General features: G+C 37.8%; 87 protein-coding genes and 1 pseudogene. 25 read left to right on the plus strand and 63 right to left on the minus strand.

The annotated features are described in order from the left end of the window. From FCS21_RS13210 to FCS21_RS13275, 15 genes are all read right to left on the minus strand, one after another. The coding region (locus FCS21_RS13210) for a flagellin N-terminal helical domain-containing protein (protein ID WP_442548486.1) at positions 1–831 on the minus strand (831 nt) is incomplete at its 3' end. Between the two features lie 216 nt (positions 832–1,047). Then, positions 1,048–2,280, minus strand: coding sequence for a flagellar hook-associated protein FlgL (gene flgL / locus FCS21_RS13215; protein WP_138624020.1), 1,233 nt, complete (start codon positions 2,278–2,280; stop codon positions 1,048–1,050). A 10-nt stretch (positions 2,281–2,290) separates the two neighbouring features. Beyond that, on the minus strand, positions 2,291–4,288 hold the full coding sequence (gene flgK / locus FCS21_RS13220; RefSeq protein ID WP_138624021.1) for a flagellar hook-associated protein FlgK: 1,998 nt from the start codon (positions 4,286–4,288) through the stop codon (positions 2,291–2,293). Between the two features lie 154 nt (positions 4,289–4,442). Beyond that, positions 4,443–5,600: a flagellar assembly peptidoglycan hydrolase FlgJ gene (flgJ, locus tag FCS21_RS13225; protein ID WP_138624022.1), complete on the minus strand. Its 1,158-nt coding sequence runs from the start codon at positions 5,598–5,600 to the stop codon at positions 4,443–4,445. 360 nt (positions 5,601–5,960) lie between these two features. After that, the gene (locus FCS21_RS13230; RefSeq protein ID WP_138624023.1) at positions 5,961–7,052 is read right to left on the minus strand and encodes a flagellar basal body P-ring protein FlgI; all 1,092 of its coding nucleotides are present in this window, start codon (positions 7,050–7,052) and stop codon (positions 5,961–5,963) included. 94 nt (positions 7,053–7,146) lie between these two features. Then, positions 7,147–7,842: a flagellar basal body L-ring protein FlgH gene (flgH, locus tag FCS21_RS13235; RefSeq protein ID WP_138624024.1), complete on the minus strand. Its 696-nt coding sequence runs from the start codon at positions 7,840–7,842 to the stop codon at positions 7,147–7,149. 55 nt (positions 7,843–7,897) lie between these two features. Further along, entirely contained in the window at positions 7,898–8,686 is a 789-nt protein-coding gene (flgG, locus tag FCS21_RS13240) for a flagellar basal-body rod protein FlgG (RefSeq protein WP_138624025.1), read from the minus strand. Positions 8,687–8,773: 87 nt separating this feature from the next. Further along, positions 8,774–9,517 (minus strand): flagellar basal-body rod protein FlgF, encoded by a 744-nt coding sequence (gene flgF / locus FCS21_RS13245; RefSeq protein ID WP_138624026.1) that lies wholly within the window; start codon positions 9,515–9,517, stop codon positions 8,774–8,776. Between the two features lie 301 nt (positions 9,518–9,818). Next, a complete protein-coding gene (flgE, locus tag FCS21_RS13250) occupies positions 9,819–11,168 on the minus strand; it encodes a flagellar hook protein FlgE (RefSeq protein ID WP_138624027.1) in 1,350 nt (449 codons plus the stop codon). Positions 11,169–11,314: 146 nt separating this feature from the next. Next, positions 11,315–12,001, minus strand: a complete 687-nt coding sequence (locus tag FCS21_RS13255; RefSeq protein ID WP_138624028.1) for a flagellar hook assembly protein FlgD — start codon at positions 11,999–12,001, stop codon at positions 11,315–11,317. Positions 12,002–12,064: 63 nt separating this feature from the next. After that, positions 12,065–12,232 carry a flagellar basal body rod protein FlgC gene (locus FCS21_RS16825; RefSeq protein WP_171035709.1) on the minus strand — a complete coding sequence of 56 codons (168 nt, stop codon included), beginning with the start codon at positions 12,230–12,232 and terminating at the stop codon, positions 12,065–12,067. Further along, positions 12,232–12,663 (minus strand): flagellar basal body rod protein FlgC, encoded by a 432-nt coding sequence (flgC, locus tag FCS21_RS13260; RefSeq protein WP_138624029.1) that lies wholly within the window; start codon positions 12,661–12,663, stop codon positions 12,232–12,234. Before flgC ends, FCS21_RS16825 begins: the two co-directional genes overlap by 1 nt. A 2-nt stretch (positions 12,664–12,665) precedes the next feature. Next, a complete protein-coding gene (gene flgB, locus FCS21_RS13265) occupies positions 12,666–13,064 on the minus strand; it encodes a flagellar basal body rod protein FlgB (protein ID WP_138624030.1) in 399 nt (132 codons plus the stop codon). A 212-nt stretch (positions 13,065–13,276) separates the two neighbouring features. After that, entirely contained in the window at positions 13,277–14,107 is an 831-nt protein-coding gene (locus tag FCS21_RS13270) for a CheR family methyltransferase (protein ID WP_138624031.1), read from the minus strand. An 87-nt stretch (positions 14,108–14,194) separates the two neighbouring features. Beyond that, positions 14,195–15,124 (minus strand): chemotaxis protein, encoded by a 930-nt coding sequence (locus FCS21_RS13275; protein WP_138624032.1) that lies wholly within the window; start codon positions 15,122–15,124, stop codon positions 14,195–14,197. Between the two features lie 262 nt (positions 15,125–15,386). Between FCS21_RS13275 and flgA the strand changes: the two genes are divergently transcribed. The 3 genes from flgA to FCS21_RS13290 all read left to right on the plus strand — a co-directional run bounded on the left by flgA (position 15,387) and on the right by FCS21_RS13290 (position 17,201). Beyond that, on the plus strand, positions 15,387–16,079 hold the full coding sequence (gene flgA, locus FCS21_RS13280) for a flagellar basal body P-ring formation chaperone FlgA (protein WP_138624033.1): 693 nt from the start codon (positions 15,387–15,389) through the stop codon (positions 16,077–16,079). 318 nt (positions 16,080–16,397) lie between these two features. After that, positions 16,398–16,706 carry a flagellar biosynthesis anti-sigma factor FlgM gene (gene flgM / locus FCS21_RS13285; protein WP_138624034.1) on the plus strand — a complete coding sequence of 103 codons (309 nt, stop codon included), beginning with the start codon at positions 16,398–16,400 and terminating at the stop codon, positions 16,704–16,706. Between the two features lie 48 nt (positions 16,707–16,754). After that, positions 16,755–17,201 (plus strand): flagella synthesis protein FlgN, encoded by a 447-nt coding sequence (locus FCS21_RS13290; protein WP_138624035.1) that lies wholly within the window; start codon positions 16,755–16,757, stop codon positions 17,199–17,201. Between the two features lie 224 nt (positions 17,202–17,425). Here the strand turns inward: FCS21_RS13290 and FCS21_RS13295 are convergent, their stop codons facing one another. Then, positions 17,426–17,893: an LPP20 family lipoprotein gene (locus FCS21_RS13295; protein ID WP_138624036.1), complete on the minus strand. Its 468-nt coding sequence runs from the start codon at positions 17,891–17,893 to the stop codon at positions 17,426–17,428. A gap of 199 nt (positions 17,894–18,092) precedes the next feature. Between FCS21_RS13295 and FCS21_RS13300 the strand changes: the two genes are divergently transcribed. Further along, positions 18,093–19,268 carry a flagellar assembly protein T N-terminal domain-containing protein gene (locus tag FCS21_RS13300; RefSeq protein WP_138624037.1) on the plus strand — a complete coding sequence of 392 codons (1,176 nt, stop codon included), beginning with the start codon at positions 18,093–18,095 and terminating at the stop codon, positions 19,266–19,268. 146 nt (positions 19,269–19,414) lie between these two features. Here the strand turns inward: FCS21_RS13300 and FCS21_RS13305 are convergent, their stop codons facing one another. From FCS21_RS13305 to FCS21_RS13320, 4 genes are all read right to left on the minus strand, one after another. Beyond that, positions 19,415–20,329, minus strand: coding sequence for a M14 family metallopeptidase (locus FCS21_RS13305; RefSeq protein ID WP_138624038.1), 915 nt, complete (start codon positions 20,327–20,329; stop codon positions 19,415–19,417). 234 nt (positions 20,330–20,563) lie between these two features. Then, positions 20,564–21,139 (minus strand): elongation factor P-like protein EfpL, encoded by a 576-nt coding sequence (efpL, locus tag FCS21_RS13310; protein WP_138624039.1) that lies wholly within the window; start codon positions 21,137–21,139, stop codon positions 20,564–20,566. A 183-nt stretch (positions 21,140–21,322) separates the two neighbouring features. Continuing rightward, complete coding sequence (locus tag FCS21_RS13315) at positions 21,323–21,646, minus strand: DUF2956 domain-containing protein (RefSeq protein WP_138624040.1); 324 nt, start codon at positions 21,644–21,646, stop codon at positions 21,323–21,325. A gap of 17 nt (positions 21,647–21,663) precedes the next feature. Next, entirely contained in the window at positions 21,664–22,158 is a 495-nt protein-coding gene (locus FCS21_RS13320; protein ID WP_138624041.1) for a phosphatase PAP2 family protein, read from the minus strand. Positions 22,159–22,585: 427 nt separating this feature from the next. Between FCS21_RS13320 and FCS21_RS13325 the strand changes: the two genes are divergently transcribed. After that, entirely contained in the window at positions 22,586–24,673 is a 2,088-nt protein-coding gene (locus tag FCS21_RS13325; RefSeq protein WP_138624042.1) for a M13 family metallopeptidase, read from the plus strand. A 123-nt stretch (positions 24,674–24,796) separates the two neighbouring features. On the opposite strand, the gene FCS21_RS13330 is transcribed toward FCS21_RS13325, so the two are convergent. Then, entirely contained in the window at positions 24,797–26,878 is a 2,082-nt protein-coding gene (locus FCS21_RS13330) for a S9 family peptidase (RefSeq protein WP_138624043.1), read from the minus strand. 230 nt (positions 26,879–27,108) lie between these two features. On the opposite strand from FCS21_RS13330, the gene FCS21_RS13335 reads away from it, so the two are divergent. Next, entirely contained in the window at positions 27,109–27,591 is a 483-nt protein-coding gene (locus tag FCS21_RS13335) for a CreA family protein (protein WP_138624044.1), read from the plus strand. 610 nt (positions 27,592–28,201) lie between these two features. On the opposite strand, the gene FCS21_RS13340 is transcribed toward FCS21_RS13335, so the two are convergent. From FCS21_RS13340 to FCS21_RS13395, 12 genes are all read right to left on the minus strand, one after another. Further along, positions 28,202–28,405, minus strand: coding sequence for a DUF3545 family protein (locus FCS21_RS13340; RefSeq protein ID WP_138624045.1), 204 nt, complete (start codon positions 28,403–28,405; stop codon positions 28,202–28,204). A 172-nt stretch (positions 28,406–28,577) separates the two neighbouring features. Continuing rightward, positions 28,578–29,033: a YehS family protein gene (locus FCS21_RS13345; protein ID WP_138624046.1), complete on the minus strand. Its 456-nt coding sequence runs from the start codon at positions 29,031–29,033 to the stop codon at positions 28,578–28,580. Between the two features lie 202 nt (positions 29,034–29,235). Then, positions 29,236–32,736, minus strand: coding sequence for a carboxypeptidase-like regulatory domain-containing protein (locus FCS21_RS13350; protein WP_138624047.1), 3,501 nt, complete (start codon positions 32,734–32,736; stop codon positions 29,236–29,238). A 77-nt stretch (positions 32,737–32,813) separates the two neighbouring features. After that, entirely contained in the window at positions 32,814–33,665 is an 852-nt protein-coding gene (locus tag FCS21_RS13355; RefSeq protein WP_138624048.1) for a fimbrial biogenesis chaperone, read from the minus strand. Between the two features lie 196 nt (positions 33,666–33,861). Continuing rightward, the gene (locus FCS21_RS13360) at positions 33,862–34,338 is read right to left on the minus strand and encodes a DUF4402 domain-containing protein (RefSeq protein ID WP_118056235.1); all 477 of its coding nucleotides are present in this window, start codon (positions 34,336–34,338) and stop codon (positions 33,862–33,864) included. 174 nt (positions 34,339–34,512) lie between these two features. Continuing rightward, positions 34,513–35,115, minus strand: coding sequence for a hypothetical protein (locus FCS21_RS13365; protein ID WP_171035710.1), 603 nt, complete (start codon positions 35,113–35,115; stop codon positions 34,513–34,515). Between the two features lie 283 nt (positions 35,116–35,398). Then, positions 35,399–35,989, minus strand: coding sequence for an SPOR domain-containing protein (locus FCS21_RS13370; protein ID WP_138624050.1), 591 nt, complete (start codon positions 35,987–35,989; stop codon positions 35,399–35,401). A 77-nt stretch (positions 35,990–36,066) separates the two neighbouring features. Next, on the minus strand, positions 36,067–36,648 hold the full coding sequence (locus FCS21_RS13375; protein ID WP_138624051.1) for a FlgO family outer membrane protein: 582 nt from the start codon (positions 36,646–36,648) through the stop codon (positions 36,067–36,069). A 78-nt stretch (positions 36,649–36,726) separates the two neighbouring features. Continuing rightward, entirely contained in the window at positions 36,727–37,446 is a 720-nt protein-coding gene (locus FCS21_RS13380; RefSeq protein ID WP_138624052.1) for a FlgO family outer membrane protein, read from the minus strand. A 7-nt stretch (positions 37,447–37,453) separates the two neighbouring features. Further along, positions 37,454–38,050, minus strand: coding sequence for a FlgO family outer membrane protein (locus FCS21_RS13385; RefSeq protein WP_138624053.1), 597 nt, complete (start codon positions 38,048–38,050; stop codon positions 37,454–37,456). Between the two features lie 213 nt (positions 38,051–38,263). Further along, a complete protein-coding gene (locus FCS21_RS13390; protein WP_138624054.1) occupies positions 38,264–38,632 on the minus strand; it encodes a hypothetical protein in 369 nt (122 codons plus the stop codon). A gap of 243 nt (positions 38,633–38,875) precedes the next feature. Beyond that, positions 38,876–40,081 carry a DEAD/DEAH box helicase gene (locus FCS21_RS13395; protein WP_138624055.1) on the minus strand — a complete coding sequence of 402 codons (1,206 nt, stop codon included), beginning with the start codon at positions 40,079–40,081 and terminating at the stop codon, positions 38,876–38,878. Positions 40,082–40,690: 609 nt separating this feature from the next. Here FCS21_RS13395 and FCS21_RS13405 point away from each other — a divergent pair. Continuing rightward, positions 40,691–41,035 (plus strand): GIY-YIG nuclease family protein, encoded by a 345-nt coding sequence (locus FCS21_RS13405; protein ID WP_118056114.1) that lies wholly within the window; start codon positions 40,691–40,693, stop codon positions 41,033–41,035. Between the two features lie 103 nt (positions 41,036–41,138). Here FCS21_RS13405 and FCS21_RS13410 read toward each other — a convergent pair whose 3' ends face one another. After that, entirely contained in the window at positions 41,139–41,501 is a 363-nt protein-coding gene (locus tag FCS21_RS13410) for a DUF2750 domain-containing protein (RefSeq protein ID WP_138624057.1), read from the minus strand. A gap of 153 nt (positions 41,502–41,654) precedes the next feature. Here FCS21_RS13410 and FCS21_RS13415 point away from each other — a divergent pair, with 153 nt between their 5' ends. Next, entirely contained in the window at positions 41,655–42,860 is a 1,206-nt protein-coding gene (locus tag FCS21_RS13415) for a serine hydrolase domain-containing protein (protein ID WP_138624058.1), read from the plus strand. A 9-nt stretch (positions 42,861–42,869) separates the two neighbouring features. On the opposite strand, the gene FCS21_RS13420 is transcribed toward FCS21_RS13415, so the two are convergent. Further along, positions 42,870–43,538, minus strand: coding sequence for a DsbA family protein (locus tag FCS21_RS13420; protein ID WP_246047246.1), 669 nt, complete (start codon positions 43,536–43,538; stop codon positions 42,870–42,872). Positions 43,539–43,749: 211 nt separating this feature from the next. Between FCS21_RS13420 and FCS21_RS13425 the strand changes: the two genes are divergently transcribed. Further along, positions 43,750–44,478, plus strand: a complete 729-nt coding sequence (locus tag FCS21_RS13425; RefSeq protein ID WP_138624059.1) for a DUF642 domain-containing protein — start codon at positions 43,750–43,752, stop codon at positions 44,476–44,478. 229 nt (positions 44,479–44,707) lie between these two features. Here FCS21_RS13425 and FCS21_RS13430 read toward each other — a convergent pair whose 3' ends face one another. The 15 genes from FCS21_RS13430 to FCS21_RS13500 all read right to left on the minus strand — a co-directional run bounded on the left by FCS21_RS13430 (position 44,708) and on the right by FCS21_RS13500 (position 57,474). Then, positions 44,708–44,971 carry a hypothetical protein gene (locus tag FCS21_RS13430; RefSeq protein WP_138624060.1) on the minus strand — a complete coding sequence of 88 codons (264 nt, stop codon included), beginning with the start codon at positions 44,969–44,971 and terminating at the stop codon, positions 44,708–44,710. 51 nt (positions 44,972–45,022) lie between these two features. Then, positions 45,023–45,856: a helix-turn-helix domain-containing protein gene (locus tag FCS21_RS13435; RefSeq protein ID WP_138624061.1), complete on the minus strand. Its 834-nt coding sequence runs from the start codon at positions 45,854–45,856 to the stop codon at positions 45,023–45,025. A 244-nt stretch (positions 45,857–46,100) separates the two neighbouring features. Next, positions 46,101–47,327 (minus strand): class I SAM-dependent methyltransferase, encoded by a 1,227-nt coding sequence (locus tag FCS21_RS13440; protein WP_138624062.1) that lies wholly within the window; start codon positions 47,325–47,327, stop codon positions 46,101–46,103. A gap of 115 nt (positions 47,328–47,442) precedes the next feature. Continuing rightward, positions 47,443–48,255, minus strand: a complete 813-nt coding sequence (locus FCS21_RS13445; RefSeq protein ID WP_138624063.1) for a DUF1365 domain-containing protein — start codon at positions 48,253–48,255, stop codon at positions 47,443–47,445. Between the two features lie 11 nt (positions 48,256–48,266). After that, positions 48,267–49,538: an NAD(P)/FAD-dependent oxidoreductase gene (locus tag FCS21_RS13450; protein ID WP_138624064.1), complete on the minus strand. Its 1,272-nt coding sequence runs from the start codon at positions 49,536–49,538 to the stop codon at positions 48,267–48,269. Between the two features lie 17 nt (positions 49,539–49,555). Continuing rightward, the gene (locus FCS21_RS13455) at positions 49,556–50,305 is read right to left on the minus strand and encodes an SDR family NAD(P)-dependent oxidoreductase (protein ID WP_138624065.1); all 750 of its coding nucleotides are present in this window, start codon (positions 50,303–50,305) and stop codon (positions 49,556–49,558) included. Beyond that, positions 50,305–50,766 carry a nuclear transport factor 2 family protein gene (locus tag FCS21_RS13460; protein WP_138624066.1) on the minus strand — a complete coding sequence of 154 codons (462 nt, stop codon included), beginning with the start codon at positions 50,764–50,766 and terminating at the stop codon, positions 50,305–50,307. The genes FCS21_RS13455 and FCS21_RS13460 overlap by 1 nt, the downstream gene beginning before the upstream one ends. A 134-nt stretch (positions 50,767–50,900) precedes the next feature. Then, positions 50,901–52,304 (minus strand): deoxyribodipyrimidine photo-lyase, encoded by a 1,404-nt coding sequence (gene phrB / locus FCS21_RS13465; RefSeq protein ID WP_138624067.1) that lies wholly within the window; start codon positions 52,302–52,304, stop codon positions 50,901–50,903. 152 nt (positions 52,305–52,456) lie between these two features. Beyond that, positions 52,457–53,416 (minus strand): YbgA family protein, encoded by a 960-nt coding sequence (locus FCS21_RS13470; protein WP_138624068.1) that lies wholly within the window; start codon positions 53,414–53,416, stop codon positions 52,457–52,459. A gap of 62 nt (positions 53,417–53,478) precedes the next feature. Next, positions 53,479–54,186, minus strand: coding sequence for a ChrR family anti-sigma-E factor (locus FCS21_RS13475; RefSeq protein ID WP_138624069.1), 708 nt, complete (start codon positions 54,184–54,186; stop codon positions 53,479–53,481). After that, the gene (locus tag FCS21_RS13480; RefSeq protein WP_138624070.1) at positions 54,179–54,796 is read right to left on the minus strand and encodes a sigma-70 family RNA polymerase sigma factor; all 618 of its coding nucleotides are present in this window, start codon (positions 54,794–54,796) and stop codon (positions 54,179–54,181) included. Before FCS21_RS13480 ends, FCS21_RS13475 begins: the two co-directional genes overlap by 8 nt. Positions 54,797–55,058: 262 nt before the next feature. Beyond that, positions 55,059–55,655 carry an LON peptidase substrate-binding domain-containing protein gene (locus FCS21_RS13485; RefSeq protein WP_171035711.1) on the minus strand — a complete coding sequence of 199 codons (597 nt, stop codon included), beginning with the start codon at positions 55,653–55,655 and terminating at the stop codon, positions 55,059–55,061. A 165-nt stretch (positions 55,656–55,820) separates the two neighbouring features. Next, on the minus strand, positions 55,821–56,393 hold the full coding sequence (locus FCS21_RS13490; RefSeq protein ID WP_138624072.1) for a DUF3833 domain-containing protein: 573 nt from the start codon (positions 56,391–56,393) through the stop codon (positions 55,821–55,823). After that, on the minus strand, positions 56,383–56,964 hold the full coding sequence (locus tag FCS21_RS13495) for a chalcone isomerase family protein (protein WP_246047248.1): 582 nt from the start codon (positions 56,962–56,964) through the stop codon (positions 56,383–56,385). Before FCS21_RS13495 ends, FCS21_RS13490 begins: the two co-directional genes overlap by 11 nt. Before the next feature lie 18 nt (positions 56,965–56,982). Then, on the minus strand, positions 56,983–57,474 hold the full coding sequence (locus FCS21_RS13500; protein WP_171035712.1) for a DUF2878 domain-containing protein: 492 nt from the start codon (positions 57,472–57,474) through the stop codon (positions 56,983–56,985). A gap of 307 nt (positions 57,475–57,781) precedes the next feature. Here FCS21_RS13500 and FCS21_RS13505 point away from each other — a divergent pair, with 307 nt between their 5' ends. Then, a complete protein-coding gene (locus FCS21_RS13505) occupies positions 57,782–59,173 on the plus strand; it encodes an MATE family efflux transporter (RefSeq protein WP_138624074.1) in 1,392 nt (463 codons plus the stop codon). Here the strand turns inward: FCS21_RS13505 and FCS21_RS13510 are convergent. Then, a complete protein-coding gene (locus FCS21_RS13510) occupies positions 59,170–59,562 on the minus strand; it encodes a hypothetical protein (protein WP_187695300.1) in 393 nt (130 codons plus the stop codon). The genes FCS21_RS13505 and FCS21_RS13510 overlap by 4 nt on opposite strands. Positions 59,563–60,226: 664 nt before the next feature. Beyond that, entirely contained in the window at positions 60,227–61,831 is a 1,605-nt protein-coding gene (locus FCS21_RS13515) for an ABC-F family ATPase (protein ID WP_138624075.1), read from the minus strand. 367 nt (positions 61,832–62,198) lie between these two features. Here FCS21_RS13515 and FCS21_RS13520 point away from each other — a divergent pair, with 367 nt between their 5' ends. Both FCS21_RS13520 and FCS21_RS13525 read left to right on the plus strand, forming a co-directional pair. Continuing rightward, entirely contained in the window at positions 62,199–63,143 is a 945-nt protein-coding gene (locus tag FCS21_RS13520) for a hypothetical protein (RefSeq protein WP_138624076.1), read from the plus strand. 125 nt (positions 63,144–63,268) lie between these two features. After that, positions 63,269–64,171, plus strand: coding sequence for a radical SAM protein (locus FCS21_RS13525; RefSeq protein ID WP_138624077.1), 903 nt, complete (start codon positions 63,269–63,271; stop codon positions 64,169–64,171). A 121-nt stretch (positions 64,172–64,292) separates the two neighbouring features. Here FCS21_RS13525 and FCS21_RS13530 read toward each other — a convergent pair whose 3' ends face one another. Further along, positions 64,293–65,198, minus strand: coding sequence for a hydrogen peroxide-inducible genes activator (locus FCS21_RS13530; protein WP_138624078.1), 906 nt, complete (start codon positions 65,196–65,198; stop codon positions 64,293–64,295). A 297-nt stretch (positions 65,199–65,495) separates the two neighbouring features. Here FCS21_RS13530 and katG point away from each other — a divergent pair, with 297 nt between their 5' ends. From katG to FCS21_RS13570, 8 genes are all read left to right on the plus strand, one after another. Beyond that, positions 65,496–67,718 carry a catalase/peroxidase HPI gene (gene katG / locus FCS21_RS13535; protein WP_138624079.1) on the plus strand — a complete coding sequence of 741 codons (2,223 nt, stop codon included), beginning with the start codon at positions 65,496–65,498 and terminating at the stop codon, positions 67,716–67,718. Positions 67,719–67,922: 204 nt separating this feature from the next. Next, a complete protein-coding gene (locus FCS21_RS13540) occupies positions 67,923–68,699 on the plus strand; it encodes a MipA/OmpV family protein (RefSeq protein ID WP_138624080.1) in 777 nt (258 codons plus the stop codon). Between the two features lie 212 nt (positions 68,700–68,911). Then, on the plus strand, positions 68,912–69,373 hold the full coding sequence (locus FCS21_RS13545) for a hypothetical protein (protein WP_138624081.1): 462 nt from the start codon (positions 68,912–68,914) through the stop codon (positions 69,371–69,373). A gap of 251 nt (positions 69,374–69,624) precedes the next feature. Then, complete coding sequence (locus tag FCS21_RS13550) at positions 69,625–71,220, plus strand: AbgT family transporter (RefSeq protein ID WP_138624082.1); 1,596 nt, start codon at positions 69,625–69,627, stop codon at positions 71,218–71,220. A gap of 192 nt (positions 71,221–71,412) precedes the next feature. Beyond that, positions 71,413–72,663, plus strand: coding sequence for a lytic murein transglycosylase (locus tag FCS21_RS13555; protein WP_138624083.1), 1,251 nt, complete (start codon positions 71,413–71,415; stop codon positions 72,661–72,663). 231 nt (positions 72,664–72,894) lie between these two features. Continuing rightward, positions 72,895–74,169 (plus strand): bifunctional glutamate N-acetyltransferase/amino-acid acetyltransferase ArgJ, encoded by a 1,275-nt coding sequence (argJ, locus tag FCS21_RS13560; protein WP_138624084.1) that lies wholly within the window; start codon positions 72,895–72,897, stop codon positions 74,167–74,169. A 291-nt stretch (positions 74,170–74,460) separates the two neighbouring features. Further along, the gene (locus tag FCS21_RS13565) at positions 74,461–75,165 is read left to right on the plus strand and encodes a VC0807 family protein (RefSeq protein WP_138624085.1); all 705 of its coding nucleotides are present in this window, start codon (positions 74,461–74,463) and stop codon (positions 75,163–75,165) included. A 124-nt stretch (positions 75,166–75,289) separates the two neighbouring features. After that, on the plus strand, positions 75,290–76,357 hold the full coding sequence (locus FCS21_RS13570; RefSeq protein ID WP_138624086.1) for an endonuclease/exonuclease/phosphatase family protein: 1,068 nt from the start codon (positions 75,290–75,292) through the stop codon (positions 76,355–76,357). A 19-nt stretch (positions 76,358–76,376) separates the two neighbouring features. Here the strand turns inward: FCS21_RS13570 and FCS21_RS13575 are convergent, their stop codons facing one another. The 4 genes from FCS21_RS13575 to FCS21_RS13590 all read right to left on the minus strand — a co-directional run bounded on the left by FCS21_RS13575 (position 76,377) and on the right by FCS21_RS13590 (position 81,456). Then, positions 76,377–76,706, minus strand: coding sequence for a zinc ribbon domain-containing protein YjdM (locus FCS21_RS13575; protein WP_138624087.1), 330 nt, complete (start codon positions 76,704–76,706; stop codon positions 76,377–76,379). Between the two features lie 116 nt (positions 76,707–76,822). Then, a complete protein-coding gene (locus tag FCS21_RS13580) occupies positions 76,823–78,964 on the minus strand; it encodes a bifunctional diguanylate cyclase/phosphodiesterase (RefSeq protein ID WP_138624088.1) in 2,142 nt (713 codons plus the stop codon). A gap of 146 nt (positions 78,965–79,110) precedes the next feature. Continuing rightward, positions 79,111–79,725, minus strand: a complete 615-nt coding sequence (locus FCS21_RS13585) for a DUF5610 domain-containing protein (RefSeq protein ID WP_138624089.1) — start codon at positions 79,723–79,725, stop codon at positions 79,111–79,113. Positions 79,726–79,890: 165 nt separating this feature from the next. Then, positions 79,891–81,456, minus strand: a complete 1,566-nt coding sequence (locus FCS21_RS13590; RefSeq protein ID WP_138624090.1) for a DEAD/DEAH box helicase — start codon at positions 81,454–81,456, stop codon at positions 79,891–79,893. Between the two features lie 714 nt (positions 81,457–82,170). On the opposite strand from FCS21_RS13590, the gene gdhA reads away from it, so the two are divergent. Beyond that, positions 82,171–83,523: an NADP-specific glutamate dehydrogenase gene (gene gdhA / locus FCS21_RS13595; RefSeq protein ID WP_138624091.1), complete on the plus strand. Its 1,353-nt coding sequence runs from the start codon at positions 82,171–82,173 to the stop codon at positions 83,521–83,523. A 175-nt stretch (positions 83,524–83,698) separates the two neighbouring features. Here the strand turns inward: gdhA and FCS21_RS13600 are convergent, their stop codons facing one another. Continuing rightward, complete coding sequence (locus FCS21_RS13600) at positions 83,699–84,532, minus strand: LysR family transcriptional regulator (protein WP_138624092.1); 834 nt, start codon at positions 84,530–84,532, stop codon at positions 83,699–83,701. A 230-nt stretch (positions 84,533–84,762) separates the two neighbouring features. On the opposite strand from FCS21_RS13600, the gene FCS21_RS13605 reads away from it, so the two are divergent. Further along, positions 84,763–85,968: a YbfB/YjiJ family MFS transporter gene (locus tag FCS21_RS13605; protein WP_246047249.1), complete on the plus strand. Its 1,206-nt coding sequence runs from the start codon at positions 84,763–84,765 to the stop codon at positions 85,966–85,968. 79 nt (positions 85,969–86,047) lie between these two features. Here the strand turns inward: FCS21_RS13605 and FCS21_RS13610 are convergent, their stop codons facing one another. The 3 genes from FCS21_RS13610 to FCS21_RS13620 form a co-directional block, all read right to left on the minus strand. Beyond that, positions 86,048–86,599: a YfaZ family outer membrane protein gene (locus tag FCS21_RS13610; protein ID WP_138624093.1), complete on the minus strand. Its 552-nt coding sequence runs from the start codon at positions 86,597–86,599 to the stop codon at positions 86,048–86,050. Between the two features lie 209 nt (positions 86,600–86,808). Continuing rightward, a complete protein-coding gene (locus FCS21_RS13615; RefSeq protein WP_138624094.1) occupies positions 86,809–87,477 on the minus strand; it encodes a YiaD family glycine zipper/OmpA-like lipoprotein in 669 nt (222 codons plus the stop codon). Between the two features lie 393 nt (positions 87,478–87,870). Further along, on the minus strand, positions 87,871–89,277 hold the full coding sequence (locus FCS21_RS13620; protein WP_138624102.1) for an alanine/glycine:cation symporter family protein: 1,407 nt from the start codon (positions 89,275–89,277) through the stop codon (positions 87,871–87,873). A gap of 386 nt (positions 89,278–89,663) precedes the next feature. Between FCS21_RS13620 and FCS21_RS13625 the strand changes: the two genes are divergently transcribed. Continuing rightward, positions 89,664–90,653 (plus strand): transposase, encoded by a 990-nt coding sequence (locus FCS21_RS13625; protein WP_138624095.1) that lies wholly within the window; start codon positions 89,664–89,666, stop codon positions 90,651–90,653. 342 nt (positions 90,654–90,995) lie between these two features. Here FCS21_RS13625 and FCS21_RS13630 read toward each other — a convergent pair whose 3' ends face one another. Then, the gene (locus FCS21_RS13630) at positions 90,996–92,123 is read right to left on the minus strand and encodes an aminotransferase class V-fold PLP-dependent enzyme (protein WP_138624096.1); all 1,128 of its coding nucleotides are present in this window, start codon (positions 92,121–92,123) and stop codon (positions 90,996–90,998) included. Between the two features lie 852 nt (positions 92,124–92,975). Between FCS21_RS13630 and FCS21_RS13635 the strand changes: the two are divergent. After that, a pseudogene (locus tag FCS21_RS13635) lies at positions 92,976–94,383 on the plus strand (nucleobase:cation symporter-2 family protein). A gap of 147 nt (positions 94,384–94,530) precedes the next feature. Here the strand turns inward: FCS21_RS13635 and FCS21_RS13640 are convergent. Next, positions 94,531–95,952 (minus strand): amidohydrolase family protein, encoded by a 1,422-nt coding sequence (locus FCS21_RS13640; RefSeq protein WP_138624097.1) that lies wholly within the window; start codon positions 95,950–95,952, stop codon positions 94,531–94,533. A gap of 241 nt (positions 95,953–96,193) precedes the next feature. On the opposite strand from FCS21_RS13640, the gene FCS21_RS13645 reads away from it, so the two are divergent. Continuing rightward, positions 96,194–96,538, plus strand: a complete 345-nt coding sequence (locus FCS21_RS13645; protein ID WP_138624098.1) for a VF530 family protein — start codon at positions 96,194–96,196, stop codon at positions 96,536–96,538. Positions 96,539–97,683 lie beyond the last annotated feature (1,145 nt).

Raw genomic sequence — 97,683 nt, forward strand, 5'->3', positions numbered from 1 at the left:
ACGCTCTGAGTCGCCACCAAAGGTACTTAAATCATAGGTATGAACCGCAACCCCACCTTTAGATATCTCAAGTGTAGATGAGCTACTTGAGTCAATACCCGCAATGGTTGTATTTAAACTTGCTTCAGCAACAACACCTGTGGCTTCAGCGTTAACAGTGTCAGCAATAGTAGCAGCGCCATCACCAGCGCCAACACTAACATTCTTACCATTAATGTTTAACGTATCTGCTGTTGTGTTCATATTGGCTGCTAAGGCTATTGTTTGAACATCACCGATGCCGGTTGATGCTGCAGTACCAGGACCTTTTATTTCATTAACACCTATTTTATTAGCAGACATATTACCTAAAGAAACATTAATAGTTTCATTAGCATTCGCACCTACTTGGAATTGCTTAGTACCAAAAGTACCGTCAAGTAAACTGGTCGCACCAAACTTTGTTGTTTCTGCAATACGGGTCAATTCTTGTTGTAGTGCGCCCACTTCTTTTTGTAGCGCTGCTCTGTCTTCAGCGCCGTTTGAGCCGTTAGCTGATTGTAATGCTAAATCACGCATACGCTGTAATATAGCTGATGATTCTTGCATCGCGCCTTCAGCGGTTTGCGCCATTGAAATACCATCGTTTGCATTTCGCTGTGCTACACCTAACCCATTTACCTGTGAGGTTAAGCGGTTAGCAATTTGCATACCCGCGGCATCATCTTTAGCGCTGTTAATACGCATACCTGATGATAAACGTTGCATTGACGTTGCTAAACCTTCACCTGATTTATTTAGATTACGCTGTGCATTTAATGATGCTGTGTTTGTTACAACTGATAAAGCCATAATAATAACTCCTAATTCTTACATTTACTTGTGTTATTAGAAGCTTATAAATTAAGCCTCTTCTCTAAAAACATAATGATTACTTTCGTGTTTTACTTTGTTTTCTCGCTTAGCAATACAGTCAACAATCAGTTATTTATGTTACTGACCATATATAAAGCATAAACAATGCCAATTTATTTTTTGACACTAAATTCAATGAAAATTACCTATACCTTAAATATAATTAAACAGTGTCAACCCTTGCACTTTGCTAAAGGCCTGCTGTGAAGCTTGTAAAGCAATTTTAGTCTGCTCGAATTCTGATATAGCTTTGGCAAAATCTAAATCTTCAATTTTACCGCGGTTTGTTGTCGTCGCTAGCTCAGTATCTAAATGCCTGTTTTTTTGGTTATCTAGTGCTTGTAAGCGAACACCAGCGTCAACCCGTCTAGACGTAACGTGACTCATAGCTGAATTAAGCTGAGTAAGAATGCTATTATAATCAACCTGCTGCTGCTCCCTCCCCTCTGATAGTGTCCCTTGCTCCATCCATTTAATGGCATTATTTACAGTTTCAAAAATACTAATGTCTTCTTGTTCACTCATTTCAAAGCTTTCACCCGGCAAAGGGTTGCCGCTTAAGGTGACATCAATACCCTCAAAGGAAACAGTTTGCCCTGCTGCATAAGGTGCAGGCACAGCGGGCGGCACTGGAAAAACAACACCACTGGTACCCGTTACCGTTAAATTGCCATCAGGGGTATCAAAATCAAAGGTGTAATTGTGTGGTAATGGGCTAGTGTTATATGCGCCGCGGTCAACCACATTAGCGCTTTCAAGTGCAACGCCTGAGGTATTAGTGTTAGGCGCAGCTGGGTAACTTGCCTTAAAGTTACCAATGGCATTGCTCACATTAAGAAAGGCAGCATCACCTGTTTGATTAAGCGCGATATCAATATTTTTTGACACTTGTATGTTGTTGACGCCATCATCACCGCTATAAACCACAGTACCGTCAGATTGTTGACTAAAAGGTTTTACCGTCGTTTGATAACCAGAGAAGATATAATCGCCATTTTCATTTTTGGTATTACCGATATTAAGTAGTTGGTCAAAGTTATTACGTACTTGATCAGCTAACACCTGTAGATCTTCACTCGACATACGGCCGTTATTTGCCAAAAGCATATCTTGTTTGATTTGGTCCAAAATCACTTCTGCATCAGCAAAAACAACCTCTTGTAAATTATTGTGACTTTCAGCGCGGTCAATGTTGCGCTTATATTGGTCAATATTAGCTAAGTCATTTTTATAACCCGCTAACGTGCCAAAAGAGACCGCATCATCTTTGGCGGTAAGTACTCGTTTACCACTGGTTAAATAAGCCATACGTTCATTAACATCGGAGGTTTTTTGACTCATTTGTTGAGAACTTTGTAAATAAAATTGAGCTGTAGAAACGCGCATAGAAAACTCCCTATCTTACCGCTGCTAAAATAGTGTCAAATAACGTATTGGCGGTAGAAATAATTTGTGACGCCGCTTGATAGGCTTGTTGGTATTTCAATAAATTAGCCGCTTCTTCATCAAGGTTTACCCCTGATGTCGCTTGATTACGGTTGTATGCCTGGGTAAACAGTGCTTGAGCCGTTTCTGCGCTTACCTCAGCATTACTGGCTTTTGAGCCAACCACTGAAGTAGAGGTCGCTAAACTTTTACTAAACGTTTCGCTGCCACCATTGGTAACACCTTGATCTTGTGTTTTGGCCATCGCATGGGCATTACTGCTATTACCAACACCGAAGGCATCACTAATGGTAAATTTTTCTCGTGCGTTAGCACCAGAGCCAGCAAGGTCTCCACTGATTTTAATTTGAAAGTCAGGTGAGCCTGCTGGAATATCAATATCAACACTACCACCCGATGGATAGACACCATCAGCAATAGTGGGTGCAGGAGGTGGCGTTGAGGTGTTATAAACCCGATAACTAAAAACGCCAGCCGAGCTTTCATAGACATCCACGGTAATATCATGGGCTTTGGCGGCAACGGGGTCGTTAACCGCTGTGATTTCTACCGTACCTTCACTGACGTTATTGGTAGAAGGTGTAACCGCATTAGCACCACTTGCCGCAATGGCATTACCATTGGACAAGGTTGTTTTCATTAGCGCGGCACTATTGTTAGTAGGTACAATAGTAAATTTATCCCCGGCAGCAGGTACACCGGTTTCTACAAAGGTAAAGCCATGTGCTGTGGTATGCGTACCCGGTGGCGCGGTTGCTGGTGTACTGGTACCTGGAGCACCTAAGTTTTCAGTGCCACCAGTAGCTAGGTTGTATAAAGTAAAGTCGGTACCATCAAACCGTATTTCAAAGTCATCCGTAGGTAAAGCTGACACGTCATCTATAACAATTTTTCCTTGTGTACTACCAGTATTACTTGAATGCCCTTGTACTCTACCCTGCTGTAATTCTGTCGCGTTAATATCAGTAAATATATTCGCGCCTTGTAAAGCATTTAAATCTAAACCGCTTGCTTGGCTATCATTTAAGGTTGACGAGATTGCCATGGCCAAACGATCAATTTCTTTACGAGTTTGATTTAAGTGTTGGTCTCTAAATTCAAAACTTGCCGATAAGGCGCCGCCTAGTTTAGCGCCATTTAAAAGCACTGAACTTTTGCCGCTTACTAAGCTTAATTGTATTTTTTTAGGGTCAGGGTCACCAGCATTAACTTGTACCGTTAACGGCGTAATACCTGCCACTAATGTGGTGCCTTGACCAATCATTACGGTCATCACGCCGTTATCATCTTCTACGGTAGAAACGTTAGTATATTCGCCTAACTCACTAATAAGCTGATCACGTTTATCAAGTAAATCGTTAGGTTGACCAGCGGTATTAGTCCCTTGAGAATGTAAAATATTATCGTTTATTTTAGCTATTTCATGGGATATCTCAGAAATTTTATCCGCGACTTGTGATATTTCGCCATTAACAGCATCAGTCATTTTGTCAAAATTTTGCGTTAACTCATTAAAGTTATTACTGAGTACATTAGCTTGATTAAGCACTATGCTACGTAAACCAGAATCGTTAGGATTATCTGCTACACCGTTCATTGCTTGATAAAATTTATCAATAGAACCTACTAAGGCATTCCCAGAACTCGACATAATTTGATCTAATTGCGCTAAACTTGCTTTTAGAAAATTCGCATTACCTAAGTTACTTTGATTAAGTAACTGCTCTTTATAGGAAAATTTATCGTAAAGTCGAGTAATATCTTGAATATAGGTGCCGGTACCAATGAAGTTATTACCATTATTAAAACCTAAGGTCGTATTTTGCTCCGCACGTTGGCGGTTATAACCTTCAGTATTAACGTTGGCAATATTATGACCCGTTGTTGCCAACTGTTGCTGAGCAGCTAATAAACCACTGACACCTGTTTGGTATAAACCTATCGACATAATATTAACTCCTACAACCGAACATACGAATAAGCACTTGCACGTAAGTCATTGCTATATTTACTCTAATTTTTTTGATGAAGGTCTATAACTTAAAAACGTTTATCACTTTAAGTTATAAGCTTTCCCTAATGTATTGGATTGATTTTCTTAACTATTTAGCTAGAAGGTTAGTCACTGTTTTCAAGGTGCCTAAAATTTTATCGGCATACTGAGGATCAGTTGCATAACCTGCTTTCTGTAAACCTTGCAGGAAGTGTTCCACATTGCCTGAGCTTTGCAATGCTTCTTGGTAGCGTTCGCTAGTTGAAAGGAAGTTTATGTAATCATCAACGCTATCGCTTAATGATTGATAGGTTCTAAAAGGCTCTGATTTTTTAACCATGGCACCTTGCTCAAACTCTAAAGTATCTTTAGTTACTTTATCTCCAGCCCAACGAGAGTCAGCTTTTATATTAAATAAGTTATTAGAACTGTCGCCATTTTGACCTTTAATGATTTTTTGTCCCCAACCTGTTTCTAGAGCGGCTTGAGCAATAACCACTTCAAAAGGTACACCTAATTGTTGCTGTACTTTTTGTGCTGGTGCAACTAAAGCGCTAACAAAATCTTTCGGTTGTTCAAATATTGGCGCTCCTGAAGGTGCTGAAATGTTGACGCTTTCTAATGGAGTATTCTTTTTAATTGTTTTTTTATCTAACTCACTCAAAGTAAACTGACTTGCTGTATTACTGATTGAGTTATTGGGAATGCTTTGAGACTGGTAACTACCTGAAAAAGGCACATCGATATCAGAGTTAATGTTATTGCTATCGCTAAGCATTTTTTCCACTAAAGAGTTATGTTGTTTGTCTTTACTTGCCTGACTACTTGTAGTGTTTTGTGTGGTGGTATTCTCAAGCGTGTTAACATGGCTTGTTGGCGTCAAATTACCATCATTGCGCAATATTGAACTAGGTTTGAACGTGCCATCATCGCCACCGAGTTGTCTAACAATTAAATCAGTTAAGCCAAGCGAGCCATTAGAAGAAAGTTCTACGGCCATTTGCTGATCATGCATATCTCGATAAAATTTGCTTGATTGAGAATTAAATGGGCTGTCTGATTCGAGAACTTCTTGGGCTTTACGCATACTGGACAAGAGCATTTTCATAAAAATGGCTTCAAACTGTTGAGCCGCTTCTTGTAACGCTTCTTTTTTAGCCTCGCCATCTCCTGCACGCGATTGCTGACGAATATCATTTAGACCATTAAGATCAAGAGCATTACGCGCTTGATCAAAATTTTGTTTAAGGCTTGCATTGATATCCATAATTTTATTTACCTAATAATATAACTAAATATCTTTATACAAGTATCATGCCTACATTATTAATTTAGGATTTTGCGTGACTATGTTCTTCGAAGTATCTATTGAAAACCTATTAAATTTTGAAACTGGCCCCCTGATTAAGACACCACAGGATGACATCCTTAAAGTCTGTGCATAAACACACAAAACATTGATTTGAACTTTTGAACAATTAACAGTTATCAGTTATCAGTTCACTTATTAGCATGTTAGCTTTAAGCTGTATGGTTCAAGTTAAAGAAAAATCACAGAGCTGAGACATGTCAGTAACTACTTTTAACGCCCAAATTGAGCCCTACAGCGACAAGATAAGCCGTTAAATTAGATGATGACTAATTCGCCTCGTATCGCTCCGGCTTGATCTAAAGCTTCTAAAATAGCCATCACATCACCAGGACCTGCACCTACTTCATTGATTGCACGCACCAATGTTTCAAGTGTTACCCCTGGCTTGAAAACAAACATACGAGCATCGGCATTACTAACATTAACCGCTGATTGATTAGTCACCACTGTTTCACCTTCAGCAAAAGCATTGGGCTGTGACACATCTTGCATTTCGTTAATGGTTACTGTGATACCACCATGGGTAATAGCAGCAGCAAGCAATGTAACTTCAGAGCCAATAACAATAGTCCCCGTGCGAGAGTTAACAATAATTTTTGCCGCTGGAGTAGCTGGTTCAAATTCAAGATTTTCAAGTACCGATAAAAAACTGACCCGATCGCTGATATCACGCGGCGCACTTACTCTAACGGATGTTGCATCAATCGCTTGTGCGGAGCCAGCAATTAAATCGTTAATAGTATCAGACAAACGTTTAGCGGTTGTAAAGTCAGAGTTGCGTAGATTAAAAGTGATGTAGTCACCGGTAGCAAAAGGTGATTTAACTTCGCGTTCAACAATACCGCCATTAGCAATACGCCCTACGGTTGGAATGTTCACTAACACTTGCGAGCCATCTAAACCTTGCGCGCCTAAACCACTAACCACTAATGACCCCTGGGCTACAGCATAAGCATTGCCGTCAAGGCCCATTAATATCGTTTGTACTAACGTGCCACCACGTAAGCTTTGTGCACTGCCCATACTAGAAACAGTTACATCAATGGTTTGCCCTGCCTTGGTAAATGCGCCTAACTCGGCATGTACGGCTACCGCAGCAACATTCTTTATTTTAGGTTTTAAATTCTCAGGCATAGTAATACCAAAGTTACTTAACATCGTTTTAAAACTTTGCTCGGTAAACGGGCTTTGTTCACCAGTACCGGGTAAACCTACCACTAAGCCATAACCTATTAATTGGTTTGAGCGCACACCAGCAACGTCAGCTAAATCTTTAATCCGCTGAGCCTTTACTGACCATGACGTCAGTAAAGAGAAGAGAATAAACAGTGCAATTACAGCTTTCATATTTTTTACCTTAAAATATTTATCTAAAAAAACTAAGTTGACCCTTGTTATGACCAGTTTAATTAATCATTCAAGTGAGTCGCCCAAGCTATTTTTAAAATGGCCACCAAGAGCTATTAAAGAACTTCGCCAACCAACCTTGTTCATTGGTGTCAGCAAAACTCCCCGTACCCGCATATTGAATACGTGCATTAGCTACTTTGTTAGACATAATGGTATTATTAGAATTAATATCTTTTGAGCGAATAACACCCGTTAAGCGGATATATTCGTCACCATTATTTAACGTTAGCCATTTTTCACCACGAATCATCAAGTTGCCATTAGGTAATACTCTTAGTACATGGACTGAAATATTACCGCTTAAACTATTACCTTGATCCGCTTTTGAATCACCTTTAAAGTTTGAGTCTTGGCTCATACCAAACTGAAGTGACTGGCCGTTCACGCTAATAGGAACACCACCAAAACCAGTTACGGTATCTAAGTTGGTTTCGTTTTCTTTTTTCAATTCTGTTTTAGCATTTTTCTTTGCTTGGGTTTTTTCACTTAAGATAACGGAGATAATATCGCCAACACGATGTGCCTTAGAGTCTGAATAAATATTATTAACATAATAAGGTTTAAATAATGAACCCGAGGGTACAATGCGCTCTTCTTCTTCCTCTGGCATTATCGGTGCAAAGTCTGGATCATTTGGCAGCGCTTTATTTAACTCAACAGTGTTACTACACGCACTCGTTACTAAAATCAGTAAACTAACGGTAACTAATTTATATAAAACTTTCATTACTGCCTCCTCTTGATTCTTTTTATCCGGTTAATAAACACGTTAATTGATGTGACTAAAGTTGCTGATTGATATAACTAAGCATTTCATCAACCGCTGAAATTACTTTGGAGTTCATTTCATAAACACGCTGACTTTCAATTAAGTTCACTAACTCCTCGGTGGTATTGACATTCGAGGTTTCTAAAGCGCCTTGAACTATCATGCCGTACCCTTCAAGACCCGGAACACCTTCTTGTGGTGCACCACTTACCGCTGTTTCTGTATACAAATTTTGCCCTATCGGTTGTAAGCCCGTAGGGTTAACAAAGTTCATTAAGTTAATTTGACCAACAACAGCCGGTTCAGCCTGACCTTGGAGCGTTACTGACACTTCACCATCTTGTGAGACAATAATACTTAAGGCGTCTTCAGGAATAGTGACCTGTGGCTGAATCAAATAACCCGCACCTGGGGTAACCATATTGCCTTCATCGTCCATGGTAAATTGACCATTGCGGCTGTACGCTGAACTGCCGTCTGGCATGGCAATTTCAAAAAAACCTTCCCCTTGAATCATTAAGTCAAGGGCGTTGTCGGTAGTGATCAAATCACCTTGAGTATGAATTTTTTGTGTGGCAACCACTTTAGTCCCCGCACCTAGCATTAACCCTGATGGCGCTTCAGTATCTTGCGCGGTTCTTCCACCAGGCTGATTAATATTTTGATAAAGTAAATCTTCAAAAACAGCTCTGCTTTTTTTAAAGCCAATAGTACTGGCGTTGGCTAGGTTATTTGAAATTACCGCAATATCTTTATTTTGCGCATCTAAGCCAGTTTTACTAATCCATAATGCTGGGTTCATATATCACCTCTGATTGAGTGGTCGCTATTGGCTCAAGAAGCCAAATAACACCTAAAAATTTATACTATTTAAAAAGCATACTAATAGCTAAAAAGCACGAAGCAGTGAAGAAGCACTTGAATCAATTTCTTCCGCGGTTTTCATCATTTTGAGTTGCATTTCAAACTGGCGCTGCAAAGCAATCATTTCGGTCATTTCATTAATAGGATTCACATTACTCGACTCGAGCGCCCCACCAAGAACATTGACATTAATATCGGCAAGTAATTGCCCACCATTTTTGGCTCGAAATAAGCCATCATTACCCTTTTCTACTAAGCGTGTGTCGGGGTTAACCATTTTAATGCGAGCCACTTCTTCTTGGACACTACTTGGCGCACCTTCAGGCTGTACCATAATGGTACCATCACGACTAATTTGAATATTATTAACCGGTAGCGGTAAAGTAATAGGACCATTTTCACCGATGACTAGCTCACCATCATTAGTTTCTAGCGCACCCGTTTCAGTTAAACGAAAGTGCCCACCGCGTGTGTACGCCTCTTGACCATCTTCAGCTTGTACCGCAAAGAAACCATCGCCTTCAACCGCAACATCTAATGAACGACCAGTATGAAGTAAAGCGCCTGAGTCAAAATTTTGGCTAGCTCGCTCTGTCATTGAAAAAACACGTGACGGCATACCTTCACCATAAGCTTGCATACTTCGTGCTTGCGCTAAATCTGCTTTAAAGCCTGTCGTTTTAGCATTCGCCAGATTATTGGCATTAATTGATAAGGCTTGCATGTTCTGTTTGGCGCCACTCATGGCGATATAAAGCAACTTATCCATAATGATTCTTCCAAAAATAAAAAGTATATACTGGATAAATGCAAATACAGTGCCAGCTATTTAACAAGTATTTTCAACAGACTATTTTGTACTGATATGGGATGACATTGGCTATGTATGGGGATTGAACGAAGAGGCTTATCGATGTTACTTACCGATAAATAAGGTTTGATGGAAAAATCATATATAGCGATTACAATAAAAAAGCTGCTAATTAAGTCTTTAATTAGCAGCTTATATTTAGTGTAACCCAACAGGTTATACTAAGTTTCATTGTTTTACTTTTTCGTTAGCTGATTAACTATCGAATTTGCAAAATGGTTTGATTTAACTGGTTATCAACTTCTAAGGCACGCGAGTTAGCTTGGAAATTTCTTTGTGCTGAAATCAAGTCAATAAGCTCTCCGGTTAAGTTAACATTCGATTGCTCTAACGCTGAAGAATTAATACCACCAAAAGTACCTGAGCCAGCCTCTCCCGCTAATGCTTCTCCCGATACTAAGCTTTCTTTCCAGTTACTATTACCTACTTGTGTTAAGCCTTGTTCATTGGCAAAGTTTACTAGGGCAATTCGCGCTAACGGTTGTGAAGTACCATTTGAGTATGTGGCGCGTACTAAGCCATCATTACCAATATCAATACCGGTTAATCGACCAACCGCTAAACCATCTTGTTTTAACGCAGTTACTTCAAAGTTGGAAGCAAACTGTGTGGGCTCATTAGGATTAGGGCCACCAATATCTAAGTTGAAATCAATAATCACTTGTTGCGTAGGATCAGCACCATTACTTAAAATACCAGGACCTAACGCCGCTGTTTGTATTAACGCTGGATTTTGACCAATAAAATCACCACTGGCATTAAAGCTCAATACTGCACCGGTAACACCTGCTTGAGTAGGGGGTGTTGGTGCCGGTAGCGGATACTCTGGTGTTATAGGTGATTCACCCGTAGAAGGAATATCAACCATGACATCGTCAACAGCGGTAAACATATTCCATTCATTCGCTGAAGCTTTAACAAAGTAATAGGTCATCACATGGCTATCACCTAACGAATCAAAAATGGTTACTGAAGTTGAGTTATTAAACGTTAAAGGATCGCTTGGATCAAAGACAGGGTTTGCTGGCGGTACATCACCTGCGGGTAAGTTCATACGAACGTCTACTTGACTGGTTTTAGTGGGCGCACCTGACGCAGTAGGAATGCGAATCGGTGATGCGGTACTTAAACTTACCGATGAAGAGCTACCATCAGGGTTAATTGGGAAACCTAACAAGTGACCACCTTGAGAATTAACCACGAAATTCTCAGAGTTTAATTTAAACTGTCCGGCTCGAGTATATGAGCGTTCAAGTGAGCCAAGCTCTGGGACAGTAGCAAAAAAGCCATTACCGGTTATCGCCAAATCTAAGGCGTTATTAGTAAATTGGATACTACCCTGAGAGAATTGCTGAGCAACATCAGAGGTTAACACACCATCACCTACTTTAGTTTTGCCTGCAGCAAGTAATGATGATGCATAGACATCGACAAACTCAGCACGTGATTCCTTAAAACCAACGGTATTAACGTTAGCAATGTTGTTTGATGTTACATCTAAATCTTTTTGTGCTGCGTTTAATCCGCTTAATGCAATATTAAATGACATAATTTAACCCTCTTAAAACTCTGTTGACAATTCTTTGACAGCAAAAAATAATAATAGTACTGACAATAATTATAATGCTGCTAATAATTCAATAAATGCGTGACGGATAAGCACCGTTTAACACGCTTGTAATATAACGGGCCTACTTAACCTTCCGACACTTCAATGACATCAGCTAACTTCATTGCACTACCACCGTTAAGGTTGAGTACAATATTACCGCCGGCACCAGCTAAGGTAACACTGTCAACTTTTCGATAAGTCATGGCTTCAAGCTCTGATGCTTGGCCTTCAACTAAACCAACGACCCTAAAGCGATAAGCCCCTGCTGGCGCTGGCTCTCCCTTAGCGGTTTGTCCATTCCAAGTAAAGCCAAATTCACCTTCGCCAACACTACCTACAGGCACTGTTTGAATAACTTCTCCGGCAACATTTTCTACATAAATATTAACGTTGCTTGCGCCTTTTTCAGCAACAAGCTTACCTTTAACATTTTCACCTTCGCTCATACCAAAAACATTATCTTCAACTAAAACACTACGGCCAACGAGTGACGAGGCTTGTAGTGCTTGACTTGAAGTCATTGAACTTGCAAAGGAACCAAAAGAGTCATTGAGTTTTTGTACTCCGTCGGTAGTAGAAAAAGCTGTCATTTGCGAAATCATTTCGTTGTTATCAACGGGTTTAGTGGGATCTTGGTTTGAAAGTTCTTTCGTTAATAATGCAAAAAAGTCAGCTTGTGTAAGCATGCCTTTATCTTGCTCTGCAATTTCATATTTCTCTTTTTGCCAACGTAGATCCTCTAACGGATTCGTACCTTTAATTGTTTCCATTATCCACTCCTACGTGGTGTAATAAGATAGCGTAAGAAGATAAATACCTTACTAAAACTCTCATTATCGTTGACCTAACGGTAATGTTTTATTGAGCATTTTTTTAGCTAATGCAACTAACTGAACATTACTTTGTTGGCTATTAACTTGGTATGAGCACGATGCTGATATTACTGTATTTGTGATATCATTCATTGCTTCATCCCCACAAGCAAAATAAAAATCAATCATTATTGTTGACCTAACTGTAATGTTTTATTGAGCATATTTTTGGCTGATTCAGCTAATTGCACATTAGTTTGGTATGAGCGCGATGCTGAGATCATATTGGTCATTTCTTCGATAACATTGACATTAGGCTTATAGATATAGCCGTCTTTATCTGCCATAGGATGGCTAGGTGAATATTCGACGTTCAATGGTTTATCACTTTCAACAATGCCGAGCACATTCACACCTACACCACTACCGTCTTTTGCTCCTTGCCCTGCGGCAGCTTCTTGCATAGCAGCGGCAAAAACAGGGTGCCTTGCTCGGTAGGTTTGATCGGCACTACTGCTAACACTATCGGCATTAGCAATATTACTTGCTGTAGTGTTTAAACGTACTGATTGCGCGCTCATGCCACTACCAGTGATATTAAATACGTTAAAAAGACTCATAACTATTGACCTCCGCTAATCACTTTCTTCATGCTTTTAACTTTGCCATTAAGAAACTGAACGCTTGCTTGATACTCCATTGAATTTTTTAGATACAAGTTTCGTTCCACTTGTACATCTACTGTATTACCGTCACCTGTATCAGGTTGATTAGGAATACGAAAATCAACCGCGTTATTTAATTCGGTACGTACATCAAAGTGTTTTTCATTGGTGCGAGTCATGCCCATTTGCTGTTTATTTGTCGCTTGTGCTAAAGCTTGTTTAAAATCGACACCCTTCGCTTTGTAACCTGGGGTATCCGCATTAGCAATATTACTAGCAATGACTTCTGCCCGTTGCGAGCGAATAAGCATACCTTGGGAATGTAGTTGAAAGCCTTTATCAAAACCTATAGCCATAATAGCCTCACAATGATTTACGTTTAGTTAAATAGCATACAATAATTATGCCAATTAAAAAATTAGTGTGATAATCAGTGCGGTAATTAAGGTAAGTAAGCCTATGCAGAAGACAATAGCCGAGCTAACAACAAAGAAGGTCATTGTTGTTAGCTCGGCTATTGTAAGCTAGGTTATTATTGTTTGATAATACGAGGTGATTATCAGGGGAGTTATTTTTTTTGGTATACGATACCTGGGTTACAGCGCATCATAGTAAAGTTTTGATTTATACCCGATAAAGACTCTGAAGCACCTAAAAACAAATAGCCGTCATTATTTAATACGCCATGAATTTGACTAATTATTTGCGTTTTTATTTCTGGCGAGAAGTAAATCAAGACATTACGACAAAATACAATATCAAATCGACCTATCAAGCTATAACTGTTAAGTAAATTTAATGGTCTAAAGCTTACCATTTTCTTCACTTCATCTTTTATCTTCAGCATGCCATTATCACCGGTTTCAAAGAAACGTTGCTTACGCTCAGCAGATAACCCTCGGGCAAGGGCTAAGCTGTCGTAATGGCCATATTTACAGTGTTCTAGCATAGTTGTTGATATATCGGTACCAATAACTTGTACACCACGTGGAAAAGCCCCTGGATTTTTTTGTTGGTACTCTAATACGGACATAGCTATAGAATAGGGTTCTTGACCTGAAGAGCTCGCCGCAGACCAGATTTTAACAGGCGTTTTACGGTTGGCAAAATCTGGTAATAATTTACTTTGCAGTAATTTAAACGGATAGTCGTCACGAAACCATAACGTTTCATTGGTGGTCATGGCATCGATAACCGCGGCACGCAATTGCCGCTCGGTAGGCATAAGAGTACGGTTAACTAATTCACTCAAGGAGCTGAGTGAAAATTTAGCCATCAAGGGAGCTAATCGGCTTTTAACTAAATACTGCTTTTTTTCTCCCAGTACTATGCCACACTGTTGCTCTAAAAAAGTTCTAAATTGATCATAGCTTTTTTCATCAAGTTCTCTTGCTGACACTATTATTTCCCTATTATTTAAAAGGCCTTAGTAACCCCAAAAAAAGGTGGAGGTTGCCATTCATTTACTCTAATGGCAAGACATCATTTATTCTTCTATTTTTAACCATTTTTTCACGGCTATTGCTAGTTCATCTGGATGGAACTTAGGAATAAAGTCTTCTGCACCAACTTTTTCAACCATGGCATTATTAAAGACACCACTTAATGAAGTGTGTAAAATAATAGGCATTTTTGACATACGATCATTACCTTTTACTTCGGCGGTTAAGGTATAACCATCCATTTCTGGCATTTCAATATCAGAAATCATCAAGGCGACTTTCTCAGTAATACTACTTTGACAAGTCTCATCAATCGCTAATAACTGCGTTAAGGCATCACGACCGTTTTTAGCAAGCACCATATTAATGCCTAATGGCTCTAAAGCTCTTCTGACTTGATTTCTCGCAACAGTAGAGTCATCAACAATCATCACTAATTTATCACCAAGCTTCTCACCTATAGAAACATCAATTAACTCTTCACTCACCTCAGTTGACACTGGACTAATTTCATTTAAAATTTTCTCAACATCAAGTATCGATACCATCTGACCGTCTATTTCAGTAACGGCTGTTAAATAACTAGATTTACCAGCGCCTTCTGGGGGCGGCATAACATCAGCCCAGCTTAAGGTGACTATGCGCTCAACACCCGCGACAAGAAACCCTTGTACACTGCGGTTATACTCAGCAATGATAATATAACTGTCTGCTGTTTGTTCAATTGCAGGCCCCCCCGTTGACTTACTTAAGTCAATAACCGATATGGTTTGCCCCCTAATATGTGCAACGCCCTTAATAAATGAGTCTTGCTTAGGTAATAGCGTTAAACGTGGACATGGCATGACCTCACGTACTTTAAATACATTAATACCAAACCTCTGCCTGCCATTGAGTTTAAAAAGTAACAATTCCAACCTGTTTTCGCCAACAAGTTGCGTACGCTGGTTTACTGAATCGAGTATGCCTGCCATATGAACCTCATGTGTTACTGCGCTATTGTTATCTTTATGCTAATGAGCACTTAAGGCACAGTTCTTGAATTGTATTTACTATAAAATTAATTATCACGAAGCGCCTGAAAATTGACGCCTATTTTAATTTTATCTTATTTTTTACTGCTAATTTAAATCACTTAGTGTAAATCACTTAACTTAAACCATTTAGTTTACATTGCTTAAGTATATTAAGCATAGACGACTATTTATAACTTACTTAAGGATAGCAACAAAATATATGCGCCATATTAACGTTTTTTTTATTTTTTTATTGTTACTACTCATTGAGCAAAAAAGTGCTACTGCTACCGAACTAGACAGTACCTTCATTGAGGACTTTGCACACACTTATTTAACCGAGCAATATCCTTCTACAGAAGAAGAAAAAGTGCGAGTTTCAGTTGCCGAGTTAGATCCTAGAATAAAGATTAAGCCCTGTAATATCCCTTTAACTGCAAATATACCTGAAAAGAATAACTCTATAAATGTAAATATAAAAATTAGTTGCGATGAATCAACACCATGGCAAATATACTTATCGGCCAAAGTTGAAATAACTAAAGCTATTTTCATCGCAAAAAAAACAATCCTTAAAGGAGAGAGGCTCGATGAAAACAATGTTGAACTAGCTTATATAGCAACTAACCGAATTCGCGGTAGTAAGCTAACTGATGAAGCCATAGTTTTTGGCGCGAAGGCTAAGCGACGCATTGGTCAAGGTAGAGCCATTAACAAGCGAAGTATTTGTTTAATATGCAAAGGCGATGTTGTAACCATTATTGCTGCCTCTGATAGTTTCAGTATAAAAACACGCGGTATTGCGTTAAGTTCAGGGAATATTAATGAACAAATAAGAATAGAAAACAGCCGCTCAGAGAAAGTTATTACCGCACGCGTGAAAACTATTAACCAAGTAGAAATTAACCTATAATCAAGTGTCATAATCTAGTAGTATCGAATACATAAATCAAACATATAACTCTAGCTTAATAAGTGTTCTCGATATTATTTTTTTTTAGCTAAAGTTACTACCGTAACGGCCGATAACTAGCTATTAGAATTATTAGAATTATTTGAATATTAACATGACTAGTAATGAACTAGTTCATTACTAGTTACTGATACATTAGTATTTATAGGTTACAAAGCTGTTATATATTTTAAATATCATTCCTTACATGTAGCGCCTATTTTAAAGTGTTGTTTAAATTAAAAATAAAGGCTTAAAACAAGGTTAAAAGGTGAAATTATGGCTATAAACATCAATAACTTGAGTAACAACAATCAAGTTCAGCAAACACAACAGAAGCAAGTAAAACAGCAATCTGCTCAAACGGCATCAACTAATGCGCAGATAAAAAGCTCTGGACAAGATTCTGTATCGATTACACCACAAGCGAAGCAACTTAATGAATTACAAAAAAAAGCTGCGGATGCTCCTGTTATTAACCAAACAAAAATCGATGAACTGAAAAAAGCAATTAGCTCTGGCGATTATAAGATCAATCCAGAAAAGCTAGCGGCCAGCATTGCTAACTTTGAATTTAACCTTGTTTAGCGATAAACTCTATGTATATCATTTTTTGTTAAATCAAAGGCAAACCTTATGTTACCCAGCTCAACTTCTCAAGGATTAACACCTACAGAATTGTTAGCAAAACAACACCAGCAACTGACCTTGCTCGCTGAAATTATCGCTAATGAAAAAGAAGTTTTACAGCAGCATGAGCCGCAAGCGCTGCTTGCTATTAGCCAAGAAAAAAACACTTTATTAGTAGCTATTGAACACCTTGACCGAGAAATTGGCCAAAACCAAGCCTTTGCTCAAGCAAAAGCTGCCGGTGAGCTAAGCCAAGAGCTTAAAGAAATAACCGATTTATTACATCATTGCCAACAAAAAAATCAAGTTAACGGGCAAATTATTCAACAATCTCAACTTGCCGTTGAACGTATGAAAACCAGCTTGTTAGAAAACCATAATAAGAATGCGATAACTTATGATAAAAAAGGTAAGAAGAACGCTGGACTATCTAGTTTAGGCTTAAAAGCTTAACGGCTTAACGGCTTAACGGCTTAACGGCTTAACGGCTTAACGGCTTAACACTATAAGTACACCATACGCAATAATAGCTCACCTACAGTACTTACCTAACATAGCGCGTTAATTTAGCGATAAAGTACAATAGTAAACATAAAAAAACGGTAATCATATTGATTACCGTTTTTTTATGTTAATGATGAACCAATTACATGGCTATTATACCGTCTAAAATAAGGCTAAAAGTGAGTCACCGCTTTAATTTCTTTTCTATTTTGATTGGCTTGATAAATATTGTAAACGTCGGTAAAGTCCAACTGTAATTCCGTGGTATAAATATCGCCAACGGGATAACTTTTCACTACTTTTGCACCGCGAATAATGCCTTGAACTGACGCTGTTAAGTGTTGATCTTCAATTAGCAAATCAGCCATGGTCACTTTACCTGTAACTTGTTGACCATATACTTGCTCGGCTAACTCTGCATAAGCAGCAATTTTTGACGCTTTAATTGCCATTAGCATACGCTGTGTTTCATGCGCTGATTTTTGTATACTAATGGGTGCAAAACCTGTGGCATATAGCACAGGGAAAACATCAGGTTTTGCTGTTTGCCATTGTACATGCTTATCGTAAAAAACAGAGCATGCGCTGGTTAATAAAAGTGTACTCAATATAAGAATACATCGAGTCAATAAGTTATTCATGGATGCCCCTTGGTAGTGATTGCTACAAAAAATCGTTTTACGTTTATACATAGTATTTTTTACACTATAGTTTTTTAACTATGCAGGTTTTAAGCCAACAAAAACCAAAGCCTTTATTACATAATCAAAGGCATGAAATATGCATAATTCATGCTTAAGTTATACTTTAGCTCTAGACTAACCAGGAATATGAAGGACTATGCACAATTTTATCAAACAATTATTACTCTTCAGCTTATTATGTAGCTTTTCAGTCAGTAGCCAATGGTACGAAACAACTGGCCATGCCCAAACCAGTAACACCAGTGTTGAACTTGCACGCACTCAAGCAATAGAAAATGCTCTTAAAAAGGCATTACTTGTCTCAGGCGCTAGTGTGTCGAGTGTTCAGCAAGTGGTGAATGGTTTATTGACACAAGATCAAATAAGCATCAGAGCAAGTGGTAGCGTAAACTCTATAGAGTTAGTCGATGAAGTGCACACTAACAATCTTATTACTGTCACGATTCGTGCAGATATACTGCCACAAGATAAAAAGTGCTTTGCCGTAAACTTTAAAAAATCATTGTTAATTACCCGTAGCCATTTATTACAAAGAGAACAGGCTAATTTAGGTGGTATTTATCTCATTGAGAAAGCCGTTGTAGCTAAACTAGCTAAACGACTGAATCAACAAAGTACTTTTACTAAAACTACGACTATTCTCAACAATAAAACTGATTTTTCTCGCCTAAATAATAGTTTAGCAAGTGACGAGATTACTCAGCTAACCCAGTCGTTAAGTGACAGTACCGACAGCCAATACATCATGTTTAGCGAAATAACTAATCTATCGTTTAATGAGCAAGCAACTAATAGCTGGTTGTTTTGGCAACAAGGGGTTTACCCTAGAAACTTTGCCATTAACTTTTATTTATATAATGGTTTAAACGGTGAATTAGTCTGGCAAAAGAGCTATCAAAACACCGCTCCGTGGACTTTTACTAAGCGTATTAAGGTAGATGTTTATGCTAATCCATTTTGGCAAAGTGAATATGGCGTCATGATTGGTAACATTATCGAGTCTGTCGTTAAAGATATTGATGAAAACATTATGTGTGAGCCAAGTTCAGGTAAAATCATTCAGGTGAAGGGTAATCAAGTAATGATTAATTTAGGTAGAGATCATGGGTTGAAAATCGGTGATGAATTTAGTCTATTACACTTAACTAACTTTACTAACAGTGTAGGAAAATCTTACGCTGGCTTTAATGTTAGCCCTTATAAAGTAAAAGTAACTAAACTCACGAGACAAACCGCTACTGCAACTACTGCTGATGGGCGTTTATTTGGTAATATTCAAATAGATGACTTAGCGGTACGCTATGAAAATTAATAGCACAGCAATATAACTACTCTTAATAGTTGCTGTGCTAGAGGTTGTTCTTGACAGTAAAAGTCATCTAAAGATTATACTTACAGTCACCTTATGGCATGTAGCGTCTTAGGAGTAAATTGCTGCCGTTACCGCGTAATGGTAGATTACTGCTCAATAATAAAAGTGATAGCAGCAGTAATCGCCGCCACCTGTGCTTTAATACAATTTTCATCATTAACAAGCGGGCTATCAGGGTAAACCTCCGTAGTCGTCACATACGGCGCTTGGGTTAACCCCATACATAACCCTAACTCTTTTGCCGCATAATTGATCACGCCAAACTGCTCAATATCAACTCCTATTAACCTGTTGTTATTGTCTGCTGGCGCAATATGGGTCACCTTTGCTACAGCTTGATTAATAGCTTGATGAAAATCGGCTGCAGGCTTACTTGAGTCTCCCACTAAATAAAAACCATCAGGAATATTCCACGTTTTTTGCTCTATAGCATCTCGAGCAGCAAGCGCTGGTCTAAACTCGCTATTATCGGTATCCGTGGTTTCATGTAAATCAATATGCATAGTAATATCGACATCAAGCTCATCAATAAAGGTCATGAGTGCTGCCGACTCTTGCGCGGGACTATCATGATAAAATGAACGGTTAGGATCAATAGCCTCGTTATTCCAACGATTGATTGTTTCATACCCCCACGGACTAACACAAGGCGCAACAATAATATTAAACTGCTCGCTAAACCCTAATGCCTTTGTTTCTAAAAAGCTAATAGCACCTTGCACGCCACTGGTTTCATAGCCATGGACACCGCCAGTAATTAACAGTGTTTTCTTATCGGTTTGCCACGACTTACTTTGCATAATATATAAAGGGTAGCGACGAGCATCAATCGATAAACTACCGTATTGAATCATATCGAATGACGCCGTTAATAAAACAAGTTTTGCCACTACTTCGTCTTGATAAGAGCGTTTAATAGTTTGCTGTGAAGACCACAATATTTTTTCTTTCTCTGCCCACGGCTGGCCTTGTATACCGATAGAATGCACTGAACTACTCATGATTTAACCTTTTAGTAAAATAGCTAATAGTTAGATTGGTTATTAATTGCACTGATAATTATTGTTTACTATGACGCTTAAATTAAGGTGTAGGCTAAAGTGAACATACCCCAAGTATAAGCTTATGTTGTAAAACGTTAGGTCTTATTTTGGACATAAAAATGCCCGAAATAAGTCGGGCATTTTATTTAAAAGACGAATTGAATTAAACAAACTTAGCTAAGTAAATAATTATTACTTAGAATCAGCTCGTCCCATAAACTTACGTTCTTCGGTATTTACTTTAACTTTGTCACCCGTAGAAATATGTTCAGGTACTTGAATAGTTAAGCCTGTAGAAAGAAGCGCTGGCTTAGTTCTAGCACTCGCTGAAGCGCCTTTGATTGAAGGGTCAGTTTCTGTAATGGTTAATTCAACACTCGGTGGTAGCGTTATACCTACAGGCGCATCACCAACAATAATAACAGAGATACCTTGGGTATCTTCGTCAATAAAAAGCACTTCATCGGCGATTGCTTCTTTGTTTAAGTTATACGGGGTGTAATCTTCATTATCCATAAAAACATACTGATCACCATCAATGTAGGAGAACATCGATGGACGACGGCTCAAGTCAGCAAAATTTAGCATGTCTTCCGCTTTAAATGTTTCATCCACTTTACCACCAGTGACCACATCGTATAAACGCATTCTATATAAGCTTCCGCCTGCTCTACCTTGTGGTACTGAGCGAGTAATGTCTCTTACAATTAACACCTTACCATTGTGCTCTATCGCAGCATTTTTCTTTATCTCACTTGCCTTTGGCATAAAATAACATCCTCTGAATTTATTATATAAAATTGTTGCCTAATACACAGTGCACGCAAAATAGCATGCCCCCAAATATATGCAAATAATTTAGCGATTAAACGCTACTTTTTCATTAAAACTTTACAGCGATTAGCTTTTATGATGAAATTTTATTCTACTTTAATGCTGACGATAGCCCACTCAAGCAGACATACCTGATAAGACATAACTGATAAAAGCAACCCAACTAAGTACTAGTAATAACCAAGGTAATTTAGCACTTTCTTTAGTGCTACTTCCTTCGATGCATACTTCAGTTGTTTTTTGTTTTTGCTTTAGCTCTTGCTTACGCTCTTTATCACGTGCGCGTGACTTTATACTTTGTTGTTTTTTGTATTGCGCAATGCCTTTTTCTATCCCCTGAGCGATAAGCTTAGTTTGTTCTTTAGTTTGACCTTTTTTCTGTGTCGCTTTAGCCACCTTTATCGCTTGCGCTTGCACTTCTTTTGATACGTTGCTATTCATAAAGCCCCAATTAAATTTTAAAATGTGCCGCTGACACTAATACCGTAATGCCCAGTATTAGCCGTAGGGGAAATAGTGATACCAGAATAAGGCTCTGTAAAGTACAGTCCTGACAGAATCCCAATGACAGCGCCCGCTAAAACATCTTCTACATAATGTTTATCACTGTTAACTCGACTATAACCCACAAAAGTAGCACCAATAAACGCTGGAACTCCCCAGTGCCAACCATAGCGTTGTTGAATAAAAGTAGCAGAGGCAAAACTGTCGGCTGTATGCCCTGAAGGAAAGGAATCATCTGCTGATCCGTCTGGTCTGTCTTTATCTACCGAAAACTTTAAACCTTCAACGGCAATACGTGATACGACTCCAGATTGGATAAGTTGCCAGCTCCCTTGATAATCATCTTCTACCATTAAGCTTGCACCAAGTGCGCTAGCAGGCAGTAATAAGTGCATAATATCCCCTGACTTTTCTAAGCTAGACTTAGCGTATGTAGTATTGATGTTCATTAGTAAAAGTACCAATGATAAAAGTGAGTAACAGCTAAAAGAAAACGTCTTCACTAGACTTCTCGTTAAATAAAAATAAGTGAGTCTTTATACCTAGCAAAACCAATAATTGCAAAGTTGTTTTATAACCGAGGCCTAAACTAAAAAGAGTCTATTAGACTTCGTTGCTTAGTGGTGTATTTGCATGTTTTAAGCAGAAAACATAACCACCTAAATTTAACACCTTGGCAACATTATCAAGGTGAAAACTTAGCTTTAATAGGCTCATCGAGTGTAGCATGCCGTTAAACGTATTCTGGTTGACATTCTGTTAACATAAGAGAGAATAATGCTATTAATATATTAACAATAAAATGACTAACGTTAATGGCATTGTTTAGAAATATTATTCACCCATTTAAGTCAATTTTATAAAGAGACCTATTTCATGAGAAAATCTTTGATAACCATCGCCTTAGCCGCAACTCTTATTAGTGGCTGTGGTATTTTTGAAGCGAGTAATGACAGTAATAATAGCAGTGCTAGTAAAAGTATTACGGGTAACAAAGCAGAGTTAGGCAGCTTTGGCGTCGATTTAAGTGCTCGCAATGAAGCTATTAAGCCAGGCGATGACTTTTTTATGTACGCTAGCGGAACTTGGTATGATAGTTATGTTATGCCTGCTGATAAAACTCGTTTTGGTGCTTTTACCGCTTTAGCAGAGCGCAGTGAAACACAAGTAAAAGATATTATTGATGGCATCATGAATAAAAAATCCATGCACATTGACTTAACTGCGGATGAGCAATTAATTGCCGATTTTTATCAGGCTTATATGGATACAGCTACCATCAACAAATTAGGCATAAGCCCAATTCAGCCAACATTAGATAAAATTAGTGCTGCACAAACAACACAAGATTTAACGGAAATATTTGGTAAGGCGTGGTTAACAGGTACTAAATCGCCTATTGGTGGTTATATGTGGTTTAACCGCCTAAACCCTAACCAATATGAAATGTCGGTTGGTGCTGGTGGCTTAGGACTGCCTGATCGCTCTTATTATTTAGAAGAAAGTGAGCGCTTTGAGAAAACACGTAATGCCTATCTCGCTCACATCACTAAAATGTTAACGTTTGCGGGTATTGAGAACGGTGAAGCTAGAGCTAATAAAATTTTAGCGTTAGAAACAAAAATAGCACAAGGGCACTGGCCACGAGAGCAACGTCGTAATCGTGACTTAACGTTAAACCAAGTAGAACGTAAAGACTTAGCCAAACAATATCCTCATTTTGACTGGGATACTTATTTCGCTCAATCAGGCTATCAAGTACCACAACTTAATATTTCACAACCTGAACCAGTAAAGGCAATGATCGCGTTGATTAATGCTGAGCCATTAACTGTTTGGCAAGATTACTTAATTTTTCATACCCTGAGTGGTAATGCTGATTTACTGTCTGAAGATGTTTATAAGGCTAACTTTGCTTTTTATGGCAAAGAATTAAACGGTCAACAACAACCTCGTCCTCGTTGGAAGCGTGCTATTAGCGAAATGTCTGATACTGAATCATTAGGCTTTGCTCTTGGTAAAGTGTATGTGCAGCGCTACTTTCCTGAAAGTTCAAAATTACAAATGGCGCAACTGGTTGAAAACTTACGTACGGCACTTGGCCAACGCATTGATGGGCTTGAGTGGATGGGTGAAGCAACTAAAGTAAACGCACACGCTAAGCTTGCCGCGTTTACGCCTAAAATAGGCTACCCTGATGTATGGCAAAAATTTGACGGTATAACGATTACTGACAATGATTTAGTCGCTAACATTCACCAGCTTCGTCAATTTTTCAAAGCAGATAGCGTGGCTAAAGAGTTACAAAAAACCGACCGTAATCGCTGGGGCATGACGCCACAACGCGTGAATGCTTATTACAATAGTTCATTTAATGAAATTGTTTTTCCTGCTGCGATTTTACAACCGCCCTTTTTCGATCCCAATGCTGATGCTGCAGTAAACTACGGCGCTATTGGCGCGGTTATTGGTCATGAAATGGGCCATGGTTTTGATGATCAGGGTTCAAAATCAGATGCTGAGGGTATTCAACGTAATTGGTGGACTGATGAAGATAGAGATGCCTTTGACGCCAAAGCAGACCAATTAGTTGCTCAGTACAATCAATATGAGCCAATTGCAGATAACTTCGTCAATGGTAGAAATAGCTTAGGTGAAAACATTGGTGATGTTGGCGGTTTAGCTATGGCGTATCATGCTTATCAACTCAGCTTAAATGGCAAAGAAGCACCAGTTATTGATGGTGTTACTGGTGATCAACGTTTCTTCTTAGCTTGGGCTCAAGTATGGAAAGAGAAACGTACGGAAAAGAGTATGCTAAACCAACTACGTGGCGGTACGCATGCCCCGGGACGTTTTCGCGCGCAAGCTCCACGTAACCACGATGCCTGGTATAAAGCTTTTGACGTGAAACCTGGTGATGCACTTTATTTATCCGAAGATGAACGCGTACGTATTTGGTAGTCGTATAGGTAATAATATTAAATAGTAAGTAACTTTATTATTTAACGGATAAATAGTTCAGTCAAAAAAATGCCAGTCAGATTATCTACCTGGCATTTTTATTATGTTAACTTACACTATTGTTTAATCTTCTATCTTAGTTTTATATTTTTCAAACCAGGCCAAAGTATGTTCCACTTTAGTGATCATTCGTGAAGGCTTCCCGGCAATACCATGGGGCGCACCAGGCACTTTAATCAAAACAGTATCTATTCTTCTTAACTTAAGTGCTTGATAAAATTGCTCTGTTTGCGCCATAGGTGTACGTAAGTCTTCTTCACCCGTTATTAACATCGTCGGTGTAGTGACATTACCGACTAACGACATAGGTGAGCGCTGCCAATAATGCTCAACATGCTCCCACGGCATACCAGGAAACTGCGTCGGTATTTGCCCTAAACCACTATCAGCAGTTAACACCTTACTTAACCAGTTAATAACAGGCTTAACAACCACAGCCGCAGAAAAACGCTCAGTTAAACCAATCGCATAAGCAGTAGCAATCCCCCCTGCTGAGCCGCCAGCAATAAATAAGTTTTTCTCATCAATAAAGCCTAAATCTACCATGGCATCAACGCCTGAGTTATGATCGGCAAAGTCTTCTTTAGAGCTATATTTATATTTTAATAGCATAGCGAAACGTTCGCCGTAAGAGCTACTACCACGATGATTATCATAAAAAACCACATAACCTTGTGCCGCAAAACGCTGTAATTCAGCAGAAAAGTGTGGACCATAAGCTAAATGTGGACCACCATGTATCTCTAAAATTAGTGGGTATTTTTTTGTTGGGTCAAAATTTGGTGGCGTAATATACCAACCTTGAATAGATTCACCATCAAACGATGATTTATAATTAATCTCTTCTACTTTACCTAGTGTTTTATAGGCCAATAAATCCTCATTTAATTGGGTTAACGTCGATACTTTTTTACCGGTGTTAATAACCGCAACATCCGCAGGGCGTAAAGCACTGCCTTGGGTAAAGGCCATATAACCTTCATCTGACGCAGTAAAGCTACCACTTATATAAGGTCTACCTAGGGTTGTGCCAGCAAGATTAGCTGTTAAATCAGTAATTTTACCTTTAGTGGTTATTGTCGCGAGTTTCCGCTTACCAAAATCATCATAACTTATAGCTAATAATGACTTGGATAGCCATTGTGGATCTTTTATTGAGCGATCAAAACCTTCCGCAACCCTTGTCACTTCTTTAGTTTTCCAATCCATAATCGCTAATTTAGCATTACGATACGGATTTAAGGCATTCGACGTAGATAAAAAAGCCAGCTGCTTGCCATTTTTTGAAAAAACCGGATTAAACTCTTTACCCGGCGTAGAGGTTAATTGCTTAAGCTCTCCTCCTTTTAACATCACTTGATATAAGTCGCCTTCTAGTGATTGATATGCCCAGTCTTTACTACGGTTAGCTGAAAAAACAATAGCATCACTTTGTTTATTCCAACTAAGTTTACCGCGATGATGAAAGTCACCTTGCGTTAGTTGTCGTGGTGTACCGCCCTCACTGGGTAACACAAAAATATGCTTATAACCTGGCTTCACTAAACCACTGCCATCTCTTTGATAATAGGCTTGATCAATAACCACTACCGGCTTTGACCATTTAGCCCCTTTCGGCTTTTCTGGCATTTTGGCTATCACTGTTCTTTTATCAGCAACCAATTGTGTAAACGCCAACCACTTACCATCGGGTGACCAGGTTAAACTGCCGACACTGCCTTGTACTTGGCTAATTAATGCTGTTCGATTTTGTTTAAGATAATGTACATGAATTTGATAGCTACCCGTTAGGTTACTAATAAAAGCGATTTTTTCGCCATTTGCAGACCAACGCGGTGAAGAATACTGTTTTTCATCAGAAAAAAATGGTATTTGCTCTTTCGAGTCAACATCAAGTAGCCATAGGTTTTGATTTTTTCCATCGGTCATAATGTCGTTAGAGTTTCTGATATAGATAATTTTGTCACCATCAGGAGAGATTTGTGGCTCACTAGCATATTCGAGTGAAAATATATCTTTCGCTGCAAAGAGACTCTTAGATGCCATATCATTAGCAACGGTGCTATTAGCGACGGTTATAAATGGGGTACTTAAAACACTAACAACTAACACTAGTCGACAAGAAAAGCGTGAAAAAAGGCGCATTGATTTACTCCAAGGTAAAATGAATTTTACTAAAAATGTTGATTTAGCTTTTATTTACGTGAGTACATTGTATACAAATTAAAAGTACTCGACATGCGTTATCGCCGAGCTCTACCTTGTATCTGGGTGTATTAGTCGCATAACTTGCTTTTCCGGTAGTAAGTAATCGATTTAATAACAAAATTTCAATATGATAAACTAACAAAACTTGCTTATCTAAAGGAAAATTTATGAAAAAATTTATTCTCGCTATGGGCTTTTCAGCCTTACTAATAGGCTGCTCTGACAATGAAGTGGGTGATGTTTCGTTAGGTATGTTCACATTGAAAGATATAAAACTCAATACCTTGGTTGACCCGATAGTGCCCGGCGTTACTTGTCATATTGCCAGTGTTGAAGCAAACTTAAGTTTATCTGACCCCAGTGATAGCTCAATAGCTTGTCGTCAAACAGGCGAAATTACCGCAGTGATGATTGCACAAATAGATAAAAGTAAATCCGGAGAGGTGGTATTTAAAAAGTCAAAAAGTATCTTTTTTAAAACCATGAAAGTCAGACGTATATTCGATGCGCAAAATCAAACATTAATGTACTTGTCTTATTCTACGAAGGAAACCTCGGGGAGTTTTAAACATAGCCTTTCAACGGTGCCTTTATGGGGAACAAAGGCTTATACTCCTTCAACCATTATGTTAAAAACTAACGACGAATAAGCAAATAAAACACTGATTAGTTTAACCGCGCAAGTAGCGTGGTTTTTGCAACGAGAATAAATCGGCACTAGGTACTGAGCACCTCCGAAAAATTATCTTAATAGCTCAGCATGTTGAAATATCAACAATAACAATAGATTATTATCGGTGGCATGATAAGTTTTAACGCAAGAAAAGGCTTTTCTGGCACGTCGACAAAAAATAAGTGGTCTTTTGAACATTCCAAATGATAAAACTCATATTGTCTTCCCCCCAACCTATCAACACACACCAAGTCTGCTTGAATAAAGTGCCGCAATGATAGGTAATATTCACGTACTCTCATCAGGGATGATGAGCAAAGCGATGTCGGGCAAGGATGCCCGTTCAGCGCTGCTACGTCGAAAATATTACCTAAAATGCAGGATAACACTTGATTAGCAGCTCCGAGGGAGTCCTGAGGGATGCCGGAGGCAGTATCCCTTTGGGTGTCGTCGCCACCGCGACAATAGACAAGTTAAGTCCCTATAAATTAATCTTACTCAGGCTCCATTTATTATGGGTGGCACGATACACTATGTTAGTAAATAGTAGCTCAGATCTTATCTACTAAAACTCATACAAATAATATTTAAAAATCATACGAATAGTGTTCGAAAGCGGCAATATCTCGCCGCAAGCGACGTTGATCCTTTATAGCTTCTATCTCGCGCCACTTACGCTTTCGTGCAACTTTAATCGGACCTTTTTTACCTGCAACTGCTTTTCTATCCGCTACTGTGAGCTCATATTCTTCATCTACGATGTTTTCGTCATGCCAATAATTGTTGTTCATAGTACTTTCCTCTCACTAACGTTAACGAGTCACTTAAATGAGTAAGTTAAAGAAGTAAGATGAAAGTAATATGAAACAAAGGTGACACTTTTATGAATGGACAGTAAGAAAATAAGCGGAGCGAGTCACATGCACTAATCCTGTAAACAAATTAGATGAGCTATTTAACGAACTATTGGTTATGAGTTTTTAAACCTTTTAAAAAAGCGGATAACACATCATCTGAACAGTGTCTATAATGCTTATTATCAACTTTTCTAAAAAATGCACTTAATTCATACTTACTTAAGCTTAAGTCAGCTAATTCAAGTATCGCAATAACGTCTTCTGCTTTTAAAGATAAGGCTATTTTTACTTTATTGAAAATCATGTTATTGGTTAATACTTGTTCATTATCACGTACAGGTCCGTCACTTGGACCACGTTGCGCAATGATCAAACCATTCAAAAAACCCGCCAATTGCACATCGGTTATTGCTTGGTAAGCGTCATCATTTTTTTCTTTAAAGAAATCAGCTAATTGCGCGGTGGTAATTTCACAGTGAGTTAATGCAAAAGTCGCTATAATTTTTTCATCATTTAATTCAAAAATAGCGCTGATGCGGCGAAGAATATCGTTATTAATCATTAAGGAGCCTAGGTTTCAATGGTTAAACAGCCAAAAAAAGCTGTTTACTAAATATAAGAATCTTTTGTTATTATAACTGACTCTACCTTGCTTGGCTTTAACTTGATCTGGATTTAACCTAGCATATTGATTTAACCCTCAGCCTTTTTTGGTTTGGCTGGGTTTAGTACAGCTTAGCGAAGCCGTTCAACTGCCTGTCACTTTAAAGGGGCTTACTGTGTAGCTCATCGTTAAGTAACTCAGCAAAACAATTTACGTTCGCTTTAAGCAAAGGTTTACAAAAATCAGTCACATTGATGTTGTTTTTATTGTTCAAACGAAGTAAATACCCCGTACTGTCTTCGCTTTTCCCCTGATAAATAGTCAGTTCTTTTACATGAGGAAACTTACGTTTTAACGCCATAAAGATAACTTTAGCAGTGCGTTTAGATTGATATAAACCTAAATTGATAACACTAATCGGCGTTAACGACACCTTAACATCAGCTATTATCGGTGATTTTTTTACTTGCCCAGAATGAACTAACTCGATGCTTTCGCCTTGAATGACGGTGCCATTACCTAAAATACTAATTTTATTTTCATAAGGCTGTATTAATTTTCGTCTATTAAGAAATTTTGAACTAATACGTAGACTATAATCCCCTGGTTTTATAAAGCTTAATAAATAAAAGCCATCATATTCTGAAACTGTTTCTTGAACGACATCATTATTTTTATCAACAAGCTCTATCGTGGCGTACTTAGCAACAGTTGAGTTACCTTTATCATCTTCTATATAAACAAAACCGTCAATCTCACCTGAGGTAATAATTGGGATATCAAATGTTTCCACCAAACCAGGGCGAGGCATAAACGAAAAACCTTCATTTAAAGGTACCCAGAATGGATCCTCTAATGAATCAGTATCTATTGCTACATCAGTGATCCTGTTTTTAGGTAACCCCGTTAGAAAGGCAACGCCACTTGGCTCAGTAATCGCTGATCTTTTCACATTAACCGCATTTATTTTAGCGCCTTCAATTAAAGGCTCATCGTTATTATAAATACCATCATAGTTAATATCTTCAAAGACCCTTGCCGATATACCACCGGTATTAGCAATGCGGTTACGTGTCATATGTACTCTATTGGTTTTTGGATCCTGTCCTAAACTAAAGCGCATATTTAGCGACACATTGTAGTTATCTTGATCATCATAAAAAAAGAAAGTACTTAGGCTAGTGTTCTCTGTATCCCAAGTAAGGTTTAATGTCGCAGCATTGGCAATAGCATTGTGACTAAGACCAACTTCGCTAATCAACCTATTGGTAATAGGCCATAACACTGAACTTGATATAGTGGTTAACTCTGCTTCTGGTTTGATAGAATAATAAGCCCTGGCGCGTAATCTAAATGATTGAAAGTTTTTAGTTAGTTGTAAATTGCCATTATAAACAGTCGCTGTGCCTTGATTTTTAACTTTAAACTCATTATATGACAAGGTATTAGTCAGTGAAAATGACGTCATATTTGCACTAACATTACCCAAAAGAAACTTATTTTCATTACCATCTAATTGCATCGACAAAATTCTACTTAATGAATAACTAAATCGGGCTTTGTCGTATGTAAATAAAGGGCCAGACAACTTAATACTTTTAACATCATCCGTTAACACGCCTAAATCAGAATTAACTTTAAAATCATTGATATAGTCATCATAAGATAATGAGATTGCGTGATTACCCACTTGTGTTTTTATATTACTTTTAAACAAGCTGCCACCGTCAATATCAAAGACATAACCTAAATCAAATTTGGCATTTAACGCAAAAACATTCAGACTAAGTGGGATCATAGTATGGTGAGAGCCATCGATAAAGTCGTAATCATTAATGCCCGTACTAAGCGATATATTATCACTAATTCCTTGTTCAAATTCTGCTGAAAGTCGATAACCATCTGCAGCTGAATTAAAGGCATCATTAGAAACAGGAAAAAGCTTGCTCTCTTGTTTTGTCAATGAGAAATCGTAAAAAAATTTATTTTCTAGCGTACTATTAACCATGACAGGGACTTTTTCCAGTCGCTCTTTAACTTGTCCTTGTGGGCCATAAAATAGCATTTTGAAATTGTTTTCACCGTAAAACAAATCAATATTTTGAAATGAATATCGACCATCTAATCCCGCTCTTTGGTTTTGTATCAGTACGTCATTTCGATAAAGTTCAATATCCCAGCCAGGTAATATAGCCCCTTCAAACTCTGTCGTATCATAGCTATTGGCAATAACCCCCACGGGACGATTACCAATTCGAGCACCGACTTCTTGTGTAGCAATATTTATCAATGGATGCCTAACAGGGCTTACATCGCCAACTTTGACACTCGTTGCTTTTAATGGCCCCAATAGCTGCGCATCAATATCATCACGTGATAAGGCAAAGGTAACATTACTTATTGCATCATCATTATTACCACTAACAAAATAGTCCGCTGTCATATAGGCTAAATCCCCAGAGCCTAATAATGAATAATTACCGTTAACTTCGCGATCACTTGAATTGGTAAATGCACTTAGTTGAGCATCTATAAAAGGAAATGAAAATGCTTTATAGGGGGTGTCTCTTAACGGTAATAGCGGCTCTATAACCTTAGTAACACTTATTTTTCCTAAGCGAGACTCTCGCGCAAGACGTTTTTGCAGAGGTAACTTTTCATCGGCTACAATAGTTAACGTTAAGTCTCTCAGGTTGATGAGGCTATTGAAGTTCAACCACTTAAACAGCTCAGATGAATGAACATAAATATCATCAGCCTCAAAACGTATAGACGCTTTATCGACCGGGTAACTGTTATCGTCAACGCTCACTTTCGCTACCACATCATTTTGACTAGGTATTAGCGGAGTGATATCAAAAGTATGACCTTCTCGAATAAACCAACCTGATGCGGTTCTATTATCAGGGTTTACCTCAATAGGAAAATCTAAAATAGAGAATAAACTCTCTAAACCGATATAAGCACCGTTACCTGATTTAATGGCAAAAATAGCATCTAAAACAATATCTTCAATTTTAACTAAGAGTAATAAATCTTCACCGTCTACTATCGCGGCCATATTACTTTGCTCATTGAGCTCATCTGGCGCGGTAGGTTCTACTTTATCTGCTGCTGATGTTTTAGTTTTATCAATTATCATCCCAGTTAAATTTTGGTTAACTGTTGGTAAATCTTTATTTTCAGTTGATTTTTCAGACAACTGGGTTCTAAAGGTATGGCCTAGGGTCTTTATATATTGTTGTGCAATTAAACGATTAGTTAAGTTTTGTCTTTCTTGGGCATTGCGCGCTTGGCTTAACTTCTTAGGTAAACCTAATGCTTTATGGCGCTGAGTTCGGTAATGAGGTTTTTTATATAGGTGACTTACAGAGCGTAAATAGTTCGTTGTTAGTACTTCAAGCTCTGAAGGATAAGTCGTTTTTTCAACATTGTTGACATTAGCCACTACTGAAGTGTTGTTATTTAATGCATTATTATCTACAGCCTCTTTATTTATATCAGCTTGGGCAACAGGCTTATTATAAGTAGCGGTTGTTTTGTGCCCTTTTGAGTTTTGTCCGTAGGCAAAAGGTGAATAATTAAGGAAGATAATGACGAGAACTATCGATAAGAGAGTAAGTTGAGCAATTTTTGCAGAGCCTTGTATTAAAAAGTGCATGTCATAACTCGTTAAATATCGCTATTGGGTGTACTCTTTGGACTTTCTATAGCAGAGAGCCCAAAGCAGTAAATATTTTATTCGGATTTATAATCAGATTGGGTAACAACGACTCGCTCATTGAAAAAGGTTGTGCCTTTAAAATTATCACTACCCTGGTATTCAATACGCATAATACCATTCTCAATATCATGGTTTGTAAAACCTATGGTAATAATTCGGTTACTCACTTCTGGATAAATAGCAACATTGTTGAGTATGCCTATTTTTTTTTCTTGAGACTGCTCGTCTTTTTGAAAAAACACTTTCAAACTGCCCAAGGTGCTACTAGTACTCGTGTTATTTATATAGATACTAGCACCGATATGATTCGTACCATTTATTTCCTTGGTTATCAATTTAACCTTAGCTAAGCGAGTATCGGTATGTAAGTCGCCTTGTCTGATAATAATAGGAATCGAAAAGGCTAAATTAATATATATTTTCATTTCAGCCTGCTTTTTAGGATTATTTTCTTTGTTGCGTCGATCAGGCTGAGCTTCAAAAACCAAATGTGAACGATACTCACCTTGAGCTAACGCTTTAGGTTTCCTTACAGCAAGCCTGATATGTTGACGCTCACCTGGCTGCAATGTTACCTGCCTAGGACTATAGCGAATCATTGAACTAGCACTTAAAAAATCATTATCATTGTCAATGAGCGGAATGTATTTGCCATCTACGGCTTGTCTTTGCTCTCGCCAAAAAACTTTATAGGTTTTAGTTTCCTGACTGGTATTCACTAACGATACTTTTGCTGAACGATCGCGCTGTTCAAATTCAATACGAGTAGGTGTTATTAACAAGTTTGCGTAAACTTTACTCATGTCAAAAAAGAGGGCTAAAATAAGAAATTTAATACTGATGTTAAAGAGTTTATTAGTAGACATGTACTTCCTTTGATAAAAATAAAAAATATTGACACTCACTGTACAATGCTAAAATTATACCACTTTCTAAATTGATACGACTTTGTTTTTATAGAAAAATAGTAACCTACCATTAGTAATCGACCATTAGTAATCGACCATTAGTAATCGACCATTAGTAATCGACCATTAGTAATCGACCATTAGTAATCGACCATTAGTAATCGACCATTAATATTAATTGGTTATAATAAGTTGTATCAACATAAAAACCAGTCCCTGAACTAGTTAACGTGGCGCCGACAAACACAGACGCTTCCCCTAATGCATTGGTGGTAACCGTTGACGCTGCGGTATGATGGTTATTAATGGTAAATTGACTGCTTGTTGGATGTGATTCTCCAGCAATTTGGGTATTATTATCGACAGTAAACACATTAAGATTTAATAAGGTATGCGGGGTAAATTCAGAGATAAGAAATTCAGCGGGATGTCCAGGTGTAATAAGGATAAAAGCCGGATCTACATGCACATTACCAGCAAAAGTGATGGTATATTGATGACTCGCACTGTTATCTTTTAAAACAATAGTGCCAAAGCTTAGTGGTTTAATTAAGGTAACTTTTTCCGCATGAAGACTAAATGTTAGAAAACACGCAAAAAAATAAAGTAAGATGACTAATTTTCTCTTCATTTTTATCTCTTATATACCAATCGGATTAATTACTTAAACACTTAGCGATAATTAACCTGTTTGGTATTGCACCTTAAGCAGACCTAGAACAACACATACACGGTTTTCCCTCATAAAAGGTAAAGTGGGAATTAACACATCAGTAAATCCCCATTCAAATAACTAACTATTTAATTAATACTCAACTTGCATTGTATAAGTACCAGTAAAGGTTACATTATCATAAGCAATAGCATTATCACTAGCAGCACCACCACTTGGTGTTGATGTTGATAAAGTTGCGCCATAATTAAATACTAACGTGCCCGTCGCATCAGTATCGTAAGTAAATGGCGTTCCTGAAGTCACTACGGTTTTGGTAAAATTACTAACATCAAAAACTTTAGTATCGGTACTCGATGGGTCAGTTAATTGAAAAGCTGAAGCATCGGTTATAGTTAACACGGTATTAGGCGCAGCACCTGAAACAGTAAAAGTTGCTGGTGTACCTGGTGAGATAGCAACAAGACTAGCCACAGTACCTTGAGTTGCTACATCAGCAGTACCGCTAGTAGCGCTAACCACAAGTGTTGCCAAATCAGGTGCAGTATTATCATTAGCAATAGCAACAACGGTACCAAAACTTAATGGTGTAGTTTCAGCTAAAGTAAATGAATTTTGCACGGTTACACTCGCATTTGCGGTGATTGATTCAGCAAATACGGTAGCTGGTGTGAATAACATCGCTGCCACTGAAAGCGATGTTATAGTCATCGTACTGGCTATTCTATTTTTCATAAATATCATATCTATTCCTTAGTTATACAAGATATTACTAACCATGATTACGACTTTAACGTTTAGTAATATTTAATGTATTGTTGGCGTAAGTAAGTGTTAAGTGTTAAGTGTTAAGTGTTAAGTGTTACGCTTTTAAAATACTCAAGACTCATTTAAATATCGGTAAATTTTAAGAAAACGTTAACTATTTATTTGAATAATTAACGTTTTCTTAAATTATTCAAATAAATTACACTGCAGGATAAAAAAAAACAACTTTTAACTAAGCTCTCTGGAAATATTATAATGCCTTGCCATATGGTGTGCTAACAATACAACTATGCTGTTGCTTTATTAATATCTCACAGGCTTTTTTCGCTGATTCTTTATCATATGGAATAGCTTTTAAGCGATAAAAAGTGACCTTATTTTTGGTTGTTTTTTCTGATATGGCGGTTTTATTGTTTAATAATACGGCTTCATTTACTTGTATGTCAGACCAAACTTGCTTTAATTTGGATAACTGGGAATACGATCCAAGTTGAATAGCATAGGGGGGATTGGTTGATATAGTGTTAGTCGGTATTTTTTTACTTTTAGGAGCGGCATTAATCAAATTTGCTTGCTCTGTATTAGTGGGCATTGGTGTTACTATTTGAGGAATATCAGCTAGTTTGTTTAGCTCTGTAATCAATTCTTGTAACTCTTTTTTCATCGCAATTAATTCAAGTAGATCAGGCTTTAACAGCTTCCATTCATTATTATGCTGTTCAAAATATTCAAATTGTTCTTCTGCCGTTAATTTTTCAGTCAATTCACCTTTATTGCTTGTGCAACTAAAGAGTGACACACACATAAATATCAAGGTGAAAATTTTAACTGTTTTTATCATATTTACACTCTCTAATAAATTTATTCAGTATTGGGCACTTACTTTCAGCGTGGTATTTTATTATAACGCCTAGCGATTTAAATAGCGTCGACAACATAAGTAGGAATAAAAGTAGAAGCCGCTGAGACAATGTTTTTAGTTCGTAAGTCCATAATGCGTGCATTCACAGTAAAACCACGCTCATTTTTAATCAACACACCCGCTAGTATATAGCCCGCTTTATGTGAATAAAGTATTTCACTAACATCACGGCTAAAAGCATAATCTCCCGTAGGGGTAATATTTACCCCCCCCATTAAGTGTATATCAATAATAGGTATTTCATACGCTTGAACTTGTCCTAGTAAACTTTCACTCACTAAATTACCCAGTTTTTGTGTATTTTGTAATGTCCCATCAAGATTAACGAATGAAGTAACGACCACCGATTGAGTGATATCACGGCCACGAAGGTTTTTAAATAAATCATGCGCTAACCGGTCAGTGTAACCATTGACTAATTGGTGAGTATGAAAACTATATACCTCATCATTGACCGTTGGATTCACTATCATAACCGTCTCTTCTGGTACGGATGTACACGCACTTAATGTAACTAAACTCGCAATACTTAATGCTGTTATAACTTTAAATTTATATTTATATTTTTGAGTAAACATAATAATTTCCACAATTAATCATCATTGATGAGCCAGTTAAGGTTTATATATAATTCATTAACAACTAATACTCACAAATTACTGTGAGTAAGCCTTTAACGATAAGCCTGATTTATTAATGACTGGTTTAGCTTTGTTAGCGTTAGTTGCATTGTTAGTGTTGCCGTTCATATTATTTTCTTTTACCACTTGGTCATTTTCCTCTAGCATAACCGCTTCAACCACTTTATAAGGAACAAATATTTGTGCAGAGCTTACTAAAGCCTTATTTTCAAGTAGCACCACTTGTGCATTAATTAAATAACCGCCTTGATGCTTAGTTAACGTACCGGTAATAATATGACTGGCATCTGCGGCGGGTGATAATTCTAAATAGTCTTTACTTTGATAGAAGACATCGCCCGTTTCAGTCATACGGATAAAACCACTGGCTTTAAGATCTATCACTGAGAAGCCAGTACGATGTACTTCATGGATCATCGCTTCGGTCATTTGTCGACCAAAGTGATTGGTTTTATTTAAGTCAGAATCGAGTAAAGCAAAATTAGTAACTACAAACACATCACTGTTATTAGGGAAATCAATATTAGCAAACAAATCTTGTGTTAACCATTTAGCATAATGATTAACATTTTTTATCAACTCATCACCGTGATATTTACTGGTATAGTTTGCTTTAGTGGCGTTTTCAATCGAAAAATTTACCGTATTAACCTGTACGGGTAATTGGTTACTATTGTCGGGTGACTCAGCACAACCAGCCAATAAAACACATAAAGATAAGGCTTTATATTTCATAGTCTTCTCACAATTGTCTGCGGTAAATTTTACCTTCTTTCACGAAAGTGCTGTTTAATCGAGGTAAGTATTCATTGCCAATAAAGGTACGCGCGCTACTAACGACGCTATGTGAGTTAACATCAATCACTTCAATATTGACTTCAACCCCGCCTTTCATTTCAAGCATGGTACCTGCTAGTACATAACTGACATCAACCTCTTGCGATAACTCGCTTAGCTTTCTTGTTAAATAATATGAGGCATTATCAGCCATTGAAATAGCTTGCGCTGATTTGTGCTCAACAACCTTACCGCCTCGTTGTACTAATGCCGTTTTTAAACTACTGGAAATTTGATGACCTAGCAGTGTATAAGCTCTTTCACTATTTGTTAAGGTGAGTGTTTCAATCCATACCAAGGTAGTAAACGCAATTGATTTTTCTTGATAACTAAACTGCTCTACTCGTATTAATTGCTCAAGTAAGTCCGACAATTGATGCTCAAAGTGTTCATCAGCAGAGACGTTTTTAGAGAAGGACTCAACTGACTCTTTCTCATTGACTGCGCCACAACCAATAACCGTGGCTGATAATATTAATAAACATATTAAGGGGAGTTTCATCTTAGACCTTTATACCTTGTTATAACTTGTTAAAGTAGTTTTGCTTATGGATACACGCTGCCCAGATAACTAGTCACAGCTAAAACAAAGCTAAAATACGACTAAAAAAACATACCGCTAAATAGCAGTGTTAATATTAAAAATTAAGCATAATTAATGCCACAAAAATACCATAAGAAAAATGGTGTCATAACAAACTTAATGAATAAAAAATTATGGCCAATAGCTGCTTGTGCGTTTGCTAGCATAACTTTTTGATATTAAGGTAGCATACAGCTTATGTACTGGCTGAGCCGCGTCGTAATAAACCTGCTTAATTACGTTGTTTTGAAAAGAAAATTTTCGCTTAAAAGTATGCCCATTAGTTTGTACATACAGCGTTTGTGGTAATAATTTATTAGGGGTACGCGCAATAGGTCTAACTTGAATTTTTGTGTGCTGCTTTGCCTCTACTTTACCAGTATGGAACTGGGTATTGCCATTACCATAGGTATGAGCATAACTTAATGAACTAGCACTAAATAAAGCTACACTCAGTAAAATAATCATTAAAAACTTACATTGTAAAAGGGAGTTAGTCACGTTCATCACCAGTCTAGTTAATTAATGCGAAAGTATTCGTTAGTCATTAAGTCAATTATTTGACTAAGCGAGTAAATACTTTCAGTTAACTGTGATGTTGCACAACTAATGCCAACTTAAAATACAAAAATAAGCATCTGAATTAAATGAATAAATATGTTTTTTTATAAAAAAAACTTTCCTGTAGATGATAAACGTTTTAGAACGCCTACCATCACAAAGAAATGAAAGAAAAAACGTTTTTTATTGTTTCGATTGGGCATATTTAGTGACGTAATTTAATTTCGACAGTGGTACGATCTTTTTCACTGGGAACTCTGCAAACTCTTTTCGGGGAATAATATGCCCCAAGCGGCTTTCAATAGCACAAAGCTCTCTAAAGTTGTCCTTAGAAACGAAAGAAACTGCTTCACCTGATGCGCCGGCACGACCGGTACGACCGATGCGATGAATATAATCATCAACTTGTGCTGGTAAGTCATAGTTAATAACACGTGATAGCTCGCCAATATCAATACCACGCGCCGCAATCGCTGTGGCGATTAAAAACTTGATTTTTCCTACTTTAAAATCATTCAGTATTTTTTCACGAATATCTTGTGCTCGACCACTGTGAATACTTTCTGCACAAATACCACGTTTTTCTAACTGACTAACAAGTTTTGCCGCACCGTGCTTAGTTTCAATAAAAATAAGTGCTTGCTGCCAGTGTTGTGTGGTAATTAAATGACTTAACAAAGCGGATTTATTACTTTTATCAACCGTCACCAACCACTGTTCTATTTTAGGTTGAGCTGATTTATCGGCGCCAATAGATATTTCAACGGGTTTATGAATGGTGCGCTTTGCTAACGCACGTACTTCATCGGAGATAGTGGCAGAAAAGAGTAGGTTTTGCCTATGCTCAGGTAAACGTTCAATAATTTTATTAATGTCATCAATAAAACCCATATCAAGCATTCTATCGGCTTCATCAAGCACTAGCATATCAAGCTCGTCAAAATGTAAAACTCTTTGATGAGCCATATCAAGTAAGCGTCCGGGTGTTGCGACTAAAATATCAACGCCCCAGATTAATCGTTGCTTTTGCTCTTGTGCGTCAACGCCGCCGTACATTGCCATCGAGCTAATATCTACATACTTACCGTACTGGCTAATACTTGCCTCTACTTGCACCGCAAGTTCACGCGTGGGGACTAAAATAAGTGCACGAATACGTTTAGCACGTAATTTTTTTTCTGTTTTTTTATAGTTAGTAAACAGTTTTTCGAGTATGGGTAGAACAAAACTAGCGGTTTTACCCGTACCTGTTTGCGCAGCAGCAATAATATCTTTACCTGATAAAACGACAGGTATTGCTTTTTTTTGAATATCCGTCGCTTTGGTGTAACCTAAGTCAGCAATGGCATTAAGTATTGGTGTCGATAGTTTGAGTGTTGAGAAGGACATAAGGTGTCGCTGTCGTAGTGATGATCACACTGCTATTCATAGGTTATTCGTTAAAAATCGCTAGGGGCAGATGATAAGGTGAGTGATGGCGTGCATTATATACCCATTACCAATCAAAGTGCAGGATTTCAGTGGGAATTAAAACCACTTTAGGCAAGGAAAATAATGTAAGCATAGTCATTCTATGGTTTGATTATTTAACGCAGTATAAAGTGATTTTAACCCCATCAAAGAAGCGCTTGAGCAAAATCATTTCATCGTTGCTGCGACTTATAATGGAGCAACCATTATTTCATCACAGCGCCTTGAATTGACATTGCTCAGGCACTCTGAAACCTGCATTTTGAATGGTAACGGGTATAACAGTATCTTATCGTAAACGGATTAATTTATTGAGCAAGGTAATGTCGCTAATAGCGAGCCTAAGGTAAGTATCGTCTTAACTAATATACTAATACGAGCCCTCCCCTGAATAACAAACAGAGAAAAAGAAAATTATGTTATTAATTTGGCTAACTTTTACTAACTTTGTCAGACACAGGTGCAGTATACTTATTCACAGATAAGGGATAGAGTAAGTTAAGCTCACGGTAAACGGATTATCAAACTATGCATAATAACCAAAACACCATAAACACTATCATTGCAAAGCAAGAGCTGCCTTTAGGTCATGTGTACGTCATGACTCATTCACTATTTTCAGATGTGGTAAAAATTGGTTGTACCTCTGAAGATCCAATAACATATGCTAAAGTACTTTCAGCCAAAACTGTCGGTGATTATAAGGTTGTTTTTTCATTAGCGTGTAACAACCCCTATAAAGTTAAAAGACAAGTTAAAGCCTATTTAACAGCACAGGAATACGTCACAGGTTTTTATCAAATACCTATTGAAGTGGCAGGTAAGCTACTTAAAAGAGAAACCTTAATAATCCCGAGCGTCACGATATTATAAGCAAGTAGCCCCCGCTTATGACTATAAGCGGGGGCTACTAAAAAGATTTAACTAAGTAGGTTTGGCTAAAGACGCTGAACTCAACCGTGTTTTACTGAAATATTTACTTTAAAGACTCAACTGTAGACAATGCTTGCGTGAAATCAGCTAACTCCATTTCTAAGTATTCGTCATCGCCCTGCCAGTTAACGCCAATAATAACACCATCTTCATTTAAATCCTCAAGCCAGAATTCAAACCAGTCAGCCAGAGGGATTGCTACCGGCACATAATCACTCCACTCATCAATACAATGTTGTTGTGCTAACGCCGCCGTTGACCAAAGAGGCATAACCTCGGTTTTTTCAAAACTCGGTGAGTCTAGTACAACCCAATCTTCACTTACTTTATCTTGTAGTGCCCAAACCATTTGAGTCGGTTTTGTTTCGGCTAAAAATTTTTTTAATATTTCGTTAGTATCACTCATAAGCTAATCCGCCTAATTAATTAAGGAACAGATTATAACGAAGTTAACGACAGCAGTCATGTGCTTGATGAAAAGACAACTAGCATAAGAAAAGCTATTAATTTAACTTGTTAATCGCTAGACTTGTTGACTTTTTTAAATAGAGACTCATCAATGGTTATTCGCGTATGCTGCTTTTTATTACTACTGCTTTGCTTTCCTACTTTATCAGCGAATAACATTGAACAACTTAATAGCACCTTTTCCAAACAAGTAAATAGTCAACTGAGTCAATCGAGTATTCCCGGTGGCGCTTATGTGATGGTACAACATGGTGCTATAGCTGGCTTAGAAACCTTTGGTTATATTGATAAAGCGAAGTCTGACAAAGTGAATGAGCATACCGTCTTTAGACTAGCGTCTGTGTCTAAAACATTTGCCGCCACGCTAACCACCATGTTAGCGCAAGAGCAGCAATTAACCCTATCGGATCCTATTACAAAATACGTACCTGACTTTACATTAGCTGAAGTAGGGGCAGCACAAAAAATTCAACTAAAACATATATTGAGTCACTCAAGCGGTTTAATGCCTAATGCTTATGATAACCTTCTTCATGAAAATTGGAGTATGAATAAAATTATTAACCGTTTTGATCGCGTTACCCCTATTTGCCAGCCTGAAAAGTGCTACGGTTATCAAAATATTGCTTATGGTATGTTACAACCAGTAATTGAAGCTAGCCAAGATAAAAGTTATGCCGCGTTATTAAAAGAGCGCGTATTTACTCCACTGGATATGACTGATGCATCAGTAGGGCTTAAGGCTTATAGAGCTCAAGTAAATACTGCTAAACCACATGTATTAAGAAAACGTGTAAGAACACAAACAAAGGATAAGCAAGGTCGTTATATTAGAAAAAACGTATGGCGTACGGTAAAGGTAACAGCAGACTTTTATAAAGTAGCGCCTGCGGCTGGTATTAATGCCAGTATTACTGACTTAGCTAAATGGTTAATTGCAAATTTAGGTTATGCGCCGCAAGTATTGTCGCCAACATTATTAACCGAGCTAACAACACCGCGCATTAGAACCCAAAAAGATCTTCGTAAGCGCTATTGGCGTGAGTACTTAACCGATGCCCACTATGGCTATGGTTGGAGAATTTATCAATTTAAGGGGCGCCCTATTGTCTATCATTCTGGTTGGGTTGCTGGCTTTCGGGCCGAAATAGGTTATTCACCTGATTTAGATGTTGGTTTTGCCATACTGATTAATGCTGAATCGAATATTATTAATAAAATATCGAGTCAGTTTTGGTCACAAGCCTATGACTTATTTGCACAACCTTTACCAGACTTAGCTAAATCAACACACTAAATCCACGAACTAAATCGGTTGATTAACGATAGCGGCAATCGCTGCTAATGTTTTTTTATCACACTGATAATCAATCGCAATTTGATAACGAACACCATTGACTTCCAGTACTAACGAAGGAAAGCCTTGTTGCGTTAACTCTCTGGCTAAATGTATTTGTTGTGCTAATTCTTTTTCAGTTTCATCGGCGTTAATATCAACAATAAATTGCGCTAAGTCGACACTGAGTGATTTTTGTTGACTTAACTCTTCCGCTAAACCAATTAACACTGATATGTCTGAAGGGTTTAACGCCCGTAAATAATAAGCACGTTGAATAGCATCCACCATGGCTATTTGACAGCCTTGCTTACTCGCTGCTATAGATGCTCTACAGGCATTATATGTTGAGCGTCTTGGCGTATTTTCCTGCCAAAAATCATAGTTAAACTCTGTACCTAACTTTGCTTCAATAGTGCGCCAATGACCTTTTATCATCTGTTGTTGCTCAAAAGGCATTGGCTTATCGCAATCGGGGGCTAAGCCACCGACAACGTATACCACCTCAATTGACGAAGGCAAATTGCTATAGAGTTTGTCCCATATAGGACGGTAGCCCCAACACCAACTACACATAGGATCATAAATATAATATAACTTACTGCTCATCATCGCCTCTCTCCCTTTTAAATCACTCATTAACCCGCTAACGATACTACTCAATACGACTCAATACGACTCAATACTACTCGTAGTAAGGCTAGTGCGGTAACCTACTTATAAAACATAACAATTTAAGCGCAGCAACTACAGTATAAATAAAACCATAGTCTGGACAGTTTAGCCATAGTCAGCAACAAGCACTTATTTATAATAACCGATATTAAGGCTATTTAAATGGATTACTCGCATGCTAAAAACATTATTCAATACTACTCTATCAGCGTCTTTATTACTTATTAGCTCACTAGCCAGTGCCTCTTTAATTACCAATGGTAGCTTTGAAGAGCTTTTTTTCCCTGATAAATCAACAACACAGAGCGTAGCTCAAAATACCAAGTTACAAGCGTTTGCCAACAAAAACAGTACTTGGGATGTGTTTTATACTTTACCAGGTTGGGTAACAACTGCAGGTAACGGTATCGAGTTACAAAAACGTGTTGTTAGCGCTTCGGCCCAAGGTAATAACCATATTGAACTCGACTCTAAACGTGGTGGCTCATCAAATACAGTCATGACACAAACTCTTGAGTCACTCACTGTTGGCGCTGAGTATTTATTAGAATTTTCTTACAAACCACGCACTAATACCCAAAACGATAATGGCATTAATGTATTTTGGTATGATGCCGCCATAGATTTCGACCTAAATATGACGGCCGATTTAAGCGTTGACGGAGAAAATAAAACATCACCCGATTGGCAAGTAAAATCAATAAAACTAGTAGCACAAGCTGAAACAATGGATTTAAGCTTTGGTGCTTTTGGCAAACAAAATTCTTATGGCGGTTTACTTGATAATGTTTCGCTAGTACAAGTGAGTAACACGACTACCGACATTCCAGAGCCGCCCATGTTAGCTTTATTATTACTTGGTTTTGCCGCATTAGTTCGCCGTCATCACAATAAAGCTAAATAAGGCGCTACAAAGTAAACTTTCTCGGTCTGCCTTCATGTTATACCAGTTTCATTAATTAGGTGATCTACTTTATACGCAGGAAAAACAGCCAAATACAAGGCATTTATTTTAATAACTAGTTGTTCTAATTATAAAATAAATAACGCTGTAGTTGGTTTTTTTAACCAGTAGAAATGATCACATAGTTAGTGAGATTGGTATTATATAAATGACGGAGAAAGTTGCGCCCTTAGTTACTCACATCTAAAAATCCTTTAATGTCACTAAACCCCTTTATTCCTAAAAGCTCTGCCTTGTGCGCTAATTCATCATGTTCAGTGCGCCCTGTTGCAAGGGTATATAAACAAGACAGCATAAACAGCACTAATTCATCGTGTTTATCACCTTTAACCTGCAAGTTACTTACTTTATCTAAATGATTCAGTTGTTTAATTACCCTAGCATCAATATGCCATAAAGATAACATCAAACTTGACGCGGTATAAATACTCATATTCATAACTTGTTTAACATGGTAATTAAATGACTGTAAATCATCAATGCCCTATAATGAATGTAATATGAGCTGATGTTTATTATTATTTTTATGACAAAGTAATAATAAACCTAATAATGCAAAAGTAAGTACTTGCTCAATTAAAACATTATCAAATTTAACCGTGACGCTGGACTGTTTTCGCAATAATTGAAATACTTTTGGTGCAGATAAAAAGGCATGGCTACATTGATTAATAACGCTTTGCTCAACATGAGAGCTAAGTGCATCTTTAACTGAATAAACAATAGCTAAATTAATGACGGTATTAATGCCTAAGCTACGGCTAATTGCTTCTTCAATATTATTAGGGGTCTTACCATAAATGGCTTTACTGGCAAGTCCGAGTATACGCCCAGTAAAAACAAGATCTTTTGCAATAATGTCAATAACGCGCTGTAAATTAAAGTTGTCTTGCTCTTTTTCACTTAATAGCCGTTGGCAACTATCAGACAAGGGCGGCATATTTTGTGCGATAACACTTAACGTGTGTTCATCACTACTATTGTCGCCAACAAGGGATAATTCTCTAAACTTAGCTGGGGTGATACCAAATTTATGACGAAAAGCGCGCTCAAAAGTAGCACGTTCAGAGTAACCCAACTTAACCACTAAGCTATTAATATTGATGTGCTCAGTCAGCAAGGCGTGTACACAGAGCTCATTTAAATATTTTTGTTGAATCAGCTTAAAAGAGGTTTCTTCTTGGCTAAGCTTGCGCCGAAATGACGTCATACTCATCGCTAGCTCAGCAGCACATTGCTCAATGGTTAGTGTAGCCGGCACAGCGCTTGTTGTAAGTAATGAGTTAACGGCTTGGGTTAACAATAACTTTTGATTCATGTGTTTTATTTATGTAAATAGAGTAGCTAAATGCTCAAGATAACAACAGTTTACTTAATAATCCATTAAGCAAGTGCTTATTATGTCGTTTAATAAAACGGTAAAATAAGTAAATAAAATATGTTCAAGTTAATGCGGTTTAGACTTACTATGGCTCAAGCCATTATAAGACATAATATCTACAGGTAGGACAGCGCTTTAAAATAAAGATAAGGTTATTTTAAAGCGACTGTATATCTAGTGACTATTTTCTAGCGACTAAGTGCACGGTACTGGTTGAACGCTCTAAAAAGGCACCTTCACAGTAGGCAAAGTAGTAAAGCCACAAGCGTTTAAAAGTTTCATCGTAATCAAGGCTTGATAACTCTGGCCACGACGCTAAAAAATTATCGCGCCAATGCGCCAAGGTTTTAGCATAATCAAGACCAATATCATCAAGCGACTCAACCACTAATTGACTATGCTCAGTCAGATGTTGGGTCAGTACAGTAACCGAGGGTAAAAAACCGCCGGGGAAAATATAGCGTTGAATAAAATCAACATTACTTTTGTAGTAACTAAAGCGTTGATCAGCAATAGTAATTGCTTGAATAAGCAGTTTACCGCCCGCCTTTAACCTATCGTTACACTGTTTAAAGAAGCTAGGTAAATAATCAAAACCAACCGCTTCTATCATTTCAATAGAGACCACTTTGTCAAAAGTGCCGGTTAAGTCACGGTAATCTTCTTTAAGTAAAGTCACTTTATCGGCTAAGCCTAATGCGGTTATGCGGCTTTGCGCATAAGCATATTGTGCATCAGAAATTGTCGTGGTAGTGACATGACAGCCATAATGCTGAGCAGCATAAATAGCCAAGCCCCCCCACCCCGTACCAATTTCAAGTAAATGATCATCTTTCTTAAGGGCTAAGCGTTGGCATATTGTTGCCAATTTATGTTGTTGCGCTTCATCTAATGAGGCATTTTCGTGGGGATAAATAGCTGAAGAGTACATCATATCTGGATCTAAAAAGCGCGTGTATAGCTCATTACCTAAATCATAATGCGCCAATATATTACGTTTTGAGCCTGATTGGGTATTACGATTCTGCCAATGGTTAATCGTGTTTTTCAGTTGATTTAGCCAAGATTTATTCGCTTCTAGGCTATCGGTTTGCTGCTGGGCTCTAGCAAAAATCCTAATCACATTGGTAAGGTTTGGGCTACTCCATTTACCTTCAATAAAAGCTTCTGCAGCGCCAATACTGCCACCTTTAACAAAATCACGATAGACACTGGTATCATGAATATGAATTTTGCCTTTAATAGTTTCATCAGGGACATTAGCAGGGAAATGAGAATGGACAGCGTCTTCAACAACTTCTAATTGCCCATAGGCAAATTTTGAGAACACGCCAAGCACTAAACTTCGACAGCGTTTGTCTAACCAGTTAGCTTGTTTTAATAAACTAACTTCATTAATATTTTCCATGGTATTCCCCTACTGCTTATTGCTTTTGTTGTGCTTGTTTGTTTCGTTGCTTATTTCTTGGTTGCTAAGCTAACACCTACTTATATTGCATATACAGTTATTGCATATACAGTGGCTACTCTAGCTTTTGATAACCGATAAAAGGTACACGTTTAATAAAGAGTTTCAGTGCTTGCCAATAAATAGTTAATACGACTTTTACTGTCATCACCGGTAATTGCGCCCAAATACGCAACAAACTTTTTTTAGTAAACGGTTTTTTCTTCATCACCAAACTGGCATCAAATAAGGTGGTGGCTTGGCCACTTTCTTCATCAATACGTTTGTTTTTAATGTTAACCAGCAACTTATCATCACTAGAAGACGGCGGTGTTACCCGCCAAAAGTAAGTCATCGCTAAGTCCATAAACGGTGAAACCTGAAACGCTTTTTTCGTGGTTTTGTCACTTGAGTCAGCTAATAAATCCACTAAATAATAATGACGTTCATTCCAAGGAGTGTTGCTTACTTCCGCTAACATTTGTGTACATTGATCATTATGGTCATAACAAAAATAGAAGTTGGCTGGGCTGAAATAAATACCAAAGCATCTCACTTGTACCAACATAACAATTCGCTTTATCTCTGTGTGACCAGATAATTGCTTCACTTTATTTTTTATACGCACACTCAAAGGAAAGGGATCACCTGTTGGCTTCTCTTTTATCTTGTCTTTCGTGCTGACTTGAAGATAATCTTGCTCAACAAAGCGTAAAGGTCGATACCAGGAAAAACCAAAAATACCAAAGCCGTGGTTACTTTTTTCAACATCAGTAACATCGAGTGCCAACATATATAAACGATAATTAAAATCGTGTTTTTTCGGGCTAAACCGTCGATGAATAACATCACCAAGGTAAATATGGCTATGACTAAATGAAGTAGGCATTATATTAGCGCTTATCCTTTATCTATCAGTGACAAGTGACAATCAAAGCGCTGCGCTACTTCAACAGCACTTCTTACGCCGTCTTCATGAAAGCCACTGTGCCAATAAGCGCCAGCAAAATGAGTGTGATTATGGCCACAAATTAACGGTCGTTGTTGCTGCGCTTTAATCGACTGAGTCGAGAAAACGGGGTGATGATAAGTAAACTCCCTTAATATTTCTTTCGGGTCGATAGCTGCCTTTTGATTTAAGGTTACGCAAAAAGTGTGTTTACTGTCAATGTTTTGCAATATATTCATATTATAAGTAACACTAGCGGGTTTGCTTCTATCTTGGCTTAATTGATAATTCCAACTTGCCCAGGCTTTTTTACGCTTAGGTAATAACTTTTTGTCAGTGTGCAATATCACACTATTAGCGCTGTAAGGCATAGCTGATAACACCGACTTTTCATCGTCACTGGCATCCTCTAATAAAGCTAGCGCTTGGTCTGAGTGACAGGCAATAACTACTTCATCAAATGTTTGACTAGGTGAGTCAGTAAAATGTAACTGTACTTTATTATCATGTCGGGTAATGCCACTAATATTGGCATTAAGATGAATATTATCTTTAAAAGGCTGGCACAGGGGAGCTAAGTAACTACGAGAGCCTTGTGGAATAACATACCACTGCGGCCTATCAGCAATATTTAACAAACCGTGATTATGAAAGAATCGTACAAAAAAAGTAAATTCAAAATCTTCCATTTGCGCTAATGAACTTGACCATATAGCCGCGCCCATAGGCAAAATATAATGTTCAGCAAAAAAATCACTAAAGTGATGTGCTGTTAAAAATTCGCCTAAAGTTAGTCCCTCAATATATTGTTGTTGTGCATAAATACTTTTACACAATTTATTAAAGCGTAAAATTTCTTTCACTAACAACCAAAATTTCGGCTTAAAAATATTGCGTCGTTGGGCAAATAAAGTATCCAAATTATGGCCATTATATTCCATACCCGATTGACAATTATGTACTGAAAAGCTCATTTCTGTGGGAATTTTACCAATGCCAATTTCATCTAATAATGCTAGGAAATTGGGGTAGGTTTTATTATTAAAAACAATAAAACCAGTGTCTATAGCGTGTTTTTCGCCCGCTTTTTCTATATCAACGGTTGCAGTATGACCGCCAATACAGTCATTTTTTTCAAACACGGTTACCTTATGTTTTTTAGCAAGTAAATAGGCTGCGGTTAATCCTGAAATGCCTGAGCCGATAATAGCAAAATGCTTCATTGTTTATCTGTCCTTGTTTAATTATCGCCACGTTCTTGTTTATTGCTAATAAGTCTCTGCCATAAAGACGCAGGTAAAAAGGCGAGTAATTTCATGGTAAGCGTTAAACGCTTGGGAAAATGTAGGTATTTTTTACGTTTTTCAATGCCAACTATCATTCTATGCGCGGCTTGTTCACTGGTCAGTAAAAAAGGCATGGCAAAATCATTTTTATCGGTTAACGGCGTTCTGACAAAACCAGGGTGTACTAAGGTAACGTCGATGTCGTGTTTTGCTAAATCAAGTCGCAAGCTATTGGCTAAATAATCAACACCCGCCTTTGACGCGCCATATGCTTCGCTTCGGGGAAAAGGCAAAATAGTAGCACTTGAACTAACAAAGACTACTTGCCCACCTTTTTTAACTTGCGGTAAAAAATATTGTAGTAAAGTACCTAATGCGACCAGATTGGTATTAATAACACTAGCAAATAACTCTCCAGAAAAATTTTTCGCATCATCGATATAACGACAATCACCGGCATTTAAAATAAGTAAGTCTAATGATTCACTACCGTCAGCTTGAATATCTTGCGCTGCGGATGCGACTTGCGTTGGTTGGGTGATATCAAATGAATAAGTTTTAAAAGCGCGTGCGACAAGAGTATTGAGTTTATCCTGATTACGTCCACAAGCGATAACGTTATCACCTTGCGCACTATATTGTTCAAATAAGGCAAGACCAATACCAGATGTAGCACCGGTGATCAAAATATTTTTAGCGGTCATTAGTTAGCTGCCTTGTTTTTTATCCATTTAGTCAACTTGCCAAATACGGGTAACTGCTCATAAAGCATAGCGCCTAAATCTAGGTAGTCTCTATGATAAATAACTTTACTGTCTGCACCTTGAATATGTGAGCTACCCAGCACAATAACACAGTTACCTTTGTTCAACTTAGGGTGTTTATACGACATGGTCCAAAATATTGACGCTTGTGAGCCCTGCCAAATAACATCATCGATAATAAAATCACAAGATGATAAGTTTTGATAGAGGTTAGTAAAATATTGATATAAATCGTCAAAACCTTCAACTTTGTGAATAGGGTCAATAAATGTCACCTGCTCATGATAAATAGTTGACAGTAATTGTAGATTATCTGTTGAGAGCTTTTGATAAACAGTAACAAAATTACTCAACCATAAAGGCGCCCCTTGTAGAGTGTCGGTTAATCTATCTTTTTTCATGCTTATTGCCTTGTCATACTTATCTGTAAAAAATCACCTGATAAAAAATCACCTTACAAAGGGGATTGTTAAGCTGTTAGCTTACTCAACACTGAGCAAAGTAAGGAGCGTTTAACAACGACAAAATTTACTCACTAAACTTTATAGAAAGCTAACGCTTTTAACCTGGCTTCTTTATGTTCAACAATAGCTGGCCAATAAATATTGAGTTTATGATCAGCAATATATTGATGCGGAAAGTGTATTGCTTTGTCTGAAACAGCATCAAGTTCTGGTATATATTTACGTATGAAGATACCCTTTGGATCAAATCGCTCACTCTGTCTAATAGGGTTAAACACTCTAAAGTAAGGCTGTGCATCACACCCCGTGCTAGCTGCCCATTGCCAACCGCCATTATTAGCCGCTAAATCACCATCAATAAGGTTTTGCATAAAATACTTTTCGCCTAAGCGCCAATCAATTAATAAGTGTTTTGTTAAAAAACTCGCAACTACCATACGTAGTCGATTATGCATCCAACCTGTTTGGTTGAGCTGTCTCATGGCGGCATCAACGAGCGGATAACCTGTTCTGCCCTGACACCAGGCTTGAAATAAACGCTCATCGTTTTGCCATGGCATATGTTGATAATGTTCTTTATAACTTTGATGCTTGCAAAGTCGTTGTTCATGAAACATTAAGTGTCGGTAGAATTCACGCCAGATGATTTCATTTAACCATGAAAATTCTTCGCTATCTGACGCCACTAAAATATCGGGGTACTTATTCAGTAATAAACGCAATACGTAACGAGGGCTAATAACTCCCGTCGCTAAATAAGGCGAGATACCTGAAGTGCCTTTAATGGATGGAATGTCTCTATTACGTTGATATTGGCTTATTTTCTCTTGAAAGAAAGTGGCTAATACTTGCTGCTCAATCACATAGGATAATGGCCAAGCATCTGACAGACTTTGAGCTTGTGTCACTGTGTTATCGTCATTAGTTAAACTTGCAGTTGAATCTGATGGCACTGTGCTACTCGATACCTTGCCTAAGTAATCAAAGCCGGCTTGCTTAATATAAGTTAACCAAGCACGTTTAAACGGGGTAAATACTTTATACATACTATTAGACTGATTAAGTACTTTGCCTTTAGGGACAATAACATCAGCTTCAAATAGCGTTAATCTAATATCACTAGCTATGATGGCTTTATCTCGTTGTTGCTCGTTAAACTCAAGTTCACTATTAGCGACTATTTCAGTAATATTGTGCTGCTGACAGTAGTCTTTTAAATAGGATATTTGTTGAGCAAAATCATCCAGTTCAATTAATTCAAGCTCAATATTTAATACCGCTAACTCCTTAACCAGTGCCTGAGCATGTCGCTTTACAAAATCTATTTTGATTGGTGACCAATCATGTTGCTGCCATTGCTTTTCACAGATAAAAAAAATCGCCTTATTCGGTACTTGTGCACCGTTTTGATTAAGAAAATAATGTAAAGCGGGGTTATCATGTGTGCGAAGATCGTTACGAAACCAAAGTAGCAAAGGAGATCCTTATGTGCGCTTATGATGCACACGGTATAAATATAAAGGTAAATATAAACATAAGCCTAAAAGTACTTAAAAAAAAAGTACGCTAATAAATTAGAGTACTTTTGCTGTTAACGCTCGTGTGCTGTAGTTGTCAATCGCGCTAACTAATAGGCGTATCTTAAGCGTAACTTTTCAGGATAAGGTGACAAATACGCTTGCTGTGTTAAATAATCTTTTGGGTAGTGTAATAAATAATGCTTAATTAGTGTTAATGGTGCCATTAACGGAATAAGCCCCTCACGATAGGCATCTATTTGCTCACATAGCTCCTGCCTTTCATTAGGTTGCAAGTGCTTAGAAAAATAACCTTGAATATGCGCCAATGTGTTGGCATGTTTTTTACGAGTAGCCACCACTTTAAGCGCGGTCATTAATCCTAAAATATATTGCGATGCCATTTCAGCTAGTGGTAAATCGGCTCTTGCTAATAATTGTCCAAGTTCTTTATAAGCGATTAAGTCATGACTCATCACTGTATACTTATATTGGCTATGAAAAGTGGTTAACTTGTGCTTAGTTAACCCAGAAGCAGCAACCGTTTGCCAGTGTTTATAAGCGAATACTCTAGCAACAAAGTTTTCACGTAATAATGGATCATTTAAGCGACCATTTTCTTCACAAGGTAATAATGGGTTCGCTGCCATAATTTCTCTAGCAAAAGCACCAATACCATAGGCTGGCAGAGCATGACCTTCTGGACTGTAAATTTTAACCCTTTCCATACCACAACTGGGACTTTTAGCACAAAAAATATAGCCACTTAACGAGCTAGTCATACTAGCCACTTTTTTGCCGTAAGCACTTAATGCTTCGGTTACATCACCAGAGCCATCTTTTTGAGCAACATGAATAACATCACCTTGCTTAATTTGACGTATAGTTGGCCGAGGAATAGGCAAACCAATGGCAACTTCAGGGCAAAAAGACTTATAAGTGACGTATTGTGAAAATTCTTTTATGCAAAAAGTTGATGGTTTGTTACTGGCATCAAAGCGGACTTTTTCACCGATTAAACAGGCACTAATACCTATTTCCAAATCTTTTTTCTCAACGCTATAAATCATATCTATTCCCTATAACCTGTGTTTTAGCTCTAACGAGTAACTTTACGTAAATGTATCATAAGCTAATAAATCAAAGATCCAATAGGATTAAGTAATTTATTTATGCCTTGAGTAAAGTGCAATGCGTCATTAGCAACGGTATAACAAAGGCAACCTTCAGTAGATATTGGGTGATGCTGATGAGAGCTATCTAGCATGATAAAGTCACCTTCATTATAGTCACCGCTTTCATCATGAAATGAACCCGCTAATAACACGGTAAGTTCAAACCCTTTATGAGTATGTTCAGGTACGCCACCACCTGGCTCAATGCGTAATAAACTGGTATGTATTTCACCTTCATTTAATTGCAAGCGTGTGCGCGATAATTTACCTATATGAGCCGTTTTACTTAAGGCCATGTTATTAAGTGCTGTCGGAAGCTTATAACGTTGCCCTTTAAATTCAATTGTTTTTTCTACTTTAGGGACGCTGACCTCTGCTGGTGACTTTACAATGCCGGCAATCATCTGCTCAAAGTCTATCTCTGTACTATCATCTAAGCTATCTGCTGCTGTTTTACTATCAGCGGTCACGCTATCGACAATAAAACGATCAAGATATTGTTCTTCAAAACTAACCTCTGCAACTTGATCCGTAAATTGTGCAATTTTTTGCTGACAAACTGGGCACATATCAGCATGAATCGCGATACCTGCAGATAACGAAGCAGGTAACTCACCATTAACAAACGCTTGAATCAACTCAAATTTAGGGTGATGCTTAATCATATTTTTCTCCTAACTGTACTTTGAGTTTTCCTAAGGCTAACCGTAGACGAGATTTAACGGTGCCCAATGGCAAATTAAGGTGCTTAGCCAACTGTTCTTGCGACATTTCTCTTAGGTAAAATCCTTTAACAACATCTTGTTGAGATTGTGGTAATTTATCTATAACGCTAAGTAATGCTTTATTCTCTAAATGGTCATCAAAAGCGTCAGATTCAGTAGACATACTCTCGGCTATAGGCCAAATATCATCACTGAGATTATCTTCCTTATTACCTTGAATTTTTCTAAGCATATCAAAAGTAATATTACGCATGACGGTATAAACCCAAGTAGTTACGGCACCTTTGTCTTGATTAAAGAGGTGGGCCTTTCGCCAAACGTTACTCATGGTGTCTTGAACCACTTCATTAGCTTGTGCTTCATTAGGAAATTTACCACGGGCAATACGTAGAATTTTGGGTGCAAAAAACTTAAATAAATGAGTAAACGCTTGTTGATCTCTGTTTTGCGCAACTGACTGAAGCCATTGACAAAGCTGGGGGTGATTTATTTTATCTGACATATGACTAGATTTATCATTTGTCGGCTTGCTTAGCAAGTTAGTCTGCATTACTTTTTCTCACTATGTTTAAAGCATTGTAAAGTTATACGCAGGTAAACAAGCAAGGATCACTTTTTGTTAAAATAAATTAACCAGACGTTAAAAACACAATTTAATAGCTAAAGTAAAAATAAAAGGCTAACAGTTAGAGCTAGATTACTCGCTTATTGGTAGTATCTCGCTAGCGTGTTGACTGTAGAGTAACCCTAGTTGAGCTATCGCTGTTAGCTATAAACCGGAGAAATGGTTATTCAAAGACTTAACCACAGGTTTAATCAAAGATAACCGATTCCACAAAACGTTTAGCTTCTTGGAAATTATAATTAACAACAAAACCACTTTTTACGTTCAGTTCAATAGGCAGTATTTCTAACCACCGCGCTAATACCCAATGGCTATCACCTAAGGATTTTTTAGGGTAAAGTTCATTAAGGTTATCATTCTCTGCAAAAACATGCTCTAACGACGTTGCTAGCTCGCTACTGACATTATCGGCGTGCTTTTGTGACCAATGGGTAATGTCACTTACCTTGGCGACATTAAAACTGTCACGGCTTTTCATTACACTATTAATAACCACCAGAGATTTACACTTAACATCAATTTCAAGTACCCCGTCATCACCTTGGTCAAAATTAATTATTTCAACCCAACTTCCCCAAAGCATAGTACCGTCATTAACGTCAGCTTTAATACTGTTGTCATTTAACCAAATAACAAAACCTTGACCTGATGAGGCAACACTCACCATTTTCAAGTAACGAGGCTCAAAAATACGTAACTTGGTAACTCCTTCTGGCAGTAAAAATACTGGCAATGGAAAGATAGGTAACTCAATACTTGTCTGCTTCGTGGTTAATTGCTTCATAGGTAACTTCTTTATCATATAGGTCTTGTCAGGTTATTGCTTTTTCTTGGTATGTGTTAATAATCACGTAATTAAACGGCACTAGAGGACACTAATAAAATCGCTAGTAGTATCACTAGTCATTATTAATATATACGTAACAAAGGTATTAAATGATCAGTATGATTAGTTGTTTTTATCAACACTCGGGCAAGTTTGTATCGGTGTTTGTTTATCAAAAAATAGCGTTATATCGGCAACATTGATACCAAACTTACTCATTGAAGTTTTATTCATCACTCGATACTCATCTAGCTGATACATCCAATCATCCATCGATACTTGATACGTTTCATCGTCAACCTCCAGTGATAGTTGGTATTGAAATTGAAAAGCAAAGCCTTGGTGCTTACCAATAGCTATGCCAACGACATCTTCAGCAGTCCCTTGATAACTACCATCAGCCTGCTTAGATAATTGCCAGTTACGGTAGCTAATTTCTCCGTCATTAAAATAAAATTTTTCGGCAAGAACGCCTTGATCACCTTGCCATGTTCCCTCTATTTCAACACAAAAACGCCTACTTACTTTATTGCTGTAATCTTGCACCATCCCCCAGGCGATAACCTGCCCATCAAAATAATTTTTAATATCAAATGGTTTGTGAGTTTGTTGGTAATCATCTAAGTTTGTTGAGCAACTTGAAATAAGACCAACAGTGATTAACATCAATAGGCATTTATTAAGTTTATTTTTCATTGGTACTTCCTAATAGTTTATTGCGCAACTTCGGTTGACTAGTGTTTTTAGATAACCAAATAGCAAGAAAAACTTGCCCAAATTCTGGTTCATTAATAACGCCAATATATTGTTTATTAAAATAAAAAATGCTGCGTCCCTGGTGAATTAATAACGATAAGCTATCGCCTTCTTTAATATCTGGCCATAGCGTTTTTAATTGCGGTAAATAGGCTTGGTATACTTCAGCTGCTATACCTAAATGTTGCCACTGTTCAATGGTATTATTGATTAAGTCTTTACTGGCAATGTCTGTTAAATAATTAATATCAAAAAGTAAATTATCTTGCGTTACCTCAACGGGATAATTTCCTGAGGTAGTTAATAATTTACTTTTATAAATATCCCAAAATAAAACAGAAAAAGTTGCCTCACCTACCGTAACAAAATCTTGTGTTATCAACTGACTTGATAAGTCATATGGCCACATCATTTCATCGTTCATGCTTTTAGCTTGAGTTGCATTAACGGACATAAGAAACGCCGTTAACGATAAAACGCCATAGCGTAGATAATAATAAACGTTATTCATAAGTGACCTCTATTTTAACTAAACCTTAACCAAACGGTTTTTTAACATAAAAAATAAAACAAACAACAAACCCCATAACAGACTTAAGGTGACATACGTTGATAACAGTGATTGACCAAATTCAACCGCTGCCATTTTTTGACCCGCAATATAGCTTAATGGTGCAAAGAGTCCGCCGACAAGGAGTTGTAAAACTTTAGATCCAGCTAAAAAATGTAAACTATGACAAATGGTTGCGCTAAAGCATGCCCATAACGTTATTAACCAAAATGGCAGATGACTATGTTCTGCAAAGATAAAAAATGTAAACTGCTGTAATAAGGAATCAACCAATATGCCAAAAAACGTTATGATAACCATTAATAGTAATTCACCTTTTACTTGGCTATTAAAGTAAAAGTGAGCTAACAGTAATAACAGGCTAATAGGGATAAAAGCATTGCCCCAATAAACCAAACCAAACCAGGCTAGGTTAAAACCTACTGCATTAAAAATCAGTGAATAGTTCAAGCGTCGCTCGCTATTTAAATGAAAGATAAAACTCTATTAATGATCTATACGCTAAAAGTTACTATTTAGATTAATACTTATGCCTACAAGTTCAGTGAGAGAATGATAAGTCACTATTAACACCATAGGTTTGCTATCATTAAACCTATTGACGAATGACGAGAGCGGCTTGCGCTAAGCTATTTAATAAGTCTCAATACCGTAAACTATATTGTCCTTATCACTTTCTGACGGCTTAGCTTTAACTGAAGCATAATCTTCAATTAAGTATGATTTTTCACCTTACATAACCTGCGGAACCACTTATATGAAAGATCTTACTCAGGGCTCTATTCCTAAAAGCCTGATCGCGATGGCATTGCCTATGATGATTGGCATGGTTATTCAAACACTTTATTTTATTGTTGATTTATACTTTGTTGGTCAGTTAGGTCCTGCTGCGCTGGCAGGATTGAGCTTAGCTGGCAACGCGATGTTTTTAATCTTCTCGCTCACACAAATACTCAATGTTAGTACCGCCGCACTTATTTCTCATGCTGTAGGCGCAAAAAACAAAACAGATGCAAATATCACTTTTAACCAGTCCATGATGATGTCTAGTGTCGTAGGCACTATTGTTTGTATTATTGGTTACTTAGGAGCAAAAACGTACCTTAATTTCATCTCACAAGATACTGAAACTGTGCTAATGGGGTTAGCTTACCTGCACTGGTTTATTCCCTGTATGGCACTGCAGTTTATCATGGTCTCTATTAGCGCTGCTTTACGTGGTACAGGGGTTGTTAAACCAACGATGATCATTCAAACACTGTCTATTTTAGTTAACATCATTTTATCACCGCTATTAATTTCTGGCTGGGGTTCAGACTATGCAATGGGCATTGCAGGGGCTGGTCTTGCTAGTTCATTATCTGTTGTTTTTGCAGTGGTTTTATTATGTTATTACTTTATCAAAACAGATAAGTACATCAGCGTTGATTTCTCGCTTTGGGTAATGAATGTACCACGGATAAAAAAGCTACTAGTGATTGGTCTACCTGCTGGCGGCGAATTCTTTTTACTCTTTATATATATGGCGACTATTTATTGGCTAATTAAACCTTTTGGCGCTGATGCTCAGGCAGGCTTTGGGCTTGGCTCTCGTGTGATGCAAGCGCTATTTTTACCTGCTATGGCTATCGCCTTTGCGGCTCCAGCGATAGCGGGACAAAACTTTGGCGCGGGAAATTTTCAGCGTGTTAGAGAAACATTTACTTGGTCGGCTATCATGACATGCTCATTAATGACGATTATTACCCTAGTGTGTTTAAGTCAAACCGAGTTACTGTTAACCGCGTTTTCAACTGATGAAGAGGTTATTTTAATTAGTGTTATATTTTTACAGGTGATTTGTTGGAACTTTGTACCGTCAGGCTTAGTTTTTACCTGCTCAGGGCTATTTCAAGCACTGGGCAATACTATGCCCGCTTTGCTTAGTACTGCAATACGCTTAGTTACATTTATCATTCCTGCCTTTTGGTTATCAAAACAAGCGGACTTTCAAATTGAACAACTTTGGTATGTGTCTGTTACTAGTATCTGTATTCAAGCAGCGGTAAGTTTTTATTTACTAAAAAGTGAGTTTAAGAAGCGTTTACCCATCCATTACCTAACTAACAATGTCACGGATGAGATAAATAAAAGTAAGCTTATTAGTTAGCCACTGACAAGCTTCAATAGTTCAGGTTTTGCTGTTTCAGCCTCTTTAGCTACCGTTGTTTTTTCATCGAGGTTAGAAAGGTCCACTGAGCGAAATGTCGATGTACTATTTTTATAACGGTCAAACTGTACTTCTTGAATACCTAATAACTGCAAGTATTGCTTTAAGGTATTAAAGTCTTCTCTGGCGAGCTCTGATGAAGAATTGGTGAGTAAACCATCTATATAAGCGTTATCACCATTGAGGTTAATATTTGCAATAGCAGAGTAAGGTTGGCCGTATTCTTCAACACGAATTGCCCGTACCGCTTTAATTTCAAAAATCCAACCATCTATCTTTATCAAACGTGATTGTGTTTCTGGTTTCTTTTCTGATATCGGCTCTGCCATGTTTTTTCCTTTATAAAGTAATAAATACTTAAGACTTATTGCTAAGGATAGGCTTAATAATCACTTATCGTTAGCAATAAAACTCATGTAAATAATAGCTAAGGTTAGTAAGGCTATCCTAGTAATTGAACTGTTTGGGATATAAATAAGACACTCATAACATTAATGCACTAATGGTTAGTTAATATTAATAACCGCCCATACAATTAAGCAATAAGTAAGCCAATGTTACAATTCGTTACTATCAATAGAGTTAACTAAGTTTTGCAGTATAAAGCTGTTGCCAATAAGCAACAGCTGTACTGGGTAGTCTACCTTCATGGCAGAATATATTTTTATTAAACAAATAATTAACTAGAATAAGTAACCAACCCACACCTGTCGTCAATTAGTAACAGTTAACAAACACCCCTTAACTGTACAAATAATTATCAATTGCTCTGCAACTTTATAACGTATGCAATATGATAATTCAATGAAAACAGTGCAAGTATCTGCTACTTAAAAGGGCAAAAAAAAAGCTAAGGTGCGATTAACAGCCTTAACTTTATTTTATTTTTATCGCGAGTGTTCACTACTAAGATAAAGAAACCAGGTCTTTACTATCCTTTGATTAACACGCCATTGACTATATAAAAATAGCTCTATAAGTATACAAAAATAGCTAGGCTACCTTTTGTGCTTTGGCTTGATTATCAAGATATTCATCTAGCGTGCCTTGGAAATCGACTAATTTTTTATCTTTAATATCAATAATACGTGTCGCTAAGCTTGAAACAAACTCACGGTCATGGCTTACAAAAATCAACGTGCCTTCAAATTCTTTTAGAGCATTATTTAACGCATCAATTGCTTCAATATCCATATGGTTAGTTGGTTCATCCATAATAAGCACATTAACATCAGACATCATTAACTTGCCAAATAACAAGCGATTCTTTTCACCACCAGAACAATTACGTGCTTTTTTATTAGCATCGTCATCAGTAAAAAGCATACGCCCTAACATACCACGGACACTTAAATCGTTATGACAAGGTCTACGCCATTGTGACATCCAATCCATTAACGTTAGGTCATTATTAAAGAATGAACCGCTATCTTGTGGGCAATAACCAACAGCAGCATTTTCAGACCACTTAACCACACCTTCGTTTTGCTCTAACTCGCCCATTAAACAACGTAATAAGGTGGTTTTACCGACACCATTTTCACCAATAATAGCTAATTTAGCGCCAGCTTCTAATAACAAATCACCTTTGCTAAATAGCGTTTCACCATCAAAACCGTGCGTTAAGCCCTCAAGCTCTAGTGCTTGACGATGCATTTTTTTGCCCGGTGCAAAAGCAATTTTCGGCGTTATACGACTCGATGATTTAACATCATCAAGTTTAATTTTATCCATTTTTTTAGCACGAGAACTAGCTTGTTTCGCTTTTGAAGCGTTAGCACCAAAGCGGTTAACAAAGTCTTGTAGTTCAGCAATTTCAGCGGATTTTTTATCATTACCCGCTAATAGCTGCTCACGTAGTAAACTAGACTGGGCTAAGAAAAACTCATAGTTTCCTGGGTAAATACGCAATTCACCATAGTCAATATCAGCCATATGAGTACAAACAGCGTTAAGAAAATGCCTATCATGAGAAATGATAATCATGGTGCACTTACGTTTATTTAACTCGTTTTCTAACCAACTAATGGTGTGAATATCCAAGTTGTTGGTCGGTTCATCAAGCAATAAAATATCAGGATTAGCGAATAAGGCTTGTGCAAGTAGCACACGTAACTTCCAACCTGGTGCTACTTGTTGCATTGAACCGTAATGAAAAGATTCTTCAATACCGGCTTCTAATAGTATTTCGCCAGCGCGACTTTCAGCCGTGTAACCGTCCATTTCTGCAAACTGGCTTTCTAAGTCGCCAACACGCATGCCGTCTGCTTCACTCATTTCTGCTTGTGCGTAAATAGCGTCACGTTCTTGCTTAACTTTCCATAACGCCATATCACCCATAATGACAGTATCAATCACGTTATGCTCTTCAAAAGCGAATTGATCTTGACCCAAAGTACTTACTTTGTTGCCAGTACTTACAGATACATTACCTGAGCTTGGCACTAAGTCTCCACTTAGTATTTTCATAAATGTAGACTTGCCACAGCCATTTGCGCCAATCAAACCGTAACGGTGACCGTTGCCAAATTTAGCCGAAATGTTTTCAAATAACGGCTCTGCGCCAAATTGCATGGTAATGTTAGATGTAGTGATCAAAAGATATTCCCGAGTTTTGCTGATAAGATGGATATTTTAAAGGCGCGTATCATACAGTAATTTTAACAAGAACCCTACCTAACGTTTATATTATTTGTTTGCTTTTTAGTCACGGTTAATTAAAAAAATGATAATATTCAACCTGATAAATGTTCAAAAAGGTATTAACCAATGAATAAAAAACATACTAAACAATAAACTAGGTAACAAAAGTTCATCACAAATATTTTCTGGGAATAGTATTTGCATAACGTCATACATTAATAACGCTTACCTATAAGCAACGAATCAACCTAAGCGGCATTATTACCCGCACACACAAATTTATTAGCTCTATTTATTAAACTATATTTCACTTGGATAATTAATGATAAAAAAATCGGTATACGCGATAGTGATCCTGAGTACTTTACTGGTGTTAATACTTGCGCTGATGGCTACTTATACACTTTATAGTACTAAACTCGTTACCTTAGACAGTAAACTTAAAGAAATTTCTGGTATTGAATTCGACAAGGCGGGAAACTTTTGGGGGATTAACGACGGTGGTAATTCAGCGCAATTACACCAAATAGAAAGCAACGGTAAAATAAGTAAATCAATCACTATTACCAATGCTAAAAATCTCGACTGGGAAGATATGACCCAAGATGATTTTGGTCATTTTTTTATTGGTGACTTTGGTGATAATGACAATGTACGTAAATGGTTAACCATTTATAAAATTGAAAACCCTATCGATATTAAAGGCACTGAAACACTAGCTGAAATCATTAAATTTACTTTTCCTAAACAGTTAAATTTCCCACCTAAAGCGTCAGAAAAAAACTTTGACTTAGAAGCTTTTGTTTTTTATAAAAAAAACTTATATCTTTTTTCAAAAAATCGTACTAAGCCTTTTGATGGGGATACCAATTTATATAGAATTGGCGATCATGCCGATAATTATCAAGCCGACTTTATTAGTAATTTTAATACCTGTACGACCTATGAAAAACTCTGTTGGATAACTTCTGCAGCCTTAAGCCCCGATAGAACTAAATTAGTTTTATTAGATTCAGAGCGGTTATGGTTATTTGAAAATTGGCAAGGTGATAATTTTTTCTCCGGTGATGCCTATAAAATTAATTTAGGGATAGTCACCCAAAAAGAAGCCGTTACCTTTGCTGACAATAACACTATCATTTTTACCGATGAAGAGTTTAATGGTATAGGCCGAAATTCTTATATGATAAAGTTAAATCAAGTCACTAAAAAGCCTATTAAAAAACAAGAAAAATTAATCGTTGATAAGAAACTAATCCTCCCATAAGAGTGTTGCCTGTTCTTGTCATACTGATATAAACTCCCCTGGTCTGACCAATATTAACGTTAAATTTTTCAAATAAGACAACTAACACACTAACTAATTTCTAACCCAACTTAAGTAGAAAACATATGTACCCTTTAAGCTATATTGAACCTGTATTTCGCCCACCAAGTGAATGGAAGAGCTTAATCTTACAAGTGACTAACGGTTGTTCATGGAATAAATGCACCTTCTGCGATATGTATACTAGTGAGAATAAAAAATTTAAGCCTAAAAAAATTGACTTAATAGAGCAAGAAATTGTCAAAATAGCCAAGTCTGGTATACCAACAACACGAGTGTTTTTAGCTGATGGTGACGCAATGATGTTACCTTTTAACCGTTTAAAAGAAATTCTTCAATTAATACAACTACATTTACCCCAAGTAAGTAGAGTATCTAGTTATTGTTTACCAAGAAATTTAACTAATAAAACAGCTGAACAATTAACTGAGTTGAAAAATCTAGGCTTGTCTTTGCTCTATATAGGTTGTGAAAGTGGTGACGACCAAGTGCTCACACTTATTGAAAAAGGTGAGAGTTATCAAAGTTCATTAATTGCGCTCAATAAAATAAAACAAGCGGGTATAAAAAGCTCAGTGATGATCCTCAATGGCTTAGGCGGCCCAGAGTTATCTCGACAGCATGCCATCAATTCAGCTAAATTAATGAATGAAGCTCAACCTAACTATTTATCTACCCTAGTGGTGTCTTTTCCGTTAGGGGAGCAACGCTTTGCTCAAGCATTCACTCAAACCGGTCTACCACCATTTAGACAATTAACACAGCAAGAATTATTCACTGAAATGGAAACATTATTAGCTGAACTCGATTTAGAGAAAACGATTTTCCGCTCTGATCATGCGTCAAATTATCTGGTACTTAAAGGTGTATTAGGTCATGATAAAGAGGCTTTATTAAGTCAAGTAAGAAAAGCATTGCAACAACCCAGTCATGCTAATTTAAGGCAAGAGTGGCAAAGAGGTCTTTAAGCTATTTTCATACTACCTAGTCATTTGTCCCAAATGAATAAGCTTGCCTACCCTTTAAACTAAATAACCTGAAACCAGTTTAATAAATCGCCTTCTTAACAAGAGGTCAGGTTCAATGCAGTTACAAATTACACTTTTCTGATAGTTGCTGGTGAAATATATCTTTTAATAAGGCTATTTCATCAGTTCTGACATAGTTGGGACGAATCATTAATGAAATTATTCTGTGTGGTCCTGGCTCATTTAAATGGATAGCTCTTAACTCTGATTCATTATAAATAAGCTGGTCTAACGCCATCTGAGGTGCCAAGGTGCTCCCCAACTTACCCGCTACCATTTGAATTAACGTATGTAAGCTGGCCGAATCAAAATCAGTATCTTGCTTTTTATTTTGCATGCTACAGGCAGCTAACGCGTGATCCTTTAAACAATGCCCTTCTTTTAATAGCATTAATGTGTCCAGCTCTAGCTCTTCACTGGTGATTTCTTGCATTTGGTTGGGACACTTATCTTTATGACTCACCCAATAAAAATCTTCCTGCCAAAAATCAAAGCGCATTAAGCCGTCAATCGCAAATGGCAAAGCTAAAATTGCCGCATCAATATCCCCTTTTCTCAACATATCAACTAATACGTGTGATTGCTCTTCTATAATTTTCAGCTTAAAGTCAGGATACTTCTTTCGTAGAGTCGGTAATACTTTAGGCAGTAAATAAGGTCCTATTGTCGGTATAACGCCTAGTGTCATTGCCATTGAAAAAAGTTGATTACTGGTATGCGATATTTGTAAAATATCCTCCACTTCTAGCTTTACTTTTCTCGCTTTATTAAGTACTAACTGCCCCTTGTCTGTCACTAACACTTGCTTATTGTTACGCTCAAAGAGTGTAATACCCAATTGCTTTTCAAGTGCGTTAATAGCCGTACTTAATGCCGACTGAGAAACATTACAAGCTTCAGCAGCTTTTTTAAAATGTAAGGTTTTTTCCACCGCTAACGCATAATACAATTGCTTTATTGAAATCATATTTTCCAATGATAGATTTTAGTGAATGTAAGGACAATTCTATTCTGTTTTTTTATATTTTGTCATAAAAAATATAATTAATCGGCTCCTGCCCCCTTATACATTTAATCTAATAAAAAACTAATCTATTGAATTTATTTATAAATAATAAAAGATAACTGATAAATACCTAAAAGATAACTAGGTTCTAAAAAACGAATGATTATCTTCAGCTAAATGAATTATTCAAATTGCCATCTTTCATCTATTCTTTATAAGAGATTTATATAGATAATTGATAAAACGAGGGGAAACATTATGTTAAAGAGAGCACTTCCAATAGCGACGGCAATATCTGTTGCACTATCCGTCATAGTTTTACCAACACCTGCATTGGCAAACAGCGAAGCTAAAACCAATCAATTCTGGTGGCCAGAGCAACTTAATCTTAGCCCACTTCGCCAGCACGGTGCAGAGTCTAATCCTTACGGTGAACAATATAATTATGCAAAAGAATTTGCCAAAATTGATCTAACACAGCTTAAAAAAGATATTCAAACCACCTTAACAGACTCAAAAGCATGGTGGCCAGCAGATTGGGGGCATTATGGTCCTTTAATGATTCGTATGGCATGGCACAGTGCTGGTGTTTATCGCGTTAATGACGGTAGAGGAGGTGCCTCAGGCGGACAACAGCGCTTTGACCCACTGAACAGCTGGCCAGATAATGTTAATTTAGATAAGGCACGTCGCTTATTATGGCCAGTAAAACAAAAATACGGGCGTCAACTTTCTTGGGCAGATTTAATGGTTTTGTCAGGTAACGTAGCGCTTGAGTCGATGGGGTTTAAAACTTTTGGTTTTGCTGGTGGTCGTTCTGATGATTGGGAGCCCGATCTAGTTTACTGGGGACCAGAAAAGACCATGCTTTCTGATGAACGTAGAGATAATAAAGGCAAATTAAAAGGTCCATTAGCTGCAGTAGAAATGGGCTTAATTTATGTAAACCCTGAAGGACCTCACGGAAAACCTGATCCCCTATTAGCCGCAAATGATATTAGAATGTCATTTGGTCGAATGGCGATGAATGATGAAGAAATTGTCGCATTAATTGCAGGTGGTCATACACTTGGTAAAGCCCATGGTGCGAAGCAACCTGCAAAATGTGTTGGTGCAGAGCCGGCAGCCGCTGAAATAGAAGCACAAGGACTTGGTTGGAAAAACAAATGTGGTACTGGTGTCGGCGCTGATACAACAAGCAGTGGTTTAGAAGGTGCTTGGACAGTGACACCAACACAATGGTCCTCAAATTATTTAGATAATTTAATGAACTTTAATTGGGTACTCACTAAAAGCCCAGCCGGTGCAAAACAATGGACGCCTGATGATAAAGCTGCTGTTAACTTAGTACCCGATGCACATATCCCTAACAAGCGTAATGCACCTATTATGTTTACTACCGATATAGCATTAAAAGAAGATCCTCAATTTCGTAAAGTGGTAGAGCGCTTTCAAGCAGACCCTACCCAGTTTGATAAAGCCTTTGCTAAAGCTTGGTTTAAATTAACTCACCGAGATATGGGGCCTAGAGCTCGCTATGTTGGTAGTGAAGTGCCTAGTGAAGTATTACTATGGCAAGATCCACTACCAGCAGTTGATTATAAGCTAGTGAGAAACAAAGATATCGTTAAGCTTAAAAAACAATTACTCAATTCAGGCTTAACACATGCTGAACTAATTAAAACAGCGTGGGCTTCTGCTTCTAGTCATCGAGTAAGCGACATGCGTGGTGGTGCAAACGGTGCGCGGATAAACCTTGAGCCACAAAAGTCATGGAAAGTAAACAACCCCGCCGAGTTGAAAAAAGTGCTAGGTACGCTTGAATCAATACAAAAGGCATATAATAAAAAATCAGTTAAAAGACAAATATCTCTGGCTGATTTGATTGTATTAGGTGGTGCTGCAGCTATTGAAGATGCGGCTAAAAAAGCAGGGCATAACGTTGACGTTCCCTTTATTGCTGGTCGAGTAGATGCTTCTCAAACACAAACTGATGTTAAATCATTTAATAATTTAACACCAAAAGCCGATGGTTTCCGTAACTTTTACACCGATGAAAGTTATATGTCGCCAGCAGAAATGCTCGTAGATAAAGCGAATTTACTTGGTTTGAATGTACCTGAAATGACAGTGTTAGTGGGCGGCATGCGTGTGTTAAATGCTAACTATGACGGCTCATCATTAGGTGTATTTACTGATAAACCAGGCGAATTAAGTAACGATTTTTTTGTTAACTTGTTAGATATGTCAACGGTATGGACTAAAGATACTGCTAATGACGGTATTTACCAAGGACACGATCGCGCTTCTGGTCAGTTAACGTGGCAAGCAACCCCCGTTGATTTAATCTTTGGCTCAAACTCAGAATTAAGAGCAATAGCTGAAGTTTACGCCTCAGATGATGCTGATAACAAGTTTGTTAATGACTTTATCGCCGCATGGGTAAAAGTAATGCAATTAGACCGCTTTGATTTAAAATAGGCGTCGCACTTGTAGTCATTAACGTGACTTATCTGCATTATTAATAGACCTACCAAAAGCCAGTAACACGCTAAGTGTTACTGGCTTTTTAGTTATCGATGTTAAGTAGCTAAATATTGCCTTATAATCTAAGGACTTGTCTTTAATAATCCACAATACCACAATTTTTAAAATTATAATTATAGCTTTAGACTGGGAATATAAATGAAGTATTGGCTCCTAATAATGGTTTTGGCACTATGTAGTGTTAGTGTATCGGCAAACGAAAATAGAGGTAATGCTAGAGAGCGTATCGAACCTAAAGGGTTTATTTACGGATTAGGATTAGGTATCAATCAAGAGATTTATAAAGATTATGATTACCGGGTTATTCCTTTACCCATTATCGGTTACCGGGCCGATAATTTTCGAATTTTAGGTCCATTTGCTAGTTATGATGCTTTACAATTTTCAGATATTAAATTGATGATACAAGTCGCGCCTAGATTTCAAGGCTTTGACGATTCTGATAGTTATATCTTTGAAAATATGGATGAACGAAAGTTCTCTATGGATGCAGGGATAGGAATTTCTTATGAAAAGAAAGACTGGAAAGTCAGCGCGACCAGTATGTTCGATATACTTGGCAGATCTGATGGTTACGAAGTTAAGGTAAATATCTCTCGAGTGCTAGCTAAAGGCCCCTTATTTTTTGAGCCGAGCTTAACTATGAGCTATTTAGACCGTAATAATGTTGATTACTATTATGGTGTAAAAGCACATGAAACCAATGCTTTTACTGCACAATATCAAGGAAAATCAGCGTTCAATACCACACTAGGTTTTGCCGTGGCTACGCCTATATTACTCGGCGGTTTTACCCGTATTGCCATTGACTACACTTGGTATGATTCTACTATTACAAAGAGTCCGCTTGTTGAAAAAAACACTAGCCTAAGTGCTCGATTATTATTTAGTAAGTTTTTTAACGCTGGTATCTAAGGCTAGTTTTGATTAAACATTAAAAGTGCGCGAAAACCTGCTTATGACAATAAACGATAAAAATCAGTTACTATAGGGCTCCATCAACCAATGATTACTGAAACATATCAAGCTACACATATTTTACTCAATTTTATATATACCCAAGATATAGCCAAGATATACAAAATTGACTACCCCCCTAACCCTATAGCATTATCAGAGTAAATTTTATGAATAAAGCCGCAAAAAATATCTTATTACTATTAGCCGCCTTCTTTTTGTTCATCGGTATAATGAGTGCGCAAAACTCAAAAAGCTATGCTGAGTTAAGCGACATCCAAACAGTCAAGGGAGCGATAGCAACATTAAATTGCCCCCCCAAAGGCGCTGCTTCGCTACGCCTTATGGACTCTGACTTTACCTATAATTTATCAGTAAAGTTTCGCAGTGATTATTGTGATGAAGATGTTTCTCAAGCGCTGCTAGGTAAAGAGATCATTATGGAGTCAGTACAAGTAAATGATGATTTTTATCAAGTCTACAAGGTAATAGAACAAGAAAAATTACTGCTAAGCCCTACTGATGTTGAGGCAGATCAATCTAGCTCAACCTGGGGATTGTTTTTCTTATCGTTCTTTTTAACCGCTATAGTAATTTTTAAAAGCCTCTTTAAAGACCCTACTCAACAGTAGTACTTATGCAATAATAAGCGTTTGCTGTTGGGTAAACGCTGCTAATTTAATCAGCGCTAGACTGCACAGACCACTTAGTTGGCAAGTTACTATTGCTCCCCCTCTCTCAACATCCTTCGCTTTACACCAACGACAATTATCTTTACAGATAAGCCATTAACACTAATCACTAAAAGTTATCGGTGAATTGTTTTTATATAGTGGAAACCTTATAATTTTTTAAATTTTTAATGAAAGTGCATAGGAAATATATGTCAATTGACGCCACATGTTCACAGGAACCGAAAAGCTCAGGCCTGTTTAATCGTTTTTTAGCTGGAGTTGAATGGCTAGGTAACTTACTACCCCACCCTATTACGTTATTTGCGGGATTTTGCTTAGCTGTTATTGCTATTAGTGGCATTACCGGCTTTTTTGAGTTGAGTGTTATCGACCCGCGACCACTTGGGGCGCCAGGTAGAGAAGCCGACGGTATGATTACGGTTGTTTCTTTAGTAAACGCTGAAGGTTTACAGCGTATTGTTGCTGGTTTAGTAACTAACTTTACCGGTTTTGCACCACTTGGCACTGTACTGGTCGCATTATTAGGTGTCGCCGTTGCAGAGCGTTCTGGCTTATTATCAACCGCTATGCGCACACTCGTTATGGATGCCTCACCTCGTATGGTCACAGTAACTATCGTGTTTGCCGGTATTGTTTCAAATACTGCCTCCGAGTTAGGTTATGTGGTACTCATTCCTTTGGCTGCCATGATATTTCACTCGTTAGGTCGTCACCCACTTGCAGGTTTAGCTGCTGCTTTTGCTGGTGTGTCAGGGGGTTATAGTGCTAACTTATTATTGGGGACTATCGACCCATTACTCGCGGGTATTACTACGCCTGCCGCGCAAATGATTGATCCCAATTATCAAGTTGGGCCTGAAGCCAATTATTATTTTATGTTTATTAGTACCTTTTTAATTGCCATATTAGGTGCTGTGGTCACTGAAAAAATAGTAGAACCTAGATTAGGTAAATATGATGCTAATGAAGCCTCTATTGATCTAGCTGAGCAAAAAATTGATAAAATAACAGCGCTAGAAATTAAAGCATTAAAAGCGGCTGGTATCACTTTTGCGCTAGTCTGTGCGGTATTAGCATTAACCGTTATTCCCCAGTTTGGCGGTATTTTATTACACCCTGAAACTGGTGAGATGAAGGGCTCTCCTTTTCTCAAAGGGATCGTTGCCTTCATTTTTATAAGCTTCGCCATCCCCGGTTATGTCTATGGTCGTGTTGCCGGTACCATGAGAACCGATCGTGATGTTATCAATGCTATGTCTGCCAGTATGAATACTATGGGTATGTATATTGTTTTAGTGTTTTTTGCTGCACAGTTTGTTGCTTTTTTTAAGTGGACAAACTTAGGTACGGTGATGGCGGTTAAAGGCGCCACATTGCTGCAATCTTTGGGGTTAGATGGCCCAGAGTTATTTGTATTATTTATTGTTATGTGTGGCTTTATTAACTTAATGCTCGGCAGCGCCTCTGCACAATGGGCAGTAACAGCGCCAATTTTTGTTCCTATGTTAATGTTAATGGGCTATGCACCTGAAGTTATTCAAGCCGCTTATCGTATTGGTGATTCTGTTACTAACCTTATTACGCCTATGATGAGTTATTTTGGCTTAATACTGGCGGTTGCGGTGAAATATAAAAAAGATCTTGGTATAGGTACACTCATTGCCACCATGCTACCTTATTCAATGGTGTTTTTGTTGGGCTGGACAATACTCTTTTTTACTTGGGTATTCATTCTAGGCATGCCAGTAGGACCTGGCGCTGAAACATACTACCCAGCAAAATAATTATTATCTCAGTAATAACTGTAATAACTGTAATAACTGTAATAACTAACAAGCATGATATAGTCACTTACACATAAGGTGTTAAGTGACTATATCACTAACGGTTTTACTGGTTATTTAAGTGGCTATGGACCGGTTCATAACGATTAGTCACTGCTACCAATATTGGTTTTACTCGAGGAATGCTAATTGATGCGTGTATTAAATACTGTGGTAAAAAAAATACTTAACTTTTCTCATTATCGCCCCTTCATTATTAGCTGCTCATTAATGCCTATGCTGGCAACTGCAGCTATTGCCGATAAAAACTTTGACCAATGTAAGTTAAATTTAGCTGAACGTGCTAAAAACGCTGGTTTTTCTACTTACATTACTGACACTGTTATTGGTAATATGACTCCAATCGAACGAGTTATTAGTTTAGATAAAAAACAACCTGAGTTTACGCAAACATTCGAACAATACATTAAAGCAAGAGTGAGTGCTTATCACGTTCGTGTTGGTAAAGAGAAGCTCGCCCAACACAAAACTCTCTTTGATAATTTAGAGAAAAAATATGGTGTACCCCGTCAATATTTAGTGTCATTTTGGGGATTAGAGACAGTATTTGGTAAACACAAAGGTAAAATGTCGGTGCTTGACTCCTTAGCGACATTAGCGTGTGATCAGCGTCGCAGTGAATTTTTCACGCTAGAGTTATTAAATTTATTTACCTTAATTGACAACAAGCAAGTCGCTGTTAAGCAACTACAAGGCTCTTGGGCTGGTGCAATGGGTCATATGCAATTTATGCCAACCGCTTTACTAGCCTATGCTGTTGACGGTGATAATGACGGCAAGGTGGATGTTTGGCAAAGTGAAGTAGACGCTTTAACAACTGCGGCTAATTATTTAAATAAAATTGGTTGGCAACACAAAGAGCGTTGGGGCAGAGAAGTAAAGTTACCAGAGAACTTTGCCTTTGAAAAAGTTGCTTTTGATCAATACTACCCGATCGATTACTTTCAAAAATTAGGAGTTAAAAAAGCAAACCGTAGTCCCTTACCGCAATATGATATTGAGGCAGAGCTTTACTTACCGTCAGGTCACCAAGGGCCGGCTTTTTTGCTCTACCCGAATTTTAATGTCATTATGAGATGGAACCTATCAAAAAGTTATGCGTTATCGGTCGGTTTCTTAGCAAATAAATTAGTCAATGATGCCGATATTACGGTATTCCAACAGGCAAAAAATAGCGTTAAACCTTATAGTATTAAAGAACTGAAAGCGCTGCAAAGTCAGCTTAATACCTTAGGCTTTGATACAGGTAAACCCGATGGTATTTGGGGACCTAAAAGTAGACAGGCTATTCGTTCATTTCAATTAGCGCATCAACTTATTGCCGATGGTTATCCCAATAAAACCGTGTTTTCAACAATAGAAGGCTTGGTAAATAAAGCTTAAGTAACCACTGGATTTAGGTAAAGAAAAGCGATATCTGTTAGTTACTTAACCTTTTGCTTGCTAGCAATGATAAGGTAGAAAATAGTAACCTGGGTATCGCGCTTTCATTTTTCCCACCATGACAACAAAAATTAATTGCTTTTTATGGCACTTTTTTGAAATGATTGCTTTGCATAAAAAACCATAAAAGCGTAATATTTATTTACTCTTTCTGTATTACTAATAAATTTTATGCCTGTCAATTTACCTGAAATAATTCCCGCTTCACTTACCCCCATTAAAGGCATTCGCCTAGGTTGGGCCGAATCAAACATTAAACAAGCAAACCGCAAAGACTTACTCGTTATTGAGATTTGCGCAGGCAGCACTGTTGCTGGTGTTTTTACTCAAAACCGATTTTGTGCTGCCCCCGTTAGCTTATGTAAAAAGCATTTAGCTGCTGTGAAAGATGCTGACGCTAAAGGCACTAACTTGCCAGGTATAAGAGCGTTAGTGATTAATACCGGTAATGCTAACGCTGGCACTGGTGAGCAAGGTATGTTGGATGCAATCACAACCTGTGAACATTTAGCGGAAATAATGGCGATACCGTTTGAATCGATATTACCTTTTTCAACTGGAGTGATTTTAGAACACTTACCCATGAATAAGTTATTAGTCGGTTTACCTCATGCCGTTGCTAATTTAACGGCTAATAACTGGGCTGATGCTGCAACAACCATTATGACAACAGATATTGCCCCTAAAGCTTATGCAACGAGTGTCGACATAGGGCAACACAGCATAAATATTACCGGCATTTCTAAAGGCGCTGGCATGATACATCCCAATATGGCAACTATGTTAGGGTATGTAGCAACCGACGCGACTATTTCTCAACCGTTATTAGATAGCATCACTAAAGAAATAGCCGATTTATCATTTAACTGTATTTCCGTTGATGGCGATACCTCAACTAATGATTCATTTATTGTTATCGCCACCGGTAAAAGTGATGCGCCTGCTATTACTAGCCGAAATGATCCAGGGTTTATTGAGGTCTTTAATGCCCTGCTTGAAACATCACAATATTTGGCTAAAGCCATCGTTCGTGATGGCGAAGGCGCCACAAAATTTATTACGGTAACGGTCAAAGGTGCCTTAACTGTCGATGAAGCAAAAACTATCGGCTTTTCTATTGGTAAAAGTCCGTTAGTTAAAACGGCTATGTTTGCGTCTGATCCTAATTTAGGTCGCGTACTTGCCGCTATTGGTTACGCTTCAAGGGAGTGTCAGTCATTGGCTGATTTAGACACTACACAACTAGAGCTTTATTTTGGTGATGTCTTAGTTGCCGAAAAAGGCGGTCGCGCAGCGAGTTATCATGAGGAAGAAGGCCAAGCGATAATGAATGAAGCTGAAATTAATATTACCGTACAACTGCATCGCGGTACTGAACAGGGAACTATCTGGACCTGTGATTTTAGCTATGACTACGTAAAAATTAATGCTGAATATAGAACCTAGCCCGTTAAATTTATCTAGGTGGTGAAAACCACCTAGATAAATTTAACGCTCATCTGACCATTTCCTTACCTTTAGCCGCCTTAGCTCCACATAGCACAGATCCCAGCCGACTCAATCGCTATACCATAGCGATTAACTATAACTACTTACCTAATTACCTAATTACCTAATTACCTAGTAATTATTTATTTAGTAGATAAATAATCTATTTAAGCTTTAGCTACTTTGTGATCTATCGACAGATCAAATATACTAACAGCAGTTATTTCCTCCTTAGAATATGAAATTATCGTGTCAACTCAAACAAAACCACAACGCCCTAATAATACCTTATTAGAACTCATTTTTAATATTGCTATTCCATCGATCATTTTAATGAAATTATCAGGAGATCAATACTTAGGTTCAATGTATGCCTTAGTGATCGCCTTATTATTTCCTATTGGCTATGGCTTGTATGATTTTATTCAAAACAAGTCAATGAACTTTATTTCACTACTTGGCTTTTTAAGTACCTTATTAACCGGGGGCATTGGCCTATTTGAATTGGATGTAGAGTGGTTAGCGATTAAAGAAGCGGCCATTCCCTCTGCTATTGGCATAGTAGTACTAATATCGGGCTTTTGGGGTAAACCGTTAATCGCTAAAATATTATTAAATCCGCTGGTTTTTAATTTAGAGCTTATTTATGAATTATTAGAAAATAAAAATAAAACAGCTGAGTTTAAGGCTAAAATTCAACGGGCAAATCACCTGTTATCACTGACTTTTGTTTTTTCTGCCACAATGAATTACTTGTTAGCTAAATGGATTGTTACTAGCCCTGCTGGCTCTACTGAGTTTAATGAACAATTAGGTGAAATGACCATGCTCAGTTATCCGGTTATTGCTATACCGTCGATGGTCATGCTATTTGCCATCATGTTTTATGTCGTCAAAACGGTAATGAGATTAACCGATTTAAAATTAGACCAAGTATTAAACGCTGAAAAATAACTACACAAGAGTACATCATATCAAGCACCTAGATAGTAAACATGCAGCAAGCGTTCTGCACAGTTCAGCGATAAACGCCTCAACAGCAATCGCTAATACAGCAATTAAAATTGCCACTTTTAATTTGTTTAACTATCTTGAGCCGCCTAACGCTTATTATGAATTTGAGCGAATTTATAGTGTAGAACAATGGCAAAAAAAACAACGTTGGATTGCTAACTACTTGTGTAAGCATCAGCCTGACATTATTGGTTTTCAAGAGGTATTTAGTAGCGAGTCTTTAAAAGCATTAGTAAAAAGCCAAGGCTATGATTATTTTGCCGTGGTTGATGAACCGATAGTTATTGATGATTTTATTTATAAAAAGCCCGTAGTTGCCATTGCTTCTCGTTATCCTATTGTTGATATTGCTGCGGTAAAGCCCGACCTTGAACTGGCAAAAACTTTAGGCTTAAACGCTGACTTTTCTTTTAGTCGTAAAGTATTAAGAGCAACCGTTGACGTACCTCACTTAGGTAACTGTGATTGTTATGTCGTGCACTTTAAATCTAAACGTTCAATGATTGAACTGGATGAGCGTAATAAAAGTCTATCGCCAGAGCAAACGATTATTGAAAGCTTAAAAGCACAGGTTGCTGGTAGTTGGGGCTCAACCATTCAACGTGGTAGTGAAGCAACCTTATTAATGATTGATATGATAGCGCGGCGCGAAGCTACGACAAACCCTATGGTATTAATGGGTGATTTTAATAACAGCCTAGCAGATGGTGTGCTAAATCATTTACTGACCAACACCTTACGCTTTGTTTCTACCATTGACCGTGATGCCTACCTTGCTAAGTATTGTTTACATGACGCTTGGGATTTATTTCAATCAGTCTTAACAAATGAGGCAGCAAATAATACCGCAAATAATGCCCTAGAAAGTAATGACGCCAGCCCAAAAAATAAAGTAAACGAAACGAATAAAGACAAAGTAGTACGAACGCCAACACATTATTTTGGTGCGAGTAGCTCAGTACTTGATTACATTTTATTGTCGTGTGAATTTGATGCCAGTTACCATGATAGTCTCTATCAGGTAAGCGCCTATGACACCTATGATCAGCATTTAATTAACCCTATTTTTGAGCGTGATGGCGAAAGTACCGACCATGGCATTGCGCTAGTCACCTTAACGCTACGATCATAGGTTGATTGAGTAAAGTAACTTAAGCCTTTTTTACTTTACACGCCCGAATTAACATATCACTAACTTTATCGAGCTTACAATCGAGCTCATGATCACTATCAAGCAATCGCCTGATAGTCGCTTTACTGCCAATTTTAAGCACAATTGAGCTACCTTTTACCTTAAGATCTTTTATCAAGGTCACTTTATCACCGACGGCAAGGGTGTTGCCATTAACATCTTTAACGATCAATTCTTCTTTTTCGCTAGGATCCCACTCGTAATGACATTCGGGACAAATATATAAAGAACGGTCTTTGTAACTATATTCTGATTCACAATTGGGGCAAGCAGGGGCAGTATCACTCATAAGTTAAGTCGTTAGTCTGTATAAAGAGGAGTGTTATTTTATCAGTCAACGCTACTGATTGAAATGCGCTGAATGAACTGACATAGCCGAGCTAGCTACCGTGACGGTTAGTTACTCTAGCTACTTATAGCCACAAGTGCATTAGTATTTTGCACTACACTGACAAAGTTTTCTAAAGGTAAAGGCTTGCTATAATAATAGCCTTGATACAAGTTACAGCCTAAATCATATAACATATCTCGTTGTGTTTGGGTTTCAACCCCTTCAGAAACGACATTTAACTTAAAGTTTTTACCTAAATCTAAAATAGCTTTAACCATGATAAGGTCAGACTCATCGACAGTAATATCGTTAACAAACGACTTATCAATTTTTAATTCATCTATTGGTAAACTTTTTAAATACCCTAAAGAAGAGTAGCCCGTACCAAAATCATCGAGTGACATTTTAAAACCAAAATCACGTAATTGATTCATTTTAGCGACGCTCTCAGTCAGGTCTTTTAACACCACAGATTCAGTAATTTCTAACATCAATTGACTCGGCGATACCTGGTATTTTTTAACAATATCAATAATGTCATTAACAAAAGACTTATGCCAAACTTGCTTAGCGCTAATATTCACTGAAAGTTGTAAGTCTTGTAGGATTGGTTGACTTTTCCAACGCTGTAATTGCTGACAAGCCTGGGTGATGACCCAGTTACCAATAGGTAAAATGAGGTTAGTTTCTTCAGCAAAGTCTATAAAGTGAATCGGATATAGCAATCCTTTGCTAGGTGAATCCCAGCGGATAAGTGCTTCTGCAGAAACAATATTTTGCTGTCGATCATACTGCGGTTGATAATGCAGTACAAAATGTTCCTCGTCGATAGCCGCTTTTAAGTCTTTTTCAAGCTCAAGTGTATAACTGAGCTCTTTTTGCATAATAGGATCAAAAAACACACAGTCATCACGCCCGTTTGCTTTAGCTTGATACAAAGCCAAATCAGCCAACTGTAGGAGTTGATTAGCGTCTTTAACCTCTTTGTTAAATAAAGAGATACCAATGCTAGCAGTAATTTTATAGTCGATTAATGTTGATAAGTTACTGGCTTTTATCGCGACAGGTAATGAAATATTTTTTCTAATTTCTTCCGCGATCACTTCGGCCTTTAAAGCCGCGTTAACAGAATTAGCATCAAGATCATTTAGGATCACAACAAACTCATCACCACCAAAGCGAGCAACGGTATCTTCAGCTTTTAATAGTTTATGAATGCGCTTTGATACGGCAATTAACAACTGGTCACCTGATTGATGGCCGTAACTGTCATTGAGTGCTTTAAACTGATCAAGGTCAATAAACAGTACTGCACCACCTAGACCACTGCGTTTAGTATGCTCCATCGCTTGTTTTAAGCGATCTTCTAGCAGAGAACGATTGGGCATATGCGTTAAGGCATCATAAAAAGCCATGAAATTTATTTTGGCTTGGTCGTGCTTAGCTTGTGTGACATCTTGCATAATACCGACAACCCACAAGGCTTTGCCGTTACTGTCTCGCTCAACAACCTGACCACGATCCCAAACCCAAATTTCTTTACCATCTGGTCGAGTCATTCTAAACTCAATATCATAAGGTATATTATGCTCAATTAAGGCATTTAATGCCTGATTGACATGTAATTTATCTTCGCTACATAAGTGATTTTGAAATTCTGCAAATGAATTTTCGCTATGTTTGATACCGGTAATTCGCTCCCATTCACTGTTATGAAACACTGCATTGGTTTGCGTATGCCAATCCCACATGCCTTCACCTGAGACTTCAAGCACATGTTTTAAACGCTTAGCGCTGGCTTCAGCGGTATTTTTTAATGCGGTTATCTCGGTAATATCTTTCGCGATAACAACAATATTAAGCTCTTCTTTGTGGTTTTTAAAAGGTATTTTTAACGAATGGAAGTGTAAAATATTGCCTGTTTTAGCGTCGGTAGTATCTTCATAAACATTTTCAGCTTCAAAGCGGCGCATAATTCCTTGGACATTTTCTTTAAAAAACTGTCCTTGCGCTTTATTACCGGTAAAGAAGGTGTCTTCTTTACCGATCATCATTTCGGGTGTGGTGTTGTAGAGTTTTGCAAGCATTTTATTGACAAAAATAAAATGACCCTGCCAATTTTTTGCGAAAATAGGTTCTGGAATGGCATTGATAATATCAAGTAAAAGGGCGTTTTTTTCTTTTTCTTTAGCTAATTCCTTTCGTAATTCTTCCATGCACACAACCCCAAAATCCCTATAAATGTTAATTTAATGATAGTATTAAAGTACTAGTGTATAACTTGATATAAATACATAAAAGAATTAATTTTATTAAAATAATCCAATTTAATGTAGTTAATTACTCAGCCACTCAAGCTTAGTTACTCTGCTGCCTTAGCAAACGAGTCAACAAAAGTCTGCAGCCCTTCTTGCACTAACGCATAGGTGTTATCAATAGTACTAGCAATTTCGCCTTCTAATACCTTTAAGCCACCGAGTATATCCTTAGCTTCACCAAACCCCTGTTCAATGCCGCCCTTAATAATATCAACAAAGGCTGTTAACGAGGACTGTTCATCCATTTCGGGATGCTGTTCTTGATAAGCACTAAAAAACTGGGTACTAAAAGAAACGATACGCTCGGCTGTTGCTTCAGGGCTAAAGTCAACGCCAGAGTCATAAGCATCTTCTACTTTGCTCTCAACTCCGCCAGCTTGAAGTGCTTCATTTATTCCCTGTAAAGCGGTTTTTAACAATAGTGACAATGGTTTATCACCAATCGACTGACTAAACTTTAACGAGGTCTCAATAATTGCTGCATTGAGCTGTTTTTTATTACTCACCGCAATAGACTCTTGTACTTCGCCTATTTTTTTATCATTAGCAAGAGCAGTCACAGCTTGCCCCATAGAAGCACTGTCTTTTTTGTCTTGTGTTTTGGCTAGTGTACGTACATCTTGGTTAAATGTAGCATTAGGTGTAATTGATGAACTCATAATATCAGCCCTTTTATCAAACTTACTTATAAAACATAGGTAGACAATGTATCGGCACCGCTGATTATAACTTAAGCATTAAATGGGCTGTCTTTAGCCTGTAATAGACTCATTTTAAAGCTATATGATTAAGCTACACAATAAAAGCTACGTGCTAAGGCTTCATTAAGCTTTCACCGTAGCATCTTTAGAGATGACTTCTTTAACGGCTAAATCTTGCATTGCTATGCTGGTTATTAAGTTACTCACTTTGAGTAATAAACCTCGAATAGATTGATTTTGCGCATGTAAGGTTTCAACAAGCGTAGTACAACTATCAACAAGAGCATCACTGTAGGCAAAGCCTATTAGCGCAACTATTTTAACCATAGCCACTTCGTCAAGCATTTTACTGGTTTCATCTTGTTGCTCATAAACAATATTAACTAATTCAATAGTACTCACCAGCTTTTCCATTCTTGGGTTCAGTCTAAGTAACGCTGTAGCCCTATTACTTGCTGCTCTATCAACGAGTTCTTTACTGGCAACTAAAGTTGGTCGCACTTTTTTACGGGTAACTGATGACTTTCTTTTAACGACTTTACGGACAATTGATTCTTGATAGCTAAACTCACCATCAACAAATTGACCTATATTGGTCACACTTAATCGCTCAGACATAATTGCAGCAGATTTAGCGGTTTTTCGGGTAAAATCACGGTAATCTTCTGCAAAGCCATGAGTAGAAATACACTGTGCTAAATCTAATATTAAGGCGTTAGTTTTACCTGGTGAAGCCCGCAGGCATCGCCCAATAATTTGTAAATATAATCTTAATATTTTGGTTGGTCGGGCTAATACAACACAATCGGTAGCGGGATCATCAAAGCCGATGGTCAACATAGACATATTAATGATTAACCTCACCTCGTTTGATTTATATCTGCGTATACTTTCATCATTATCATTAATGGTGCGCTGAGAGTGAACAATTTCATGCTCAACCCCCAATAAATCAAATGCTTCAGATAAGGCTTCTACGTGCTTAATTGAGTTGGCAAATAACATGACCTTGCGACCTTGAGAGAGCGCATCATCAATGGTTTGTTGGGCCACTAAAGAGCAGTGTTCTAGTAATATGCAGTCTAAACCCGACACACTAAAGTCACCTCGATACATTTTAACCGAGCTGTAATCTATCTCTTGAGAAAGGCTAGGAACTTTGTAAACAGGCTTGGCTAATTCACCTCGTGCTATTAAATCTTTAGTGGTTGTTTCTTCAATTAATTTCATTGATTGATCAATGTAAACGCCTAACCTGTCAATCGGGGTTGCGGTAAGACCTATAATTAATTCTGGCGATAACTCTTCTCGCATTGCAATGTAAACACCGCCCATACAACCTACGTGATATTCATCCCGAAGCAAGACATCACACTTAATATTTAAGTGTTTTCTTCTCGCAAAAGACTGCTCCATAATAAGAGTTACATCACCGCCTGCTATATATTTATAGCCTGACTTAACCACACTAACAGACAAGCCATTAGAACTAAGTGTGTTGAGTAATTGCGGGATCAAAGCAGCATTACGTAAACTTACCACCACCTTTTTATCGGGCATTGCTTGGCATAGTTTAAGTATACAAATACTCTTGCCGCCCCCCGTAGGTAGAACGATAATTGAGTTTACACCCGCGTTAATAGCCTTATTAACGCTGCTAATTTGATAATCTTTTTCTAATATCTGCATGCAATGCTACTCGGGCTTATGTCTTTGCTTAGTATTATTAAGTAGGGTTATTGCTTACTTTACATAGGCCAATAAAACAGGCTAATAAAATAAACCAATGCTTTTTGATGTTATTTACTGACAACGCCCCTACTGCTATAGATTTATGCGTAGTTCGCAACAATATTTTTTAAAAGGGGCATCATTATATACGAAACTACTTAAAGGTGCAGATCTTCATTTTTAATCTAATTTACTTTACCTGCTTAAGAACAATGATAAAAAACATACTACTAAGTGTCTTTGGCGCAGTGATACTGTTAGTGTATTACGTGTTCAGAAAAGCTAAAGGCAGCTATGTAATAAATATATTACTTGCTCTTTTGCCTCGTTATAAATCTAGCCATGTTATTTTTTTACATATATGATCTACATTAAAGCTAAATAAGTATGACATCAAAACAGAGTGGAATATAACCCCACAGGTAAATAATATTAATTCATATAAACAGAATATTAATTCATGAATAAAACTCTAATAATCATGCTATATTATTGAAAAATATATTTACTTTACTCAATACTTTTTTGATAATACTTACATGCTTTCTCATGTTTGTACAAATAACAATGGTGATTTTTAGCGTTATCTTAAATTATCCCACCTCTGCTTGCAAAGTCATCATTAAGCAATACTTTACTTATAAAAAACTTTTCTAAAGGATAAAAAAATAAATGTCATATATTCACAGAACTATTTCTGATTTAAAAAGTACCAGTCCAGCTCAATCGGAGTTTTACCAAGCGGTAGAGGAAGTATTAGATTCATTAGCACCTATTTTGGAAAGTAATAAGTTATACCAACAACAAGCTATTATTCAGCGCCTTGTCGAGCCAGAAAGACAAATAATGTTTCGTGTTCCTTGGGTTGATGATCAAGGTAATATTCAAGTAAACAAAGGCTACCGTATTGAGTTCAATTCTGCTTTAGGGCCATATAAAGGCGGTTTACGGTTCCACCCAAGTGTGAATGCCAGCATTATAAAATTTTTAGGTTTTGAACAAATATTCAAAAATGCGTTAACCGGTTTACCTATTGGTGGTGGTAAAGGGGGCTCTAACTTTAACCCTAAAGGCAAATCAGACGGCGAAATAATGCGTTTTTGTCAATCATTTATGGCTGAGCTATACCGTCATATTGGCCCAACTACAGACGTTCCTGCTGGTGATATTGGCGTTGGTGCTAGGGAAATTGGCTACATGTTTGGTCAATACAAAAGATTAACAGGCCGTTATGAAGGTGTGTTAACAGGTAAAAGTTTATTATGGGGTGGTTCATTAGTTCGTAAAGAAGCAACAGGCTATGGCGTTGTTTATTTTGCCAACAATATGCTTTCAGTAAAACAAGACTCTTTAAAAGATAAAAAATGTTTAGTGTCTGGCTCTGGTAACGTCGCTATTTACGCGATGGAAAAACTATATCAGTTAGGCGCAACCCCTATTTCTTGTAGTGATTCTACAGGTACTATCTACCATGAAGCAGGTATTGATTTACTATTAGTTAAACAATTAAAAGAACAATCTAGAACAGGCTTAGAAGCTTATTTAGTTGAACATAAAGATGCCCAATTTACACCAATTGCAGACTATCCAGCAGATGGTCATGCGGTATGGCGCTTTAAAGCCGATGCAGCCTTCCCTTGTGCTACGCAAAATGAAGTAACGTTAGCTGATGCACAAGCATTGGTTAGTAACGGTTGTCATATTGTCAGTGAAGGCGCTAATATGCCTTCAACGCAAGAAGCAATAAACACCTTTATTGAAGCTAAAATTTCTTACGGCCCAGGTAAAGCCGCTAATGCTGGTGGTGTTGCTACAAGTCAGTTAGAAATGGCGCAAAATTCAAGTATGCAAACCTGGTCATTTGAAGAAGTAGATGAAAAACTACAAGTTATCATGAAAAACATCTTTATTACTGCCCATAAAACTGCAATAGAATTTGGCCAACCAGGTAACCTAGTATTAGGTGCTAATATCGCTGGCTTCAAACGCGTTGCTGATGCGATGTTAGAGCAAGGCGTAGTTTAATTAATAGCGTTTAATGATATGTATAGCTATACATCCTAGCTATACATATGAGTAATATCATTTAGTTACTCCGCGTAACTAAATGATATATTTTAGTAAAGCACAAGATCCTAGCATAGATGTTAAGGTTAACTAATGAACCTTTTCCATCGCCTCTAATCGTTATTCTACTCATTTACTTCGTTAATAATTTAGCCAAAATCAGTATAGCTGACTCTAACGGACTACCTTTTCGATAAACAATAGATAACTGAACATATTTTGGCCCACAGCTAACCGGGCGAATAGCCAATGACTTTTCGTATCGACTACCTACCACCATATTTTTACCAATAATAGTGTAACCTAAGCCCGCAGAAATACAGCCTAAAACACCATCAGCGCTACTCATTATCATTAATTCATCACTAGCACGACCCGCTTGTTGCTGCCAAAAAAGTGCATGTTTTCTATAGCCACAGCCTTCATCTCGTACAAACAATACCGGCTCATAGTGACTCTCTAATGGTGTCACCATCACTAACTCTTCTTTAACAATATCAATAACAACAAGATTATCATGTTGAGGGGCATTACCTAATGCGGCACAATCTACCTTATTATTGAGCACGGCAAAGACTAAGCTATCACTGGTATCAGTATAAATTTTAGCGCGAATATGAGCATGATTCTGCTTAAGCTGTTTCAGGGCTAAGGGCATATGCACGGCTGCAAAGGTTTCTGGCATCCCTACACGTAACTCGTAACTGCCTTTATGGCTTAAAATGGCTGATGTGGCCAGATACTCTAACTGTAAAATTTGTTCAGCATAACCACAAAGTTGTTGCCCTGTAGAGGTTAGCTGTAATTTTCGACCAATTAAGGTAAATAACTTAGTATCAAGCTCTCTTTCAAGTTTTTGAATGCGATTAGTTATATTTGATTGCACCGTATGCATCTTAACCGCTGCGGCTTTAATGCCACCTTCGTCAACAACCGCTTTAAACGTTTTTAGTGTCAATATTTCCATATAGCTCTTATATTACTAGTGCCGATATAGCGTCAGGTTAGTTCTCATTATAAGAACATTTATTTCTAAATAATTCAATTTTTAAGATTAACAAAGCAACGTAAACTCCATTGAACATCGTAAAATAATATTAATACCCGTTCCGTTAATTAAGTGACCTATTTTATACGAAGGTAAAATGTTCAGATAATTAATGAGATGGGTATAATTAACTAAAAATGAGTATGTTGATGAGGTTGACAAAATTTCGTGTCTATTTTGCCGGTATCTGTAGTTTAATTGTCACCGCCGGTGTCGCCCGTTTTTCTTACAGCTTGCTATTACCTATAATGCAAGATGGCGCTGGCTTAACTGAATCAGGTGGCGGTTGGTTAGCGACCACTAACTTTATGGGGTACCTATGTGGTGTTTTAATAGCCGCTAGCCTACACAACTTAAACTACAAATATAATTTATACCGATTTTACCTTATCTTAAGCGTCGTTACCTCAGTAGCTATGGTCATGACTACCGACATAGTTACCTGGGCAGTATTACGTTTTTTTGCCGGGGCTTGTGCTTCAGGCGGTTTTATTATTGCCTCTGGTTTATTGTTAAAATGGCTGGTTAAAAATAAACATCGCGCTGAATTAGGTGTTCACTTTGCGGGAGCAGGCTTAAGTATTATTGTTACCTCAGTAGTAGTAGAAGTGATGATGGCTATGTCAGCCGATTGGCAGCAACAGTGGTTAGCATTAGCCGTATTGGCGGCTATATTTGCTGTCCCTGCGTGGCTGTGGATGCCACACCCTTTTGTTGATGGTCAAACAAGTAGTTACGTTAAAGATAATCCCCCGAGTAAAAAATTCACCTCGCTAATGATGCTAGCTTATTTTTGTGCTGGGTATGGCTATGTTGTTAGCTCTACCTTTATTGTTGATATTGTCGAAGGGGTTGACAGCTTGCAAGGACAAGGCAGTATTGCTTTTTTATTGATTGGCTTAGCTGCTACGCCAGCACCGTTAATATGGGATAGGATAGCCCGCAACATTGGCTATTTAAAAGCGCTATTAGCTGCTTACATGCTCCAAGCCATAGGAATAATTCTACCGGTAATCAATGACAGCTTAGCGGCTGTTATATTAAGCGCGCTATTGTTTGGTAGTACTTTTATCGCTTGTGTGAGCTTAGTATTAACCATGGCGGGTAAGTTTTATCCAAGTAACCCCGCTAAGTTTATGGGCACAATGACTTTATCGTATGGCGCAGCACAAATTATTGCCCCCGTACCAACAGGCTATCTTGCCGAAGCTTTTGGTAACTATGATATTGGCCTATACCTATCAGCTGCAATCGTGATGATTGGTACGTTGTTTTTAGCAAAGTTATTGCATATGGACAGTAATTTAGAAGTAATTAAGCGTATGAACAAAGTAAATAAAGCAGTAACGAGTTAACAATAATTACTGGTTAAAAATAAGGCCGAACATGACTGTTAGGCCTTATAGATATGGTTAAATAGCTGCTAAGTAACGATTAAAATAAGAACTGAAGGCCAAGATTAAAGCCATTATCTATTTTCCAATCACGCCCATAATCCTGATCCGCTTGTATATTGCGGTAGTTGACATAAACAGTACCATTTTTCAATAATTGATAACTTACCGTAATAGTTAAGTCTGTTAAATTATCTAAATCGTCTGTTAATAATGGGCTCGGGGCATAATATATTGCGCCATTTAATTGAATTTTTTCATTCATAGGTAAGGTATAATTTACCTCCCCACCAAGCCCTAAACCTTGAACATTCTCATTAGCATAATTAATAAAGTAGCCTTTAGCGCCTAAGGCTGCTTCAAAGTTTTCATTTTGATCTAAGGCACCAGTCACTAAACCTTTTAATGAATATAGATGAAGATCATCCCCATGTAACATAGCCACTGCAAACTGACTATCTTGAGAAAGGTTTTTTGAACCTGCTTCTACGCTAAATACATCATTACCAATATCAATGGCTAAACTAGCTGCATGGCCATTTAATGTGGTAATGGCTAATAAACTTGCGATAGATAATGCTATTTTTTTCATAACTTTCCTTGATGATTAACTTTTTAAATTTATTCGTTGTGATTAATCTTTTTAAAATAAGACAAACACCCATTGCAGATATACTTATAAACAATGCCGAAAATGGTAAGTACTTTCAGTTGATAGCCAATAAAAAGAAGATACTTTTTGTTACGTTTTGGCTCATCGTAAACGACAATATGAACAGATTTATATGATGCGATTAATTATTATGATGCCACTATAGGCAATAACGTAATTTCAACACGGCGATTAAGCTCACGACCACCCGCCGATTGGTTATTAGCTACGGGCTGCTCTTCACCAAAACCAATTATTTCAAAACGGTCACTTAGAATTTTTTGTCCGCGTAAGTATTGAGCTACAGAGCCAGCACGGTCTTCAGATAAACGTTGGTTATATTGAGCAGAGCCACTAGAGTCGGTATGACCAGAAACAACAATCAAAGTTTGGTTATACTCTTCAAGCACTAACGCAACAGAATTTAATACGTTGGTAAAATTGCGATTAATATTAGCACTATTAGTAGCAAAGGTAATATTGCCAGGCATGATCAGGTTAATTTTATCGCCATCACGCTGAACACTAACCCCACTATCGCGTAGCTGCTTGCGTAATTTAGCTTCTTGAGCGTCCATATAGTAGCCAATACCACCACCAATAGCGGCACCGCCTGCTGCTGCGGCCAAAATACGCTTGTTGCGGGTATTGCTGTCTTTATCTTTATTGCTGATATAAGCGACAACAGCAGCAAGACCACCACCGGTGGCAGCGCCTATAGAGGTTGCACTAGTTTTGCTTTCACCCGTGTAGGGATCAAATGTTGTACAAGCTTGTAATAACAATAGAGCTGAAGCGCTAATGATAATTTTTTTCATGGAATTTCCTATATTGCTATTAAAACGACCTCAATAAAGTAATCGTTCTTAATAAATAATGAGTTGAGGTGATTCGCCTATTGCGACTACTTTTTAACATGACTTTAACACGACAAAAAAAAATAAAAACAATTATTTAATTATCAATTACTTAAAAGTAAATTATCGAGAATTTACCGAGTATTCATTAAGGTCACTTGGGTTTAGCATCGGCATCTTTAAGCTTAACTTAACGACTTCCCATGCTAGCACTGAGGTAGTGGATACCGACAATAAATTATAAAATCAACGCATTTTAGACTTAATAGATATAAGGTTCAAGTGACGTCTAAAGGCTACTAGATGTAATACTTAGCAAAGAACATCACATCTAGACTCTCCCTAAGTGCTTTATTACTTTGTTGGCCAAACACCTTGCGTTAAATTAAGGTTTTTTTGTTCATTTTCATCTGGCTGGTATGTTGGCAATACGCCTGAGTCTTGTTGCTGATGATAATCTTTAGTTATTTTAACCACCACTTTAGATAACATAAACAGCGCTGTAACATTCAATATGGTCATTAATCCGGTGGAAAAATCAGCTAACGCAATTACTTCAGGCAAGGTAGCAACAGAACCAAACACTAGCATAAGTAAAAAACTGAAACGTAAAAACCATCGCCCTAATAAGTTATCCATTTTTAAGTACTTTAAATTATTATCCGCATAAGCAAAGTTTGCCACAATCGAAGTAAAAGCGAATAATAATATCGCTATGGTAATAAAATCACTACCCCAAGCGCCAACTTGATAGCTCAGTGCTTGTTGCGTTAATTGAATACCCTGTGCTTGGCTACCGGTATCTTTAAACAATAAAATTAAAATGGCTGTACATGAACAGATCAAGATGGTGTCAAAAAATACTGCCAGCATTTGAATATACCCTTGAGAAACAGGGTGTGGCGGAAAAGGTTCAGCTGCAGCGGCTGCATTGGGTGCGCTCCCCATCCCCGCTTCATTTGAATATAATCCGCGTTTAATGCCATGCACTATCGCCGCGCCAACCAACCCACTACCCGCCTCTTTTAAACCAAAAGCCGAAGCAAAAATATCACTGATAATCATTGGTACTTTGCTAATATTTAACGCAATAACAACCAAGCAAATCAAAATATAAAGTAAGCCCATAAAAGGTACGGTTAACTCTGCAAAACGCGCAATATTTTTTAGCCCTCCTAAAATAATAAAAGCTGCTGCTAACGTAATAACAATACCGGTATAAAGTGGATTAAAACCATAAGAACCATTAAAAGCGCTGGTAATTGAGTTAGCTTGTACAGCACTAAAAACAAAACCATAACCAAAAAACAAACACAGCGAGAAGGTAACGGCTAATTTTTTACTGTTTAAGCCTTTACTCATATAATAAGCTGGACCACCACGAAAGTTACCATTAAAGTCGCGCTCTTTATAAAGCTGCCCTAAAGCGCTTTCAGCAAAAGCAGTTGCCATACCGACAAAAGCAATTAACCACATCCAAAAAACAGCGCCCGCACCACCTAATGAAATAGCGACAGCAACGCCCATTAAATTACCGGTACCAACACGAGCGGCCAACGAAGTACATAAAGCCTGAAAAGAAGAGATACCATGGCTTGAACTTTGACGGCTAGTTTTTAAAAGACGAAACATGTGAAAAAATCGGGTGATTTGTAGACCTTTTAAGCGAAAAGTAAACCAGATCCCACAAGCACTCAGCAAGTAAATTAAAATACTACCCCATAAATAACCGTTAATCGTTCCTACCCATAATTCAATAATACTGGGTTCAATAACATTAGCTGCTAACACGTTTTTCTCCGAAGGTTTAAAAATTGACAAACACTAATAGCAACTAAGCGCAATATCTTATATAGCGAGTTAGTCACTTGAATCAATTTGAGGTTTATATTGACGTTGGGGATATTTTAATGACTAGTACAAAACGATAGTTTTTTAAAGGTAAATACCAACCGTAATGATATAAAATACGTAAAATTAAATTCTTTAAAACGCCTAGGATGAATATCTGCGCTAGTTTACCAAAATTACTTACGGTATAAATAATTTTATCAGCTCCCTTTACTATGCCAGCCATAATAATTTGTACATATAACACCTAACAACTACGCTTAATTTATCTCTTTACAGTTATTAAGTTGGTTATTATGCCTAAACCACGCTCACAACAGATTAGTTTACTAGATACGCCTAATTACCATATTTGTAGTAGAACCGTTCGCAAAGCATTTTTATGTGGTGTGGATAAAGACACTGGCGTTAGTTTTGAGCATCGACGTGCTTGGATTGAACAACGCCTTTTTCAATTATCTCGAGTCTTTGCTATCGATATTTGCGCTCATGCTGTTATGCATAACCACTTACACCTCGTTTTACATGTTGATAGTGAAGAAGTAAAAAAATGGTCAACAATAGAAGTACTCCAGCGTTGGCATACTTTATTTAAAGGCACGTTATTGACGCAACGATATCAAAAAAACCATAAGCAACAAATACTTAATAAAATTGAAATTTCAATGGTAGAAAGTACCGCCGCTATTTATAAACAACGTTTAATTGATATTAGCTGGTTTATGCGATCATTAAATGAACCCATAGCCAGACAAGCAAACAAAGAAGATAACTGCACAGGGCATTTTTGGGAAGGACGCTTTAAGTCTCAAGCATTACTTGATGAAGGCGCTTTACTCGCCTGCATGGCTTATGTAGATTTAAACCCTGTACGATCTGGTATTGCATCAACGCCAGAAAAATCAGCTTACACCAGTATTCAATTACGCATTAAAGCGGCGCTTCAAGGTAAGCAGCCGACTACCTTATTACCCTTTCGAGGTAATGAGCAGCAACACAAGGCAAAAGGTATCGCTTTTAGTTTACAAGATTACTTAACCCTTGTTGATAAAAGCAGCCGCGTACTACGTGATGATAAGTCAGGTGCTATTCATCCTAAAACAAGAAGCATCTTAACAAGGCTGCATATTAGTAACGAAAGTTGGCTAAAACTTATCACCGAATTTGAAAAAATTTTCACCGGCGCGGTAGGCACTGCTGAGCACTTGTGTGAATTTAGTGAACATGTTGGTTTACAACGTACTCATGGTATAGCGAATGCGCAAGCTTGCTTAAATAGCGCATAACGCCCTATCCCACCCAAAAAATAATAGCGGTTATCTTAAGGTATCTGGCGTAACTATATCAAAATTCAGCTACCCCCACCTGAATTAGAGGCAATAACAGGGAAAACTATAAATAAAGTCAATTACGTTATAAATTATTTTTTATTTCATCAGAAAAGCATCAGACACATCCGCTTTTTAGTTACCATCATTTATGGCTGGCACGATAAAATGATGGGTGGCACGATAAAATGATGGGTGGCACGATAAAATTGCACGATAAAATTCGATAAAATGGCAGAATAAACTGCTAGGCGACTTGCCATCAATACTGCAGAGATAGCAAGTCGCCCAGTATTGATATTACAAAATACTTGTCAGTGCTTGCTCTAGTTGCTCAACAGTTCGGTCAATATTATGCAGTTTTTCTAAACCAAATAAGCCAATGCGGAAGGTTTTAAAATCAGCACGTTCATCAACAGCCATAGGTACGCCAGCAGCAATTTGTAAACCTACTGAGGCAAATTTCTTGCCGTTTTGGAATTCATCATCGCTGGTATAGCTGACAACCACGCCAGGTGCTGCGAAACCGTCAGCAGCGACACTGTTAATACCATGCTTACTAAGTAATGCGCGTACTCGTTGACCTAGCGCTAATTGTTCTTGGCATACTTTGTCAAAACCATAGGCTTTAGTTTCTTGCATGATATCTCTAAAACGCGTCAAGCTATCTGTTGGCATAGTTGCGTGATAAGCATGACCACCATTTTCATAGGCTTCCATAATCTGTAACCATTTTTTCAAATCACAGGCAAAACTATCACTAGTAGTCGACTCAATGCGCTCACGTGCTAATTCACTTAACATAACTAAAGCACAGCATGGTGAAGCACTCCAACCTTTTTGTGGAGCACTAATGAGTACATCGACACCGGTGTCTTGCATATCTACCCAAACAGTACCTGAGGCAATACAATCAAGTACCATAATTCCGCCCACTTGATGTACCGCTTGTGCCATCGCTTGAATATAGTCATCAGGTAAAATGATACCGGCAGAGGTTTCTACATGTGGCGCAAATACAACATCAGGCGATTCAGCTAAAATAGTAGCGACCACCTCGGCTATCGGTGGTGGAGCAAATGGCGCTTGCGTGTCGTCACTTGTTTGTTTTGCTTTTAAAACGGTTTCACTGCTAGGGATATTACCCATTTCAAAAATTTGGCTCCAGCGATAGCTAAACCAACCATTACGTACTACCAGTACCTTTTTATTACGAGCGAACTGACGCGCTACAGCTTCCATACCAAAGGTACCACTGCCAGGCACTACAATAGTACTATGGGCATGGTAAACCGATTTTAAATCAGCGGAAATATCTTGCATAACCTGCTGGAATGAACCAGACATATGGTTCAAGGAGCGATCGGTGTAAACAACGGAGTATTCTAATAATCCATCGGGATCAATATTGGGTAACAATCCAGGCATGTCAGTGTCTCTTAATAACTATGTATATGTTGATATTGCGTATATTACCCCGAGGTTCAATAAATAACTAGAAGCAGCGATAATAATTTACAAAAGCTAAGATGACTAGTAACTTAACCGTTCAAAATCATTGACAATTACCTTACCAATAGACGGTGTGATTATACGTAAAAACGATGATTAGATGAATTTATCTAGACGATCACATAGCAAGTGTGGAGAGTAAGGCTAAAAAATCCCCCCTTTTTTATTTCACCATAAAAGCTTAAATTGACATCCCCTTCTTAATTTTTACTATTTTGGGTGGCCTGATAAGTTCTGATAAGTTCTGATAAGTTCGACTGATAAGTTCTAAAGGAAGCGGTTTTGTAATAATTGTCGAACGACATTAATGAACAACAATGAGCAACAATCAACTAAAATAAAGTCTAATAAATATAATAAAGTGCTTGCTATCTACAGTCTGGGTAGTATATAAAATACACAACTATTAATTGGCAGTAAATTTAAGCCAATACATACCAGACTATAATAATTATAAAAATATACTTCGGCTAACGGCCGAGTTTATCTGGTAATGGAGGCAGCCAGAACTCAATAGCAAAGACATAGTGCTATTGATAAGTGTTGCAATCAACAATCATGATTGACTGTTAACGTACCTTTGCGGGTTGTGCGGTAACGGCTCCTACATCCGGGTTTAGAAAAGTTTTTAATCATAAAAACTTATACTTTGAACCCAAGATTGAAGGACAATTATGAATATCTATATTCCCCTTTGTATTACCCCTACCATCGGTTATTGCTCGGTTGAGCACTCATGTTTAAGCTTCATTAATAGCGGAGGTCATCATGAGTAAATCAAATAATGATCTTATGTATGGCCTTCATGACAAACCTGAACCAAAGAAAGCGTTGTTTGCTGCTTTTCAGCATGTCTTAGCGAGCTTTGTCGGGATTATCACCCCGCATTGATTATTGGCGGTGTATTAGGTTTAGGCAGTGAGCTGCCTTACCTGATTAGTATGGCATTGTTGTTTCAGGTATAGGTACTTTTATTCAAGCTAAAAAGATTGGCCCCATTGGTTCGGGGTTACTATGTGTGCAAGGCACTAGTTTTGCCTTTTTAAGTGCAGTGTTGGCTGCTGGCTTTGTTGCTAAAAATAGAGGAGGCACCTCAGAAGATATTTTAGCCATGATTTTTGGTGTTTGTTTATGCGCTGCTTCGATTGAAATTATACTGAGTCGTTTTATGCACAAACTAACGCGTATTATTACACCGGTTGTGACAGGGATCGTGATCACGACTATTGGTTTGTCACTAATTAAAGTCGGGATGACCGATTTGGCCGGCGGTTTTTCTGCTGCAGATAAAGGCAACCTTAATTACTTATTTGTTGGTGGTATCACTTTGGCAACGATTATTTTTATTAACCGCTTTAGTAATCAAACCCTGCGCCTTGCTGCCATTATGATTGGCATGGTAGTTGGTTACATTACCGCTGCATCGATGGGAATGGTTAATTATGATATTGCTGAAGTGGCTGTTGTGACAATACCAATGCCGTTTAAATATGGCTTTGATTTTGCTTTATCTGCTTTTATACCGGTTGCCATTATTTCTGTGGTGACGGCGATTGAAACGACCGGTGATCTAACGGCTAACTCAATGGTGTCAGGTGAGCCAGTAAAAGGCCCTCTTTATATGAAACGCATAAAGTCGGGGGTTTTAGCCGATGGTACCAACTCAACGATTGCTGCAATTATGGGAAGCTTCCCAATGTCAACTTTCAGTCAAAATAATGGTGTTATTCAGCTCACGGGTGTTGCCAGCCGTTATGTTGCTTTTTATATTGCCGCTTTATTTATTGCCTTAGGTATGTTCCCTATTATTGGGGCTTTTTTGCAAACGATGCCCAAACCTGTGTTAGGTGGTGCGACATTGGTGATGTTTGGCACGGTGGCAGCAGCAGGCATTCGGATTTTGTCTACGGCAGATCTAGGTCGCCGTGATTTATTAATAATGGCGGTGTCTTTTGGTCTGGGGTTAGGCGTAACTGCGGTACCTGAAGTGACTAACTACTTACCACCGTTACTGAAAAGTATTTTTAGTTCTTCTGTAACTGTCGCTGGTTTAGCCGCAATTTTGATGAGTATCATTTTGCCAATGGCGACAACTGAAACAGAAACGGACATTGACACTGAAAGACAAAAGGATACCTACGCTACAGAACCTAATGACATGATAAAAGTTAGCTAACTCAAGCGTTCTAATCAAGGTCGCCAGTGATTGTCAAAGGCGACCTTTAGTGGTCTTTAAGAAATAAGTTCTATGCTTTATCACCTTTCAACATCATCAAAGTAGCGGTTCCTCTTCAACGTGTTGAGGCATATCATTAGCTATTTATCAATTGTTCGCAAGCTGCTTGGCTTGGGATTTTAATTGCTCAAGAGCCGCTTGATTGTAATAGCGATTATGTGAAATAACCCCCGTAAGTTTTTGGGTGTTACGCACATCAATTAACGGGTTATGTGTTAAAAAAATGATATCCGCTATTTTACCTTTACTCAACTCACCAAACTGTTCACTTTTTCCTAAAAATTTAGGACCTGCAAGCGTCGCTGACTGTAAAGTTTGTAGAGGCGTTAAACCGTAGTCACTAAATATAGCAAGCTCTTGATGAAGTGATAAACCAGGGTAAATGTAAGAGTTCAAAAATCCTGCATCAGTACCTGCAATAATCGATACACCTGCCTGTTGTGCCAGCACAAGTAATTGAGCGGTTTTGATAAAACGTTCTTTACGCTGTTTTATTTGTTCAGTGGTATCTTTATTTGCTCGGTCTACACGCCATTGATAAGTAGCTTTAAGCCCTTTACCGAGGTAATTTAAAAATTCATCATTTTGATGGTTGTCTTCATCAATATTGGCGATAACCTGTCCGCCTATTAAGGTTGGCACTACTGCCGTATTATTTTTAGCAAGTACCGCATATTTCTTTAGTGCCGTTTGTTTATCAACATTTGCGGTGATAATAGGTAAAGCACTGCGGTAACTAAGTTCACCAGAGGCTACTTTTTTTGATATTTCAGGCTCATTAATTGCTGCTGCTTTTAATAAGTAAGTCATGTGTTCTATGGCATCTAAGCCAGCATTAGACACATCCGTTACCGATAATGAAAAAGGAATATGTCCCGATATTTGATAACCGCGTTTTTTAACTTCCTTTACTGCTTTTAAATAAAGCTCAGGTGTTAAGGCGCTATCGGTAATTTTTATAAAGTCGACATTCATAGCATCAAGACTATCAATTGCGGCATTCATTTCTGCAACCGTTTCTACTTCAAGATCACCCGGCCAAATAGAACCTTTGCCTTCAAGCTTTGGTCCTGATGTATAAATGCTTGGACCAACTAATTGATTGTTATTCACTTGTTCACGCCAGCTTAACACTGACTCACTTAAATCAGCGGCAGCATCACGTACAGTGGTAATACCATAGGCGAGATATAATGGTAAAAGCTGTTTGTTTTCTTCTATTAACGCTTCACCACCACCAAAATGTACATGCATATCCCATAGGCCAGGCATAAGAAATTGCTCATTAGCATCAATATAATTATCGATAATATAGCTATTTTTTAGTGACTTACTACTGCGTTCAATGATCACACCATCACGAATAACTAATGATTGACCTGTATTGAGCTTACCTGTTTTTACGTCAACAATAGTTGCATTACTGATCAAAATGTCAGCGTGTTGAGTAGGTTTACTTTCACATGCACTAAGTAGTAAACAAGTTGAAAATAAAAGTATAAATTTCATGTTTTGACCTTAATTTTTTTTATTGAGACTAGCACAATCATCGGCTGTAACAAGAGTTTGTGAGTTAAAGTGCAAAAAAGATAAGGTGAGTGTTATAAATAGCAGCTACTCATTCATTCAATACAATAAAGTTATGATGGGTGAACTGATAAATTTGTGCATTTTTACCTGAGCTAAACGCTTAAGTCTGTCAATATTTAGGAAACTTGTTACAATGCCCTTTTTTGATTTTAGGTAGACTATGAATAATAGTAATGATCCGCTATACGGCATAAAACTTGAACAGATCCTAACCGAACTGGAGAAAAAAATTGGTTGGGAAAAAATGGGCGAGTTACTTAATATTCGTTGTTTCACGAATAAACCACGCCTTAAATCAAGTTTAAAATTCCTGCGTACAACCCCTTGGGCACGCAGTAGAGTTGAAATCTTATACCTAAAAACTTTTTGTAGTAAACATGCAGAAACGGGGAAAATAATCAGGGCAATACTCGCCCAGAATAATGCTGTTGCAGAAAAAACGTCTACCAAGCCCGCTGCTAGTAAAAACGCTCCCTTTGTTTGGCCAACACCTAAAAAGAAATAGACTTATGCCGCATTCGGGGCATTAGGCGTTAATGGTGAAAGCAGTGTATGGCTATTTTTTATTTTACCAACAGAAGTTTAAGTTCCATTTTCTGCCGGGCGTCGCAGTGGCGACAACACCCAAGAGGCGACGTATCGCCGCACCTCCCATTGAACGCCCTGAACAGCTAAAACTGAACGTTAATTTTTTGCCATTATCGATACTGATGAATGCTCGTCCCTCGCAATATCAGTGCCAGCCAACCTCACAGACGTCATCCCCGTGGTGACTTAGTCGGGGATCTAGTACTTAGTGATATCGATTCCTCCCAAGACATTGACGGAATGACAGCATTAGCAAGAATAACTCAGCTGCTCCCACAAACGCCAAGTCTGCTTGAACAAAGCGATGTAGTGCATGGATGCACGTTCAGCACAGTTACGTCGATAACACTTGAATTAATTGAAGAAATCGTTTGTTGGCAGCGCCGAGAGATTCCAAAGGGAGGCCGGTGGCAGTCTCGCTTTGGGTGTCGTCGCCACCGCGACAGATAATTTAAAGTGTACTTGACCCCATTTATAAGCTATTTACTCACCTAGTAATAAACGCCAAGTTTGTTTGAACAAACGCTGAAAGAAGTGAAAATTCATTAAACGTATTGCTTGGTATTTGCTTCACTGCTTGGCGTCGCGGTGGCGACAGCACCCAAGGGGCGACGTACCGCCGCGCCTCCCCTTGGAACCCCTGCGACGCCCTGCTCAGCAAAACATTCCATCACCAACTAGCGTAGACCACGATTCCTGCCGATTTATCTTCCCTGAACAACGGCAGCCCTCGACGTCCTGTCTCGGGTCGAGGCCTACCTTTGCTAGTTGATGATGGAATTGCTGAGATGGGATTAAGTATTCTTGGTCACTATGTCGAATTTTAACGACTAAATACTACTTTGCTAGAGAGACAAACAACTATCACAACAAGCACCAAGTCTGCTTCATCAAACGCCGAAATGAAGCACAATATTCACGTATGTTTCATGGATGATGAACAAAGCGATGTAGGGCATGGATGCACGTTCAGCACAGTTACGTCGATAACACTTGAATTAATTGAAGAAATCGTTTGTTGGCAGCGCCGAGAGATTCCAAAGGGAGGCCGGTGGCAGTCTC

Origin of the sequence: Colwellia ponticola, from assembly GCF_005885605.1 — a bacterium.
In the GTDB taxonomy this organism is placed as follows: Bacteria; Pseudomonadota; Gammaproteobacteria; order Enterobacterales; family Alteromonadaceae; genus Colwellia; species Colwellia ponticola.

What these genes read in the sequence shown, in the direction of transcription:
- flgL (WP_138624020.1), bottom strand. Translation starts at nt 2,280, where the DNA reads ATGCGCGTTTCTACAGCTCAATTTTATTTACAAAGTTCTCAACAAATG.
- flgK (WP_138624021.1), bottom strand. Translation starts at nt 4,288, where the DNA reads ATGTCGATAGGTTTATACCAAACAGGTGTCAGTGGTTTATTAGCTGCT.
- flgJ (WP_138624022.1), bottom strand. Translation starts at nt 5,600, where the DNA reads ATGGATATCAATGCAAGCCTTAAACAAAATTTTGATCAAGCGCGTAAT.
- FCS21_RS13230 (WP_138624023.1), bottom strand. Translation starts at nt 7,052, where the DNA reads ATGAAAGCTGTAATTGCACTGTTTATTCTCTTCTCTTTACTGACGTCA.
- flgH (WP_138624024.1), bottom strand. Translation starts at nt 7,842, where the DNA reads ATGAAAGTTTTATATAAATTAGTTACCGTTAGTTTACTGATTTTAGTA.
- flgG (WP_138624025.1), bottom strand. Translation starts at nt 8,686, where the DNA reads ATGAACCCAGCATTATGGATTAGTAAAACTGGCTTAGATGCGCAAAAT.
- flgF (WP_138624026.1), bottom strand. Translation starts at nt 9,517, where the DNA reads ATGGATAAGTTGCTTTATATCGCCATGAGTGGCGCCAAACAGAACATG.
- flgE (WP_138624027.1), bottom strand. Translation starts at nt 11,168, where the DNA reads ATGTCATTTAATATTGCATTAAGCGGATTAAACGCAGCACAAAAAGAT.
- FCS21_RS13255 (WP_138624028.1), bottom strand. Translation starts at nt 12,001, where the DNA reads ATGGAAACAATTAAAGGTACGAATCCGTTAGAGGATCTACGTTGGCAA.
- FCS21_RS16825 (WP_171035709.1), bottom strand. Translation starts at nt 12,232, where the DNA reads ATGATTGATTTTTATTTTGCTTGTGGGGATGAAGCAATGAATGATATC.
- flgC (WP_138624029.1), bottom strand. Translation starts at nt 12,663, where the DNA reads ATGAGTCTTTTTAACGTATTTAATATCACTGGTAGTGGCATGAGCGCG.
- flgB (WP_138624030.1), bottom strand. Translation starts at nt 13,064, where the DNA reads ATGGCTATAGGTTTTGATAAAGGCTTTCAACTACATTCCCAAGGTATG.
- FCS21_RS13275 (WP_138624032.1), bottom strand. Translation starts at nt 15,124, where the DNA reads ATGGCAGGCATACTCGATTCAGTAAACCAGCGTACGCAACTTGTTGGC.
- flgA (WP_138624033.1), top strand. Translation starts at nt 15,387, where the DNA reads ATGCGCCATATTAACGTTTTTTTTATTTTTTTATTGTTACTACTCATT.
- flgM (WP_138624034.1), top strand. Translation starts at nt 16,398, where the DNA reads ATGGCTATAAACATCAATAACTTGAGTAACAACAATCAAGTTCAGCAA.
- FCS21_RS13290 (WP_138624035.1), top strand. Translation starts at nt 16,755, where the DNA reads ATGTTACCCAGCTCAACTTCTCAAGGATTAACACCTACAGAATTGTTA.
- FCS21_RS13295 (WP_138624036.1), bottom strand. Translation starts at nt 17,893, where the DNA reads ATGAATAACTTATTGACTCGATGTATTCTTATATTGAGTACACTTTTA.
- FCS21_RS13300 (WP_138624037.1), top strand. Translation starts at nt 18,093, where the DNA reads ATGCACAATTTTATCAAACAATTATTACTCTTCAGCTTATTATGTAGC.
- FCS21_RS13305 (WP_138624038.1), bottom strand. Translation starts at nt 20,329, where the DNA reads ATGAGTAGTTCAGTGCATTCTATCGGTATACAAGGCCAGCCGTGGGCA.
- efpL (WP_138624039.1), bottom strand. Translation starts at nt 21,139, where the DNA reads ATGCCAAAGGCAAGTGAGATAAAGAAAAATGCTGCGATAGAGCACAAT.
- FCS21_RS13315 (WP_138624040.1), bottom strand. Translation starts at nt 21,646, where the DNA reads ATGAATAGCAACGTATCAAAAGAAGTGCAAGCGCAAGCGATAAAGGTG.
- FCS21_RS13320 (WP_138624041.1), bottom strand. Translation starts at nt 22,158, where the DNA reads ATGAACATCAATACTACATACGCTAAGTCTAGCTTAGAAAAGTCAGGG.
- FCS21_RS13325 (WP_138624042.1), top strand. Translation starts at nt 22,586, where the DNA reads ATGAGAAAATCTTTGATAACCATCGCCTTAGCCGCAACTCTTATTAGT.
- FCS21_RS13330 (WP_138624043.1), bottom strand. Translation starts at nt 26,878, where the DNA reads ATGCGCCTTTTTTCACGCTTTTCTTGTCGACTAGTGTTAGTTGTTAGT.
- FCS21_RS13335 (WP_138624044.1), top strand. Translation starts at nt 27,109, where the DNA reads ATGAAAAAATTTATTCTCGCTATGGGCTTTTCAGCCTTACTAATAGGC.
- FCS21_RS13340 (WP_138624045.1), bottom strand. Translation starts at nt 28,405, where the DNA reads ATGAACAACAATTATTGGCATGACGAAAACATCGTAGATGAAGAATAT.
- FCS21_RS13345 (WP_138624046.1), bottom strand. Translation starts at nt 29,033, where the DNA reads ATGATTAATAACGATATTCTTCGCCGCATCAGCGCTATTTTTGAATTA.
- FCS21_RS13350 (WP_138624047.1), bottom strand. Translation starts at nt 32,736, where the DNA reads ATGCACTTTTTAATACAAGGCTCTGCAAAAATTGCTCAACTTACTCTC.
- FCS21_RS13355 (WP_138624048.1), bottom strand. Translation starts at nt 33,665, where the DNA reads ATGTCTACTAATAAACTCTTTAACATCAGTATTAAATTTCTTATTTTA.
- FCS21_RS13360 (WP_118056235.1), bottom strand. Translation starts at nt 34,338, where the DNA reads ATGAAGAGAAAATTAGTCATCTTACTTTATTTTTTTGCGTGTTTTCTA.
- FCS21_RS13365 (WP_171035710.1), bottom strand. Translation starts at nt 35,115, where the DNA reads ATGAAAAATAGAATAGCCAGTACGATGACTATAACATCGCTTTCAGTG.
- FCS21_RS13370 (WP_138624050.1), bottom strand. Translation starts at nt 35,989, where the DNA reads ATGATAAAAACAGTTAAAATTTTCACCTTGATATTTATGTGTGTGTCA.
- FCS21_RS13375 (WP_138624051.1), bottom strand. Translation starts at nt 36,648, where the DNA reads ATGTTTACTCAAAAATATAAATATAAATTTAAAGTTATAACAGCATTA.
- FCS21_RS13380 (WP_138624052.1), bottom strand. Translation starts at nt 37,446, where the DNA reads ATGAAATATAAAGCCTTATCTTTATGTGTTTTATTGGCTGGTTGTGCT.
- FCS21_RS13385 (WP_138624053.1), bottom strand. Translation starts at nt 38,050, where the DNA reads ATGAAACTCCCCTTAATATGTTTATTAATATTATCAGCCACGGTTATT.
- FCS21_RS13395 (WP_138624055.1), bottom strand. Translation starts at nt 40,081, where the DNA reads ATGTCCTTCTCAACACTCAAACTATCGACACCAATACTTAATGCCATT.
- FCS21_RS13405 (WP_118056114.1), top strand. Translation starts at nt 40,691, where the DNA reads ATGCATAATAACCAAAACACCATAAACACTATCATTGCAAAGCAAGAG.
- FCS21_RS13410 (WP_138624057.1), bottom strand. Translation starts at nt 41,501, where the DNA reads ATGAGTGATACTAACGAAATATTAAAAAAATTTTTAGCCGAAACAAAA.
- FCS21_RS13415 (WP_138624058.1), top strand. Translation starts at nt 41,655, where the DNA reads ATGGTTATTCGCGTATGCTGCTTTTTATTACTACTGCTTTGCTTTCCT.
- FCS21_RS13420 (WP_246047246.1), bottom strand. Translation starts at nt 43,538, where the DNA reads ATGAGTGATTTAAAAGGGAGAGAGGCGATGATGAGCAGTAAGTTATAT.
- FCS21_RS13425 (WP_138624059.1), top strand. Translation starts at nt 43,750, where the DNA reads ATGCTAAAAACATTATTCAATACTACTCTATCAGCGTCTTTATTACTT.
- FCS21_RS13430 (WP_138624060.1), bottom strand. Translation starts at nt 44,971, where the DNA reads ATGAGTATTTATACCGCGTCAAGTTTGATGTTATCTTTATGGCATATT.
- FCS21_RS13435 (WP_138624061.1), bottom strand. Translation starts at nt 45,856, where the DNA reads ATGAATCAAAAGTTATTGTTAACCCAAGCCGTTAACTCATTACTTACA.
- FCS21_RS13440 (WP_138624062.1), bottom strand. Translation starts at nt 47,327, where the DNA reads ATGGAAAATATTAATGAAGTTAGTTTATTAAAACAAGCTAACTGGTTA.
- FCS21_RS13445 (WP_138624063.1), bottom strand. Translation starts at nt 48,255, where the DNA reads ATGCCTACTTCATTTAGTCATAGCCATATTTACCTTGGTGATGTTATT.
- FCS21_RS13450 (WP_138624064.1), bottom strand. Translation starts at nt 49,538, where the DNA reads ATGAAGCATTTTGCTATTATCGGCTCAGGCATTTCAGGATTAACCGCA.
- FCS21_RS13455 (WP_138624065.1), bottom strand. Translation starts at nt 50,305, where the DNA reads ATGACCGCTAAAAATATTTTGATCACCGGTGCTACATCTGGTATTGGT.
- FCS21_RS13460 (WP_138624066.1), bottom strand. Translation starts at nt 50,766, where the DNA reads ATGAAAAAAGATAGATTAACCGACACTCTACAAGGGGCGCCTTTATGG.
- FCS21_RS13470 (WP_138624068.1), bottom strand. Translation starts at nt 53,416, where the DNA reads ATGATTTATAGCGTTGAGAAAAAAGATTTGGAAATAGGTATTAGTGCC.
- FCS21_RS13475 (WP_138624069.1), bottom strand. Translation starts at nt 54,186, where the DNA reads ATGATTAAGCATCACCCTAAATTTGAGTTGATTCAAGCGTTTGTTAAT.
- FCS21_RS13480 (WP_138624070.1), bottom strand. Translation starts at nt 54,796, where the DNA reads ATGCAGACTAACTTGCTAAGCAAGCCGACAAATGATAAATCTAGTCAT.
- FCS21_RS13485 (WP_171035711.1), bottom strand. Translation starts at nt 55,655, where the DNA reads ATGAAGCAATTAACCACGAAGCAGACAAGTATTGAGTTACCTATCTTT.
- FCS21_RS13490 (WP_138624072.1), bottom strand. Translation starts at nt 56,393, where the DNA reads ATGAAAAATAAACTTAATAAATGCCTATTGATGTTAATCACTGTTGGT.
- FCS21_RS13495 (WP_246047248.1), bottom strand. Translation starts at nt 56,964, where the DNA reads ATGAATAACGTTTATTATTATCTACGCTATGGCGTTTTATCGTTAACG.
- FCS21_RS13505 (WP_138624074.1), top strand. Translation starts at nt 57,782, where the DNA reads ATGAAAGATCTTACTCAGGGCTCTATTCCTAAAAGCCTGATCGCGATG.
- FCS21_RS13510 (WP_187695300.1), bottom strand. Translation starts at nt 59,562, where the DNA reads ATGGCAGAGCCGATATCAGAAAAGAAACCAGAAACACAATCACGTTTG.
- FCS21_RS13520 (WP_138624076.1), top strand. Translation starts at nt 62,199, where the DNA reads ATGATAAAAAAATCGGTATACGCGATAGTGATCCTGAGTACTTTACTG.
- FCS21_RS13525 (WP_138624077.1), top strand. Translation starts at nt 63,269, where the DNA reads ATGTACCCTTTAAGCTATATTGAACCTGTATTTCGCCCACCAAGTGAA.
- FCS21_RS13530 (WP_138624078.1), bottom strand. Translation starts at nt 65,198, where the DNA reads ATGATTTCAATAAAGCAATTGTATTATGCGTTAGCGGTGGAAAAAACC.
- katG (WP_138624079.1), top strand. Translation starts at nt 65,496, where the DNA reads ATGTTAAAGAGAGCACTTCCAATAGCGACGGCAATATCTGTTGCACTA.
- FCS21_RS13540 (WP_138624080.1), top strand. Translation starts at nt 67,923, where the DNA reads ATGAAGTATTGGCTCCTAATAATGGTTTTGGCACTATGTAGTGTTAGT.
- FCS21_RS13545 (WP_138624081.1), top strand. Translation starts at nt 68,912, where the DNA reads ATGAATAAAGCCGCAAAAAATATCTTATTACTATTAGCCGCCTTCTTT.
- FCS21_RS13550 (WP_138624082.1), top strand. Translation starts at nt 69,625, where the DNA reads ATGTCAATTGACGCCACATGTTCACAGGAACCGAAAAGCTCAGGCCTG.
- FCS21_RS13555 (WP_138624083.1), top strand. Translation starts at nt 71,413, where the DNA reads ATGCGTGTATTAAATACTGTGGTAAAAAAAATACTTAACTTTTCTCAT.
- argJ (WP_138624084.1), top strand. Translation starts at nt 72,895, where the DNA reads ATGCCTGTCAATTTACCTGAAATAATTCCCGCTTCACTTACCCCCATT.
- FCS21_RS13575 (WP_138624087.1), bottom strand. Translation starts at nt 76,706, where the DNA reads ATGAGTGATACTGCCCCTGCTTGCCCCAATTGTGAATCAGAATATAGT.
- FCS21_RS13580 (WP_138624088.1), bottom strand. Translation starts at nt 78,964, where the DNA reads ATGGAAGAATTACGAAAGGAATTAGCTAAAGAAAAAGAAAAAAACGCC.
- FCS21_RS13585 (WP_138624089.1), bottom strand. Translation starts at nt 79,725, where the DNA reads ATGAGTTCATCAATTACACCTAATGCTACATTTAACCAAGATGTACGT.
- FCS21_RS13590 (WP_138624090.1), bottom strand. Translation starts at nt 81,456, where the DNA reads ATGCAGATATTAGAAAAAGATTATCAAATTAGCAGCGTTAATAAGGCT.
- gdhA (WP_138624091.1), top strand. Translation starts at nt 82,171, where the DNA reads ATGTCATATATTCACAGAACTATTTCTGATTTAAAAAGTACCAGTCCA.
- FCS21_RS13600 (WP_138624092.1), bottom strand. Translation starts at nt 84,532, where the DNA reads ATGGAAATATTGACACTAAAAACGTTTAAAGCGGTTGTTGACGAAGGT.
- FCS21_RS13605 (WP_246047249.1), top strand. Translation starts at nt 84,763, where the DNA reads ATGAGGTTGACAAAATTTCGTGTCTATTTTGCCGGTATCTGTAGTTTA.
- FCS21_RS13610 (WP_138624093.1), bottom strand. Translation starts at nt 86,599, where the DNA reads ATGAAAAAAATAGCATTATCTATCGCAAGTTTATTAGCCATTACCACA.
- FCS21_RS13615 (WP_138624094.1), bottom strand. Translation starts at nt 87,477, where the DNA reads ATGAAAAAAATTATCATTAGCGCTTCAGCTCTATTGTTATTACAAGCT.
- FCS21_RS13625 (WP_138624095.1), top strand. Translation starts at nt 89,664, where the DNA reads ATGCCTAAACCACGCTCACAACAGATTAGTTTACTAGATACGCCTAAT.
- FCS21_RS13630 (WP_138624096.1), bottom strand. Translation starts at nt 92,123, where the DNA reads ATGCCTGGATTGTTACCCAATATTGATCCCGATGGATTATTAGAATAC.
- FCS21_RS13640 (WP_138624097.1), bottom strand. Translation starts at nt 95,952, where the DNA reads ATGAAATTTATACTTTTATTTTCAACTTGTTTACTACTTAGTGCATGT.
- FCS21_RS13645 (WP_138624098.1), top strand. Translation starts at nt 96,194, where the DNA reads ATGAATAATAGTAATGATCCGCTATACGGCATAAAACTTGAACAGATC.